Raw genomic sequence first — 111,700 nt, 5'->3', positions numbered from 1 at the left:
ATCTCAACCAGATCTGGGGCGAGGTCGCCGCGGTGAAGGCGCATCGCAACCGGCTGCCGACCGAGTACCTGGCCGACCTGGACTTCCTCAACGAGCGCGTGGTCTGCGCCCACTGCCGCTGCATGGACCCGGTGGAGGAGAAGCTGCTGGGGCAGGCGCGGGTCAACGTCGCCTTCAACGCGGCGATCGCCGCCCGCCGGGGCTTGAGCCCGCGCGTCGACGATCTCGAGCGCTTCGGCTGCACCATCGGCATGGGCAGCGACAACATGGCCGAGGACATGGTCGAGGTGATGCGCACCGGCCTCTTCATGGAGCGCGTGCGCCGCCAGGACGGCCGCCAGCCGACACCGGAGCAGGCGCTGCGCTGGGCCACGCGCAACGGCTATCGCGCGCTCGGCGTTCCCGACGGCGGCTGGCTGGCGCCGGGCAACAAGGCCGACCTGGTGATGGTCGACCTGCAGCGCGCCCACATGGTGCCGGTGCTGCGCGTCGTCCCCACCCTCGTCCATCAGGGCCAGGCGCGCGACGTCGAGGCCGTGATGGTGGACGGTCGCTGGCTGATGAAGGACGGCAAGGTGCTCACCCTGGACGAGCCCGCGATCCTCGCCGAGGCCCAGCGGGTGGCGAATGCCGCCTGGTCCCGCCAGTTCCGCCAGCGTCTCGACCTCAAGGTGCCGGACGGGTTCCTGCCGGAAGCGCTGCCCTGACGCGCCGCGGGCGCGTTCCGCTTCGCGTTCGCCGCAGCCGGCAGAAGAATGCCGCAAGTCCTTGATGCATCGATGCCTTTGCAGCGTGGCATCGGCCGGTCGCTGTCGCCTGAAATGCGACAGTGCGACATCGTTCGCTTCGCTCTGCGCGATCGGCGGCGGCGACCCATCGCACCGGAGAGACGGCGCGGCGGACAGTGTCGGATCGACGATCGATAGAGCGGCATGCCGGGAAACCGGCAACCCATTATAATAACCAAAGTTATTGTGCAACTCAATGACGAAGGGCAGGATCGCCGATTCATCTCGGCGACGGCTTGCGGGCCGCAGCGTCACCGCGCCGCTCGGGGTGACAGGGTCCGCGTCCGTGCTAACGTCCTCCCTGGAGGAAACAAGCATGCAATTCGGTCTGTTCGGCGGCGCGCGCACCAGGCGCAGCGTCGGCCTAGAGGACAGCCAGGGCTACGAGAGCTTCGTCGATTACGTGATCGAGGCCGACCGCCTGGGCTTCAAGCAGCTCTTCATGGTCGAGCACCATTTCACCGGACAGGGACAGGTCTCGTCCTCGATGACGGTGCTGGCCTATCTCGCCGCGCGCACCCGCAATATCCGCCTGGGGACGGCGGTGGTCGTGCTGCCCTGGCACAATCCGGTTCTGGTCGCCGAGCAGGTCGCGACGCTGGACCTGCTGAGCGGCGGCCGCGTCGACCTGGGTGTCGGCAGGGGCTACCGCAAGGCCGAGTTCGACGGCTTCTGCATGCCCATGGAGGAGGCGGGCGAGCGTTTCGACGAGGCGATGGAGGTGATCCGCAAAGGCTGGACCAGTGAAGGGCGCTTCAGCCATCACGGCAAGCGCTGGCACTACGACAATATCGTCGTCGAGCCCGCGCCGCTGCAGCAGCCGCATCCGCCGCTGTGGCTGGCGGCTGGCAGTCCCGACAGCATCCGCCGCGCCGCCCGCGAAGGCTACAACCTGCTGCTCGACCAGCTCGCCCAGACCGACCAGATCGTCCGCCGCATCGCCCTCTTCAGGGAGGAATGCGAACGCTCCGGCCGAGCCTATCATTCGGGCATGGTGGCGACGGCGCGGGCGCTGCAGATGATCCACAGCGAGAGCGAGCGCGCCGAAGCCCATGCGACGCGCCAGCGCGTGCTGTCGGTGATCGGCGACCTCGCCCGCGACAAGCTCGCCGACCGCGTCGAGGACGACACCGCGCCGCTGCTCGGCACGCCCGAGGAGGTGATCGCCCGGCTGCGGGAGCTCGAGGCCGGCGGCGCCACCAACATCCTGCTGGTCGATCCCAACGCCTCGGTCCGCAACCTTCAGGCCTTCGCCCGCGAGGTGATGCCGTCCTTCCAGCCGGCGCAGGTGGAGGCCGCGGAATGAGCCGGTTCGACTGGACGCCCTCGCCCATCCTGCCCACGAAGCGCGTCTCCTTCGCCGACGTCGGCTACGAGGAGATGGTCGACCGCGCACACAGGCTGGCGCCGACCCTGGCCGCCCGCGCCGAGCAGTGCGAGAAACTGCGACGGCTGCCCGACGAGACGGAGCGCGACCTGCACGAGGCCGGCCTGTTCCGGTTCGTGCAACCCAGACGCATGGGCGGGGCGGAGCTCGATGTCGGCATCTTCATCGACGTCTGCGCGGCGATCGCGCGGGTCTGTCCGTCGACCGCCTGGAACGTCGGCAATCTCGCCAGCCACCACTGGATGCTGGGCTACTTCCCGCCCGAGACCCAGGAAGAACTCTGGGACGTCTCGCTCGACGTCCTGATCGCCACCTCGCTCGCCTTCGCCGGCGGCCGCGGCCGCAAGGTCGACGGCGGCTGGGAGGTGACGGGACGCTGGCCGCTCTCGTCCGGCGTCGACAATTGCGACTGGAACATGCTGGGCTTCATGGTCCGCGACGACAGCGGCGCCGTCGTCGACCAGCGCTTCGCCCTCGCCCATCGCTCGCAATACGAGATTATCGATACCTGGCATGCGGTCGGCCTGTGCGGCACCGGCTCGAAGGACGTCGCCTGCACGGCGCTGTTCGTGCCCGAGCGGCGCACCCTGTCCGCCTGGTCGTTCGACGGCAATCCTCATCCCGGCACGCCGGTCAACGATACGCCGCTGTTCCGCCTGCCGTTGCTGGCGCTCGGCCCCTATGTCCTCAGCGGCGTGATGCTGGGCTGCGCCCAGGGTGCCTACGATCTCGTGGTCGGCGCGGCGCGCAAGCGCAATGCGACCAACACCGGCGTTCCCGTCAACGTCAACCCGACCGTGCAGATCAAGATCGCCGAGGCAAGCGCCCGCATCGACAATGCCGAAGTGATCATGAAGCGGGTCTGCGAGCACGCGATGTCGGTGGCGCGCGCCGGCACCGAGCCGCGGCAGGAAGACAAGGTGCGCTACCGTCGGGATGCGTTTTTCGCCACCCGCGCCTGCCTCGAGGCCGTCGACATCCTCATGACCGTGGCGGGATCGGGCGGCCTCTACACGACCGGCCCGATGCAACGCCTGTTCCGCGATGCGCACGCCGCCAACGCCCACGTGATGTTCTCGCCGGAGATCCAGGGCGCCCTGTTCGGCCAGCACGCGCTGGGCAGCCCCGGCCCCCGGCCGCTGCTGTAGCTTCGCACTGCAATAGAGCGGGATGCGCTGTCATCGCTCCGGGATGACAGTCGCGCCGCCAGCGGGCTAGGATCGGTCCAACAAACACACGTCTGGGAGGACGTTCAGATGCGCATCAAGCGTCGTACATTCAACACGCTCGCCGTCGCGGGCGCCGCCACCGGCTTCGCCGGCTCCGCCCGTGCACAGGGCAAGCCACTGACCATCGGCTTCGGCATGGCCCTCACCGGCGGCCTCGCGCCCAACGGCAAGGCGGCGCTGCTCGCCATGCAGATCGCCGCCGAGGACATCAACGCGAAGGGCGGCCTGCTCGGCCGGCCCGTCAAGCTGGTCTACTACGACGACCAGTCCAATCCATCGACCGTGCCCGGCCTCTACACGAAGCTGCTCGACGTCGACAAGGTCGACATCGTGGTCAGCGGCTACGCCACCAACATGGTGGCGCCGGCGATGCCGATCGTGATGCAGAAGGATCGCACCTTCTTCGGCCTGTTCGGCCTCGCCGTTAACACCGAGTTCAAGTATCCGCGCTACTTCGCCATCCAGCCGGCCGGCGGGCCGCGCCCCAAGGAAGCCTTCGCCGAGGGCTTCTTCGAGGTGGCGATGGCGCAGAACCCGAAGCCGCAGACGCTCGCCATGGTCGGCGCCGACGCCGAGTTCCCGCGCAACGCGCTGGACGGCGTGCGGTCGATCGCCAAGAAGCACAAGCTCAAGATCGTCTACGACAAGACCTATCCGCCGGGCACCCCCGACTACACGCCGGTGGTGCGCGCCGTCGCGGCGACCAATCCGGACATCTTCTTCGCCGCGTCCTACCCGCCCGATTCCGTGGGCCTCGTGCGCGCCAGCCACGAGATCGGCTTCAAGCCCAAGATCTTCGGCGGCGGCATGGTCGGCCTGCAGGCGACCGCCATCAAGACCCAGCTCGGCCCGCTGCTGAACGACATCGTGGTCTACGACTTCTGGCTGCCGTGGGCGGGCTTCGCGACCGATGCCGGCCGCGACTTCCTGAAGAAGTACCAGGCCAAGTCGGCCGAGGCCGGCGTCGACCTGCTGGGCTACTACCTGCCGCCCTTCGGCTACGCCCTGATGCAGGTCGTCGCGCAGGCCGTCACCGGCGCCGGCAGCACCGACGACGCCAAGCTCGCCGACTACTGCCACAAGAACACCTTCAAGACCGTCGTCGGCGACTTCAAGTTCAACGCCGAGGGCGAATGGGAAACGGCCCAGGTGATGGCTGTCCAGTTCCAGGGCATCAAGGGCAACGACGTCGACCAGTTCAAGGATCCCAAGACCGAGGTGATCCTGTGGCCGGCCAAGTACAAGACCGGCAACATCATCTACCCGTACGACCCGAAGAAGTGACGCGGCGCGCGCGATAGCGCCCGGCAAGTCAAAGGTCCCTCGCTTCGCTCGGGATGACAGTATCGTTGTCATCCCGAGGGCGGAGCCCGAGGGACCTTTCTTTTTCAGGGCCCAATTCAATCCGAGGCAGCAAAGGTCCCTCGCGACCGCTCGGGATGCCAGTATCGTTGTCGTGCCGAGGAACATTTCGATGGGAAGCCGCAAAGGTCCCTCGCTTCGCTCGGGATGACAGTATCGCTGTCATCCCGAGGGCGTAGCCCGAGGGACCTTTCTCCTACGCGCCGAGGTAGAACTCGCGGATCAGCTCGTTGTTGTTCAGAGCCTCGGCGGATTCGCCTTCGAAGGCGATGCGGCCGTGGACGATGACGTAGCCGCGGTCGGCGATCCGGATGGCCTGGGTGAAGTTCTGCTCGGCCATGAGGACGCTGAGATTGTAGCCTTCCTTCAGCTCCTTGATCTTGTCGATGGTGCGGCTGACCAGCAGCGGCGCCAGGCCGACCGAGGGCTCGTCGATCAGCAGGATGCGCGGGGCCGACATCAGCGCCCGCGCGAGCGCTAGCATCTGCTGCTCGCCGCCCGACATGGAGCCGGCGAGCTGGCGGGCGCGCTCCTTCAGGCGCGGAAAGGTCTCGAGGCAGAAGTCGAGGTTGCGGGCGATCGCCGAGCGCGCGGTCGGACGGAAGGCGCCGAGCAGCAGGTTCTCCGTCACGGTCAGCTTGGGGAAGAGCCGCCGGCCCTCGGGCACGAAGCCGATGCCGAGATCGACGATCTCCTCGGTCGAGCGGCCGACCAGCTCGTGCTCGGCGCCGTCGATCACGGCCTTGATGCTGCCCTTCGACGGCCGCACGATGCCCATGACCGACTTCATCAGCGTCGACTTGCCGTTGCCGTTGGTCCCGAGCAGCGCCACCGTCTCGCCGGCGCCCACCGTCAGCGACACGTCCTCCAGCACGCGCACCGAGCCGTAGCCGGCATCGATGCCGTCGACGATGAGACCGCTACTCGCCAAGGTAGGCCCTCACGACCTCGGGTTCGCGCACGACGTCCTTCGGGTCGCCGTCGGCGATCTTGCGGCCGGCGACCAGAACGGCGAGCCGCTGCGAGAACTCCATGACGGCGCGCATGATGTGCTCGATCATGATCACCGTGACGCCCTGCTCGTTCAACCGGATCAGCAGCGCGATGATCTCGTCGACCTCGGTATGGCTGAGACCCGCCATCGCCTCGTCGGCGATCAGGAGCTTGGGCGCCGCCGCCATGGCGCGGGCCAGCTCGAGCTTGCGCATCTCGATCTGGGTGAGGTCGCGCGGCTGTAGAGCGGCCTTGTCGGCCAGCCCGACCAGCGCCAGGACCTCGAGGCAGCGTGCGTCGATCGCCGCGCCGTGCAGGTGGCCGGACTCACGGGCGTTCACGGTGTACAGGATGGGCATGCGCACGTTCTCGGCCAGGGACAGGCTGGCGAAGGGCCGCGGCAGCTGGAAGCTGCGCGCCAGCCCGCGCCGCGTGCGCTGATGGGCCGCCATGCCGTCGATCGGCTGGTCGGCGAAGCGCACGCTTCCCTGCTCGTTGCGCAGCGTGCCGCAGATGCAGTTGACCAGCGTCGACTTGCCGGACCCGTTCGGTCCGATCAGGCCCAGCCGCTCGCCCTGTTTCACGTCGAGGTCGATGCCGTCGAGGGCGACGAAGCCGCCGAAGCGCTTGCCGAGGCCAGTAACCTGCAGCAGGGCGTTCATCGCTTCTTGCCCTGGAACAGGCCGACGATGCCCTGCGGCGCCAGGATGACGAAGGCGACCATCAGGACGCCTGCCACCAGCACGTTGACGGCGGACGAGATCGTCACGCGGAGATATTCCTGCAGGCCGCCCACGAGCACGGCGCCGATCACCGGTCCCAGCCAGCTCGACGTGCCGCCGATCAGGGGCATGGCAATGGCGTTCACCGCGTAGTTCAGGCTGAAGCCCGAGGCGGGGTCGAGGTAGGTCACGTAGAACGGCAGGGGGGCCCCGGCGATGCCCATGAAGCCGCCGGACAGCGCCGTGGCGATCAGCTTCAGCCGCAGCGTCGGCACGCCGGACGCCTCGGCCGCCGCCTCGTCGTCGCGGATGGCGGCGAAGCCGTAGCCCAGAGCCGAGCGCTCGATGGCGCGCGCCGTCGCCAGCACGACGATGCAGGTGCCCAGCATGAGCAGGAAGAGGTACTCGACATATTCGCCGCCAATCAGCGGCGCCACGCGCGGACGCAGCACGTAGGCGCCGCGCGCGCCGCCCACGAAGTCCCAGTTGGTGATCAGGGTCTGGACGACGACGGCCAGCGCCAGGGTCGCGATCGAGAAGAAGACGCCGCGCAGCCGCAGGGTGAGGTAGCCGGTGCCGATACCGACCAGGCCAGCCATCACGCCGCCCACCGCCATCATGACGGGCAGCGGCAGGGTCGGCACGAGCTTGTGCAGCACCACGGTGGAATAGGCGCCGATGGCGAAGAAGGCCGTCACGCCGAAGTTCACGTAGCCGGTGTAGCCGCCCAGGATGTTCCAGGCCGTCCCCAGCACGATGTACTGCAGGACGACGTAGCCGACGAAGAAGGCGTAGGAGTTGCCCACCCACTTGGTGGCCGCGAAGATCGCGGCCGCCGCGACGACCAGGATCAGCACGAAGGGAAGCCCGCGCACGCCGGCGCCGGCGGGACTAGCGGCCAAGGATACCACTGGGCCTCACCGCCAAGGTGACGAGCAGGATGCCGAAAGCCACCGCCGGCGCCCACGAGGGGCCGAAGAAGGTGGCGGTCAGGCTCTCGGCGATGCCGAGCGTGACGGCCGCGATCACCATGCCGGGAAAGCTTCCCAGCCCGCCCAGCACGACGATGGCGAAGATGCGACCGATATATTCCCGGCTGATCGACGGCTCGACCGGCTGGATGATGATCAGGCAAGCGCCCGCCAGGGAGGCCGTCGCGATCGACAGGCCGAAGGCGATGCGCTTGATCTTCACCGGGTTGGCCGCCATCAGCCGCAGCGCGAGCTGGTCCTGGGCGACCGCCTGCACGGCGCGGCCGATGAAGGTGCGCGACAGGAAGAGCTGGAGCCCCACGACCATGACCATGGCCACGAGAAACGGCACCAGCAGGCGCAGCGGCAGGTCGATCGGCCCGAAGCTGATGCTGGGGCCGATGTAGCGCGCCTGCACCGTGCGATAATCGACGCCGAAGCTCAGCACGAGGGCGACCTCGGTGATGAACAGCAGGCCGAAGAAGAAGGACAGGCCGCGCAGGGACTGGTCGTCGCGCCGCTCGAAGGCGACGTAGTAGACCTGATAGGCCAGCATGCCGAGCAGGTAGAAGGCGGGCAGCACGATCACCGCGGCCAGGATCGGATCGATGCCGAAGACCGTGTTGCCGATGAAGGCGGCATAGGAGCCCAGCAGGATGAAGGCCGGATGGGCGATGTTCACGATGTCGAGCAGGCCGAAGGAAATCGACACGCCCAGCGACACGGCCGCGTAGAAGCCGCCGAGCAGCAGCCCGGAAACAATGGCGTTGAGCAGAAGATCGACCGAACCGTCCATGGGCCGCCGATCAAGCCGTCGCTGCGGCAGCCATGGCCAAAGCCTGCGCTGGCATCGATTTCCTCCCCGATCACGAGGCGATTCTTCGCCTTCTGGCGGACAGTGTGCGCGAGAAGGCGGGACATGCCTAGTGGCTTCTGCACCAATAGCGACGCCATTGTCCGCACGCCAAAACTCGCCAACAATGGCCATCGGTTCACAGCGTCAACACGGGACCCGCCCCGGCAATGCCCACCGCTCCTCCCGTCGGAGTCGTCATCGCCAACCACAACAACGGCGCCTTCGTCGAGCGGACGATGGAGTCGGCGGCCCGGCAGTCGGTGCGCGACCTGACGGTCGTCGTGGTCGACGACGCCTCGACCGACGATTCCGACGAAGCCATCCGGCGCTGCCTGGCGCGACTGGACGATCCGCGGTTTCGCTACCTGCCCCTCGAGACCAATCTCGGCCAGGCCGGCGCGCTGCTGAGGGGCATGGCCGGCCTCGACACGCCGTTCGTCTGCTTCCTCGATTCCGACGATGTCTGGTACGAGGATTTCGTGGCGCGTCACCTCGCCGTTCACCTGAACGCCGATTTCCCGGTCGCGATGACCTACTGCGATTCCCACATCATCGACGCGAACGGCCGGCTGCTGGCGGGAACCGCCTGGTGGTTCGATTCGAGCGATCCCGGCGCCTGGAACCGGCGGACGGTCGATCCCGCGCGACTGCCGACCGTCGATCCTTCGAGCGGGACGATCACCTATCCATCCCGCGGCGGCGCGACGTTCCATCCGCAATGGTCGCTGGCCGGCGCCACCAACACGACGGCGAGCATGATGCTGCGGCGGTCGTTCGTCGATCTCGTGATGGCGCCGCCGACCCAGGATCTGCGCCTCTATGTCGACTACTACCTGTCGACCTTCGCCGGCCTGATGACCGGCGCCATCGCGATCGACCAGCCCCTCTACGGCTACCGCATGCACGGCCGAAACGGCCATTCCGACGCCACCGTGCCGGGCGGCGCCTACAATTCGTCGAGCCGGCCCTGGGCGCCGATCCGCGACTACGTGCTGCAGATGGTGCAGCTCGTGCTGCGGACGGAATCGACGGCGCTCTGCCGGACGTTCGGCGAGGAGCGCCACGCCGAGGCAGAGGCCCTGATCGCCGCCGCCATCGGCGACCTGCCCGCACCGGCGGACAAGCCGCGCTGGCGGCCGGAGCTGCTGCTCGCCCGTGCGGCGGACCTCCTGGGCGGCGGCCTGCCCCGCCGGCGCCTGCGCGGACGATCCTGACCCCTCATGCCGGGGCAGGCCGTTTTCGTCGGCGTGGCGCGGGACTGCAGTCGGCACCTGCCCGGCGTGCTCGCCAATCTCGAACGCTTCGCCGCGACGTACGTCCGGGCCGCCTTCCTGTTCGCCGTCAGCGATTCGACCGACGATACGCGCGCCCTTCTCGAAGGCTGGCTGGCGGCGGGCCGCCGTCCCGGGCGCGTGCTCGAGCTCGGCACCCTCGCGACCTCGCTGCCGCGCCGAACCGAACGCATCGCCCATGCGCGCAACGCGCTGCTCGACGCGATCCGCGCCGCTCCCTGGGCGAACTACGAGCAGCTGGTGGTGGCCGACCTCGACGACGTGCTCGCCGCGCCGGTGGGCGCCGAACCCTTCGCCCGGGCATCGGCCTGGCTGGCGGAGGATGCCGGGCGCGCCGCCGTGCTCGCGAGCGCCGCGCCGCGTTACTACGACGTCTGGGCCCTGCGGCACGAGACCTGGTGCCCGGGCGATTGCTGGCATCCGATCTGGGGGCGACCTCCATCCGAGTCGTTCGAAGCCGCCAAGTTCCGCGAGGTGTTCGCGCGCCAGATCGTGCTGCCGCCTTCGCTGCCGCCGGTGCGCGTCCTCTCGGCCTTCGGCGGGCTCGGTCTCTACCGCATGGATCGGGCGCTGGCCGCCCGCTACCGCGGCCTCGACGGACAGGGCCGGGAGGTCTCGGAGCACGTCGCCTTCAACGCCGACATCCGTCGCGCCGGCGGGCAGATCCACATCTTTCCGCCGCTGCAGGTCCATGCCCCCACCCAGCACCTCTATGCCGGCGAGGATTTCACCCTGCGCTGGCGTCTCGCGATGCTGCTCCGCCGCGCCGTCGAGCGGCACCGCCGGCCGTGGCGGCGACTGCTGGCCCCGTCTTGACGGTCCTGATCGTCGATCCCGCCCTGCATTCGCTGGGCGGACATCACTACAACGCGGTTCAGCGACTGCAGGCGGAAGGCCGCCGCCTGGGAATCGAGGCGGCCTGCCTCGCCTCGGCCTTCGCCGACGCCCGCGTCACCGGCGAGCTCGGCGCCCTGCCCGTGTTCACCAGATCGGTCTATGGACGGTCCTACGCGGCGGACGAGTTCTCCGAGTCCGTCGCATTGGCGGACCGCGAGCTTTCGCGGGCGCTGCGCCGACCGGGCGGTCTCCCCGACCTGCTGGTCCTGCCCTGCTGCGATGCCGTGCTGGCGGCGGCCCTGACGCGCCACATCCGGCGCGCCTGGTGGCGATCGCCGCCGTCCGTCATCGCCTGGATCCTCTACGCGCCGCACCACCTCAAGAAGCTGGACGATCCGACGACCACGGCTCAGCAAGAGGAATGCCGGAACGCGCTCGCGGGCCTCGCCGCTTCAGTCGGCCCCGACCGCTGGCAGGCGTTCTGCGAGACGCCCGCCCTGGCCGAGTACTATCGCGCGCTGGCCGGCATCCCGGTCGGCGTCCTGCCAGGGCCGGGTCTGGCCGGCTCGGACGCCGCGCCCCGCGGCCAACCGGGCCGTCGGCTCACTGTCTCCTGCATCGGCTTCGCCAACCGGGCGAAGGGCTATGGGCTGCTGCCGGACGCCGTCGGCGCGGTGCTGCAGCGCCGATCCGATGTCGGCTTCGCGATCCACGGCATCGTCGAAGGATCCGACGCCGAGGAAGACAGGGACGTGTTCGAGAGGCTGTCGGCCCTCGGCGACGCCGTCCGCGTCCACCAGGGCGTTCTCTCCGCCGACGAGTACGGCGCCTGGCTGGACCGGTCGGACCTGCTGCTGCTCCCCTACGATCCCGCAGTCTATGGCGCCCGCGGCTCGGGCGTCTTCACCGACGCCCGGCGGCGCGGGCTGCCGGTCGTCGCGCCGCGGGCCTGCAGCTTCGCCCGGCCGGCGTTCGACGGCGGCTGGGGAGTGGCGATGGAAGAGTACTCGGCAGGCGGGCTGGCCAGCGCCATCCTGACGGCCCTCGACCGTCATATCGCGCTGGCGCTGCAGGCAAGGGCCGAGGCGGCGCAGGTCGCGGACCGGCTCGGCGACATCCTGGCAGGAGCCGTCGACGGCGCCCGGACCAGCCGCGCCGGGCTGATGGACAGGATTCGCCGCCTGGCAGCGAGGCTTGCCTAAGTTCGGCTCGAATCGCGGTGCATTGAGCGCGATTGTGATACATACGGCCGGTTGAACGAAAGCCGACCAGCGTGCTGCTTCGAAGAGACAGGTCCCGGGGCTGAATGAGGCCGCCAACTCCCGTACAACGCAAGTCCGAGCTGGCGGCCGCCCTCGGCCGTTTTCGCCATGCCCTGATCGGCATCGGCGCCTTCACGGCCGCCATCAACCTGCTGCAGCTCACCGGCCCGCTGTTCATGCTCGAGGTCTACGACCGGGTCATCCCCGGCCGCAGCGTCCCGACGCTGGTCGGCATCGGCATTCTTGCGCTTGTCATGTTCGGCTTCCAGGGCATCCTGGACGTGGTGCGCGGTCGCGTACTGGTGCGCATCGCAGGCTCGGTCGACGAGGCCATGAGCGGGCGCATCTTCGACCTCGCCGCCAAGCTTCCGCTCAAGGCCCTCACGCCCGCGGCCTTCCAGCCGGTCCACGACCTCGACCGGATCCGCTCCTTCATGTCGACGGTGGGGCCTGCCGCCTTCTTCGACCTGCCCTGGATGCCGTTCTATCTCGGCATCTGCTTCGCCTTCCATCCGCTGATCGGGGCCGCCGCCTCCGTGGGCGGCCTCCTGCTGATAGCCATCACGATCCTGACGGAATTCCGCAGCCGCGCGCCGGCGCGCGACGCCGCCGCCATCTCCGAGGGCCGGATGGGCCTCGCCGAGGCGAGCCGGCGCAACGCCGAGGCCGTCCAGGCGATGGGCATGGCGGGCCGCCTCTCGGCCCGGTGGAACGAGCACAATCGCCGCCATCTCGCGGCCCAGCAGCGGGTCGCGGACATCGCCGGCACCATGTCGACGCTGTCGCGCATCCTGCGCATGGTGCTCCAGTCGCTGGTGCTGGCGATCGGCGCCTGGCTGGTGATCAACCAGCAGGCCACCGCCGGCATCATCATCGCGAGCTCGATCCTGACCTCGCGCGCGCTCGCTCCGGTGGAGGTGGTGCTGGCGCACTGGCGCAGCTTCATCGCCGCCCGCCAGAGCTGGCGGCGGCTGAACGGCCTGCTGGCGGCGGTGCCGGCCGACCGTCCGCGCATGGAGCTGCCGCACCCCTCGGCGTCCGTCACCGTGGAAAGCGTCGCCGTCATGCCGCCCGGCGCCAACCGCATCGTCACCCAGGGCGTCACCTTCCAGCTCAAAGCCGGCCAGGGGCTGGGCGTGATCGGACCCAGCGCCTCGGGCAAGTCCTCGCTGGTCCGGGCCATCGTCGGCGTGTGGCCGACCGTCCAGGGCAAGATTCGCATCGACGGTGCCGCCATCGATCAGTGGACGCCCGAATCGCTCGGGCCCCATATGGGCTACCTGCCCCAGGACATGGAGCTGTTCGGCGGCACGGTCGCCGAGAACATCGCGCGCTTCACGCCGGACGCCTCGTCCGACAGCATCATCGCCGCCGCCAGGGCCGCCAGCGTCCATGACCTGATCCTCGGCCTGCCGCAGGGCTACGAAACCCAGGTCGGCGATTCCGGACGCAACCTGTCGGCCGGCCAGCGCCAGCGCGTCGGCCTCGCCCGCGCGCTCTACGGCGACCCGTTCCTCGTCGTTCTCGACGAACCCAACTCGAACCTCGACCGCGAGGGCGACGAGGCGCTGACCAAGGCGATCCTCGGCGTCCGCGCGCGCGGCGGCATCGTGATCGTGGTGGCCCACCGGCCGGCGGCCCTGGCCGGCGTCGACATGGTGCTGGTCATGCTGAACGGCCAGCAGCAGGCCTTCGGACCGAAGGAAGCCGTGCTCCAGCCCCAGCCGGCCGGCCAGGTGCCCGGACAGAACCAGGCCCCGGCGGCGGCCTATGCACCGGCCGCCCGCATGGTCACCCCGATGACGGTGCGCGCCGCGCCGCGGCCGCAGGAGAACACGAAGTGACGATCGACCGGTCGCTCAAGCTGCATCTGCTGGTGGGGACGGTCGCGGTCGCCGTGCTGCTCGGCATCACCTTCGGCTGGGGCACGCTGACCGAGATCTCCGGTGCGGTCATCGCGCCCGGCAAGCTCGTGGTCGACAGCAACGTCAAGAAGGTGCAGCACCCGACGGGCGGCGTGGTCGGCGACCTCATGGTCAAGGACGGCGACAAGGTGAAGAAGGGCGACGTCGTGGTGCGCCTCGACGACACCCAGGCCCGCACCAGCCTCGCCATCGTGACCAAGGCGCTGGACGAGATGGAGGCGCGCCAGGCGCGGCTCGAGGCCGAGCGCGACGGCGCCGACAGGGTGACCTTCCCCGCCGACCTGCTGGCCCGCAGCGGGGAGCCCGACGTGGCGCAGATCATGAAGAGCGAGCAGCGCCTGTTCGAGCTGCGGCGGGCCGCCCGCGAGGGCCAGAAGGCCCAGTTCGCCGAACAGATCGATCAGCTCAAGCAGCAGATCGCCGGGAACCAGGAGCAGATCGCCGCCAAGACCAAGGAGATCGACTGGAACCAGCAGGAGCTGGGCGGCGTGCGCGGCCTGTGGAAGGACAAGCTGGTGCCGTTCAGCCGCGTCACCACGCTGGAGCGCGATTCGGCCCGCCTGCATGGCGAGCGCGGCGCGCTGACGGCGGCGATCGCCCAGGCCCGCGGCCGCATCTCCGAGATCGAGCTCAAGATCCTGCAGATCGACGAGGACCTGCGCACCGAGACCGGCAAGGAGCTGGCCGAGATCCGCGCCAAGAAGGCGGAGATGACCGAGCGGCGCGTGGCGGCCGAGGACCAGCTCAAGCGCATCGAGCTGGTGGCGCCGCAGGACGGCAAGATCTTCCAGCAGACGGTGCACACGATCGGCGGCGTCATCCAGGCCGGCGAAGTCATCATGCAGGTCGTGCCCGACGCCGACGACCTGATCATCGAGGCCAAGGTCGCGCCCCAGGACGTCGACCAGCTCCATCTCGGGCAGAAGGCGGTGGTGCAGTTCGCCTCGTTCAACCGCCGCACCACGCCGGAGCTGAACGGCGAGATCGTCAGCATCGGCGCCGACGTCACCCAGGACGATCGGCGCAACGAGAGCTACTACGCCGTCCGGATCCGCATCTCCGACAAGGAGCTGGCCCGCCTCGACGGGCTGACGCCGATGGCCGGCATGCCGGTCGAGGTGTTCATCCAGACCTCGCCGCGCACCGTCGCCTCCTATCTCACCAAGCCGCTGCGCGAGCAGTTCGACCGGGCCTTCCGCGGGCGCTAGACTAGCGCCGAGGCCGCGCTCCAATGATGCGCGCCCAGCAACAAGCGATGATCATCCCTCGCCGCCGGCGGCGGGCTGCTTGCGCCGGCGGCGGGTCAGCAGGCGGAAGAACAGCGGCACGAACAGGATGGCGACGAAGGTCGCCGCCAGCATGCCGCCGATGACGCCCGTGCCGATCGAATGGCGGGCCGCCGATCCGGCGCCGGTGCTGGTGGCGAGCGGCATCACGCCCAGGATGAAGGCGAGCGAGGTCATCACGATCGGCCGGAAGCGCAGCCGCGCCGCCTCGATCGCCGCGTCGTAGGCCGACAGGCCCTGCTGATGGCGCTGGGCCGCGAACTCGACGATCAGGATGGCGTTCTTGGCGGCGAGGCCGATCAGCGTCACCAGGCCGATCTGGAAATAGACGTCGTTGTCGAGGCCGCGCAGCCAGATGGCGACCAGCGCGCCCAGCACGGCGAAGGGGACGGCGGTCAGGACGGCCAGCGGCAGCGACCAGCGCTCGTACTGGGCCGCCAGGATCAGGAACACCATGACCAGGCCGAACACGAAGCCCAGGCGCCCGGCGCCGGCCGTCGCCAGCTCCTGGAAGGCCGAACCGGTCCAGCCGATCGTGTAGTCGCTGCCCAGCGTCTTGCTCACCAGGTCCTGCATCACCGCGATCGCCTGTCCCGAGGAGTAGCCAGGCGCCGGCCCGCCGATGATCTTGGCGGCGGGGAAGATGTTGAACCGGTCGACCGTGTCGGGACCGATGACGCGGGTGAGGGTCACCAGCTCGTTCAGCGGCACCATGGCGCCGGTGTCGGACCGCACGAAGATGTTGCGCAGGTCATCGGGCTTCTCGCGGAAATCCGCCTCCGACGACAGGCTGACGCGGTAGGTCCGGCCATAGAGCGAGAAATCGTTGACGTAGAGGCTGCCGAAAGAGCTCTGCATCGTCTCGAAGATGGTGTTGATCGGGATGCCGAGCGCCCGCGCCTTGTCGCGGTTGACGTCGGCGCGATACTGCGGGACGGACGTCGTGAAGGTGGTCGACACGCCGCGCAGCTCGGGCCGCTTTGCCGCCGCCTGCACGACCTTGTTCACCGCCTCGCTCAACCCGCTCAGCGGTCCCCCGGTGCGGTCCTGCAGAAAGAGCTCGAAGCCGCCGGTGACGCTGATGCCGATGATCGGCGGCGGGTTGAAGCCGATGACGATCCCGTCCTTGAAGTTGGCGTTGAGCGCGGCCAGGGCCGGCGCCAGGTTGCGCGCATCCTCCCTGGGATCGTGGCGCTGCGACCAGTCCTTCAGGGTGACGAAGGAGATGCCGGAGTTGGTCTTGAGCGCCCGCGACAGGAGGTCGAAGCCCGAGAAGGTGACGACGTTGGCGACCGCGGGGTTCTTCAGCAGCGCCTCGGTCGCCTCCTTGGTGACCTCGCGCGTGCGGGCGATCGCCGCCGCCGGAGGCAGGATGGTCACCATGAAGACGTAGCCCTGGTCCTCGGCAGGCACGAGGCTTCCCGGAATCTTCTGGAAGAGGGCATAGACCAGCCCGAGCACGACGGCGAAGCCGGTCACGCCGAGGATCGCGCGGCGCATCAGGAAGCCGACGCCGCCGGTGTAGCGCGCCGTCACCCACGCGAACCCGCTGTTGAACCAGCGGAAGGGCCGCCACGGCTCGGCGTGGCCCTGCTTCAGCAGCAGCGCCGCCAGGGCCGGCGTCAGCGTCAGCGCGACGATGCCCGAGATCACCACCGAGACCGCGATCGTGACCGCGAACTGGCGATAGAGCTCGCCCGCCAGGCCGCCCAGGAACGACACCGGGATGAAGACGGCGCACAGGACCAGGACGATGGCGATCACCGGCCCGGTGACCTCCTGCATCGCCTGGATGGCCGCCTCGCGCGGCCCCTTGCCCTCCGTCGACATGATGCGCTCGACGTTCTCCCAGCACCACGATCGCGTCGTCGACGACGATGCCGATGGCCAGCACCAGGCCGAACAGGGTGAGCAGGTTGATCGAGAAGCCGAGCAGGTACATGCCGGCGAAGGTGCCGATGATCGACACCGGGATGGCGATCACCGGGATCAGCATCGCCCGCACGCTCTGCAGGAACAGGAACACGACCAGCACCACGAGCCCGATCGCCTCGGCGAAGGTGTAGGCGACCTCCTCGATCGACACCTCGACGAAGCGGGTCGTGTCGAAGGGAATGTCGTAGCGCAGGCCGACCGGGAAGCGCTTGGCGACCCGTTCCATGGTCTCGCGGACCTCGGCCGCCACCGCGAGGGCGTTGGCGCCGGGCTGCAGGTAGACGGCGATCGGCACGGCCGGCGCACCGTTGAAGGTGCCGGAGAAGCCGTAGGTGAGCGCGCCCAGCTCGACGCTGGCCACGTCCTTCAGGCGCAACGCCCCGCCGTTCGGCTCGGAGCGTATGATGATGTCCTCGAACTGGGTGCGGTCGTTCAGCCTGGGCGGCGTGGTCACCGAATAGGTGAAGACCTGCGGCCGCTTCATCGGCTCCTCGCCGAAGCGCCCGGCAGCGAACTGCTGGTTCTGCTCGCGCACCACCGCCGCGATGTCCGCCGGCGTGAGGTCGTACTGCGCCAGCTTGTCGGGCCGCAGCCAGATCCGCATCGAATAGTCGGAGGCGCCGAACAGGCTGGCGTCGCCGACGCCGGGCAGGCGCCGCAGCTCGTCGAGCACGTTCACCAGCGCGTAGTTGCTGATGTAGATCGTGTCGTAGCGCCCGCCCGGCGACGACATGGTCAGGACCTGCAGGATCGAGGTCGAGCGCTTCTGCACGACCAGCCCCTGGCGCGACACCTCGGCCGGCAGGAGCGGCAGGGCGCGCTGGACGCGGTTGTTGACGTTGATGGCGTTCTGGTCGGGATTGGTGCCGATCTCGAACGTCACCGTGAGGTTCATCGTGCCCGAGCCGGTCGATGTCGAGAGCTGGTACAGCATGTTCTCGACGCCGTTGATCTGCTGCTCGAGCGGCGCGGCCACCGTGGCGGCAACGGTCTCGGCCGTCGCGCCGGGATAGGTCGCCGAGACCACGACCTCGGGCGGCACGATCTGCGGATACTGCGAGATCGGCAGCACCCGCATCGATACCAGCCCGGCCAGCACGATCACGATCGACAGGACGGAGGCGAAGACCGGCCGATCGATGAAGAATTTCGAGATCACGGCTTGTCGCCCGCCGCCTTGCCGGCCGCCACCGGCGGCTTGCCATCCGCCGGCGGCGGCTTGGCGGCGGCGAGCGGCACCGGACGGACAGGCTGGCCCGGCCGCACCCGGATGACGCCGTCGACCACGATCCGGTCGCCCGGCTGCAGGCCCTTGCGCACGACCCAGCCGTCGTCGAGCTCGCGGAACAGCCGCACCTGGCGCACCCGGGCGACGTTGTCGGGCTCGACCAGATAGACGAAGGCGCCGAGCGGCCCCTGCGAGATCGCCGCCTTCGGGACCACGATCGCGTGGGGCAGCACGATGCCCGTCATCTTCACGCGGACGAACTGTCCCGGAAGCAGCTCGCCGTCACGGTTGGGGAAGACGGCGCGGGTCAGGATGGTGCCGGTGCGCGGATCGACGGTGCGGGAACGGGTGTCGACCGTGCCGAGATGGGGGTAGACGGCGCCGTCGCCGAACTGCAGCTCGACCTTGACGTGCTGGGGATCGAACAGCTGCTCGTTGGTCCGGCCGATCTCCTGCAGCGAGCGCAGCTCGCTGTCGGTGAAGGTGAAGTTCACATAGGCGGGATCGAGCTGGGTGATGGTCGTCAGCAGCGTCTGCTGCGCCTGGATCAGCGTGCCCTCGGGCGGCGACACCAAGCTCGTCGGACCCTTGACCGGCGCCCTGATGGTCGTGAATTCGAGATTGAGCCGCGCGACGTCGACGTCGGCCTGGGTCGACTGCACGGCGGCACGTGCCTGGTCGCGCCCCGCGATCGCGTCCTCGAGCGACTTCTGGGTCGCCACCTTCTGCGCCGCCAGTCCTTCCTGACGCTTGTAGTTCTCCTCGGCCTGGACGAGGGCGGCCTTCGCCTGGGCGGCCTGCGCCGTGGCCCTGGCCAGCGCCGCCTCGTACGTGCGGGGATCGATGCGGAACAGGACCTGTCCCACGTCGACGACGGCACCTTCGTCGAATTCCCGCTTCAGCAGCAGGCCGCTCACCTGGGAGCGGATCTCGACCACGCGAAATCCCGCCACGCGCGCCGCGAACTGCAGCGGCAGAGGCACGTCGGCTTCCTTGAGGGCGACCACGGCCACCTCGGGCGGCGGCGGCACGGGGGGCGCGGCCGGCGTGGCGGGGGGCCGGTTCCACCACCAGGCCACGCCTCCGGCAATGGCGGCGACGATGGCGATCGCGGCAATGATTTCCAGCCAGCGGCTCGCCTTCATCGCTTCATTGTCCCTTCCCAGCCCCCGATAGCGTTCGACCGGCCGCACTAGACCAAGCGGACCGTTCGGCCGTCAACCGCACGGAGAAGGAAGGACGGGGACCGAAGTCCCCGCAGGAGGCGCGGCTATTGCTGACGCGGAGCCTCTGCAACCGATGGCGCCGCCGCGCAGTGGCGGACGGCCGCGACGGACGGGCCCGCACCCGCCGCCTTGAGATCGATGGCCACGTCGCCGTCGAAGGGATGGTCCGCGACCATATCGAAGCGCAGCTTCATGTCGTTGCCGCGCTGCATGGCCTCGACCAGACGCGGGGACAGTGCCGGCAGGACACCGGTCGCGTCATCGGCCAGCATCGCAAAGGTATCGGCGAACAGGATCTCGACCGGGAAGACCGTGCCATCGATGGCGACCTCGGCGCGCGGCGCCGGCTTCAGCTGATCGCTGTGCGCGGCAACGGGCTTGAGCGGCCCCTGGTCGGTGAGGAAGAGCTGAAGCTGCACGGCTCCCTTGCCTTCCTCCGCCAGCGGCTGTTCGCAGGCGAGCACGACGGCCGCCACGTTCATGTTGGTGTTGGACGGCTTCAGGACGGCTTCGTCTTGACGGGGTGCCTCCTGGCGCATCGCCAGATCCTGGGCCTGGACGACCGGAACCGCGGTCAGCGAGGCCAGGGTCGCAAGTCCGGCGAACGCGACACCAAGGCGATGACGACCGTAGGCCGGCCGCAGGCGCGGATTTGGGTTCTTCATGACACGACCTCCGGGCAGGTTGTCAGAGATGGTTCTTCTCGAAATCCTCGCAGGAGCGGCCGAAGAGCGAGAGCCCTTCCTCGAGGTGATCGGGCAGAAGAGGCTTGGTCAGGAGGTAGGCAGCCGTCCGGTCGTTGTGGAGACGCTGGGCTTCGCCGCGCAGCTCACTCCACTCACCGATGTCGCCGTCGCCACGTCCCAGCCACGCGAGCGCCACCAAGTCGACTTGTTCGTCGACGTCTAAAGACCCGATGAAGGCGACCAGCTCCTGATAGGTCGGGTCGGCGGCATGGGCCTCCAGCACCGAGACCATTCCGTCGTCGCTCCCGTTCGAAGCCGCGTCCGGATCCGTCTCGACGTCCTGAACGTCGAATTCGCGTGCCTTCACGATGATGTGGCAGACCTGCTCCGTCGAAATCGACAGATTTGGGACGTCAGGCTGCACATTGTGGACGATGGTCATGGCTCACCCTCTCTGTCCGGTATCAAAGTCTGGCCGGCCCGGTGGTTCCCGACTCGCTCCCGGCTTCCGGGACCGGGCCCACTGCTGCAAATCGGCGCAATGCCGGTGGCTGGCCGCGACAATTGATCCAGATCAAACGCCCCCGAGGGCGAACCGCCGAGCCTTCTGCGCCTAACGCGCAGGAGCACCGCATGACGCATAGCCATGCCATCGTCTGGATGGACAGCAAGGAAGCCCGCATCTTCCACTTCAACGCCACCGACGTCGACGGCGAGCGATTCCGGGCCCACAACGAGTTTCGTCAGGTCCACCACAGGGCCGGGGTGATCGGCGCGGGCCGCTCGGCCATGGACACGGCCTTCTTCGACCACATCATCGATTCCCTGCGCGGCACGCGCGAATGGCTGCTGGTCGGTCCGGCCAACGGCAAGCTGGCGCTGCTCGAGCATATCGACAAGCACATGCCCTGGATGCGCAAGTCGCTCGCGGGCGTCGAGGCGATGGATCATCCGACCGACGGCGAGCTCGTCGACCACGCGCGCCGCGCCTTCAAGGCGATCGACCGGATGCTGCCCAACACGCCGGCCTGAGCGGCATCCTCGCTAGGAAGGCACCAGCACGGCCGCGCCCTGGAACCGGCCCATCCGCAGGTCGTCCAGCGCCTCGTTGGCCTTCTCCAGCGGATAGACGGTCGTCGCCGTGCGCACGCCGGCGCGCGGCGCCAGTTCGATGAACTCGGTCGCGTCCTGCCGCGTGAGATTGGCGACGGACAGGATCTGCCGCTCCTCCCACAGGTCGCGGTAGGGGAACTGCGGGATGTCGCTCATGTGGATGCCGCCGCAGACGACGCGGCCCCCCTTGCGCACCGCCCGCAGGGCGGCGGGAACGAGGGCGCCGACGGGTGCGAAAAGGATCGCGGCATCGAGCGGCTCGGGCGGCCGCTCGTCCGATCCGCCGGTCCAGCACGCGCCCAGCGACCGGGCGTGGGCCTGCGCCGCCGCGTCGCCCGCCCGGGTGAAGGCATAGACCTCCCGGCCCTGCCAGAGACAGACCTGGGCGATGATGTGGGCCGCGGCCCCGAAGCCGTAGAGCCCGATCCGCCGGCCCTCCCCGGCCAGCTTGAGCGACCGCCAGCCGATCAGGCCCGCGCACAGGAGCGGCGCGGCGGCGACCGGATCGTCGAAGCCGTCGAGCGGAAAGGCATAGGCTGCGTCGGCCACGACATGGGTCGCGTAGCCGCCATCGCGGCCGTGCCCGGTGAAGACCGGTCGGTCGCAGAGATTCTCTCGCTGCGACACGCAGTAGGGACAGGTACCGCAGGTGTGGCCGAGCCAGGGAATGCCGACGCGCCGGCCGGGCCGCAGCGACGTCACGCCGTCGCCCACCCGGTCGACGATGCCGACGATCTCGTGTCCCGGGACGATCGGCCGGCTTATGTCCGGCAGCTCGCCATCGACGACGTGAAGGTCCGTGCGGCAGACGCCGCAGGCCTCGACGCGGACCCGGACCTCGCCCGCGGCCGGGAGCGGGTCCGGCCGAACCTCCATCACGAGCGGTCGCCCGGGAGAGGAAAGAACCATCGCCTTCACGGGTGCCTCCCTCCCCTCGCGGGCGCCGCGCCCGCGCCTACTCGCCCTTGACGGCGACCTGCTTCACCTGGGCCGACGGAGCGGCCGCCTTGGCGATCTCGAGCACCAGGACGCCCTTCCCGAACTTCGCCTCGATCGACTCGCGGTCGGCGTCGGCCGGCAGCGTGAAGGCCCGCGTGAAGCTGCCGTAGCTGCGCTCGGAATAGTGCGTCTTGTCGTCGGTGCGCTCCACCTTCTTCTCGCCGGCGATGCTGAGCACGTCGCCATCGACCTGGACCTTCACGTCCTTCTCGTCGAGGCCGGGCAACTCGACGCTGACCGTATAGGCCTTCTCGCTTTCCTTCACCTCGACCTTGGGCATGTGGTCGAAGACCCGCATCGAGCGCGGCTCGGCGGCGGGAGGCATCTCCATCCAGTTGAACGGCCAGGACCTCATCATGCGGTTGACGAACTGGTCGATGTCGCCGGTGAAGGGCGACAGGCCGCGCGGCGTCAAGGACTTCGTTTCGTTCATCTCTGTCCTCCTCTACGGATCGACCTCGATCCTCGACGCCTCATAGGCCCCTCCACGTCGGGCGCCTTGACGAGGATCAAGCGCGTGCAGTCGTGGGGCCCGCGCACCGCGCCTGCCCTTGACGCGAATCAAGGCAACGGCCAAGGCTGAGGCGTATTGTTGCCCGCGAAAAGGACGGAGGCTCGCGTGCCCTACAAGACGATCCTGGTTCATTGCGACGATCACCGCGCGATGGCGACGCGCATGGAGATCGCCACCGGCCTGGCGGAGCGCTTCCAGGCCCATCTCGTCGGCCTGAACGCCCGGCCGCCCTTCCAGCCGCCCGCCTTCTCCGAGGGCGCCTACTCGATGGACCTGTTCTTCAGGGACTACGAGACGGCCCTGAATACCGGCAGTGCCAAGGCAAAGGAGGCCTTCGATGCCGCCGTGAAGGGCAAGGAGATCGCCACCGAGTGGCACTCCGTCGACGGGCGAGCCGAGGACCTCCTCACCGTGCACGGCCGCTATGCCGACCTGACGGTCGTCGGCCAGACCGATCCGGACGCGACCGGATTGCCCCTGGTGTCCGACCTCCCCGAATCGGTCGCCGTCGGCACCGGCCGCGGCACCCTGGTCGTTCCCTATGTCGGCACCAGGGCACCTCTCGGGCGCAACATCCTGCTGTGCTGGAATGCCAGCCGGGAATCGAGCCGTGCCGCCACCGAAGCGCTGCCGCTCCTGCAGGGCGCTGCCAGCGTCACGGTGCTGATCGTCGAGCCGAAGAGCTCGCCGGGCGGCCACGGGCCGCAGCCGGGCGCCGACGTGGCGACCTGGCTGAGCCGTCACGGCGTAAAGGTGACGGTGCAGTGCGATGTCGCCCCCGACACCGATGTCGGCGGCGTGATCCTGTCGCGTGCCATGGACCTCGGCAGCGACCTGATCGTGATGGGAATTTACGGCCATTCGCGCATGCGCGAGATGGTCCTGGGCGGCGCAAGCCGTACCTTGCTGTCCGGCATGACGGTGCCGGTCCTGATGGCCCACTGACCGGGGACAACTCCCCGAACGGCACGAGATATCAGATCAGGCGACGAGTTCGGCGCTGGCCTGGACCGACGGGGTCGTGCCCGTGAGCGAGAGGCTGGTCGCCAGCCGGGCGATGCGGGTGGCCTCTCGCGTGTAGTCCTGCGCGGCCTGTTGCCACCAGTCCTGCTGCAACCGGACCAGGTCACCGAGGTCCCGGGCCGCCATCAGGGCGCTCCAGGCGCGCTGGTTGCCGGTCCAGCGCGCGTCGACGAACCTGGCGGTTTCCTGCTGCCATTCCGAGCAGGCCTCGGAACAGGCCTGCATCGCGTCCGCGGCCACCGTCGCGGCCGAGGTCAAGCCGGCCAGAGGACTCCACGGACCGGCAGCCGCCGGCAGCGCGGGATACGGGAACGGTGCGTTGGTCATGCGGTCCTCCCTCACTGGGGACGTAAGGCCTGCTAGGCGTCGAGGTTGCGCAGCGCCATCTTGTTGCAGATCGCGATCGACCGGCTGGCCGGCAACAGCTCGATGAGGCCGCTGCGGGCGAACTGGGTGAGCGTGCGCGACACGGTCTCGATCGTGAGCCCGAGATGATCGGCGATGTCGGACCGCTGCATCGGCAGCTCGAAATGCTCCTCGTCCTCCGAGATGCGCTGGGCCATGTCGAGCAGGAAGGAAGCGAGCTTCTCCTGGGCCGTCTTGCGGCCGAGCAGGAGCATGTGATCCTGGGCACGTTCGAGGCTGCGCAGGGTCGCCGACATGATCCTGTCGCGGAAGGCCGGATCTTCCTCGATCAGGGCGCCGAGGCGATGCCGGCGGTAGGCGACCACCGAGGCATTGCCCAGCGCTTCCGCCGAGAAGCGATGCTCGGCCCCGGCCTCCAGGCCGAAGAAGTCGCCCGGCAGATGGAAGGCGTCGATCTGGCGGCGGCCATCGCTCAGCAGCTTGTAGGACCGGATGGCGCCGGAAACCACCTGGTAGAAGTATTCGGCCTCGTCGCCCTCGGCGAACAGCTCCTCGCCCTTGGCCAGCGCCATCGCGGTGCCCACCGGGCCGCGGCCCGGCGTCCGGGGAGCCATCGGCGCACGAAGGCCGAAGGCGATGGGAGCGATCTTGGTGGTCGGGGTGGCTGTCTGGGCCTGCATGACTTACTCCCGGTGTGGCGTCTCTGGCCCCAGAACTAGCCCCCTCTCCGGCGGCCCACCATTCGGGTGATGAACTAAGGGATTTTACGGAGGCGCCGACTCAGCGCCGCCGGGCCATCAGCACCAGGGCCGCGATCAACCCGGCCATCAGGTAGACGCAACCGGCGATCAGCGCCGCATAGACGCTCCCGAGCGCCTCGGCGACGGCCCAGTAGGCCGCCAGGGTGAGGAAAAGGAGGCTGGTGGCGAACAGGCAGGCGACGGCCAGCATCCCGGCCAACGAGACCGCGGCCCGCCGGCCGGCCTCGGCGACCGACGCGGCGCCATAGGCGGCGAGCGCCTTCACCACGGCGGTCAGCACGGTGCCCGTCTCCTCGCGACCGGTACTCATCGCCGCACCAGCCTCGCCAGCAGGAACCCGGCGGCCGCCGCGATGCCGACGGCCAGGAAAGGCCTCTCCCTGATCGCCGCCTCGAGCTGCCGTTCGCCGCTGCGCATCGTGCCCGCGGCCTCACCCGCTGCGGCGGCCAGCTCCTCGGCCAGTCCGGACATACCCTCCGCGACCTGGCGCGCGGCCCGGCTGGCGGCGGTCGCCGCCTCCGCTCCCTCGGTCCGCGCCAGGGCCTCGAGCGCCGCCGCCAGCCGCTCGAACGGCTCGCGCAGGCCGACCGGCTCGCGGTCCGCGGGGCCGGATGCTTCCGTGGTGGTCTTGGACATGGAGATCTCCGTCGAACCGGCCGACCTTGCGGCCGCCGGCCGGCACCGTCGTTGACCTGCATCAAGCCGCCGGGGCGCTCGGCCGGCCGGCCGGCCGGCCCGACAGCCGCTCCAGCGCCTCGACGAACAGCCGGTACTTGACGTCGACGACCGAGAATTCGCGGCCCCAGTTCACCAGGTCTCCCCAGGGGTCGTTGAGCTTGCCCATGCCGCTCACCATCGCCACGACGGTGCCGACCTCGATCCGCCCCTCGAGGGCCAGCCAGCCGCCGACCCCGAGCGCCACCGCCACGGCGGAATGGTGCATCAGGTTCATCAGCAGGTTCATCGTGAACTTCAGCTTGTAGATGCCCATGTTGAGCGCGAAGACGCGGGCGATCGGCTCGCGGGCCCAGCCGCCGTCGTGGTTGCTGGTGAGCGCGGCATTGACGATGTCGCCGCTCAGGCCGCGCTTGGTCAGGATGCGCGACTGGGCGCGGCGGTTGATGGCGCCCTGCAGCAGCGGCACGAAGAGCATCTGCGGCACGAAGAAGGCCAGCGCCAGCAGCGCGAGTCCCGCGTCGAGGAAGAGCATGTAGGACAGGACGCTCACGAGGATGCCCGCCTGCAGCAGGGGCTCGGAGACGCTGATCCCGGTGAAGCCGCCGATCGGCTCGACCTCCTCGAGCATCACCGCGATCTCCACGCCGGCGTCGGCGGCCGTGGAATCCCCGGCGGACGCGGCCGCCTCGCCGGCCGTCGTCCGCAGCGACCGAACCGAATCCTCGGCCACCCATCCGCGATAGACGTTCAGGACGAGCTTCAGCGACTGCTCGGCGACCGCCACGCCGGCATAGGCCGCCGCCAGCCAGACGATCGTCTCCAGGGCGCCATGCTCGACGATGGCATTCACGATGCGCCGCTGCAGCTCGAGCGGCACGGCACTCAGCAGGAAGACGGCAATGGACAGGAGCGCCAGGCCGGCCTGGTGCCTGCCCGTGCAGCGCAGAGCATAGCCGAGGATCGTTCGGGGCATGGCGTCGAGACTACAACGAGCCGAGCGCCCGCCGGATGCATTCGACCAGGGCGGCGTCCGACAGCGGCTTCTCGACGACGTCGGTCATTCCCGAGCGCAGGGCCAGCGCGCGCAGCTGCCGGGTCACGCGTCCGCTGATCAGGATGGCCGGCAGGACGACGCCGCGCCCGCGCAGACTTTCCACCAGCTCGATGCCGTCGATCCCGGGCATGCGGTAGTCGACCACCAGGCAGCCGTGCGTCGGCAGGCGATCGTCGGCCAGAACGGCATGCGGCCCGTCGTAGAGCCGGACGCGGAAGCCCTCGACCTCCAGCGCGAACTTGAGCGCCGCCCGGACGGCGGCGTCATCGTCCACGACGAGCACGATCTCCGCATCACCACACATGGATCGCAGCCCCTCCTCCCCTGGCGGCCAGTCTCGTCGAAGGGTGGGAGCGGGTATTTGATTCAGCGCAAACTCAGCGATCGCGAGCCGACGCCCCCTCGGCGTCGACCAGCACCATGCGCACCAGGTCCGACAGGCTGTCGGCCTGCATCTTGGTCATGACGTTGGCGCGGTAGACCTCGACGGTGCGCGGGCTGATGCCCAGCTCGTAGGCAATGATCTTGTTCGCCTTGCCGCCGACCAGCCGGTCCAGCACCTCGCGCTCGCGCTCGGACAGGGTCTGCAGGCGGGTCCGGACGGCGGCGCAGCGCGCCTCGCGCTCGCTGTCGCGCGCATGGCGCGCCAGGGCCGCCCGCACGGCCGACAGCAGGATCTCGTCGTCGAAGGGCTTCTCGATGAAGTCGACCGCGCCGGCCTTCATGGCCTCCACGGCCAGCGGCACGTCGCCATGGCCGGTGATGACGATCACGGGGAAGCCTGCCTCGAGATCGTGCAGGCGACGCTGAAGTTCCAGCCCGTCCATCTCCGGCATGCGGATGTCGGTGACGACGCACCCGTCCTCGACGTCGGGCAGGAGTCCGAGGAACGCCACCGCCGATTCGTGCACCCGGACCGCCAGCCCCGCGGTGCTGAGCAGGAAGGCCAGCGACTGCCGGACCTCGGCGTCGTCGTCGATGACATGGACCACACGGCTAGCCGCCATTGTCAGGCTCCCCGAGCTCGGCACTGCGCAGGGTGAAGCGGAAGATCGTGCCGCCACCCGGCCGGCTCTCCACCCAGATCTTGCCGCCATGCGCCTCGACGATCGTGCGGCAAATGGACAGGCCCAGCCCCATGCCCTTGCTCTTGGTCGTGACGAAGGGCTGGAACAGATGGCGGGCCACCTCGGGCGCGAGGCCGGCCCCGGTGTCGGCGACGCTGACCTCGACCAGTCCGCCGGACTCCGCCACCGTGGCGATCTCCAGCCGGCGGTCGTTGGCCGACTCCATCATCACTTCCATGGCGTTGCGGATCAGGTTGACCAGCACCTGCTGGATCTGGATCCGGTCCGCCAGCACCAGGTCGGCCCCGGGATCGAGGCGAAACGACACCGCGATGCCGTTCTCGCGCGCGCCGATCAGCGCCAGCGTGCTGGCATCCTCGATGAGCCTGGGCAGGTTCTCGACCCGCCGGTCGCTTTCCCCGCGCGACACGAACTCCCGCAGGCGGCGGATGATGTGCCCCGCCCGCAGCGCCTGGTCGGCGGCCTTGCCCAGCGCCTCGCGCAGCACCGGCGCCGACAGGTTCTCGGCCCGGTCGAGCAGCCGCTGGCAGCCGCGCAGGTAGTTGCTGATGGCCGTCAGGGGCTGGTTGATCTCGTGCGCGAGCGTCGAGGCCATCTCGCCCAGCGCGGTGAAGCGCGACATATGGGCGACCTCGGACTGCAGCTCCTTCAGCCGGCTTTCGGTCAACTGCTGGTCGGTGAGGTCGCGGATGAAGCCCGTGAAATGGTGGCGGCTGCCGGTCTGCAGCTCTCCCACCGTTAAATGCATGGGAAAGGTCGTGCCGTCGCGGCGCCGGCCGACGACGATGCGACCGATGCCGATGATCCGGCGCTCGCCGGTCGCGAGGTAGCGGCGGAGGTAGCCGTCATGCTGCTCGCGGTCGGGCGACGGCATGAGCCCGTTGATGCTGGTTCCCTCGAGCTCGGCCCCCGTGTATCCGAACAGCCGCTCGGCGGTCGCGCTCACCGATTCGATCCTGCCCTGGTCGTCGATGATGATCATCGCATCGGGGACGGTCTGGAGGATCGAGTGGAGCCGCGCTTCGGCCGCCTCGAGCGCCGGCAGTTGTTCGCGACGGGCGGCGCCGTCGTCCAGCGGCTCGATCGCATGGACGATCCACGCCACCTTCCCGCCTGTGTCCAGCGCCGGCATGTTGGTCATGGCGAAGAGCGGCGGCGGCTCCTCGGGCGCTGCATCCGGTGACGGGATCGCAAGGACGCCGCGCTGCGGCCGGCCGCTCCGTCTCACGGCTTCCAGCGACCGGATCAGTTCCGCCTGCGCCGCGCTGCCGGCAAAGGCGCGGCCGACCGGCTGCCCGACGAGATCGCCGCGGGTTCTGCCGCAGAGCCGGGCATAGGGTTCGGTGCAGTCCACGATCGCGAGATCGGCCGACACGACCAGCTCGGCGCCGGTCGAGGTCGCGACAGGCTGGACGGCGCCGGCAGGGGCCGGCGGGCGGGCTGACGTCTGGTCCATGGGTCGGCTGCTCAGCTTGATGATAACACGCCGTCCCGCGCTAGCGAGCCCTTCGGACCGTGCCTCCGCGACCTTGATCTGCAGCAAGGACCGGCTCCGGACCCCATGACAGAAGGGGGGCGACGGATGGGAGGAGAGCATGAACGCCTCGCAGGTAATGTCGCAGCCCGTCGTGACGATCCCCGCCGACGCGACGGTCTATGCCGCCGCCGACATCCTTCTGGGCGCCCGCGTCAGCGGGGCGCCGGTCATCGATCCGGACGGCAGCCTGGTCGGGGTCGTGAGCGAGGCCGATCTGATGAACCGTCCCGAGATCGGCACGGTGCCCAGCCGGTCGTGGCTGCAGCGGCTGCTGGCCGACGATTCCACCACCGCCCTCGACTATGTGCGGTCGCATTCCCATCACGTCGCCGACATCATGACCCGCAACGTCTTCACCGCCGCCGAGGACACGCCGCTCGCCGCCATCGCCGCGCTCATGAAGAAGCACAACATCAAGCGCGTGCCGATCCTGCGCGAAGGCAAGGTCGTGGGCGTGGTCAGCCGCGCCAATCTCCTGCAGGGCCTGCTGGCGCGCGAACCGCGGCGCGACGGCGGCGCACCGGCGGACGACGTGCTGCGCGCGCGGGTCGCGGCCGAGCTGCGGCGGCACTCGTGGAGCGACGGGGTCTCCAATGTCGTGGTCGACGGCGGCGTCGTTCACCTGTGGGGGCAGGTCGCGGCGGCGACCGCCAAGGACGCGGTGCGGATCGCCATCGAGAACGTCGAGGGCGTCACGCGCGTCGTCAACAACATCGTCGTGACCCCGCGCGACGAGACCACGGCGATCTAGTTCCTGCGATCGCTGTCACCCCGAGCGTAGCGCCCTCCCTTTGGCTTCGCTCAGGGCGGGCGCTACGCTCGGGATGATATCGGGTCCGTAACACGCAGCCTTGAATTCTTGCAGCGCAGCCCGTCGACGTTCAGGGCTGGGTCTCGACGCGATCGACGTGCCAGCCGGCGTGCCATTTCGACAGGGTGTAGATCAGCGCGCCCGAGCGGTAGAACTTCGACCGCTCGAAGAAGCCGCTGCCGCGATGGACTCCCAGGCAGTAGGTCGCCAGCGAGCTGTCGCGATAGAGGCCCTGGTCGGAGATGAAGCTGACGAAGAAGACGACCTCGACCTTGAAGGTGGCGTCGTCGGACGTCCAGTTGACGATCTGGGCGCCCTCGTAGTGGAAATAGCGGACGCAAAGCTCCGAATCGAGGCGCGCCTGGAAGTGGTCGATGATCGCGGCGCGCACGTCCGGCCCGAACCGCGCATCCGCCGCCACCGGCGCGGCGGCCACGGCCAGGATCGCGGCCAAGATCGCGGACAGAATCGCGCCCAGCCCCGCCCCGAGCCGGCCCAGCAAGGCTCCCCCAACGCCCACGTCGTCCCTCCCCCGATCGGTGCGGCCCGAGCGGTTCCCCTCGCTCCGCCGGGGCGGGCGGGGCTCGCTCTAGGGGCGAATGAACACCAGCGGCGTGTCCTCGTCCAGATTGTCGGCAGCCGCCGCGAGTTCGGCGGCAATGTCATCGTTGCTGCGGCCCTGCTTGAACAGCCGGATCGCCTCGGACAGCAGGCAGCGTGCCACCACGTCGACGTCGATCTGCCGCTCGGCGGCCTCGCTGAGCGCGGCCTCGACGTGCCGCGCCACCAGTTGATGCGTGCTCATTTCTTCCTCCGTCAGATGCCGCGGGCGTGGCGCCCCTCGGCACCGGTGTAGTGGCGATCGAAGGCGGCGCAGACCGATCGCACGACGGGTCGTCCCCGCTCGGTGACAAGGAGGTGCGTGCCGTCCAGCCGCGCCATGCCGTCGTCGATCAGCGCCTGCAGCCGCGGCACCTCGGCCAGCAGGGGCGGCACGGCGGCGCCGTGCCGTTCGCAGACCTCCGCCAGGTCGACGTCGAAATGGCACATCAGCGCGCTGATGATGTCGCCGCGCAGCCGGTCGCTGTCCGACCAGGCGATGCCGCGCGCCGTCGCGAAGGCGCCGCGCTGCACGGCCGCGAGATAGTCGGCGGTGGCCACGGCATTCTGGCTGAAGCCCTGCGGCAGGCTCGAGATCGCCGACGCGCCGACCCCGATCACCCACGGCGTCTCGTCGGCGACGTAGCCCTGGAAGCTGCGGCGCAGCCGGCGCTCCGCCACCGCCCGGGCGAGGGCATCGTCCGGACGCGCATAGTGGTCGAGGCCGACCTTGACGTATCCGGCGCCCTCGATCCGTTGCGAAACCAGTTCCGCCATGGCCGCCCGCACCGGGGCGCCCGGCAGCGTCCGTTCGTCGATCACCGCCTGCCGCCGCTTCATCCAGGGAACGTGGGCGTAGGCGAAGACGGCGAAGCGATCCGGCGCCAATGCGATCGCCTGGTCGAGCGTGCGCGACAGCGATTCGACCGTCTGGCCGGGCAGGCCGAAGACGAGATCGACGTTGATGTGGCCAATGCCCCCGGCGCGCATCCGATCGATGGCGGCCGCCGTGACCTCGGGCGACTGCAGCCGGTTGATCGCCTTCTGAACTCCGATGTCGAAGTCCTGCACCCCGAGACTCGCGCGGGTCACGCCGAGCATCGCCATGGCGTCGACCAGGGCGCGATCGCAATAGCGCGGATCGACCTCCATCGACATTTCCCGTCCCGGCCGGACGTCGAACAAGATCGGTATCCGACGGCCGATGTCGATCAGGCGCCGCGGCCCGAGCTGGGACGGCGTCCCGCCGCCCCACTGCACCGCCGCGACCGTGACGTCGCGCGCCGCGGCGGCAACCGCTTCGAGCTCGGTCACCAGTGCAGCGGCGTAGGCGTCGAGGGTTGCCGGCTGTCGCATCGCTCCGGTGTGGCAGGCGCAGTAGAAGCAGAGTTCCCGGCAGAAGGGCACGTGAAGATAAAGGGTCGCCGGGCGGCCCCCCAGTCCCGCCAGCCAGGCCGCATGCTCGGCCGGTCCGACGGAAGCGTCGAACTGGGCGGCGGTCGGGTAGCTGGTGTAGCGCGGGACCGGCTTGTCGTAGGCCGCGGCGGTCGAGGGGTCCATGGCGGTCAGTGCGAGATGAAGACGGGAACGGTCATGCTGGACAGCAGCGTCCGGCTGGCGCCTCCCAGCACCATCTCGCGAAAGCGCGAATGGCCGTACAGGCCCATGACGATGAGGTCGACGTCGTGGTCGGCGGCGCGCGACAGGATCACGTCGCCGACATCGATGTCGGGCGCGACGTCGCGCTGCACCGTGACCTTGACCCCGTGCCGCGCCAGCCAGGCGGCGACGTCGGCACCGGGCTCCGGCCCGTGACCGGCGGCGGAGGACCGGGGATCGACCACGAGAACGACGACCTTTTCCGCCGCCTTGAGGAAGGGCAGCGCATCCGACGCCGCCCGCGCGCTCTCGCGGCTGGCGTTCCAGCACAGCATGACCGACCGGCCGAGCCGCGCCGGCGCCCCGATATGCGGCACCACCAGCGCGGGCCGCCCCGCGTCGAGGACGACGGTTTCGGGCAGGCCCTCGGGCGTGAGCAGCGGCGATTCGGGATCGGCCTGGCCGACCAGGACGAGATCGGCATAGCGGGCCTGCACCGCCAGCTCCTCGACGATCGAGCCGCGCACGGCCCGCCATTCCGACGCGAGATGGGTGCCCTTCAGCGCCTTGTCGAAGGCCGCCTTGGCGGCAGCCTGATCCTTCTCGGCCGCCTGTTCCCAGGATGCCAGCAACTCCTTGGTCGGCATGGCGCCGTCGAAGTAGGCCGGCAGGTCGAAAGGCTCCTGAATGTGGACGCCAGCCACGTACGCGCCGTGGCGCTGCGCGAGGTCCACCGCCACGGCCAGCCGGTGCGAGACCTTGGGGTCGGCGTCGCAGTGAACGAGAATGGTCTTGTAGCTCACCAGTTCCTCCTGTCGTCCCGCCGGACCATGGCGCGCTCTCGCCGCCGCGCCCTTGACGCATGTCAAACCCGATGGGAGCCCGGCGGGCAAGAGTGGCCGCCATGGACGTGCTCCTCCGCTTCACCGCCCTCTGCCAGGAAGGCCTGCACGCCTTCGCCGCGGTGCCGGCCAGCCTTCCGCTGTCGCTGTTCGTCGCCGGCCTCGCCGGCAGCCTGCTCCACTGCACCGGCATGTGCGGGCCGTTCGTGCTCGCCCAGGTGGCGGGCGACGTGCGGCAGCGCCCGGCCGCGGCGTACGGGGAATGGCAGCGCCTCGCCGGCGCGGCGCTGCTGCCCTATCACGCCGGCCGGCTCACGACCTATGCGGCGCTGGGCGCCGCCGCCGGATCCGTCACGGCGCTGTTCGTCGCCACCTCCGGCTTCGCCTGGATCTCGGCCATCCTGCTCGTCGTCGGGGCTGGCCTTCTGATCGCGCAGGCCCTCGGGCTCGCCTTCGGCGCGGACTCGCCCCTTTCAGGTCCCCTGACCCGGCTGGCGGCGCCCCTCTTCCTCGCGCACCGGCCAGCCGGCCGCTATGCCCTGGGCCTCGTGCTGGGCCTGCTGCCCTGCGGGCTGGTCTATGGCGCGCTGGCGGCGGCGGCCGGCACCGGCCACGCGCTCGACGCGGCCCTGTCGATGGCGGCGTTCGGCGCGGGGACCGCGCCGGCCCTGGTCGGCGTCGGCTGGCTGGGACTGGTCCTGCGGCGGCGGCTGCAGGCTGCCGCCCGCTGGGTGGCGGCCCCCCTCCTCGTCGCCAACGCCACGGTCATGCTGGCCCTGGCCAGCCAGCGGCTCTGATCGGATCAGGGCGCCGCGTCGTCGAAGACCACGATGTCGCGATAGGCGTGCCAGGTGGCGTGCGCCACGACCGGCAGCACGACGATCAGGCCGAGCAGGCCGGGCACCATGGCGAGGGCCACCAGCACGACGATCAGCGAGGCCCACAGGATCATCGGCCGCCAGTTGAGTCGGACGGCGGCGACCGACGTCGCGATCGCCTCGAACAGGTTGGCTTCGCGCCGGTCGAGCAGGTAGGGCATCGAGAAGGCGCCAACGGCGAAGGCGATGGCAGCCAGGACCGCCCCCGAGCCGACGCCGAGGACCAGGAACGGCAGGCTGCGCGTGGTGTAGAAGGCGACGTCCATGAAGCGGTCCCACGACGGCACCGTCTGCCACTGGAACAACGCGAACAGAAGCTGGGCGGCGCGCATCCACGCCAGATGCACGAGCAGCAGCAGCGCGCCCATCAGCGCGATCTGGTCGGGGTTGCGCCGCCAGGCCAGCAGGGCCGCCCCGGTGGTGACCGGCACCCCCGCCTCGAGGCGACGGCTGATCTCGTAGAGACCGACGGCCATGAACGGCCCGATGAAGAAGAAACCGGCGCTGAGCGGCAGCACCAGATAAGGCAGCTCGGCCCACATCAGCAGGGCGACGGCGAACCAGCCCGCCAGCACCGCCGCCGCACCGAACATCAGGCTGCGTCCCGGGGCCGCGACGAGGTCGCGCCAGCCCGCACCGAGCCACATCCACGGCCGGTCGACGGCGACCCGGCGAATGCGCGGCGACGGCCCTCTGAACACGGCAATCGTTTCGCTCATGCTCCGTTTCCTCCCTCGCGCGAATTGTCCGCCGCTGGCGACGCAAGACCTTGACTCAAATCAAGGAGTCGACACCGCCGGCCCCCTAGACCTCGACGGTCATCATTGCGGGAGACAGGATGTCCAGCCAAGCCGTTGCCAGCGTCGACCTGCGGGCCGCGCCCCGAGACGACCTTCGGCCCGCGCCCCGGTATGTCGAGGACGTCATCCGCGCCGCGGTGGTGCTCACCATGTTCTGGGGCGTCGCCGCCTTCCTGGTGGGCGTGGTCATCGCCTCCCAACTGGTCTGGCCGCAACTGTCGTTCGACAGCGAGTACCTGACCTTCGGGCGACTGAGGCCGCTCCATACGTCGGCGGCGATCTTCGCCTTCGGCGGCACGGCGCTGATCGCCACGGCCTTCCATGTCGTGCAGCGCACCTGCCGCACGCGCCTCTTCGGTGGCGCGCCGCTCGCCTGGTTCGTGCTGCTCGGCTACCAGTTCTTCATCGTCATGGCGGCCACGGGCTACCTGCTCGGCATCACCCAGAGCAAGGAATACGCCGAGCCCGAATGGTTCGTCGACCTGTGGCTCACCATCGTCTGGGTCGCCTGGCTGATCGCCTATCTCGGCACCGTGCTGAAGCGCGAGGAGCCGCACATCTACGTCGCCAACTGGTTCTATCTCGCCTTCCTCATCACCGTGGCGATGCTGCACATCACCAACAACCTGGCGCTGCCGGTGTCGGTGACCGGCACCAAGAGCTACGGCGCCTGGTCGGGCGTGCAGGATGCGATGATCCAGTGGTGGTACGGCCACAACGCGGTCGGCTTCTTCCTGACCGCGGCCTTCCTCGGCATGATGTACTACTACATCCCCAAGGCCGCGAACCGCCCGATCTACTCCTACCGGCTGTCGATCGTGCACTTCTGGTCGCTGGTCTTCCTGTACATCTGGGCCGGCCCGCACCACCTGCACTACACGTCGCTGCCCGACTGGGCCCAGACGCTGGGCATGGTCTTCTCGGTCATGCTCTGGATGCCGAGCTGGGGCGGCATGATCAACGGCCTCATGACGCTGAGCGGCGCCTGGGACAAGCTGCGCACCGATCCCGGCCTGCGCTTCTCGGTGACCGCGGTCGGCTTCTACGGCATGTCGACCTTCGAGGGGCCCGTCATGTCGATCCGGGCGGTGAACTCGCTCAGCCACTACACCGACTGGACGATCGGGCACGTGCACTCCGGCGCGCTGGGCTGGGTCGCCTTCATCGTCTTCGGCACGCTCTACTACATGGTGCCCAAGATGTGGAACCGGCCGGCCATGTGGTCGGTGCGCCTGATGGGCTGGCACTACTGGATCGCCACGCTCGGCATCGTTCTCTACATCACCGCGATGTGGGTGAGCGGCATCATGCAGGGCCTGATGTGGCGCGCCTACGACCAGCTCGGCTTCCTCCAGTACTCGTTCATCGAGACGGTGGCGGCCATGCAGCCCTTCTACTTCATCCGGCTGCTCGGCGGGCTGTTCTTCCTGATCGGCGGCCTTCTCATGGCCTACAACATGTGGCGCACGATCCGCGGGGAGGCCCAGATCGCGCCGGCTTCCGCGCCCCGGGCGATCACCGCTTAGGAGACGCGGGAAATGTTCATCCGTCACGAGACGATCGAGAAGAACGTCATCCTCATGGCGATCCTGACGCTGATCACCGTGTCGATCGGCGGCCTGGTCCAGATCATCCCGCTGTTCACCATCGAATCGACCATCGAGAAGGTCGACGGCGTGCGTCCCTACACGCCGCTCGAGCTGATGGGCCGCAACATCTACATCCGCGAAGGCTGCTACCTGTGCCACAGCCAGCAGATCCGTCCGTTCAAGGACGAGGTCGAGCGCTACGGCCATTACAGCCTCGCGGCCGAGAGCATGTACGACAAGCCCTTCCAGTGGGGCTCCAAGCGAACCGGTCCCGACCTCGCGCGCGTCGGCGGCCGCTACTCCAACGACTGGCACGTCGCCCATCTCGTCTCGCCGCGCGGCGTGGTGCCGGAGAGCGTGATGCCGGCCTACCCGTTCCTGGCCGACCGCAAGCTCGCCTACGGCGACATCGCCGACCACCTGAAGACGCTGCGGACGCTCGGCACGCCCTACACCGAGGAGATGGTGGCGAACGCCCGCGCCGACCTCACGGCTCAGGCCGATCCCGATGCCGACACGACCGCGCTGCTCAAGCGCTATCCGCGCGCCGTCGTCGGCAAGTTCAACGGCCAGGCGACCGAGATCACCGAGATGGATGCCCTGGTCGCCTACCTGCAGATGCTGGGCACGCTGGTGACCTTCGGCGACCTGCCGCCCGAGCGGCTGCGCCAATAGGAGACGATCATGAGTCTGGAATCCCTCCACGAGATCCTCGGATCGGCGTGGACCGTCTGGGCCGTCCTGGTGTTCGCCGGCATCGTGCGCTGGGCCCTGCGCCCGGCCAACCGGGAGCGCTTCGAAAAGGACGCGCAGATCCCCCTCAACGACGAAGCCTGAGAGGCCACGATGCCGACGAAGATCGAGAAGGACGTGCTCTCGGGCGAGGACACGACCGGCCACGAGTGGGATGGCGTCAAGGAACTGAACACGCCGCTGCCGACCTGGTGGGTCTACACCTTCTGGGCGACGATCGTCTTCGCCGCCGTCTACTGCGTGCTCTACCCGTCCTGGCCGTGGCTGAGCGGCCATACGAGCGGCCTGCTGGGCTACAACAGCCGGGTGGAGCTCACGCGCGAGCTCGACGCCCAGGCCAAGGCGCGCGGCGCCTTCGTCGACCGCATCCGCGCCACGCCCCTCGCCGGCATCGCCAAGGATCCGGAACTGTTCAGCTTCGCCGTCGCCGGCGGACGCTCGGCGTTCCAGACCAACTGCGTGCAGTGCCACGGCGCCGGCGGCGCTGGCACCAGGGGCTTCCCGACCCTGGTCGACGACGACTGGCTGTGGGGCGGCAGCCTGCCGCAGATCTATGCCACCATCGAGCACGGCGTCCGCAACACCGACGACAAGTCGCACCAGTCGCTGATGCCGCGCTTCGGCGCCGACGGCCTGCTGAGCGGCGCGCAGATCGGCGCCGTGACCGACTACGTGCTGAGCCTTTCCGGCCGGGCGAAGGCCACGGACGACGGCGCCAAGCTGTTCCAGGAGCAGTGCGCCGCCTGCCACGGGCCCGAGGGCAAGGGCAACCAGGAGCTGGGAGCGCCCAGCCTGACCGACGGGATCTGGCTGTACGGCGGCGACCGCGAGACGATCTACCAGTCCATCTTCTTCGCCCGCAACGGCAGCATGCCGGCCTGGGCCGGCCGGCTGGACGAGGCGACGATCAAGATGCTGGCGCTCTACGTCCACTCGCTGGGCGGCGGAAAGTAGCAACACACCGAGCGGATGATGGACGCCGGGCTCAAGGACGAGGAAGCGGTCTCGCTCAACCAGCGCAAGGCCGAGCTGCCGCTCTACGTGACGCGCCTCAAGGTCTATCCGCGGGCGATCGCGGGCCAGTGGCGCCGCGTCAAATGGGCGGTGCTGATCGTCCTGCTCGGCCTCTACTACCTGGTACCCTGGATCCGCTGGGACCGCGGCCCGGGCGCGCCCGACCAGGCGATCCTGATCGATCTCGAGGGCCGGCGCGGCTGGTTCTTCGACGTCGTGATCTGGCCGCAGGAAGTCTACTTCGTCACCGGCCTCCTCATCCTGGGCGCGTTCGGCCTGTTCCTCGCGACCTCGCTGTTCGGCCGCGTCTGGTGCGGCTTCACCTGTCCGCAGACCGTCTGGACCGACCTCTTCATGTGGGTCGAGCGCCTGATCGAGGGCGACCGCAACGAGCGCATGCGGCTCGACCGGGCGCCGATGTCGCCCGGCAAGGCGGCACGCAAGACCGCCAAGCACGCGGCCTGGCTCGCCATCGCGGCGGCGACCGGCGGCGCCTGGGTCTTCTACTATGTCGACGCGCCGACGACGCTGGTGCAGATCTTCCGCGGCGAGGCCTCGATGGAGGTCTATTTCTTCGTCGGTCTGTTCACCGCGACGACCTACCTGCTGGCCGGATGGGCGCGCGAGCAGGTCTGCACCTACATGTGCCCATGGCCGCGCTTCCAGGCGGCGATGCTCGACGAGCAGAGCGTCATCGTCACCTACCAGAAATGGCGCGGCGAGCCGCACGGCAAGCACAAGGCCGGCGAGAGCTGGGAAGGACGCGGCGACTGCATCGACTGCCGGCTGTGCATCGCCGTCTGCCCGACGGGCATCGACATCCGCGACGGGCAGCAGATCGAGTGCATCGGCTGCGGCCTCTGCATCGACGCCTGCAACCAGACCATGGCGAAGATCGATCGGCCGCGCGACCTGATCCGCTGGGACACGCTGGCCGACCAGCAGGCCAAGGAGCGCGGCGGCGCCGGGGCCGCCACGCCGTGGCGGCCGGTGCGGGCGCGCACGATCCTCTATGCGCTGCTGCTCACACTCGTTGCCGGCGTCATGGCCGGCGCCTTCCTGCTGCGCACCGACACCGACCTCACCGTGCAGCGCGACCGCAGCCCGAACTTCGTGCGCCTGTCCAACGGCGACATCCGCAACGCCTACACCGTGAAGATCCAGAACAAGCGCCAGGTGGAGCAGCGCTTCCAGCTCGCCGTCGCCGACCTGCCGTCGGCGCGGCTGGGCTTCGTCGGCGCCGAGGTCGAGGGCAGCGGCGCGACGACGCAGCTCGTCGTGCATGCCGATGCGGTCGGAACCTTCCGCGTCTTTGTGACGGTGCCGCCCGGCGCGGCGCCGTCGGGCTCGCGCTCGATCGAGTTCCAGATCCGCGACCCGGACGGACGCGAGCGGGCCTCGCACGGCGCTGTCTTCGTCGGCCCGGCCCACTGATCCCGAGGAGAAGACCGATGGCCGCCACCCTCGCGTCCCGCAGCCGCTACATCCCCTGGCTCTTCGTCGCGGGCTTCGCCGTGGTCGTCGCCGTGAACGCGACCATGATCTGGCTGGCCGTCGGATCGTTCTCCGGCCTCTACGCGGAAAGGCCGCGCGAGCGCGGGTTGCACTACAACGACGTCCTCGCCGCCCAGAAGGCGCGCGACGCGCTGGGCTGGCACGTCGACACTTCCTGGCAGGCCACGCCGGGACGACTGGAGATCGCCGTCACCGACGCGGCCGGCCGGCCGCTCGCCGGCGCGCAGGTCCACGCCTCCCTGGCGCGCCCGGTCGAGAAGCGGCCGCCGCTCGCGCTCGACGTCGCGCCGACCGCGCCCGGCCGCTACGCCGCCCTGGCGATCCTCCCGGCACGCGGCAACTGGGACGTCGACATCGTCGTCGACTTCGGCGGGCAGCGGTATGCGCTGACCCGGCGGATGTTCCTGCGGTGAGCGACGCCGCCCTCTTTGCGCCGCCGCCGGCCCTCGCCGCGGGCCGCCTGTGTGGCCATTGCGGCGAACCGGTGCGCCTGTCCGCCGACGCGTCCTTCTGCTGCGCCGGCTGCGCCAGCGCCCACGCCATCATCGGCGCGGCCGGGCTCGGCGCCTTCTACCGCCGGCTGGACGAGGGCCGCGCCCACCGCCCTGTCCCGCTGGACAGCGACTTCGCGGCCCATGTCCGCGAAGGGCGGCCCGGCGAGAGCCAGCTCGAACTGCTGGTCGACGGCCTCGACTGCGCCGCCTGCGTGTGGCTGATCGAGAGCCTGCTGGCGCGCCATCCCGACGTGCTGCGCGCGCGCGTGCATCTGTCGACCCGGCGCCTGTCGCTCGCCTGGCGCGGCCCTGCCGCCGCCGCCAACGAGCATGTCGGCCTGGTGGCATCGCTCGGCTTCCGGCCGGCCCCCTACGACATGGTCGCGGCCGCCGGTGCCGAGGACCGCGAAGCGCGGACGCTGCTGCGCGCGCTGGCCGTCGCGGGCTTCGCCACGGCCAACGTCATGCTGCTGTCGGTCGCCGTCTGGGCCGGCCATGACGGCTCGATGGGCGCCGCCACGCGCGAGCTGTTCCACTTCCTGTCGGCCGCGATCGCGCTTCCCGCCGTGGCCTATGCCGGCCAGCCGTTCTTCCGGTCGGCGCTCGCCGCCCTGCGGTCCGGACGGGCAAACATGGACGTACCGATCTCGATCGGCGTCATCCTGGCCTGCGTCGTCAGCCTGAACGAGACCTGGCGGGGCGGCGAGCACGCCTATTTCGACTCGGCCGTCACCCTGCTGTTCTTCCTGCTGATCGGCCGCTATCTCGATCGCCGGGCCCGTGGCCGCGCGCGCCAGGCGGTGCGCTCGCTGCTGGCGCTGTCGAGCCGCAGCGCCACGCTGATCGGCGCCGACGGCCTCGCGACCTCGCGCCGGGCCGACCAGGTGACGGTCGACGACCGGCTGCTGGTAGCCGCCGGCGAGCGGCTGGCCGCGGACGGGGTCGTGATCGACGGCCGCTCGACCATGGACACGGCCGTCGTGAGCGGCGAGAGCCTGCCGCGGCCGGTCGAGCCGGGCACGCCGGTCTTCGCCGGCATGGTCAATCTCGGCGCCCCGCTACAGGTCCGCGTCACCGCCGCCGGCGACCGCACGCTCCTGTCCGAGATCGTACGCCTCGTCGAGGCCGCCGAGCACGGCCGTTCGCGCTTCGTGGCGCTGGCCGACCGCGTCGCCCGCGCCTATGCGCCGGTGGTCCATGCCACGGCCCTGCTCACCTTCCTGGGCTGGCTGGCGATCGGCGGCCTGCCCTGGGACGACGCCCTGCTGATTGCCACGGCCGTGCTGATCATCACCTGCCCCTGCGCGCTGGCGCTTGCCGTGCCCGTGGTGCAGGTGGTCGCGAGCGGCCGGCTGTTGCGCCGCGGCGTCCTGCTGCTGTCGCCGACCGCGCTGGAGCGGCTGGCCGACATCGACCATGTCGTGATCGACAAGACCGGCACCCTGACGCTGGGCCGCCCCGAGCTGGCCGAGACCGCGGCCGACGCCGAGACGCTGGCCGCCGCCGCCGCCCTCGCCGCCACCTCGCGCCATCCGCTCGCCCGGGCGCTGAGCCGCGCCGTCCCCCACGCCGCGCCGGCCGACAATGTCCTCGAGACGCCGGGCGAGGGCCTGCAGCGCGGCCCGGTGCGCCTGGGATCGGCGCGCTTCTGCGGCATCGCCGACGCGACCGACGACGGACGGCCGGAGCTCTGGTTCAGCCGTCCAGGCCACGCGCCGGTACGCCTGGCCTTCACCGACCGGCTGCGGCCCAACGCGCGCGAAACCATCGCCAGCCTGCGCGCCCGCGGTCTTGCCGTGGAGCTCCTGTCGGGCGACCGACCGGCCGCCGTCGCCCACGCCGCGGCCGAGGCCGGCCTCGATCGCTGGCAGGCCGAGACGACGCCCGCGGCCAAGGCCGCGCGCCTCGCCGAGCTCGCGGCATCGGGCCGCCGGGTGCTGATGATCGGCGACGGGCTGAACGACGCGCCGGCGCTGGCGGCGGCGCATGCCTCGCTGTCGCCCGCGACGGCAGCCGAGGCGACGCAGAACGCCGCGGATGCCGTCTTCCAGGGCGACGACCTGCACCCGGTGATCGAGATCCTGGACGTGGCCCGCAGTGCCGGCCGGCTCGTCCGCCAGAACCTGGCACTCGCGCTGCTCTACAATGCCGGCGCCATCCCGCTGGCGATCCTGGGTGCGGTGACGCCGCTGGTGGCGGCGCTCGCGATGTCCTCGTCTTCCCTGCTGGTGATCGGCAACGCGCTGCGCCTCGGCCGTGCGCCGCGGAGACCCGCCCATGGATAGTTTGCTGATCCTGGTGCCGGCTGCGCTGACGCTCGGCCTGCTCGGCCTCGCCGCCTTCCTGTGGGCCCTGCGCAACGGCCAGTTCGACGACCCCGAAGGGTCGGCCGGCCGCATCCTGTTCGACGACGACGATTGAGGAGAAGACGATGTCACACTGGATCATGGGGATCATGGCGGGCCTGATGGGCCTCGTCGGCCTGTTCATGGCCGGCGCCGCGCGCGACGGCGGCATCCTGTTCTTCGGTCTGGCGCTGGCTCTGTTCGGCGTCCTGTTCAGCTGGTGGATGATCAAGACCGCCTATGACGAGGCCGAGGGCAGCAGCGCCCGGGGCCCGCGCGAGCCGGTGTGAGGGTGCCATGGCTCTGAAGCGGATCCTCCTGGAACTGGCGCGCACGCCGGACTATCCCAACGGCAGTTCCCTGCACGGCTACGAATTCGTGGCGCCGCTCGACGACAAGGGCCATCTCAGCTCCGCCGAATGGCCCAGGGCGAAGGCCGCCTGCACCGTCCGCCGCTTCTGGGCGGGCGCGCCGGACGAGCACGGCGCGCTCATTCACCGCCGCAACGGCACCTGGGCCTTCTCCTACGAGCCGGGCGAGGAGGACGACGAGCCGATCTTCCGCTTCGACAAGCACCTGTTCACCGCCGGCGAATACGTCACGGTGACCGAGCATGACGGCGTTTCCCGGCCCTTCCGCGTCGTCGAGGTCGCGCCGGCCATCCGGCGGGCCTGATCCCGCGCGCCGCGGCCGCCCCGCGGCGGATTCTCCTTTGTTCGCAGAACCTTCCGCCGCACGGACCGACGCCGGGCGGCTGGCACGTTGCTTGCTCCGAGGGGCGCGCCCCAAAGCTTGAAGGAGCCCTCGATGGATATCGGCGTGTTCATCCCGATCGGAAACAACGGCTGGCTCATCTCGAAGAATTCGCCGCAGTACAAGCCGAGCTTCGAGCTCAACAAGCAGATCGTGCAGAAGGCCGAGCACTACGGGCTGGATTTCGCACTGTCGATGATCAAGCTGCGCGGCTTCGGCGGCGAGACCGAGTTCTGGGACCACAACCTCGAATCCTTCACCCTGATGGCCGGCCTGGCCGCGGTCACCGAGCGGATCCAGCTCTACGCCTCGGTCGCCGTGCTCACCATCCCGCCGGCCATCGTCGCCCGCATGGCCTCGACCATCGATTCGATCTCGAACGGCCGGTTCGGCGTCAACATCGTCTCCGGCTGGGCCAAGATGGAGTACGAGCAGATGGGCCTGTGGCCGGGCGAGGCGCACTTCGCCAAGCGCTACGACTACAGCACCGAGTATGTGACGGTCCTGCGCGAGCTCTGGGAGACCGGCACCTCGAACTTCAAGGGCCAGTACTTCCAGATGGAGGACTGCAAGCTCTCGCCCCGTCCCCAGGCCGAGATGAAGATCGTCTGCGCCGGCCAGAGCCCGCGCGGCATGGAGTTCGGCGCCACCTACGGCAACTACAACTTCACCCTCGGCAAGGGCGTCAACACGCCCACGGCCCATTCGCCGACCAACGAGGCGATGATGGAAGCCGCCGCCAAGACCGGCCGCGACGTCGGCAACTACGTTCTGATGATGGTGATCGCCGACGAGACCGACGAGGCCGCCATGGCCAAGTGGAAGCACTACAACGAGGGCGCGGACATGGGCGCGCTCGCCTGGATGGCGGGCGAGGCCAATGCCGACCCCAACGCCGACGACGGCGGGACGGCCAAGCGCATCTCGGCCCCCGAGGGCGCCATCAACTTCAACATGGGCACGCTGGTCGGGTCCTACGCTTCGATCGCGCGCATGCTGGACGAATGCGCCGAGGTCCCGGCGACCAAGGGCATCATGCTCACCTTCGACGACTTCCTGATCGGCATGGAGCAGTTCGGCCAGCGCATCCAGCCGCTGATGAAGTCGCGCGCAGCCAAGCTGAAGCAGGTCGCCTAGGCGGCGCCACGATGGACATCGGGGTCTTCATTCCGATCGGCAACAACGGCTGGCTGATCTCGACCAGCTCGCCGCAGTACAAGCCGACCTTCGAGCTCAACAAGGAGATCGTGCAGCGGGCCGAGCACTACGGCTTCGACTTCGCGCTCTCGATGATCAAGCTGCGCGGCTTCGGCGGCAAGAGCGAGTTCTGGGACCACAACCTCGAATCGTTCACCCTGATGGCGGGCCTGGCCGCCGTCACCAGCCGCCTCCAGCTCTACGCCTCGGTGGCCGTCCTCACCATCCCGCCGGCCATCGTGGCGCGCATGGCTTCGACCATCGATTCGATCTCGGGCGGCCGGTTCGGCGTCAACATCGTCTCCGGCTGGGCCAAGGGCGAGTACGAGCAGATGGGGCTGTGGCCGGGCGAGGAGCATTTCAATCGCCGCTACGACTACAGCACCGAGTACGTCACCATCATGCGCCAGCTCTGGGAGACCGGCACTTCGGACTTCAAGGGCGACTACTTCCAGATGGAGGACTGCAAGCTCAGCCCGCAGCCGCAGGCCTACGTGAAGATCGTGTGCGCCGGCCAGAGCCCGCGCGGCATCGAGTTCGGCGCCGCCTACGGCGACTACAACTTCGTGGCCGGCAAGGGCATCAACACGCCGACGGCGCATGCCGCGACCAACGCGGCGATGGCCGAGGCCGCGGCGAAGACCGGCCGCGACGTCGGCAACTACGTGCTGCTGATGGTGATCGCCGACGAGACCGACGAGGCCGCCCAGGCCAAGTGGAAGCACTACAACGAGGGCGCCGACCTCGACGCCATGTCATGGCTGGCCGGCCAGGCCAATGCCGACGCCAACGCGGCAGCGAGCAGCACCGCCCGCCAGATGGCCGCCCCGACGGGCGCGGTCAACTTCAACATGGGCACCCTGGTCGGCTCCTACGCCGCCGTGGCGCGCATGCTCGACGAATGCGCCGAAGTGCCGGCCACCAAGGGCATCATGCTGGTATTCGACGACTTCCTGATCGGCCTCGAACAGTTCGGCCAGCGCATCCAGCCGCTGATGAAGAGCCGCCGCGAGAAGCTGAAGGCGGTGGCTTAGGATTTTTCCTCCCCAGCGCAGCGTGGGGAGGAGCTCCCGGATAGATCTTTCTCCTCTCCCCCGCCAGGGGGAGAGGCCGGGTGAGGGGGTTAGGCGAGGCCGTCAGTTCGCCGGCTGGTACTGTTCCATGAAGGCCAGCACCTCGGCCACCGGCAGGACGTCGGCGTACTTCACGGCCATGTCGTAGAGGTTGGCGAAGTGCGGGCTCTCGTGGCGGTCGGCGACGCATTCCTCGGGCACTATGGTCCGGAAGCCGCGCGACAGGCTGTCGACCACGGTGGCGCGCACGCAGCCCGAGGTCGAGCCGCCGGTGACGATCACCGTGTCGACCCGGTGCCAGGTGAAGAGCGAGCCGAGATTGGTCTCGAAGAAGGCCGAGGCCATGCGCTTGTTGATGACGATGTCGCTTCCGTCGATCTCGCAGCGCTCGTCGAGGCCGGCCCGCCGCGAGCCTTCGCGGATGTTCTGCAGCGAATCCGGCGTGTCGGTCCGGGTGCCCCAGACGCCGCAATCCTCGCCCGTCGGCAGGTAGGCGACATAGGTCCAGATCACCGGGCAGCCCCTGTCGCGGAACAGCCGGGCCAGCGCGTTCACGTGCCCGATCTGCTGCGGGTCGGTCTCGTAGGCCGTGGGGAACTCCTGGGGGCGCGTATAGGCGTTCTGGAGATCGACGTTCACCAGGGCCGGCTTGCGGCCGAAGCCGAAGCGCGGCCGGCCGCGGTCTGCCTTTACCGCCTCGTAGAGTTCCCGGGCGGTCTTGTCGGAGCGTTCCATGGGTCCTTCTAGCGGGCCGTCGCCATCACCGCACCTGCCGGTGCGCTGTCCGAGGCGATCAGGGCATCGTCCAGCAGCTTGACGTCCGACGCCGACCAGCGCGCCACGACGCGCTCGCCGATGTCGAGCGGCTGGGCGAAGAAGCTGTCGTCGGGGACGTGGGCGACGAACTCCTCGTCATTGGCGAGGTCGAGCGTCACCTTCACATAGGTGCCCTGGTTCTCGAGCGTGTGGACCTCGCCCACCACGGCGTTGAGGCCGGTCGACGGCTTGGCGCCCGGGGCGATCTTCTCGATGGCGACCCGGTCGCGCCGGATCGAGCCCCAGAGCGGCGAGCCCCGCATCGGACGCTGGTCGCCCACCGGAATCGCATAGCGCGCGCCGTTCCGCCCGGCCACGGCGGCGACGCCGTTCATGGTCGATTCGACGGAACCCGACAGCACGTTCTGGCCGCCCACGAAGCGCGCGACATAGGCGTTGCGCGGAGCGACGAAGATGTCGCGCGCGCTCGCCGCCTGCTCGATATGCCCCTGGGCCATGACGACGACCATGTCGGCCACGGCGATCGCCTCGAGCTGGGTGTGCGTGACGTGCACGAAGGTGATGCCGAGCTCCTTCTGCACGCGCCGCAGCTCGCCGCGCATGCGCAGGCGCAGGAACTCGTCGAGCGCCGACAGCGGCTCGTCGAGCAGCAGGACGCGCGGATTGGTGATCAGGGCGCGCGCCAGCGCCACGCGCTGCTGCTGCCCGCCGGAGAGCTGCCCCGGCAGACGGTCGGCGAACTTCTCGAGCTGGACCTTCTCGATCAGCTCGCGGGCCTTGGCGTGCCGGTCGGCCAGCCCGACGCCGCGCATCTTAAGCGCGAAGGCGACATTGTCGAGCACGCTGCGATGCGGGAACAGCGCATAGCTCTGGAACATCATGGCGGTGCCGCGCTGGACCTGCGGCAGGCCGATCACCGACTGGCCGCCGATCCTGATGTCGCCGCTGCTCGGCTTTTCGTGGCCCGCGATCATGCGCAGGATGGTGGTCTTGCCGCAGCCGCTGGGACCCAGCAGGCAGCAATAGGAGCCGTGGGGGATCGTCAGGCTCAGTTCCTTGACCGCCGTCGTCTCGCCGAAACGCTTGGTGACGCCGACGACCGCGACCTCTCCGCTGCCGGTAGTCTGGGACATGGCTCCTACTCCGTACGCGCGCCGGCCGCCGCGCGCCGGCGTTGGACGAGGGCGATCGAGCCCAGCGCCAGGCTGATCACGGCGAACGACACGATGGTGGTGACCGCCCCCACCGCGTAGAGCGTGGGCGAGGTGACGTTGGTCGTCATCGCCCAGATCTCGAGAGGCAGGGTGTTCTTCGCGCCGGCCGCGAGCGCGGTCCGCGCGATCTCGTCATAGGACAGGGTGAAGCCGAACAGGGCGACGCCGATGATGCCGGGCAGCAGCATAGGCAGCGTGACCTCGCGCAGCTTCTGCCAGTTGGTGGCGCCGAGGTCGGTCGCCGCCTCCTCGTAGGACCGGTTGAAGCGGCCGAGCACGGCGAACATGATCAGGAGCCCGAACGGCAGCGTCCAGGTGAGCTGGGCACCGAGGGCCGAGGTGAACCATTCCGTCGGGATGCCCAACAGCCGGAACGACAGCGCGATCCCCAGCCCGACGAACAGGCCCGGCATGATCAGGCTGGCGATGGCCAGGTAGAAGGCGAAGGCCGAGCCCCGGAAGCGCCGGCGGAAGGCGAGACCGGCCAGCACGGACAGGAGCACGGTGATGATCGCGACGAGGGCCGCCAGCATGATCGAGCGCTGGAACGAGCCGGCGATGTCGCCGACGCGGGTCTGCGATATCAGCGCATCGAACCAGTGCAGGGACACGCCGTTCAGGGGGAAGGTCATGCCGCCGTTGGGACCCTGGAACGACAGGATGTAGATCACGATCATCGGGCCGTAGAGGAACAGCACGAACAGCGCGAAGAACGCGGCGAAGGCGTAGAAGGTCCAGGGACGCTCCTCGGAATGGCCGTGCATGCCGCCCCCTACCCCGCCAGTTCCTTGCGGACGTCGACCAGGCGCAGGATGCCGGCGACCATCAGGGTGACGATGATGACCATGATCACCGCGCTCGCCGCGGCCGGCGGATACTGGAGCGCCGCGACCTCGTTCTGCAGGGCCGAGACGACCGAGGCGCTCTGGCCGCCGCTCATGGTGCGCACGACGAACGAATCGCCCATCACCAGGGTGATCACGAAGATCGAACCCAGCGCGATGCCGGTGCGGGACAGCGGCAGCACGACCTCGGCCACGACCCGGAACCGGCCGGCGCCGGCGTCGCGCGCCGCCTCGAGCAGGCTCTTGTCGATACGCGCCATGGAATTGAAGATCGGCACGACCATGAACAGCGTGAACAGGTGGACATAGGCCACGACCACCGCGAAATCGGAGAACAGCAGGAACTCGAGCGGCTGGCTGGTGATGCCGGCGCCCTGAAGCGCCTGGTTGAAGATGCCGTTGCGGCCGAGGAACGGGATCCACGAGATCATGCGGATGATGTTCGAGGTCAGGAACGGCACGGTGCAGAGCAGGAACAGCCCGATCTGGAACAGCAGCCCGCGGACGTGGAAGACCAGGAAATAGGCGATGTTGAAGCCCAGCACGAGCGTGATCGCCCAGACGATGAAGGCGAACTTCAGCGAGCTGGCGTAGAGCCGCAGCGTCACTTCCGAGCGGAAGAGGTCGATGTAGTTGTCGAGGATGAAGTCCGGATAGATCTCGGTCCGGCTGAAGTCGAAGAAGCTGACGGCCACGACCACGAGCATCGGCAGGCCGAAGAACAGCAGCAGCACCAGCACGAGCGGCGAGACCTGCAGCCAGGACGCCCGCTCACCGCTGTTGTCCGCCGGCGCCGCCGCCTCGGGGACGGGCGCCGCGAAGGCGTCCGCCGTGTGATCGATGCTGGCCATGCGTGACGGCCGGGATCAGGACGACACGAACTCGTTCCACCGCCGCGTCAGGTAGCGGTCCTCGTCCATCACCGTGTTCCAGCAGGCGATGTTGCCCATGCGGTCCCAGATCGCGCCGCCGTCGCGGGTGGCGCCCTTCTTCTCCATCAGGTTGCCGTAGGGATCCTTGATGTCGACCGCGGCGGGCTTGCCGTCGTACCAGTAGTCCCATTCTTCCTGGGTCAGGAACTTCTTGGCCGTCGTCGGCACCGCCGAGTAGTAGCCCTGCTTGGCGATGAAGCCGCCCTGCCAGCCCGAGTTGAACCAGTTCATGTACTCGTAGGCGCAGTCGAGCTTCAGCCCGCTGAGATGCGCCATCGGCGCCAAGCCGACGAACCAGCCGCGATAGCCTTCCTTGAGCGGCACGTAGTAGCAGTCGATGCCACGCGAGCGGACCGCCGTTACGGCCGGCGACCACATCGACTGGATCACGACCTCGCCCGAGGCCATCAGGTTGACCGACTGGTCGAAGGTGCTCCAGAACGACCGGAAGTGGCCGCCCTTCTTGAGATCGATCATGATCTTGATCGTCTTGTCGATCTCTTCCTTCGTCATGTTGCCCTTGTCTTTGTACTTGAAGTCGCCGCGCGACTCGAGCGCCATGGCGACGTCCATCACGCCGACCGGGGCATAGTCGACCAGGGCGGTCTTTCCCTTGAATTTGGGATCCAGCAGGTCCTTCCAGCTCGTGACCTTGTCGCGGCCACCCACCAGGTCCGGACGGATGCCGAGCGTGTCGGCATTGTAGATCGTCGGGATCATGGTCAGAAACTCGGTCGGCTTGTCGCCAAGCTTCTTGCCGTCCTTGGCCGTGTAGAACATGGCCTCGATCGGGGCGAGGCCCTGCGTCGAGGCCATCTTGCCGTTGGGATACGAGCCCTTGGTGAACAGCGGGACCGTCTCGCCCCACAGCTTGTATTTGGCGACCGGGATGGGCGCCAGGACGCCCTTGCCCACCAGGTAGGGCAGCTTGGTGCTGTCGATGTTGTTGATGTCGATCGTCTGCGGCTGGGTCAGCGACCGGTTGAGCTGCACGTCGTCGGTGATCGCCTGCATCTCGACCTTGAAGCCGAGATCCTTGGTCGCCTGTTCACCGATCTCCTTGATGGCCGCATAGGAGCCGCCGGCATGGACCAGGGTCACGTCCTTGGCATTCTGCGCCCACACGGTGGGAAATCCGGCGATCGACTCGCCGGCGACGAGAGCACCGCCGGCGGCAGCGCCCTTGAGCAGAGAACGTCGGTTGATCCGGGCCTTGGTGTCGGAAGAGCTGCGAGTCATCTGTCACCTCTCGTCGCCAATCACACGCTGGACTGAGAAGACAATCGCAAGAAGCATGCCACGCATGCGGGAAAGCCAATGTCTGACACACCGCGGACAGCCGCTCCGGCGACGCGTGTCCGGGGTGATCCAAAGTTGAGCGTCGTGCCTTCCCCGCCAGCATTCGCCCGCGGTCCGCCTTTTGCATCGCCGCCATCGCATCCCCTCTCGGCAGGAGATCAGCGCATGGAAATCGGCGTCTTCATTCCCATCGGCAGCAACGGCTGGCTCATCTCGACAACGTCACCGCAGTACAAGCCGAGCTTCGAGCTCAACCGGCGGACCACCCAGAACGCCGAGCGCTACGGTCTCGACTTCGTCCTGTCGATGATCAAGCTGCGCGGCTTCGGCGGGAAGAGCGAGTTCTGGGACCACAACCTCGAGTCCTTCACCCTCATGGCGGGCCTCGCCGCCGTCACCTCGCGCATCCGCCTGTTCGCCACCGTCCCGACGCTCGCCGTGCCCCCCGCCATCGCCGCGCGCATGTGCGCGACCATCGATTCGATCTCCAACGGACGCTTCGGCCTGAACGTCATCACCGGCTGGCAGCGGCCGGAATATTCCCAGATGGGCCTGTGGCCGGGCGACGCGTACTTCGCGCACCGCTACCGCTACGCCGCCGAGTATGTGCAGATCCTGCGCGACCTCTGGGAGAGGGGCGTCTCGGACCTCAAGGGCGACTTCTTCACCATGAACGACTGTCGCCTCAGCCCGCGCCCGCAGGCCGACATGAAGGTGATCTGCGCCGGCCAGAGCGATGCCGGGCTGGAGTTCACCGCGCAGTACGCCGACTACAATTTCTGCTTCGGCAAGGGCATCAACACGCCGCTGGCCTGCAGCGACACGGTCTCGCGCATGCAGTCCTATGCCGAGAAGACGGGCCGCAAGGTGGCGTCCTATGCCCTGTTCATGGTCATCACCGGCGAGACCAACGCCGAGGCCGAGGCCAAGTGGGAGCTCTACAAGCAGGGCGCCGATCTCGAGGCGCTGTCCTGGCTGGTCGAGCAGGCCACGGCCGACAAGAATCCGACCGGGGACAGCAACGTGCGCCACGCGATCGATCCAGCCTCGATGGTGAACATCAACATCGGCCTGCTGCTGGGCTCGCACGCCAAGGTGGCGCGCCTGCTCGACGAGGTCGCGACCATCCCGGGCCTGGCCGGGGTGCTGCTCACCTTCGACGAGTTCGTCTCCGGCACCGAGACGTTCGGCGAACGGATCCAGCCGCTGATGAAGAGCCGGCGCCACGTCGCGCCGGCCGCGAAGGCCGCGGCATGAGCGCGCCGGTGAGCTACTTCCCGGTCGACGATCCCGCCGCGCGTCGCCTGCCGGCGCGCCCCGAGCCCATCATGATCCGCCCCGCCGAGACGGCGCTGATCGTCGTCGACATGCAGAACGCCTACGCTTCGCCCGGCGGCTATCTCGACCATGCCGGCTTCGACGTCGCCGGCGCCGCGCCGGTCATCGAGAAGATCACCGAAGCCACGGCCGCCGCCCGCGCCGCCGGGATGCCGGTCGTGTACTTCCAGAACGGCTGGGACGCCGACTACATCGAGGCGGGCGGCCCCGGGTCGCCGAACTGGCACAAGTCGAACGCCTTCAAGACCATGCGCCGCAAGCCCGAGCTCTACGGCAAGCTCCTGGCCAAGGGCGGCTGGGACTACGCGCTCGTCGACGCCCTGCAGCCGCAGGCGGGCGACATCAAGGTGGCCAAGCCGCGCTACAGCGCCTTCTTCAACACCCAGCTCGACAGCCTCCTGCGGGCCCGCGGCATCCGTTCCCTGGTCTTCACCGGCATCGCCACCAACGTCTGCGTCGAGTCGACCCTGCGCGACAGCTTCCATCTGGAGTACTTCAGCGTGGTGCTTCACGACGCCACGCACCATGCCGGTCCCGCCTTCATCCAGGAGGCGTCGCTCTATAACATCGAGAAGTTCTTCGGCTGGGTCTCCTCGGTCGAGGAGTTCCGCAACGCGCTGGCCGCCAACATCAATCCGATGCTGACCGAGGAAAAGTCCTGATGCCCATGAAAGCCATCTTCCCGCCCGGCTCCGGCAAGACGCTGGCGCCCTACTCGCCCGGCGCCCTGGCCGACGGCGTCGTCTACGTCGCGGGCACGCTGGCGCTCGACAAGGACACCAACGTCGTGCACGTCGGCGACGCCGGCAAGCAGACCGAATACGTGCTGGAGCAGATCAAGTCGGTGATCGAGACCGCCGGCGGCACCATGGCCGACGTCACCTTCAACCAGATCTTCCTCACCGACTGGGCCAACTACGGCGCGGTGAACGCGGTCTACGCCAGGTACTTCCCGGGCGACAAGCCGGCGCGCTACTGCATCCAGTGCGGCCTGGTGAAGCCCGAGGCCCTGGTCGAGATCGCCACGATCGCCCACATCGGCAAGTGAGCGACGCACCGGCCTTCGACATCCTCGACGGCCCGCATCCCGACGCCGAGACCGTGCTCCTGTCGGCCGGGCTCGGCGGGACGGCCGGCTACTGGGCGCCCCAACTCGATGCCCTGCGCACCCGCTATCGCGTCGTGACCTACGACCAGGCGGGCACGGGGCGTGCCCGGCGGCCCCTGCCGGCCGACCACAGCATCGCGGCCATGGCCGACGAGGCGTGCGCCGTACTCGACGCCAGCCGGACCCCGGCGGCGCATTTCGTCGGCCATGCGCTGGGCGGCCTGGTCGGGCTGGCGCTGGCGACCCGGGCACCCGAACGCCTGCTCTCGCTCTGCGTCGTCAACGGCTGGGCCAAAGCCGCCGCCCACACGCGGCGCTGCTTCGACATGCGCCTGGCGCTGCTGCGCCACGAGGGACCGTCGGCCTATGTCCGTGCCCAGCCGATCTTCCTCTTCCCCGCCGACTGGCTGGAGCGGAACGCCGACCGCGCCGCGCACGAAGAGGCGCACGGGCTCGCGGGCTTCCAGGGTGCCGAGACGCTTCAGGCCCGCATCGCCGCCCTGCTCGCCTTCGACGCCGGCCCCGACCTTGCGCGCCTGTCCCTGCCGACCCTGATCGTCGCGTCGCGCGACGATGTGCTGGTGCCGAGCGCCATGTCGGAGGCGCTGGCCGCTTCCATCCCCGGCGCGCGCCTGGAGCTTTTCCCCTGGGGCGGCCACGCCATCAACGTCACGCAACCCGACCCCTTCAACACCCTGCTGCTGGAATGCCTGGGCTCGACATGAACGCGCAACGAGGTCTGAAGGCGCTCGAGGCCGAAGTCGTGCGCGAACTCGCGCTGACCGCTCATCCTCGGGCCGACTGGATGGTGCCGAGGCTCCACGGCGGCCGGCCGGCCCTGGACGCGCTGGTCGTCGGCGCCGGCCAGTCGGGACTGGCGACCGCCTTCGCCCTGATGCGCGAGCGGGTCGACAACATCCTGGTCATCGACCGCGCCCCCGAGGGACAGGAAGGCCCCTGGACGACCTACGCGCGGATGCCGACGCTGCGCAGCCCCAAGGAGCAGACCGGGCCGGACCTCGACATTCCCGGCTTGACCTTCCAGGCGTGGTACGAGGCGCAGCACGGCGCGCAGGCCTTCACCGACCTGCACCTGATCCCGAGCGTGGACTGGCACAATTATCTCGTCTGGTACCGGCGGGTGCTGGGCCTGCCGGTGCGCAACGGCGTCGCCGCCACGGCGATTGCCCCGGGCACGCTCGACGACGGCGGCTCGTGCCTGCTGGTGACCCTGTCCAGCGGCGAGGTGCTGGCGACGCGCAAGCTGGTGCTGGCGACCGGCCAGGACGGCACCGGCGAATGGTGGATGCCCGAGTTCGTGCGGGCCCTGCCGGCCGACCGCCGTGCCCATACCTGCGAGCTCGCCATCGACTTCGAGCGACTGCGCGGCAAGGTCGTGGCGGTGCTGGGCGCCGGCGCCTCGGCCATGGACAATGCCGCGGTGGCGCTCGAGCACGGCGCCGAGGTCCATCTCTTCTGCCGGCGCCGACCGACCGGCGTGCAGCGCTTCCGCTGGCTCACCTTCGCCGGCTTCATGCGCCATATCGGCGACATGCCCGACCTGTGGCGATGGCGCATGGTCGGCACCATCCTGCGCGCCCGGGAAGGCTTCCCGCCCGACACCTACACCCGCGTGATGGCCCATGCCGAGCGCTTCACCATGCATGTCGAGCGGTCGTGGACGGATGCGCGCATGGAGGATGGGCGCATCCGGCTCGAGACGACGCGCGGGCCCTTCGTCGCCGACTTCGCGATCTGCGGCACCGGAATCCGGCAGAATCTCGGCCTGCGGCCCGAGCTCGCGTCCTTCGCCGACAAGGTCGCCTTGTGGGGCGACCGCTTCACGCCGCCACCGGGCGAGGAAGACCCGCTGCTGGCCGCCTTCCCCTATCTCGGACCTGACTTCGCCCTGCTCGAGAAGGTGCCCGGCGAGGCGCCGTGGCTGGCCGACATCCATGTCTTCGGCATCGGCTCGACGCTGAGCTTCGGCCCCTCCGGCAGCAGCATCAACGCCATGAACATCGCCGTGCCCCGCCTGGTGGCCGGCGTCACCCGCGGCCTTTTCGCGGGCGACCTCGGCCGGCACTGGCAGTCGCTGCAGGACTACGACGTGAAGATGCTCGACCTCGACTGGAGCCGGATCGAGACCGGGGAGCGCTGACCACCGCCCGGTCGGTGGCGTCCAACGCCATCGGCTGGCCGGCGCGGATCAGCTCCGCGAGACCCTCGTTGGGCAGCATCACCGTGAGGCAGTAGAGCCGCCGCCGGCCGGCATTCTCGACGACATGGTCGAGGCCGGGCGGCAGGACCAGCGTGTCGCCCTTCGCCATCTCGTAGGTCTTGCCGCCGCAATGCGCGCGGCCGCGGCCGCTCAGCACGTAGAACATCTCGTGCGCCCGGTCGTGCTTGTGCAGCGGCGTCTTGCCGCCGGGCTCGAAGATCTCGATGACCGACAGGAACGGCGCCTTGTCGGCCACGGGATCGACGGCCAGCACGAACTTGTTGGTGTCGGCCGGCGAGATCCGGAAGACGCCGCCCTCGCGAGCTCGCCGGAACAGCGGCGCCTTCATCGATTGCCTCCCTGCTAGGCTGCCAGGAACTCGTTCCACTTCTCGGTATAGTACTCGAGATTCTTGGGGCGGGTGTTCCAGACGAAGACCCGCTGGGCGCGGTCCTCCAGCGAGCCGCCGTCGCGGCCGACGCCGCCATAGACTTCCTTGACGAGCTTGGGATCGAGGTACTTCTCGTAGGTCCCCAGCACCGTCGAGAAGTAACCGATCTCCGCCTGCCGCGCGCCGGGATAGCCCTCCATCCAGTAGTTCAGCCACTCGTAGCAGGCATCGGTGTTCTTGCTCGTGGCGGAGATGGCGTAGCCGTTGCACCAGGCGCGATAGCCTTCCTTGGCGACGGCATAGTGCACCGGGATGCCCTTGCCGGAGACCTCGACGATCACCGGCCACCAGGCGTCGGCAATCCAGACCTCCTCGGAGGCCATCAGGTTCACGAGCTCGCCGTAGCTCTTCCACATCGCCCGGAAGTGGCCTTCCTTCTTCTTCTCCTTGAGGAAGGCGACGACCGTGTCGACTTCCTTGTCGGTGAGGTTGCTGATGTCGGCCGGGTCGAACAGGCCGAGCGCCCGCATGCCCATGGCGGCATTCAGCATGCCCAGCCAGTCGATGCCGAACATGGCGACCTTGCCGCGCCACTTGGGATTGAACAGTTCGCCCCACGACAGGACGTTGTTCTCGGCCGGGATCTTCGAGGCGTTGTAGCCGATCGAATCCATCTGGAAGAACATCGGCACGAACGACACCTTGGTCCGCGCCTCGTCGACATACATCATGCGGCCGGGATTGGCGCCGAAGCCCAGCGGCGCCGTCGGCGTGGCGCGGCCGTCCTTCAGCAGCGGATGCATCTTGGACCAGTTGGTCAGCCGCGACGTGTCGATCGGCGTCACCAGCTTCTCGCTGTTGGCGTAGGCGGCGAACGGCGCGTCGGTCAGCACGCAGTCGATCGGCGCGGTCCGCAGGCGATCGATGCGGACCTGGGTCGACGGGTTGACGAAGGGCCGCGGCGTGATGCCGGTGCGCTTGGCGAACTCGCCCAGGATGGCCTCGCGCATGTCGTACGAAGCGCCGGCCAGCTGGATCTGCTTGGACTGGGCGATGGCGGGAGCGGCCAGCGAGGACGCCACGGTCGATGCGCCCGCGGCGGCCAGGAGTGTACGGCGTCTGATCAGCATGTCGAAGCCTCCTTCATGTTCTTCTCAACGACGTCGACCGGCGCATCGCCCAGAACCCGAAGGTGCAGAGTGTCACGGCGATCAGGGAAAAGACGGTGGTGGTGGTGCCGACGGCATAGATCTCCGGGGTGAGCTGGCGGTCGAGCTGGGCCATGACGGCGAGCGGCAGCGTCCCGTCGGGGCCGGTCGTGAACATGCTGCGGGCGTACTCGTCGTAGCTCAGCGAGAAACCGAACAGGCCGGCGCCGATCACGCCGGGCAGGACCAGCGGCAGGGTGATCCGCCGGAAGGCGGCGATTCGCGAGGCGCCCAGCGTCAGCGCCGCTTCCTCGACCCGCTTGTCGAAGCGGTTGAACACGGCGAGCATCGTCAGGAAGCCGAACGGCAGGGTCCACGACACCTGGACCAGGAACGTCGTGCTGTCCCACGACAGCTGGACGCCGATCAGGCGCATCAAGATGGCGAAGCCGAAGCCCACCAGGATGCCCGGTGCCATGATGCCGAGCAGCATCAGGTAGAAGAACCAGCCGTTGCCCCGGAACTGGCCCCGCATCGCCTGCGCGGCCATCACCGACAGCACGACGGTGGTGGCCGAGCAGGCCAGCGCCAGCAGGACCGAGCGCATCAGCGGCGGCTTGAAGTCGTTCATCACCGAGGCACGCCACAGCTCCTCGTACCAGTGCAGCGACACGCCGTTCATCGGGAAGGTCGTGCCGCCGGTCGGCCCGCTGAACGACAGGAGGCCGAGCGTGAAGATCGGCAGCCACTGGTAGGCAAGGAACAGGATGGTGAGCGTGCCCAGCACCCAGCCGGTCAGGCTCGACCGCGCTTTCCAGCCGAGCAGCTCGCCGCGCCTCACCGGTCGGCCCCCAGGCGGCGCACGTCGACCACGCGCAGCGCGACGATCACGCCGATCAGCATGCAGATCATCAGCAGGACGGCGACGACCGAGGCGCCCCGCAGCTGCGAGCTTTCGTAGAACAGCAGCACCAGGTTGGGCAGCAATGCATGCTTGTTGCCGCCGATCGTCGCCACGGTGGCGAAGTCGGCCATGACGTTGAGGAACACCAGCACCTGGCCGATCACGACGCCCGGCAGCGTGAGCGGGAAGACCACGCGCGTGAATACCACGACCGGAGTCGCCTTGAGCGTCATGGCGGCTTCGCGGAGCTGGGGCTGGATCGAGCCCAGCATGTACACGACCGGCCCGGCGGCCATCATCGTGTACAGCGACACCTGCGCCATGGTGATGCCGGCGTGCGAGTAGAGGAACGCCTCGATCGGCGACTGCGTCGCGCCGGTGAACATCAGGAACTGGTTGATGACGCCGTTGACGCCGAGGAACGGCACCCAGGCGATCGCCCGTATCAGCGTGCTGGTCCAGAACGGGATGACGAAGGCGAGGAACAGGGCCAGCCGCCAGCCCGGATGCCGCACCTTCATGACCAGGAAGTAGGCGATGCAGTAGCCCAGCACGCCGGTGATGGCCATCAGGGTCAGCGTGTGCAGGACGGTGCTGCCGATCAGCCTGATGTAGGTCGGGTTGGCGAAGAAGCGCGCGTAGTTGTCGAAGGTGAGCGGGCTCGCCGGCGAGAAGGACCGGCCGCCCCAGAAGGAAACCCAGACCAGCAGCGCGATCGGGACCACCACCACGCCCAGCATCCAGAGCGCCGCCGGCGCGGCGAGCCAGTAGCTGGCCGGCGAGCGGACCCGGATCGTGCTCATGCCGGCGCCGCCCGGTGCAGCACCGAGTCCTCGACGGCCCAGCCGAGCTGCACCGTCTGTCCCGGGACGATTCGCCCGGCCTGGGCGCCGAACTGGTCGTACTTCAGCACCTCGCCGTCCGACCGCTCGAAGATGTGCCGCCGCACCGCGCCGAAATACTCGACGGCCGTGCAGCGCGCCGCCAGCCGATTGGGCTGCTGCTCCGACGGCAGGTCGGTGATCTGCTCGGCCCGGACGGAGAACGACACGTCCTCGCCGGTGAAGGGCAGCGGCGCGCCCTCGCGCGGCACCAGGAACCGGCCCGCCGTGGTCTCGACCTGGACGAGCCCGTCGCCCGAGGTGCCGACGACGCGGCCGCGAAAGACGTTGTTGCCCTGCACGAAGCTCGCGACGAAGGCCGTCCTCGGCTTCTGCAGGATCTCCGCGGCCGGTCCCTGCTGCTCGATGCGGGCGTGGTTCATCACCACCACGAGGTCGCCCAGGGAGAAGGCCTCGTTCTGGTCGTGCGTCACCCAGATGAAGGAGATGCCGGTGCGCTGCTGCAGCAGCTTCAGCTCCAGCATCACCGTCTCGCGCAACGAGTAGTCGAGTGCCCCGATCGGCTCGTCGAGGAGCAGGATGCGCGGCTCGGTGATCATCGCCCGGGCCAGCGCCACGCGCTGGCGCTGGCCGCCCGACAGGCTGGCCGGCTTGCGGTCGGCCAGGGCGCCGATCTCGAACGCCGCCAGCACCTCGGAGACGCGCTTGGCGATCTCGGCGCGGGGCTTCTTCAGCATCTCGAGCCCGAAGCCGACCTGCCTGGCGACGGTCATGTGGGGAAACAGCGCGAAATCCTGGAACATCATGGCGATGTCGCGCTGCCAGGGCGGGTCGCGCGTGACCTCGGTCCCGCCGATCAGGATGTCGCCGTCGTCGGGCTCCTCGAGGCCCGCGATGCAGCGCAGCGTCGTCGTCTTGCCGCAGCCCGAGGGGCCGAGCAGGCAGACGAACTGCCCCTTGGCGATCTGCAACGACACGCCGTCGACGGCGGTGAAGTCGCCGTAGCGCTTGCGGATGCCGCGCAGCTCGAGGTCGAGCTGCGGCCGTACCGTCACGGAGCCGGGGGCGACAAGGGCGTCCAAATCAGGCCGCCCGCGCGAAGTTGGCCCGGCTGCGCATCAGCGGCTGGATGCGCTGCCCGAACTGCTCGACGCCGATCACGAAGTCGTCGAAGGTCAGCATGACGCCGGCCAGCCCCTCGATCTCCGCCATCTCGTCGAGCAGCCGCGCGACGGTGGCATAGGAACCGATGAGGCGAGACCCGCTGTTGGGCAGCGGTTCGCGACGCCGGATGCGACCGGCGGTCGAGTTGTCGGCGGCATACTTGTCGGCGCCGGCCTGGGCGCGGCTCCAGGCCAGCGCATCGAGGTCGGTACCGGCCTTGTAGTGCTCCCACTTGGCCATCGCGGCCTCGTCGGTCTCGTCGGCGATGATCATGGTGAGGGCGAGCGCCTTGGTGGACGTCCCCGCCTCCGACGTGCACGCGCGCAGGCGCGCCACGGAGTCGGCGCAGTCGCGCGGATTGTTCATCTCGCCGTTGCCGCTGCAGAAATTGTAGGCGCAGTGCCTGGCCGCGAACTTCATGCCGGCGTCGCTGGTGCCGGCGCAGATCAGCGGGATCTGGCGCGAGGGCAGCGGCCCCAGGCGGCAATCGTTCATCGTGTAGTACTGGCCCTTGAGGTCGCTCTGGCCCTTGGCCCACAGCTCCTCCATCACGGTCGCGTACTCGTCGAGCAGCGCGTATCGGTGCTTGAAGTGCTCGTCGCCCGGCCACAGGCCCATCTGGTCGTACTCTGCCTTCTGCCAGCCGGTGACCAGGTTGACGCCGAAGCGGCCGTGGCTGATCGAATCGATCGTCATGGCCATGCGCGCCGTGAGAGGCGGCGGCATGGTGAGCACCGCGACGGTGGCGTAGAGCTCGATGCGGCTGGTGATGGAGGCGAGCCCGGCCATCAGGGTGAAGGACTCGAGATTGTCGTCCCAGTAGCGCGACTTGCCGCCGAAGCCGCGGAGCTTGATCATCGACAGGGCGAAGTCGAACCCGTAGCGCTCGGCGCGCAGCACGATCTCGCGATTGAGGTCGAAGCTCGGCGTGTATTGCGGCGAGGTGGACGAGATGAGCCACCCGTTGTTGCCGATGGGAATGAAGACACCGATCTCCATCATTGACCCCGCGCGCGATGTTCTGTTGCTGCAATGCAGCAACAGTCATGCCACGACCGATACGCTGGAGATTCGCATCGAACGCGAGCGCGCCGCCGCCGCTCGGTGCTCACGGTGAGGCAGACTGCCCGCGCGCGACGCGACTCAAAGGACAGTGGTGTGTCGGAAAACTATTCCCGCGACCGTGGCGGGTAATTACTCCGCGGCGCCGGCGAGGCGCGCGGCGTGATGGCGGTTGACCGGCTTGGGCAGGCCGAGATTGCCGCGCAGCGTCGACGCCTCGTACTGCGTGCGGAACAGTCCGCGCCGCTGCAGCTCGGGAACGACGAGATCGACGAAATCCTCGAGCGAGCCGGGAAGCCAGGCCGGCATCACGTTGAAGCCGTCGGCCGCGCCGTCCCGGAACCAGTGCTCCATCTCGTCGGCCACCTGGCTCGGCGTGCCGATCGCGAGCGCATGCCCGCGCGGTCCAGCGTTGGCGAGGCAGAGCTCCCAGAAGGTCAGGTTGTCGCGCCGCGCCTGTTCAAGGAGCAGGCGCTGGCGGCTGAGCGGACCGTTGGTATCAGCCATCTCGGGCACCGGCCCGTCGAGCGGCAGCTTGTCGAGCCCCTTCACGCCGATCGTGTACTCGAGGATCGAGATGCCGACCGGCTTCTGGATCAGAGATTGCAGATAGTCGTACTTCTCCTGCGCCTCGGACGCAGTCGGCGCCACCACGGGATAGAAGCCCGGCATCACCAGCACCTGGTCCTGCGAGCGGCCGAAGCGCGGGACGCGCGTGCGCACGTCGTCGTAGAAGGCCTTGGCCTGCTCGAAGGTGGTGGCGGCGGTGAACACCAGCTCCGCCAGCCGCGCCGCCACGTCGCGACCGGTACCGGAGGCGCCGGCCTGCACCAGCACCGGCCGGCCCTGCGGCGAACAGGCGACGTTGAGGGGGCCGCGGACCTGGAAGTGCTTTCCCTTGTGGTTCAGCACATGCAGCTTGTCCGGATCGAAGAAGCGGCCCGATTCCTTGTCGCGGATGAAGGCGTCCTCGTCCCAGCTGTCCCACAGACCGTTGACCACGTCGGCGAACTCGATGGCCCGATCGTAGCGGTCGGCGTGGCTGAGATGCTCCTCGCGGCTGTAGTTCAGCGCATCCTGCTCGTTGTTCGAGGTGACGAGGTTCCACCCGGAGCGGCCGCCGCTGATCTGGTCCAGCGAAGCGAACTGGCGGGCGAGCGTGTAGGGCTCGTTGAAGGTGGTGGTGGAGGTGGCGACCAGGCCGAGGTTGCGCGTGACCGCTGCCAGGGCGCAGAGGATCGTCATCGGCTCGAACTTCACGACCTTGCCCATGCGGCCGCGCGCATCGGCGTTGCCGCCCAGGTTGACGGCCGCGGAGTCGGCCAGGAACAGCAGGTCGAAGAGGCCGCGCTCGGCGAGGGCAGCCGTCTCGGTCATCTCCGCGAAGCTCGTGCCGGAGTGCATGTGCGCCCGCGGATGGCGCCAGGCCGCCACATGCTGACCGGTCTCGTGCACGAAGGCACCGAGGTGCATCATCCGCTTCTGCTGGCCGTGCGACACGCCGCTCTCCCCTGCCGGGCTGTGAAGTGTAGGCCCGCCGCAAGCCGCGTGCCATCCCGGCCCGCGCCATACGCACCCGCCCGGGCGGATTGCGGTAGAGTGCCGCCCAACCGATGTACCAGCCCCGCAAACGAGGCTACCGCAAGGACAACGCCACCCTGCGCTGGAGCCTCCCCGACCGCGTCTTCTTCGCCTGCGGCGCCTGCCACATCCTGGCCTATGCCTTCCTCGAGCGCTGGGGCACGCCCGGGATGCAGGCCCTCTGGATCCGGCCGGCGGCCGGCCAAACGGGCAACCACGTGTTCGTCGACGGCGGCGACTGGGTGTTCGACTACCACGGCTACGCCAACAGGCCGCAGTTCCTCGCCCATGTCTGGCGCGGCGCCCGCCGCCGCTGGCCGGGATGGGACGCGACCCTCGTTCCCCTGCCCCGCGACGTGCTGATCTCCGAGCAGAAGTCCCGCGGCTACGATGGTCTGTGGCTGCGCGAGCCCGGCCAGTTCCTGCACGACGCGATGCCGCGCGCCAACGCCTACCTCGACCGCTTCCGCGCGCCGGCGGTCCGCACCGCGCGCTGAGGCGGCCGCCGGCCACGGGCTGGCCCGCCTTGTGCACGCGCGGCCGGGAAGAATCGCCGCAGGGGCGCGGCCGTCCCGACCTGCGGTAACGCCGCGCTGCCAGGACGCGCCCGATCCGATAAGGTGCGCCAGGACAGCAACAGGGAACACGAAGGATGGACACGTCGGTCGACGTCACCGCGCAGCAGGGTCTTCCCGTCATCTCGTTCGCCGGCGGCAGCGAGGAGGCCCTCGCGCGCCAGCTCGACCAGGCCTTCTCGACCATCGGCTTCTGCTATTTCCGGGACATCGGCGTCGATGCCGCGCTGGTCGAGGGCGTCTTCGCCGCCTCCCGCCGCTTCCATGCAATGCCGCGGGCGGCCAAGGAGGCGATCGCCATGAACCGCTTCCATCGCGGCTACATGGCGCCCAAGACCTCGGTCATCCAGACCTCGTCGGTCGCCAGGGTGACCAAGCCCAACAATTCCGAATCCTTCATGCTGATGCACGAGGTCGCGCCCGAGGATCCGCGGTTCGGCCGGCCGCTCGACGGGCCGAACCTTTGGCCCGACCTGGCGGGCTTCCGCGAGGCAGTGACCGCCTACGAGCAGGCGATGCACGCCTTCAGCCTGCGCCTGCTGAAGCCCCTCGCGCTCGCGCTCGGCCTGCCGCGCGACTGGTTCGCGCCCTATTTCGGGCAGGCGACGACGTTCCTGCGCCTGCTGCACTATCCGCCGCACGACATGACCGATCCCGAGGCCGCCTTCGGCTCGGCGCCCCATACCGACTACGGCTTCATCACCATCCTGTCCCAGGACGACAGCGGCGGCCTCGAAGTGCGCCGCAAGGACGGGACCTGGCTGGCGGCGCCGCCGCTGCCGGGCACCTGGGTGGTCAACGTCGCCGACATGCTGTCGCGCTGGACCAACGGCCGCTGGCAGTCGACTCCGCACCGCGTCACGAACCTGTCGGGGGGCGATCGCTACTCCTGCCCCTACTTCTTCGACATGTCGATGGACAGCATTGTCGAGGTCCTGCCGACCTGCCAGGGACCGGACCGGCCGGCCCAATGGCCGCCCGTGCGCTACGGCGACTACCTGATGGAGCGGCTCGACAAGAACTACGCCTACCGCCAGCAGCCGGAGACCGCGGCATGAGCCAGAGCCTTCTCGACGTCTCGAGCCTCGCCTTCGCCTACGACGGCGCCGCTGCGGTGCGCGACGTGTCGCTTTCCGTGCAGCCCGGTGAGATCGTGGCCCTGCTGGGGGCCAACGGCGCCGGCAAGTCGACCACGGTGCGCATGATCGCCGGCGTCCTGCGGCCGCAGAAGGGAGACATCCGCTTCGCTGGCGAGATGCTGACCGGCGCGCCCAGCCATGTCGTCGTGCGGCGCGGCATCACCCTCGTCCCCGAGGGCCGCCTGGTCTTCCCGCAGATGACGGTGATGGAGAACCTGCAGCTCGGCGCCCACATCAAGCAGCGGGCCGAGATCGCCGCCCTGGTCGAGAGGGCCTTCACCCTCTTCCCGCGGCTGGCCGAGCGCCGCAACCAGCTCGCCGGCTCGATGAGCGGCGGCGAGCAGCAGATGCTCGCCATCGCGCGCGGCCTGATGGCCGAGCCGCGGCTGATCATCCTCGACGAGCCGTCGCTCGGCCTGATGCCGACCGTCGTGCAGGAGGTCTTCAAGCTGATCGAGGCGGTGAACCAGAGCGGCATCGGCGTGCTGCTGGTCGAGCAGAACCTCCACCAGTCGCTGCGCATCGCCCATCGCGGCTATGTGCTCGAGAAAGGCGCGGTCGTGCTCGCCGGCTCCGGCCAGGAGCTGCTGGCCGATGCCTATGTCCAGAAGGCATTCCTGGGCCGGTAATTTACTCGGGGCGCCACTCCAGTGGCGCGCCCCCAAGCGAAAAGTCAGTCGGGCGTGCCGAGATAGGCGGCGATCACCTGCGGATTCTGCGACACCTCGGCGGGCGTGCCGTCGGCGATCAGCCGGCCCGATTCCAGCACCAGGATGCGGTCGGACACTTCCATGACCGAGGGCATGTCGTGCTCGACCAGCACGACGGTCACGCCGCTCGCGCGGATGCGGCGCAGCACGTCGATCATGGCCGCGGTCTCGGTCGGATTGAGGCCGGCGCAGGGCTCGTCGGCCAGCAGCAGGTCGGCGCGGGTCGCGATGGCGCGCGCCACCTCGAGATGCCGGAGCTGGCCCACGGTCAGGGCGCTCGCCGGCTCCGTCGCCAGGTGCGTCATGCCGGCGAGCTCGAGGGCCTGCCGGGTCGTGGCGGCGACGTCGCGCGCGCCGGCCTTGCCGAACAGCGCGCCGATGCGGACGTTCTCCGTCACGCTGAGGTCGCGGAACGGCCGGGCGATCTGGAAGGCCCGTGCGACGCCGAGCTCGGCGATGCGGTTGGTCGCCAGCCCGGTGATCGGCTGCTCCTTGAACGAGACCAGGCCGGCGGTCGGCGGCAGGTAGCCCGTCACCAGGTTGAACAGGGTCGACTTGCCGGCACCGTTGGGACCGATGACGCTCGTGATCGAGCCCGTCTCGACGGCGAAGGAGACGTCGGAGATCGCGAGCAGCCCGCGGAAGCGCTTGCTAAGCGCCTCCACCCGGAGAATGGGCGCCGTGCTCATTCCGCGGGCGCCGGCATGGCGGCGCGCCGGCGCATGCGCCAGCTCTTCACGAAGCCCAGCACGCCACCCGGGGCCGCGAGGACCAGCACGACCAGCAGCAGGCCGGTGGCGAACAGATGGAAGTCGAGCAGCCGCGCCAGCACGACCTGGGTGATGAACACCAGCATGAAGGCGCCGATGACCGGCCCGAACAGCGTGCCGAGCCCGCCCAGCAGGGAATAGACGATCAGGTTGAGGTTCGTGTCGTCGCGATAGACCGAATCGGTCGTGATGTAGCCCAGCGAATGGGCGTAGATCACGCCCAGCAACCCGGTCAGCACGGCGCTGATCACGAAGGCCTGCCGCTTGTATCGCTCGGTCGGCACGCCGAGCATGCGCGCGGTGTCCTCGTCCTCGCGGATGCTGAGCAGGCCGGCCCCGAAGCGGCTGCGCTGGATCGCCCAGGCGATCAGGAGCACGACCACGCCGGCCACGAGATAGAGCTCGTAGAAGAAGGTCGCGGGATCCCAGCCGCTCGGCGTGATCGCCGGGAAGTTGAGGCCCAGCGATCCCTGCAGAACGTCGATGTTGTTGTTCAGCTCGGCGCACACATGGCAGACGCCCAGCATCGCGATGGCGAAGAAGGTGCCGCGCAGGCGCAGGATCGGATAGGCAACCACCGCCGACAGCACGGCGCAGGCGAGCCCGCCGACGACCAGGCCCACCGGCAGCAACAGGGGCGCCGGCAGCCCCGACAGCCGTTCCTCCACCAGGCCCGCGGCAAAGGCGCCGACGCCGATGAAGGCCGAATGGCCGAAGCTCGCATAGCCGGCAAAACCGCCGAGGATGGTCCAGGCGACGGCGAGGCCCGCCGAGTAGATCATCAGCTGGCCGACGCGCACGTAGAACGGCGGCAGCACCAGCGGCAGCAGGGCCATCACGGCCGCCACGGCAAGGACGATCACCACGAAGATCGCGGGGCGCAGGGTAGCGTTCATCGCGACGGCGCGAATGCGTTGCCGAGCAGGCCCTGCGGGCGCACCAGGAGCAGCAGGACGAGCAGCAGGAACATCGTGACGTTGGGGAAGGACGGTCCGATGTACTGCGCCGTCAGCGTGCTGACCACGCCCAGCAGCAGGCCACCGATCAGGGCGCCCGCCGGGCTGCCGACGCCCCCCAGGACGACGACGACGAAGGCGTTCAGCGTCCAGGTCCCCTCGTCCGCGGGGGAGAAGGGCAGGATGATGCCGATGACGATGCCGGCGGCCCCGGCGAAGGCGGCCGACACCGCGAAGGTCAGGGCATAGACATGCCGCACGTTCACCCCGCACAGGCGGGCCGCCAGCGTCTGCTGCGCGGTGGCGCGGATGACGCGGCCCAGCGCCGAGAACTTCAGCAGCGCGGCGAGACAGGTGAGCAGGATCAGGCTCGCCGCGAGGCAGCTCACGCGCACCGCGTCCAGCACGATCGGACCGAGCTTCAGCGAGGTGAAGGCCCAGGTCGGCGTGATGTTCCTCATGTCGGGCGAGAACACCCAGATCATGACGTTGTGCATCATCAGCGCCACGCCGAAGGTCAGCAGGATCGAGGCGAAGGCCGCGCTGTCGACGGCATACTGGATCAGGAAGCGCTGGTAGACGTAACCCACGCCGAACAGGATCGCCATCACCAGCGGCATGGTGAGCAACGGATCGACGTGCAGCGTCTCGGATAAGATCAGCGCCAGATAGGCACCCATCAGCACGATGATGCCGTGGCTGAGGTTGATGACGTGCAGGACGCCGAAGATCAGCGAGAAGCCGACGGCGGCGAGCGCATAGATGCCGCCCAGGACCAGCCCGTCGGCGAGAGTCTGGATGATGAGGTTCACGACGAGGCTTTCATGCCTTCCAGTTCATCCGTCATACCGACCGGAGCCGAGCGCGGCGCCTGCCCCGAGCGAAGTCGAAGGGAGGCGAGGCGCCTCGACGACGCCGCCCCGCCACTTCGTTGCGGAGCGGCTTCGCTCGGGATGACAGAAACAGCTCACGCCTTCTTGTCCCAGGTCGGCGACGGGTACATCGGCTTGCCGGATGCCGCATCGGCCGGGAAGACGATCGCCAGCTTGCCGCTCTGGACCTGGGCGATCATGCCGCCCATCAGGAGCGGATCGCCGTCGCCCTCGGGCGTGAACTTGATGCGGCTGTAGAAGGTCTCGTAGTTGGCGGCCGCCAGCGCGTCCCGCACCTTCACGGGATCGGTGCTCTTGGCGGCCTGCATGGACAGGATGTAGGTCTCGATGCAGGCAGCGGCGCCCGCGACGTGATAGGCGATCGGACGCGTGAACTTGGTCTTGTAGTACTCGACGAACTTCTTGGAATCTCCGAAGAACTTGTCCTTGAAGGGCACGTTCTCGTCCCAGTAGGTCGAGCAGCAGAGATAGTCCGAATGCTTGCCCAGCGCCTCGCGGAACGAAGCGAGCTGCGGACCCAGTCCCTGGAACAGCAGCTTCACGTTGGTGTTGGTGGCGATCATCTGGCGCGCCACCAGGAGCGAATTCTGATCGTGCATGACGCAGACCAGCAGGTCCGGGTTGGTCGCGCGCACGGAGCCCAGCACGCTCGACACATCGGTCGGCTTGGCCGGCAGCTCGTAGCCGTCGATGCGCTTGAAGCCCGCCGCGTCGCACGAGAGCCGCACGCCCTCGGCCGCGGTCTTGGAGAAGGCATCGTTGGTCCAGATGACCGAGTAGGTCTGCGGCAGGGGCTGCAGCGTCTTGAACATCGCCGCCGTCGCGGCGAACTGCCGCGTGGCGCGCGGGAACATGCCGAAGACGAACTTGTAGCCGCGGGTGAAGATCGCGTCCGAGCCGCCGCCCGTCTGCACCATCGGCTTCTTGGCGCGCTCCGTGATGGCCGCCGTCGGCAGCACGATGTTCGAGCCGAACGACCCCAGGAAGAAGTTGGTGCCCTCGTCGATCTGGCGCTGGATCAGCGTCGTGGCGCGGGCGGGATCGCTCGCATCGTCGAACAGCTTGAGCTCGATCTTGTACTTCTCGCCGGCGATCTCGACGCCGCCCAGCACGTCGTTCATGTACGAGACGGCGGTGATGTAGCCGTTGTTGACGTTGAGGCCCGTTTCCGCCGCCGCACCGGTGAGCGGCACCGAGCCGCCGATCACCAGCGTCTTGGTCTGTGCATGGGCCGACCGGATGGCAGGGGCACCGAGCGCAGCGGCGCCGAGCGCCATGCCGAACTGCGATACGACACGCCGACGAGTCGTGTTCCCCTTGAAAGCCATGGCACCATCTCCCTTCCTGCACACCCCGAAGACGCGATCGAGCTTATGATGCGACCGACTGATGTCAACGTCGGCACGACGCTCGCTTTCCCATCGCGAACGAAGCCGTGACGATTCGGCGGGCGTCCCATGCGAAAGGAGCAAGGCAACATGCAAAGTCGAGGCCATCGCGTCGCCAACAAGATCGCCCTCGTGACCGGGGCCTCCGCCGGCCTTGGGCGCGCCATCGCCATGCGGCTGGCAGAGGAAGGCGCGACGCTCGTCATGGCGGATATCGAGGCGAACGGCCTCGCCGAGACCGAGCGGATGATCAGGGACGCCGGCGGCACGGCGACGTCGGTGGTGGCCGACGTCACCGAGGAAGCCCCCGTCAAGGCGCTGTTCGCCGGTGCGCTGGCCGCGCACGGCCGCATCGACATCCTGGTGAACGACGTCGGCGGCGGTTCCTCGGGCCGCATCTGGGAGGCGAAGGCGGAGGATTGGGATTTCATCATCCGGCTGAACCTGCGCTCGGCCTTCCTCTGCACCCGCGAGGCCGCAGCCCACATGCGCGAAAGACGCTCGGGTCGCATCATCAACCTGAGCTCGGGTTCGCGCGAAGGCACGCCATGGACGGCCTATTACATGGGCAACTCTGCCTATTCGGCAGCGAAGGCCGGGATTCACGGGTTCACGCGCGGCGTCGCGCTGGAACTGGCGGAATACGGCGTGACGGTGAACGCCGTGGCGCCGGGCCCGATCGAGACCGAGAAGACCGGTCCCGGCTTCCGCCAGATCGAGCATCTCGAATACGGTCCGATCCGTGCCACGCCCCTGCGGCGGATCGGCGTTCCGGCGGACATCGCCAATGCCGTGCTCTATCTTGCGTCCGACGAGGCAAACTACGTGACCGGCACCACGCTCGCCGTCGCAGGAGGACGATGACCGATGGACACAGCAACCGAGATCGCCAACGCACTCGACCGCGACATCGCCGCGCTGAAGGCAAAGGCCAGCGACTTCGACACGCGGCATCGCCTGGTCGAGCGGATCGAGTGGCCTGAGGGAGTCCGCATGGCGGTCAACTTCACCGCCGACTTCGACGCCATGCTGCTGCGCCGTCTGCTCAACGAGCCGCCGACGCAGCTGGCCAAGGGCGAGTTCGGCGGCCGCGTCGGCATCTGGCGGCTGATCGAGCTGTTCGACAGCCATGACATCAAGGCGACGATCTTCACGCCGGGCCGCATCGGCGAGCTGTACCCGCAGGCGGTGCGCGCGGCGGCGAAGAGCGGCCACGAGATCGCCGATCACATGTGGGAGCACCAGGTGCCGAAGGACCCGGCCCTCGAGCGCGACCATCTGCGCAAGGCCAAGGAGGCGATCGAGCGCCTGGCCGGCCGGCCGCCGGTCGGCACGAGGAGCTGGCACAGCCGCGAGCTGCTGCTGGAGGAAGGCTTCCTCTACAACTCGCACGACACGATCGACCAGCTCCCGCACTATGTCGGGGCGCCGGACGGCACGGGTCCCCTGCTCAACCTGCCGTTCCACTATGCGATCGACGACGCGATGTTCTTCAGCTTCGCCTGGCTGAACAGCGAGAACGACGCCCAGCGCATGATGGACCCCGATCATGTCGAGGAGATCTGGTGGGCCGCCTTCGAGCAGCAGTACCGGCAGGGCGGCTACCTCAACATCTGCATGCATCCCTTCGTTTCGGGCCGCGCGCTTCGTATCGCCATGCTCGACCGCCTGATCGGCCGCATGAAGGCGCTGCCCGGCGTGTGGTTCCCGACCTGCGAGCAGGTGGCGCGCCACGTGCTCGCCGCCCATCCCGTCCGCTAGGAGGCCGCACCATGCCCTGGAAGGACCGTTACACGATCAGCGACGAGCGGACGCTTCGCGATTCCGAGGTGCGCTGGCCCGAAGGCCGCCGCTGCTGCTTCCGCATCGTCGTCGATCTCGCACCGTCGAGCGGCCCGGACGGAATCAAGCCGGCCGATCTCGCGACCCCCGATGCCTATTTCGGCATGCACGGCGGCCTCAGGGCGCTGTGCGGCGTCCTCGACCGCTACGGGCTCAAGGCGACCTTCGCCGTGCCGGCCGTGATGGCCGAGATCCATGGCGAGACGATCCGCCGGCTGGCCGGAGAGGGCCACGAGATCGCCGCCCATGGCTTCAAGCACGAGGATCCGAGCACGCTGGAGCGCGACGAGGAGCGGGCCCGCATGGACCGCACCACGGAGATGCTGGCCAAGGCGGCGGGCGAGCGGCCGTCCGGCTGGTTCTCGCTGGCGCGCCAGGGCGACAAGTTCGCCGGCGGCGCCGTCGGCCCGAACACGATCGATCTGCTGGTCGAAGCCGGCTACGAGTATTTCGGCAACGGCCTGGCCGACGACCTGCCGCACTACTGGGTCGCGGACTTCGCCAGCCGCCGCGCCATCCTGGCGCTCCCCTACTACTATCACTTCGACGATCAGTTCTTCCTGCTGTTCCCGAGGAAGGGGACGGGTCTCGAGAATCCCGATTCGCTCTATCGCAACTGGAAGGCGGAGCTCGACGCGCAGTACAAGCGCGGCCGCCAGTTCTCGATGGTGCTCCATCCGCACGCCATCGGCTGGCCGAACCGGCTGCAGATCCTCGAACGCTTCCTCGATCACGCGAAGGCGCTGCCCGAGCTCTGGTACGCCACCAGCGCAGCGTGCGCGCGGTACTGGCTCGCGACCTTCCCGGCCGCCACGCACCTCAAGCTGGAGGCGTCGGTCTGGCGCGACTATCCCGGCAGCCTGAGCTGAGGGTCACCCGGCGGCCGCGAGGTCGATGGCGCGCCGGTACATGGTCATCGCGGCCTCCGGCGTGTTGTAGCCGGCGTGCGCGGTCAGCGTGACGTTGTCGAGCGCGAGCAGCGGCTCGGCGGGTTGGACCGGCTCCTGGGCGAAGACGTCGGTCGCGTAGTGACCGATCTGGCCGGTCCGCAGCGCCTCGATCAGCGCCGGCTCGTCGACGACGCCGGCGCGAGCGGTGTTGACGATGATGACACCCGGCTTGGCGATGCCGATCTTCCGACGGTCGAGGAACCCTCGGGTCTCGTCGTTCAGGCCGAGATGCAGGCTGATGATGTCGGAACGGCGCAAGAGCTCCTCGATCGCGACCAGCGGCACGGTCGCGCCCGACCGGGCCGAGCGGTTGTAGGCCACGACCTCGAGGCCGATTCCGGCGGCGATGCGTGCCATCTCGCGGCCGATGCCGCCCAGCCCGACCACGCCCAGGGTCTTGCCGCGCAGCTCCATCCCCTGCATCGGCCGCCAGCCGCCCTTGCGCACCATCTCGTGCATGGTCGCGATATGGCGGGCGGCAGCAAACACCAGGCCCATCGCATGCTCGGCCACGGTCGTATCGCCGTATCCGGAGATGGTCGAGACCTTGATGCCGAGCCGAGCCGCCGCCGCCAGGTCGACGAAGCTCGCCGCGCCGGTGCCGAGAAACACGATGTGCTTCAGTCCCCGACAGCGCTGCAGCGTCTCGTCGGTGAAGTAGGTGGCGTCGTTGATGACGGTATCGAAGCCCTCCAGCAGTTGCGGGATGGCGGCGGCATCGACCGGGCCCATGTTGACGGCGATCGGCGGGTCCGCCGCGCCGTGCACCCTCCTCCAGACGCTGTCGATGTCAGGGGTCGAGTCGATGAACAGCGTCTGCGGCATGCCGCGAGCCTAGAGCGGTTCGCCGCGGGAGGGAACCACCCCGTTCGATGGCACGTCGAATGGACCGCGGTCGTCAGTGGGCGGCCGGGCCTTCGCCGCCCAGCTTGACCTTGCGCAGGGAGAGCGCGAGCGGCACGGCGGCGAGCGAGACCAGCATCAGGACCCAGAAGACGTCCATGTAGGCCAGGAAGGACGCCTGAAGCTGGACCTGCCGCCCCACCCAGTCGATGGCCTGCTGGTGGACATCGGCCGCGAGGCTGCCCTGTACCGAGAAGTACTCCGCCATGCGCCTCAACGTCTCCTGATAGGCGACGCTCGACGGGATGACCCCCTCGACCAGCCGGCTCTGGTGGAACTGCTCGCGGTGGACCAGCACATTCGAGGCCAGCGCGATGCCGAGCGAGCCTCCTGTGTTGCGCGCCACGTTGATCAGGGCAGAGGCCTGGTCGATCTTCTCGCGTGCGATGCCGTCGTACGATGCGGCCGTGATCGACAGGAAGATCAGCGGCAACCCGACGCCCAGCAGCATGCGCGACCGGGCGAGGAACCAGAAGTCGACGCCGGCATAGACGGAGGTCAGGCTGTACATCGAGATCGCGATGACGGTGGCGCCGGCCACGATCAGGTACCGCGGCTGGATCCGGGTGAGCAGCCGCCCGGTGACGAACATCATGGCCATCGTGACGAGCCCTCCCGGCGAGAGAACCAGGCCTGCCCAGGTGGCCGTGTAGCCGAGATCCTGCTGTACAAGCTCGGGCAGGAACTGGGTGGTCGCGAGCAGGATGGCGCCGGTCGCCAGCATCACCAGGAAGCAGGCGCCGAACTGCCGCGAGGCCACCATCCCGAGATCGATGACCGGGTCGCGTCGGCTGATCTCCCAAGGGATCATCAGCAGGAAGGCCGCGCCGCAGACGATCGCGACCGACACGATGAAGGTCGAGCCGAACCAGTCGTCCTCCAGGCCGCGGTCGCACATCAACTCGAGGGCGCCCAGGAAGGTGGCGACCAGGATGAAGCCCACAAGGTCGAAGCGGCCCGGTGCGGACCGGGTGCGCCGGCGTTCCTCGGCCTGGGCCGGCGTCTCGCGCAGCACGACCGCGATGGCGGCGATCGCCAGCGCGCCTACCGGACCGTTGATCAGGAAGCACCAGTGCCAGGAGACATTGTCCGACAGCCAGCCGCCCAGGGTCGGCCCGACCACCGGCGCGACGACGACGGCCACGCCGAACAGCGCGAAGGCCTGGCCCCGCTTCGCCGGCGGGAAGCTGTCGGCCAGGATCGACTGGGAGACAGGCACCATGCCACCGCCTGCGAACCCCTGCAGGACGCGGAACAGCAGCAAGGCCTGCAGATTCCAGGCGAAGGCGCAGAGGACGGAGCTCGCCGTGAACAGGCTGAGGCAGGCAACGAAGAAGGTCTTTCGGCCCAGACGTTTCACGAGGAACGTGCTGGCCGTCAGCACGACGGCATTGGCCACCAGATAGGTCGTGACCACCCAGGAGGCCTCGTCCTCGCTGACGCCCAGCCCGCCCGCAATGTAGGGCAGCGCCACGTTGGCGATGGTCGTGTCGAGGACCTCCATGAAGGTCGCGAGCGCGACCACCACGGCAACCAGCCAGGGATTGGAGCCGCTCTTCACAGCCAGGCCCTCAGCCGCTCGTAGAGCGAGGGCGACTGGTCGACGCGCACGCTCGGCTCCACCGACATGCCGGGGCCCAGGGCGACGTCGGACGGCGGATCGTCGATGATGACCTTGACCGGAACGCGCTGCACGATCTTGACGTAGTTGCCCGTCGCGTTCTCGGCGGGCAGCAGGGAGAAGGCCGTCCCGGAACCCGGCTGGACGCTGGCCAGGCGCCCGCGGATCGTGCGCTCCGGATAGGCATCGATGGTGAGCGTCACCGGCTGGCCCGGCCGCATGTCATCGAGCTGCGTCTCCTTGAAGTTCGCCGTCACCCAGATCTGGTCGGGCACGAACATGGCGAGGTCGGTTCCCGGCTGGGCGAACTGGCCGACGGCGGCGCCGAGCTGGACCACGCGGCCGGCCTGGGCGGCGACGACCTTCGTGTAGGACAGGTTGAGACGGGCCTGGTCGCGCTTGGCCTTCGCCTCGCGGAGCCTGGCGACGGCGGCGCTCCTCTGGGCCTGGAGCGCGTCGAGCTGGCGCTGCGCCACCGTCAGGTCGGCCCTGGCGCTGCCGACGGCGGCCTGCTGCTGGAAGAGCTCGGACCGGGTGAGATCGCCGGTCTGGCGGCTCGACCATCCCTCCTTGGCCAGGGTGCCGTATCGCTCGTTCTGCTCCCGTGCGAACACCAGCCGTGCCTCGCTCTGCTCGACAAGGGAGCGATTGGCGGCGATCTGCGCGGTCTGGACCTTGATCCCGGCGTCGATGTTCTCGATGCCGGCTTCAGCCGCCGCGACCTCGGCCTTCGCCTGGTCCAGCGCGACCCTATAGTCGCGGTCGTCGACCCGGGCGACCAGCGCGCCCGCTTCGACATGCTGGTTGTCGGTCACCGGCACCGCGGCGATATAGCCGCTCACCTTGGGCGCGACAGCGAACTGGCGGGCGGCGATGAAGGCGTCGTCCGTGGTCTCGAAGCGCCGGGCGTGATCCCAGTAGAGGTAGCCCGCTCCGCCTGTGGCAATGACCGCAAGCAGCGCGATGCCGCTTGCCAGGGCATGTCGCCGCACGAAGGAACGCTGAGCGGCATCGGCGTCCGGGACACGCTGCTCGGCCGGCATCCCGTCGAAGCTCTTGTCGTGGACTTCCGATCGCGAGTCGATCCTGCCCACATGGGCGGGACTCTCGCCGACGCGAACGCGACCATAGGAACGGGCGATCTGTGCTTGGACGGACATGATCCGGGCTCCTGCCATTGGCGTCAGCAACGCGGCAGCAGAAGCGGTCGGGCCCGGCGGGCGGGACGGCGCTTGCTGTCGCCGTCCCCCACAATATGGATCGGAACTCCCCGGACAATCGATGCAGTGGTCTTGGCGAAGTAAACCTTGGTGTAGCCGGCGAGGACGCCGGCGCAGGAGAACCTCAGCCGATGCGGCGGGGCTCCTAGTCCGCCGCCGCCTTGTCCTGCGTCTTCAGGTCGAAGTCGCTGGCGTCATGGCGTTCGTGCAGCTGGTTGGCGGGATCGCCCTGAAGGCGGTTGACGATCCGGCCGCGCTTCACGGCCGGCCGCTCGCCGATCGCGTCGGCCCAGCGCTGGACGTTCTTGTACTCGTGCACGGAAAGGAACTCGCCGGCCCCGTAGAGCAGCCCCTTGGCGAGCCCGCCGTACCACGGCCACACGGCGATGTCGGCGATCGTATAGTCGTCGCCCGCAAGATACCTGCTCTCGGCCAGGCGCCGGTCGAGCACGTCGAGCTGCCGCTTGGTCTCCATGGCGAACCGGTCGATGGCGTACTCGATCTTGGTCGGGGCATAGGCGTAGAAGTGGCCGAAGCCGCCGCCCAGGTAAGGCGCGCTACCCATCTGCCAGAACAGCCACGACAGGCATTCGGCGCGCTCGGCGCCCGCCTTCGGCAGGAACTCCCCGAACTTCTCGGCGAGATGGACGAGGATGGCACCGGATTCGAACACGCGGACCGGCTTGGCCCCGCTGCGGTCGACCAGGGCCGGGATCTTGGAGTTGGGATTGGCCGCCACGAAGCCGCTGCCGAACTGGTCGCCGTCGCCGATCTTGATCAGCCAGGCGTCGTACTCGGCACCGGCATGCCCGCGCGCCAGCAGCTCCTCGAGCATGATCGTGACCTTCTGGCCGTTCGGCGTGCCGAGCGAATAGAGCTGCATCGGGTGACGTCCGACCGGCAGCTCCTTGTCGTGGGTCGCTCCCGCGATCGGCCGATTGATGTTGGCGAAGCGGCCTCCGTTCGCCTTGTTCCAGGTCCAGACTTTCGGCGGCGTGTAGTCGGCGGAATCGGTCATGCTCGGGCCCTCTTGTGGCGGCTGCAGATGGACCGCCATTCTAGCCCGACTGCGGCCGCTCGCGCGAAGCCGGACTCAGCGCAGCAGGCGGGCGAGGCTTTCCGGCAGGTCACCGCGACGAAACCGGGTCTCCAGCGCAAGGATGGCCGCCACGCCCGGCAGGTTGCCGATCTGCCCCAGCAAGGCCATGTCCACCGCTTCGCGGAACGGCACCCACCGCCTCGAGAGGAGCTCGTCCTCGTTGTCCGCCGGCCGAGTCTCTTCCAGATCCCAGGCGACATAGGCCGGCGTCACCTCGCTGCTCGTCCCGGGCGACACCGCCGCCTCGACGAGCTTCAGCCACTGCCGGGCCCGCCAACCGGTTTCCTCCTCGAGCTCCATCCGGGCCGTGACGAGGGGATCGGATCCGGCGGCAGCGCCGCCGCCGGGCACTTCCCACGTGAACCGGTCGAGCACGTAGCGATACTGGCCGATCAACGCCACGCGTCCCTGCCCGTCGACCGGCAGCGCGCAGACTCCGAAGTATCGGACGCGGATGCTGCTGTAGGTCTGGCTCGGCCGGCCCGCCAGGGAAACGGTGTCCTGCCGGACCTCGAAGTAGCGGCAGTCGAAGGCCGATGCCGTGCCCTCGACCCGCCACGGATTCGCGACGTCGACGCCCTCGGTCTCCGTGCGCTCGCTGGCAGGCATCTTTTTCACGGCGAGCCCTCCCCGACCATGCAAACCGTCTCCCATCTGTGCTTTACTCTCAAGTCCATGGTTCTTCGCGCCTGACCTCCGATGGGCATCGTGTCGTCCGACCGCGCCATCTCTTGTCGGGAGAACGCACCACGCACCGGATGGGAATGCAGCGGGATTCGTCCGCCAGGGACCGTTCTACGGGACTGAATCGCCTTTCAAGCAATGGACCTCTATCCCCATCATCTGGCGACCTGGCCGCGAGCGAGGCTGGAGACCGCCATCAAGCGTCGCACCCAGATCGCCTACCTGGGCAATGGCCTCGTCCTCGCGCGGTGTCTCGGCCGGCACAAGATCTTCCTGCAGGCATCGGACCGCGGCTTCGCCTGCAACGTGATGCTGGACGGCTACTGGGAGATCTGGCTCACGCAACTCCTCGCACAGCGCGTGCGGCCCGGGATGACGGTCGTCGATGTCGGCGCCAATTTCGGCTACTACACGCTCCTGCTCGCCGACGCGGTCGGCGCCGATGGCAGGGTGATTGCCGTCGAGCCCAATCCGACCGCACTGGCCTTGCTGCGAGAGACGGTCCTTCTGAACGGATATGCCGACCGGACGACGATCGTCTCCCAGGCGCTTTCCGGCCAGGAAGGCCAGGCGCTCCTGTTCTGCCCGGACGGCGAGCCAAAGAACGCGCAGCTCGTAGGGCACAGGGGTTACCCCGGCGGCACCACGGTCGAGGTCGCCACGGTCACGCTCGATTCGATCACGAGGGATTGCGCCAGGGTCGATCTGATCAAGATCGATGCCGAGGGCGCAGAGACGGCGATCGTGAACGGCATGGCCGAGCTGATCGCGCGCGACAGGCCGACCATCATCCTCGAGTTCAACGCGGCGCGCTATGCCGACCCGGCCGCCTTCCTGGATTCGCTGACGATGCGATATGCCCAGGCCGAGGAGATCACGCTGAATGGAGAGATCCTCCCAGTGGATCGGGAGTCGGTGATCGACAAGGCCCCGCGTCGCGACAGACTCCTGCTTTTCTCCGCCTAGAGGGGCTCCCCGGTTCCATGGCGCGTGGCCCGATCCTCTACGAAGTCGACAACATGACGCTCGCGAGCGGAACGGGGATCGCGACCTATGCCGGCAACCTGGTCAGGTCTGCCATCGAGCTGGGCCACGAGGTCGATGGCGTCTTCAGCGTCAGGCGCAGCCTCGCCCCCGGCCTCGGCCCGCTGAACGAGATTCTCGCCTTCGATTCTCCGCCGCCGGACGGCGAGACGATGTGGCAGGCGGCCAAGCGACATGCCGGCCATCCCTTCCGCTGCCTGTTCGGCCTGCGCCCGACGGAACTCACCCTGAGCGGCCTCGTCGTCGGCTCGACGGCCGAGAAATTCAAGATGTTCGACAGGCTGTTCGCGGTCACCGACCTCAAGGACGCCGTGAGCGCGCACTTCTGGCTCTACGGCAAGCTGGCGCCGCTGAAGCCGCCCGTGCAGCCCTGGCTGTTCCACGCCACGCAGCCCCTTCCGCTCTGCGTCAAGGGCAGCGCCAACGTCTACACGATCCACGATCTCGTACCGCTGCGACTGCCGCATACGACGCTCGACGACAAGAAGTACTTCTACCGGATGCTCCTGGCGCTGGCGAAGAACGCGGATCACATCGTCACGGTGTCGGAACACTCGCGGCGCGACATTGTCGAGTTCCTGGGCGTGGACGAGAAGCGCGTCACCAACACCTACCAGCCTGTCGAGTTTCCGCCGCATCTCCTGGCGCGCAGCGACGACGACATCGCCCTCGACCTCGAACGGTCGTTCGGGCTGACGCCCGGCGACTACTTCCTCTACTACGGTGCCATCGAGCCGAAGAAGAACGTGGCCCGGCTCGTCGACGCCTACGTCGCCTCCGGGGTCGACCATCCGCTGATCGTGGTCGGCGGCAAGGGCTGGCAGAACCAGACGGACCTCAGGAAGCTGGGCAACGAACGGTTCAGCAGCTACCGCTTCGACGGGACCCGGCTGACGCGCCACCGCCAGGTGCGACGGTTCGACTACCTCCCGCTCGAACGGCTGGTCTCGCTGATCCGAGGCGCGCGGGCCGTGCTGTTCCCGTCGATCTACGAGGGCTTCGGCCTTCCGGTCGTCGAGGCCATGCTGCTCGGGACGCCCGTGATCACCTCCAACTCGACCGCTCTCGCGGAAGTCGCCGGCGACGCCGCGCTGCTCGCCGATCCCTATTCCGTCGACGACCTGGCAAGCGCCATCCGGACGATCGATTCCGACCAAGACCTGCGCCAGTCCCTTGCCGAACGCGGGCGCTGTCGCGCACGGACTTTTTCCCGGGCCGCCCACAACGCGCGCCTCCAGGACCTCTACGGGCGGCTCTGAGCGGCCTCGTCCTGGTCCAGGGCCGCGAGCAGCTGCTCGGCCCTCGCCTTCCAGGTATTGCGTCGCGCCCATTCGATCCGCCGTGGCGCAAGAACAACGCCATCCTCCCGCAGGGCCTGCTCGATGCCATTCTCGAACGAGCGCTCGTCCTCCGCCAGGTAGACGAGGTCGCCCGCGACACGTGTTTCCGGCAACGACGTCGCGACCACCGGCTTCCCCGCCGCCAGATACTCGTAGAGCTTGACAGGATTGGTCGCGCGCGTGAGCGGATCGACGCGAAACGGAATCAAGGCGACGTCGAACGCCGCCACCCGCGGGGCCAGTTCCGGGTAAGGGACCTCACCGACAAAGGTAACGTTGGGGCGAACGACGTCGGGCGGCAGGGGCACCTCGACGCGACCGACGATCTCGAACGCCCAGTCGGGATGGTGCCGCGCGCAATGCGCCAGCCAATCGAAGGCGAACCACTCCCGGACTGCGCCGCAATAGCCCACCCGGACCGTCCGCTGCGCGCCGCGTTCCCGCGGCGGTCCGAAGTCGTCGACGTTGACGCCGTTGCGGAGGAGCAGCGGCCTGTGCTCGCTCAGCGCATCGCCCAGAGGGGCCGAGGCGACGACGACGGTGTCGGCAAGTTCGAGGAGCCTGCGCTCGGCGGCCAGCCGGGCGGGCACGCTATCGGGAAAGCCGGCAAGCAGGTCCACGCAGTCATAAACCAGGCGGCGACGCGGCAGGGAGCGCACCACCGGCTCCCATGACGGTTCCTGCACCATGACCACGGGGGCCGACAGATCGAGGCCTGCTTCCAGCGTGGCTATGGCTGCTGCCGCGCCGCGGACCGCCTCTTCGGACAGGCCGTTCGCCAGGTCGGACCGCTCCCCGTTCGGGAAGCCCAGCCGGACCTCGACCACACGCGCATGGGGCCGGCCGATCACGCGAAACGCCGGCCTGTCCGACGACTCGAGAAGCATGGAAACGTAGACGATCCGGACGTCGAGATCGGCCAGGGCGAGCGCGAGCTGCTGCGGCCGCTGGCGGCGAAAGTGCCATTCGACGTTGCCGAACCAGAGAATGTCGAGCCGGGATGCGCCGTGACGGAACGCGGCGACGACTTCTTCCTCCGACAGCCCCTGCGCGTCCGCGGCGCAATCACCACCAAGCCGGGCGAGCTCCAGCGGCGAATATCCGACCGCCGCGAGAAGCGAACGTGCGGCGTCGTCGGACTCGGGAGCGATATCGAGCGCCCGGCGATACGATGCCACCGCATCGGCCCTGCGCCCCTGTCGTCTCAGGACGTGACCCAGCTGCACCATCGCGTCGGCGCTGCCCGGATCGGCCTGGAGGGCCGCGCTGTAGGCCTCTTCCGCTCCCTCCAGCTCTCCCTGTTCCTTCAACGCGTGACCGAGCTGGACCCGGATCGCCGCGTTGCCCGGCTGCAGGGCGAGCACCTCGCCATACTCCATCGCGGCGCGCTTCCAGTCCTTGCGCTCGCGATGGAGATCGGCGAGCCCTGCGTGCGCGGCAATCGCTTCGGCGGAAACCCGGCCATCCCCGACGCGACCATGAGCGACCGCTTTCCCGAAACAGGCCTCCGCCTCGTCGAGGCGCGTCCGACGCTTCAGCAGATGCGCGAGGTGCAGCCAGCCGTCGGCCAAGGTCTCGTCGAGCCAGGTCGATCGCCGATAGGCCGCCTCGGCCGATTCGAGGTCGCCCTCCTCCTTGTGTGCATGCCCCAGCTGCACCCACAAGCCGGCGTCCGCCGGACCGATCCAGGCAATCATGCGGTAGAGGCGCGCCGCCTCGCGCCAGCGTCCCTCCCTCAGCGCGCGGTCGGCGGAACGCCGTATCCCGCCGACGAGCCCCATCCGCAGCGCACGCACGCTCATGGGCGTCCCGGGACGACGGTGCCGCCGGCGTCAGCCATCCGCCCGGCCGAACGGGGCCAGCGGCGGTTCCTCCAGCGGCAGTCCAAGGAAGGTGCGCAGGCGTTGCACGATGCGGAGGCTGGCCTTGCCGTCGCCGTAGGGCGAGCCGCCGGCGGCCATTCTCCCGTAGGCCGAGGCGTCGTCGAGAAGCTCGCTCAAGGCCGCAGCCAGCGACTCGCCGTCGGTGCCGACGAGCCGGGCGACGCCCGCCGACACCGCCTCCGGTCGCTCGGTCACATCGCGCAGGACCAGGACCGGCTTCGACAGGAAGGGGGCCTCTTCCTGGACGCCGCCGCTGTCGGTCACGATCACGTAAGCCGCCTTCATCGCGGCGACGAAAGGGAGATAGTCCAGCGGATCGATCAGCAGGATTCTCTCCGCATTCGCGAACACTTCCTCGGCCACGCCTCGGACGTTCGGATTCGGATGAACCGGATACAGGAGATGAAGGTCGGGTCGCGTCGCGACGATGTCACGGATCACCTCGAACGAGCGCCGCATCGGCTCCCCGAAGTTCTCGCGGCGGTGAGAGGTCATCAGGACGAGCCGCTGGCCAGCCCCAGGTTCGTGAGCCGAGGCGGCGACCCGTGAGACGGAGTCGGCGAGCGAATCGATGACGGTGTTGCCCGTGACGACGATCGATTCCGGCCGGACGCCCTCCTTCATCAGGGCCCTGCCGGCCGCTTCCGTCGGCGCGAAATGGAGCGTCGCCACGCGTCCCGCGACCACCCGGTTGAATTCCTCCGGGAAGGGGTTGCGGAGGTCTCCCGTCCGCAAGCCCGCTTCGACATGGCCGAACGGGATGCCGGCGTAGAAGCAGGCAACGGCCGCCACCATCACCGTCGTCGTGTCGCCCTGGGCGAGAACCAGGTCGGGCCGAAGCGTCCGCAGGCGCTCTCCCAGCCGGTCGAAGGCGCGGCTGGTCAGGCGGTCCAGGCTCTGGTTGGGCTCCATGAGATCGAGGTCCTCGTCTGCCCGCAGCCCGAACTGGCCGAGGGCGGCGCGCACCAGCTCCCTATGCTGGCCGGAAAGCATGAGGATCGAGTCAATGTCCTTCGATTCCTTCAGGCGCCGAACCACCGGGGCCATCTTGACGACCTCGGGCCGCGTTCCGACGATGCAAAGGACCCTAGGCACTACGGAGCGTCTCCGCGCCGTCGCGCTCTCGCCTGCCCTGGCAGGACGTCACGAGCCATACCCTTCCTCGTCGCGATACACGTGCGGCCTCCATGTGCCCCATCGCTCTTCGTAGATCGCCTTGTTGCGCGCCATCTGCTCGCGCTTTCGTTCGGCGCCCAGGGAATTGAACGAAGCGGAGAGGTGATGGTGGACGAACACGTCGTCCGCGATGACCATGCGCATCCCGGCCTGCTCGACCCGTCGGCAATAGTCGTCGTCCTCGAAGAAGCCCAGGCCATAGGCCTCGTCCAGGTAGCCGACCCTCTCCAGGGCCGCGCGAGACAGCGCGACGCAGAAGAAGGCGAGGCCGGTCGTCTCGTAACGCGACCGGAGCTGGCGGCGGACGCGGGTCCGCGCCGTGACCGCCATCTCCTGCATGTTGGCGTAGTGGATCGCCAGCTTCTGCTCGTTGCCGATGTTGTTGGTGACGGGCCCGACGAGGGCGATTTCGGGGTCAAGCATCATCGGCCGGATCAGGTCGCGAACCCAGCCCCTGGTGACGAACGTGTCGTTGTTGAGAATGACGACGTATTCGCCCGTCGCGGCCTTCAGGCCGGTATTGTTGCCGGCGGAGAAGCCGATATTGCCGTCGTTCAGGACGACCTTGACCCGCGGATCCCGGATCCGGGCCAGACGAGAGCGAGTCTCGTCGGTGGACGCGTTGTCGACGACGATGATCTCGAGATCGGGATAGTCGCTCAGGCCGAGCGCCGAATGCAGGCAGGCATTGGTGAAGCTCCAGTTGTTGTGGGTCAGGATCACGATCGAGACCCTGGGTGTCGCGGCATCGAGCGCATCGGCGAAGGCAGCCGCCCGATCCTCCCAGTTGTGCGCTGCAGCCCACGCCCGGCGTCGCTGGCGCAACTCGGGTGAATCCTCGGCCAGCGCCCGGGCGATCTCCTTCTCGAGCCCCGCCGGGTCGCTGGCGATGTACGCAAGGTCGGAGCCCGCCACCACTTCCGGCATGGCGGTGGCAACCACCGGCTTTCCAGCCGCCATGTACTCGTACATCTTGACGGGGTTCGTGCACTGGATCAGCTCGGTGAGCTTGAAGGGTATCAGCGCGACGTCGAACTCCCGAAGCCATGCGGGCAGTTCGGCGTAGGGCACCTCGCCGGTGAACATGACATTGTCGGGGATGACCTTCTCGGAGCGGTCGAAGCCGGTGATGTTCCCGATCAGCTGGAACCGCCAGTCCGGCCGGGCGCGGGCACAGTCGAGCACCCAGTCGATCTCGAACCATTCCGCGATCGCCCCGAAATAGCCGATCGTCGGAGGCGCATCCGCGGCACGCTCCTCGTCCCGCACGGCCTGCGCGAAATGCGCGATCTCCGCGGCGTTCCGAACGACAACGCTGTCGCGCCCCATGCGATCGGCAAGCGGCGCGGAACTGGTGACGACGACGTCGGCTTCGCGCGTCAGCCGGTGATCGAGCTCGACCATGGCCGGTGGAACGTTGTTGAATCCACCGACCAGGTCGAGGCAATCGTGGACGACCAGCGCGCCGGGCACGCCGACGGCGATCGGATACCAGCTCGGATACTGGACGACCACAGCCGGGGCGCGAATGGCCAGGACAGCGATCGCCTCGTCGAGAGCGGCGCGGATATCGTCCACTTGATCCCGGTCGAAGCCCGCGTAGATGTTCGGCGGAATGCTTCCCCGCAACCGCAGCTTCACCTCGAAGACGTTGAGGCTCGGCGACCGGGTGATCCTGAAACGGCCGTCGCTGTCGGCGCGCTCGAAACCCACCGACACGTAGAACACCCGGCGACCCTGAAGGGCGAGATTGAGCGCCAGATGCTGCGGACGCTGGATGCGGAAGTCCCAGTCGATGACGCCGAGCCAGATGATGTCCTGCCCCATCGGGCTCCCGAGGGCCGTGGCAAGCATCTCGCCATAGCGCTCACCCAGGCTCCTGTTGAGCGAACCGGCCGGAACGAGGCCAGCCGGTCGCTGGGGCGAATCGGCCGTGGCAGTCGACGCAGGCCGCAGGGCCCGTTTCGATGCGACGACTTCCGTGACCTCCGCAACCATGCTCTTCAAGGCAGCCTGAAGCTCGACGGTCTGCCCTTCGGCGGCGACAGCCAGCTGGGCGGCCTGAGCGACGAGCGGCGCCACGCTCGGGTCAAGCGCGGCCGCCTTCGCGAAGGCGGCCCGCGCCGCGTCGGCCTGACCGACGCGCAGCAGGAAATGACCGAGCTGGACATGCCCGTCGACGGAGCCCGGCGCCTGTGACGTGGCCCTGTGGTAGGCGATCTCGGCGAGTCCCGGCAGGCCGTCTTCCTTCAGGGCATGACCGAACTGCACCCAGATTGCCGCCAGCGAGGGGTCCCGCTGAAGGGCGGCCGCATAACAGGAGGCCGCCAGCTTCCAGTCCCGCGCGGCATTCGCCTTGTCGCCCACGCCGACGAAATCGGAGACGTCGAGCTTGCGGATCGAGCGGCGCGTCTTCGCGTCCAATGCTTCGACGAAACGCTCCTCGATCGGCCCCCCTCGCTCCAGGGGGCCCGGGATCGCGTGTGCGGCGGCATCCCCCAATTCGCCGATCAGGTCGCGATGCTGTCCTTCGAGCTTGACCGTGCGCGCCGCCGAAAGCTGCAGCCGTGTCTCGATGTCCTCGACGAGCCTCGCTGCCCGGCTGCGCCAGGCCTCGATCTGGACGAACAGCCCCTCGACCAGGGCCTGGGCCGTGGTGCAGTCGCCGCGCAGAGCCGCGATCTCCGCCTGCAAGCGCGCACGCTCGGCCCTGTGATCCTGGACCTTCTGCTGCAGCTGCTCGAGGGATTCGGCGTTCGACGGCAGGGGCCGGCCGGTTCGCCCTTCGACTTCGCGGAGGATGCTCGCTAGCTGGTACGTGTGCTCCTTCTGCACGGACTTCATTTTCTTGACGAGGTCGCGAACCTTGATCTCGGAGGTCTTCTTGGATTTCTTGCGGGCCATGGGTCGACTGGGAATGTGTCTGGATCTTTGAACCTCGGACGGGCGCCTCCGCCTCGACCGGGTTAGGGCGGGACGGGAGCGTCTTCGAGCACGGCATTCACGACAGGGCCGACGCGGCTTCGCCAGGACGCGGCTCCGAGACCGAATGCCGAGATGAAGCGCGCGCTATCGAGTCGGGAGTTTGCAGGACGTCTTGCCGGCGTCGGAAACTCCACGGTGGGGATCGCGGCGACAGGGGGCCGGCGGCCGGTGCGACTCGCCTGAGCCTCGACGATCGCCACGGCAAACTCGTGCCAGGAAGCTTCCTCGGAGCCCGCGAAGTGATAGGTCCCCCACCGGTCGTCCGAGGCGGCGGCACCGGCGCCGGCGCACAGAACGGCTTCGGCCAGATCCTCGGTGGCGGTTGGATTGCCGACCTGATCGGACACCACCCGCAGCGACTCGCGCTCGCGGGCGAGTCGAACCATCGTCTTCAGGAAATTGCTGCCGAAGCGGCCATACACCCAGGCCGTCCGAAGGATGAGGTGCTTGTGCCAGGCCGCCCGGACGGCCTTCTCTCCGGCTTCCTTGGAAGCGCCGTACACGCCGAGCGGCGCCACGGCATCGGACTCGTCGTAGGCGGACGGCTTCGAGCCGTCGAAGACGTAGTCGGTCGACAGGTGGACGAGGGGCACGTCCGCAGCCGCGCACTCGGAAGCGACCGTCGCGGCCCCCAGGCAATTGGCCGTCCAGGCGGCAACCGGCTCGGCTTCGGCCAGGTCGACCTTCGTGTAGGCGGCTGCGTTCACCACGACGTCTGGACGCGCCCGGACGATCGCGTCCCGCACGGAGTCCGGACGCCCGACATCGGCATCCCGATGGCCCACCGCCGTCAGGGCCACGCCCTTCCTTCGGGCCGCGAGCTGGAGCTCCCGTCCCAGCTGCCCCAGGCCTCCGAACACGAGGAAGCGGACCGTCGCGGTCATGACCGACTGGCCCGCTCGCCGCCTTCGGCGACCGGCGTCGCCGGAGTGTGGTGACGTCCCCGGCGATCCATCACCGCGCTTCGACCGCGGCCAGTTCGCGGAAGCCCGGCAAGCTGCGGTCCTTGTCGGAGATGGTGAGGACTTGGTCGCGAATGGGCCACTCGATGGCGAGATCGGGATCGTCCCACCGGATGCCACGATCATGACGCGGCGCGTACGGGGCATCGGCCTTGTAGGCGACCAATGTATCGTCAGCCAGTGTGAAGAAGCCGTGGGCGAGTCCCCGCGGGATGAAGAGCTGCGTATTGTCTGCGGCCGACAGCTCCATCGCGAACCAGCGGCCATACGTCGGCGAGGACTCGCGCAGGTCCACGACGACATCATAGATCGCTCCGGCGAGCACCCGCACCAGCTTCGCTTGAGCGAACGGCTCGGACTGGAAGTGCAGCCCGCGCAATGTGCCCTTGCGGCGCGAGAGCGACTGGTTGTCCTGGACGAACGCCGTTCCTACTCCGAGAGCCTCGAACGAAGCCGCCGACCAGGTCTCGACGAAATAGCCGCGATCATCGTCGAAACGGCGCGCCTCGATCAGCTTCAATCCGCCGAAGCCGACATCGCAAGCCTGAAAGTTCATCGCTCATTCCCGACCTTTGCCGGCGTCGTGCGCCGCTTCCCCAGCTCTTGATAACCCAGACGACATGGATTTGAAATGTGTGACAGGCCGGCCGTTTGATATCGATGTTTCCCTGTGGGAAGTATCAATCCTGGCTGCGGCGTGAACCTGACGGCATGCCCTTGCCGGCCAACTCAATGCGGGGTCGATGTCCACAGACTACACTTGGCGGATCGATACGGCGTTGCCGGCCGAGGAAACTGCTTCGCTGCTGCAACCATACCGGCCCTATCGCCTCGAAGTGTCGTTCAGCAATGGATTCTCCACGTCGACATTCGATGACCGTACTGCCTACCCGACGCGGGAACCGCTGGCCAAGCTGCACTATTTCTCCAGGAAGCTGGCCATCGGGCCCGATACTCGCGTGCTCGATGTCGGCAGCCATCTCGGCCACTACGGCCACTATTTCCTGAAGGCCGGCGCGGGCGCCTACACGGGAATTGAGATCGATCGGCGCACCCATGACGCATCGGTTGTTCTTGCACGGATCGCGATGATTAACCCCCGCCTGCTGCGCATGGATTTCGGCGACATCGAGTCGAGCGCGGCCGTCGCCGGCCTCGGACAGTTCGATATCGTCATCTGCCTCAGCGTGCTCAACAACATCGCCAACTGGCAGGTCGCGCTGCGCCGCCTCGCCGAGCGCACGTCGGGGTGCCTGGTCATCGAGTATGCCGCCGTCGACGAGGACCGCGCGGTCTGCGAGTACACGCCCGCCGGGCACGGCCCGGACAGGTCGCACACCTGGTGGTTCTCCGAACTCCTGATGGACCGACTGCTCGCCGACTATGGGCTCGAGAAGGTCGAGACGACCCTGCGCTGGAAGAACGATGCGGCACTCGGCGCCGGTCGGCTCAAGATCTTCTCCATCTACAGATCGACGGACGGCGGAAGTCGGCAGCAGGCGTGAGGAGGCGCGCGGCGTTGCTTGCGTCTCCCGCATCCTATTGGACGACAATCGAAACGATCGAGACCTCGACCGGTTCGCCGCCCTCGGGATCCGCGAGGCCGATCGCGTCGAACTCGCCCGCGACCGTTTCCATGCTGCCCAAGGGAGGGCCATCGCCGAAGCGGCCGTCGAACAATGAGAAAGGAGCGAAGGCCTCGCGCCGGAAGTGGAATATCCGCTTCCCGCCGTCGGCGACCGATGCCACGGCCGAGAGCCTCTGACCCACCGCGCGCTCGGCCCGCGTATTGTACGCGGTGGACAGGATCAGGTGGAGCCGGCCGGTCTTGTCGTCAGTGGGGCCGGCGAGCACGAGGCGGACGGCGGACCAGCCGGCGGGGAGCAGCCACGGACGGACGCCGAAGCGCATGGTGCGGAGCCGCCGCGCGCCGCTGAAGGCCAGGGTCCATCCGCGGTCATCCGCGACGATCCTGGGCGCCATCTTGTCGCCGACCGGTGCATGCAGCAGGGTTTCCAGCTCCGCATCCAGGAGGCGTCCGTGGGCCAACGCCGGGACGACGCCGGCCAGCGCGCGGCTGCGCGCCGTGTCGCCGACGACAGGAGTCGCAACCTTGAAGGGGGAACCCTCGACCGCGACCTCGCGATCAAGATAGTAGAGCATGCCGGCATCCAGATGCGTCGGCTCGATCCGGAAGAGAGCGGCCTCGGCCACTCCCCCCATGGGCTCGACGGTCCGCCATTCACGGCTCATGTTGCCGTGCCGCGGCAGTTGCTCCGAAACGACGAGCCGCGAGAGCGCTTTCTCCGCCGGCGACAGCGGCCAGCAGAGAACGGTGTCGGATCCGACCTCCCAGGTGAGGTGCTTTCGGCTCGCCGCCCGGCATTCCGCCAGCACAGGCGAGTCGGACGGAAGCTTCTGAATGCGATAGGGCTGAAGCCCGTTCAGCCCCATTCTGTGGTCCTGGTTGTGGGCCAGAGACAGGAAGTTCTGCCGCCTGACCCGTCGCCAGGTCTCCATCGCCATGTCCAGGGAGAAGAACTTGTCGTTGGTCGCCGTCTCGAAATAGACCTCGGCGCCGACGTCGCTCATGCGGAGGATCGGGTCGAACGCCGCGCACCACGCGGCGAAGCGGTCCGGTCCGATGTGCTCGATCGCAAAATCCCAGTAGTTGCGCTTCTCGATGCCCGGCAGGACGAAGCCGCCGCATCCGAACGACGAGAAGATCCTCTCGACTCGCGAATCGATCGCCGCCAGCAGGAAGCAGTAGACGCCGCCCCAGCTGCCGCCGACTACATCCTTGGGCTCGTAGCCTGCGTGAAAGAGCCAGTTGAGCGCCGACCAGATCGCCGCGACGTTGTAGAACTGGAAACAGTCGCGAAAGGAATCGCCGTTCATGAACAGGGGATCGGGCGCTCCTTCGAGGCCGGCATGGCTGCCCGACTGTCCGCGACCCACCCAGTCGACGACGGCGTGGTTGGCCCCGAGATGCCGGGCGAGCCACGTCATCAGCCCATCGTCGATACGCCCGGCCCCGCCGGGAAGCGTCAGTAGCACGCGGCGGTCGTCGGGATCGACGAGAAACAGGCGAAGCGAGATGTCGACGTCGACGCCGTTCCGCCGCATGCCCGAAATCAGGTATCGCCGGACCTCGACGCCTCCGTTCGTCTCGCGAGGCATGCTGTCGACGCGGTACTGCTCGACGGGGCGCAGGTCTCCGAGCAGTTCCTCGCGAGGAACCGGCGGCAGCCGCGGGTCTTCAAACCAGCGCCGCATGCCCGCCGGTCCCCAACTCGACAGGCGTCACTGCTTGCGGATTCCCACGAAGAAGTCGCGCTTCAGGCCGTTCGTCCCCTCTTCGTAGAGCACGATGTCCGAGAACAGTCCGCTGCCGCGCATTCGCTCGAACATCCAGTCGCGGTCGATGACCTCGGCCAGGCGCTCCGCGTAGTGAGCCTCCTTCTTGTAGCCCATCTCGAAGAACACCAGGGACCGCGCCTTCTCGAACAGCAGGGAGAGCGCGCGGTCAACCTTCTCCTTGTCCGACTGCAGGTACAGCCACTGGAAGACGCTGAAGGAAGACGTGACGTCGTACTCGGAATCGTCGTTCAGGAGGAACTCCACCGCGTCGGCGGTAATCAGGTCGGGGTACCTGCGGAAGAAATACGTATCCAGCAGCTTGCCGGTCAGGATGTCGTCGCGGACCACGTCGACGCCCCGCGCCGTGAAGCCAAGACCCGCCATGCGCTGGCAGAAGAAGCCGGTGTTGCAGCCGATGTCGATGTAGGTCTTCGAACGGCGCTCGAAGGACGGCATGTGCTTTTTCACGAACTCTTCCATGATGCCGGCGCGAACCTGCGAATCGTCGCGTATCGGCACGAGTTCCCGGAACTGTGGCAGGTCGATCTCGATGGGTTGGTACACCCGCTTCTCGCCACGATGCGGCTCGTTCTTGATGAGCATCAGGGAGATCGTCTCGACCGCCTTGTCGCGCAGCAGCTTGGCGCAGGAATCGCAGACCGAGAGCGTCGTGTTCGTCTCCGGCAGAATGAAGAACTGGGTCGCATCCCCATCGGCAAACAGGTTGCACCTCGCCACGAGTGTCGTCACTTCGCCTCCGCTCTTCTGCAGGAACTGCCGCTGCTGCTCCGTAGGGGTCGAGACCCAGACGTCATGTCCCCGCTCGTGGAGCCGAACCCAGACCGGCGCGATATCGGCCAGGAAGTACTGGGCTTCCTCGAAAACCAAGGTTGCCGGTTCACGATCTTCCAGGAAAGGCCGCAGGATATCGAGCGTCGTCGCCGTCGTCTCGAAATGATCGATCGCCGTGCGTTGTCCGTTCCGGCTCGAAACGAGGCCGTGAGTGGCAATGGATGCCGACTTCTCCAGAACCCCGCCGTCGCGGCACAGGAAGAGGTAGACCGGTTGTTGCCGCTTCCTGCGTTCTTCGACGATCTCGATGATACGAGCGGACTTCCCCGATCCGGGAACCCCAACGATTATGCGAAGACCCATCCGTCTCTCGTGTCTCCCCTACCGGCACGGCGGGCCGGCACACTCTCATCGCGTCCCCGACGGATCGGCAGCCCTTCTCACGGGACTTCAGCTCAGCGCCACCCGATCGCGGACCAGGCGGACGCTGACGACGCCGACAAAGGTCAGGCCGAACAGCCAAACGGCAAAGTACCCAAAATCGTAGTGGGACACGACCTGATGCCCGAAATAGCCGGCGCGGAACGTCTCGTAGCAATGGACCATCGGATTGAGCAAGACCGCCTTCTGCGCCCATGTCGGCAACCAGTCGACCATGAAGAAGGCCCCGGATACCGGCAAGCTGATGTACTGCAGCGGCTGGATGATCCTTTCCGCCGCTTCGGACCACTCCGTCACCGCCGCGATCACGGCGGAACAGGCCAGCGCAAGGCCCCCCATCATGATCCATCCGGCGAACAGGAGATCGTAGCGCTCGACCGGCCCGACCAGCCCTGCCAGGTAGAGCGTTCCCCAGACGACGAGGAAAGCCGTCGCGGTCGCCACGAACTCGAGGGACCCGCGGGCCAGGAGAATGTCGAACAGGCTGATGGTTCGATGATAGAGCAGGCCGGAGGAGCGGCGGAAGATCGTGATCGCGCTGTTGGTCACATGACGCCACAAGGTCAGCATCATGTATCCCGTCAGCACGAGTTCCACGAGCTTCACGCCCTGCTTCTGCGGCCCTATCGTGTAGGACCACACGACCATGACGCCGACCGTCAGCAGCATCGGCTCGAGGACGATCCAGACAAATCCGATATTGCCCCGGCCGTAGCGCATCATCATGTCGCGCACCATCAAGGCGCGGATGTTCCGCCCCTGGATGGCGAGCCCCCGGCGCAGCCTACTCATGGGGCGCCGCGTGCTCGCGGATGCCCGAAATGACGAGCCAGCCGATCATGACGAGCAGAAGGTTGCCGACGAACACGGTCAGGAGGCCCCGCCACCGTCGAGGCTCGGTCGAGTAGTCGGGCTTGTTCGGCTCGACGATCCGCTCGAGGTAGAGAAGCTGTCGTGCCGCGTCGGCCCGCGCCCTGACCAGCTCTTCTTCCGCGCTGCCGACCATCCGGTTGGCGAACTCGCGCTCCAGGCTGAGCCGTTCATAGTCGGCGATGCGGGCAGCGAGGCCGTCGGCGCTGCTGGCGATGCGTGCCCGCTCGCGCGCGATCTGCTCCTCCAGTGCCGTCGCCTTGCGGCGCAATCCGAGCAGCTGCGGGCTGGACGCCGATCCCGTCATCATCTCGGTGACCTGGGCGCGAGTCGCCGCCAGTTCCCCCGAGAGACGGGATATCAGCTCCGACAGCGCCACGGCGTTCTGGGTCGGATCGACGATCAGCTCGCGGTTGCGAAACTCCGTGAGCGCTGTCTGGGCCTGGATCAAGCGCTGCTGGGCCGCCTCGAGCTGGGACAGGCTGTTGCCGACCGCGTCGGTCCGAAGTCGATGGTTGATCCGGTTGACCAGGTCCTCACCGAGGGAGAGGAGCGTGACGGCGATCTTCTGAGCGTCGTCCGGACGGAAGGCCTTCACGCGCAGTGTTGAAATCCCGGTTTTGTCGGTGTGGAAAACCGTGATCGCGTACTGCAGGTAGCGATAGAACTCCTCGTCGGTGCGTCCGAACAGGAACGACGGATAGCGCGCGATGAAGTCGGCATCCCTCTGGCCGTACATCTCGAGCAGAGGCAGCTTCGCCTTGAGCTGAGCCACGGCGTCCCGCGACGTCAGGTAATTCTGCACGATGAACGAATCGTCCTGGGAGCGAGCCAGTCCGAGCTGAACCAGAAAGGCCAGGCCGCCCGACATGTCCGGCTTGGCGGCGGACCGCACCACGAAGCGGGACTCGGTCTCGTACTGGTCGGCGGCGATGAACAGGAAGTACGTGGCGGCCAGGAATGTCGGCAGGAACAACGCCAGCCAGATCAGGAGCCGGCTTCCCATGATCGCCCGCAGCCGCAGGCCGGACAGCCTGCGCCCCGGCCCGCGGGTCCCGGCCGGCGCCCACTGATCCGCCCAGGAAATCGCTCCGTCCCTGTCCGCCATGTTCAATCCTGACATTCCGGCGCCCAGCCGTCCAACGCCGGCAGGAGGCCGCCCAACCTTCACCCGCGGGAGCCGCGATGCTAGTCTATGATTGCATGCCGGACGCTTCACAGCTTGAAACCTATGCACGTCTCCTGCGGCTCACGCCGGTCGGAGACGTGCCTGTCGAGGCGCAGCCGCAGCCAGCCGATGAAAAGGCGACGCCGACGAAGGCCCGATACCGGTGGCTGGCCGCCGGCCGGCCGTCCTTCTGGCTGCTCGTCGTCCTCCCGACCTGCCTTGCGGCGGCCTATTTCTGGCTGGTGGCCGCCGATCGCTTCGAGTCCGAAGCCCGCTTCATCCTGAGAACGCCTGGCCAGAGCACCGCCAACGCCGCGGCAGCCGCCGGGCTGACCCACGCGGTGAGCGGCGTCACGCGCGCGAACGAGGACGGATACATCGTCGAGGATTTCCTGGAATCGCGGGACGCCATGAAGTTTCTGGTGGACCGCGCCGACCTCCGGGGTGCCATCGCGGCGGGCAACGGCGATCCCCTCTGGCAGTTTCCCAATTTCTTCACGTCCGATACCGAGGAAGGCCTGTACAGCCACTTCCAGAGGCTGATCTCGATCGACTTCGACAGCACGACCGGAATCAGCACGCTCAGGATGGAAGCCTTCCGCCCGGCGGACGCCGACCGGCTTACCCGGGCCCTGCTCGATGCCGCGGAAACGCTGGTCAACCGGCTCAACGATCGGTCCCGCCGCGACGCCGTCTCGACAGCGGAGAGCGAGGCGGCGCGCATGCGCCAGCGGACCATCGACGCCCAGGCGGCGCTCACCGCGTTCCGCGAACGCGAGCGGCTGATCGATCCCAGCCAGGCGACGATGGCCATCGTCGAGACGATCGCGCGCCTGTCCGTCGACGTGGCCGACATCAGCGTGCAGCTCAACGAGCTCGCCAAGAACTCGCCCCGCACGCCCCAGGCCGGCCCATTGCGGAACCGCAGGGCCGCGATCGAGGCCCAGATCGTGGAAGAGCGCCAGCGCCTCGCCGGCGATGCAAAGTCGATCGCGCCGCGGATCGTCGAGTACGAGCGGCTCATGCTCGAACGGGAATTCGCCGAGCGTGCCCTGATGGCGGCGCTGACCGCGGTCGAGACGGCGCGCGTCGATGCGCAGCGGCAGCGGATCTACCTCGAGCGCGTGGCCGAACCCAGCCGCCCGGACTATCCGGCCTACCCGCTCGGCCTGCTCTGGACGGCGGCCGTCCTGGTTGCCGGCTACATGACCTATCGCATCTGGAGCATCCTCGCCGCAGATGCCCGGCGACATGCCGATCCCTGACCGGCAATGACTCTGTCCGCGGAACCTGCGGCAGCTTTGTCCAGCGATGCCTCCGTCCGCTGCGTCGATGTCATACAGGTCACCAAGACCTTCGAGGGCGAGCACGGTTCGGTACGGGCGCTCGACGGCATATCGTTCCGCGTCGGGCAGGGCGAGCGGCTCGGCATCCTGGGACCGAACGGGTCCGGCAAGTCGACGCTCATCAAGATCCTGTCCGGCATCCTGGTGCCGACCTCCGGAGAGGTCAGGCGCGGATTGCGCCTCTCGTGGCCGCTGGCTCTCGGCGGCGGCTTCGAAGGACAGTTGACCGGCGCCGACAATGTCCGCTTCCTCTGTCGCCTCTACGGACTCCCGATCAAGGAGACGACCGACTACGTGAAGGACTTTTCCGAGCTCGGACGTCACCTGTTCATGCCGGTCCGCTTCTACTCGGACGGCATGCGCATGCGCCTCGCCTTCGCGCTCTCCCTGGCCATGGATTTCGAATGCTACCTCATCGACGAGGTCATCCTCGTCGGCGACCGTCGGTTTCAGATCAAATGCCATGACGAGCTGTTCGGCCGCAGGGCGCACTGCGGGATGATCATGGCCGTCCACGATTCGGGGATCGTCAAGGAGTACTGCCAAAGCGCGCTCATCATGAAGAATGGACGCGGGCGGATCGTCGAGGACGTCGCCGTCGCCGGGAGAATCTACGGCGCCCTGTAGCCTGCCGGAGCCTCGCCCGGCTGGAGGTCGAGCTGGACCTCGATCAGGGAGAACTGTCCCTCGATGGCCGAGTCCTGGCTGATCAGCCGGCATTCGACCAGGTGGAGAGGCTGCGCGACCTCGAAATCGAGCGACAGCGAGAAGAGCCCGCCCCTTTCCACCTCGAAGAACCCGCGCGCCACGCTGCCACCGGCATCGACCTCGAAGATGAAGGGAAGGCGACCGATCTCGTTGCTGAAGCCGAGGTAGACCGTTGCCGACCACCTGCCCACGGGCAGGGGCAGGTACGGTCCGTAGGCCAGGATGCGCGGACGGCCGCCGACCTCCGGCGCCGCCGGCAGCATCGTCCCGGGCGCGTCGCCATCGAGAAACAGCTCCCGTTGCCAGTTCAGCGAAAGAGGCGCCGCCGTTGCACAGGCCGCGCTCAACGGCGCCAGATAGCCCCTGACGACGTTCGCCACCGGCCCTTCCGGCAGCCCGTTCAGCGATGCCGTGGTCGGTCCCGGAAAGCCGGACATGTGCTCGCGCACCGCATCCGGCGAAGTACCGGTCAGGTCCGCCAGGGCTGTTGCCCATTCCTCCACAGGCGCGCCCGGCGCGAGCTGGATCGTGCACCGGGCCCGCGCGGCCACCTCGCGGGCGAAAGCGAACTGCATTGCGTTCGGCCGCACGAGGTCGCACAGGACCTTCTCCGAGGGCTTTGCAAGGGCACCGACATCCACGACCTGGTCGACCAGGACCAGCGCGTCGACGGGAGACGACGCGACATCGTCCAGGGAGGCACGGCTGAAGCCTCCCTCGACCGCACGAATGTCGCTCCCGCCGATGCTCAGGCGCCCGAGGACCGCCCTGGCCCAGGCAGCCTTTGGTCCGCTACCGAGTACGACGGTCGTCATTCACGCCGAAGCCCGAATGCGCGCCGCCGCCCGGCATCACCGCACCGCTGCGGATACGGCGACCACGCTCGCCCCCGGCACGATGAAGCCGATGATCAAGTTGACCACCTTCTGCATCTCGGTCGCCGGCGAGCTGGAAACGAACAGGATGTCCTTGTTGTGCATCGGAAAGCGGCGCGCCAGGAAGAAGCTGTTGGGATCGCGCATGTTGACGCGGTAGATCACGGGAACCTGCGACGTCGTCCCCGGCGCCGGCCTCGGCAGGCCGAGCTGATCGTAGTTGGTCGGATCCTCGAACCGGATCACGAACACACCCATCGGATCGGCGCGCTGATCGTTCAGCCCCCCGGCCCTGCCGATGGCCTGATCGAGCGTCAGGCCGATCGCATCGAAGGGGAGCACGGAGTTCTGCCCCGTTGCACCGACCACCGTGAAGGTCTGCGGCTCGCGGGTGACGGTGATGACGTCGCTCGGAAAGACGTAGATGTTCTCACGCGGATTGAGCAGGAGCGACTGCATCGGAACGCGCGCCGACTGGCCGTCCCGGACCAGCGAGATGAACGTCTCGTGGACCGGCGCCTTGGTGGCGCCCGCCGAGGCCAGGGCATCGAGGATCCGGTCGCCGCCGGCATTGAGCGGGATGCGGGCCCCGCCGCTCACTTCGCCGACGACCGTCACCGTGTTGGCGACGTTTTTGGTCACCGTGACCAGAGCCTGCGGCTCGATGGCCTTGCCTTCCAGGCCGTGGACGATCGCCTCCTCGACCTGCTTGGGCGTGCGATGCGCGGCGCGGATGCGCCCCGCATAGGGAACCGTCACGGCGCCGTCAGCACCGACGACCTGTTCCGGTATGGTCGCCGAACGCTGGCCCGGGCTCAGGCGGTCGCCCGCCGGCGCGGAAAAGAGCCCGCCGGCCGCTGCCTCCCACAGGACGATCTGAACGGAATCGCCGACGCCGATGGTCTGGGTCGCGGGAGGCCGGGTCGGACCGAACGTGTTGCGGAAGGATGCTGTCTGCCAGCGCTCCATCACCGCCACGATGTTCTGGTCCACCTCGACCAGGGCAAACCGCGTCTGGCCGGTCGACGTCGGGCGGGCCGCCGCGTTGAAGTCGGCCGACATCGGCCCCGAGCCCGGCATCCCCTCGCAGGCCGACAGGACGGTCAAGGCAACGATGGCCATCCCGGCCTTGGCAAGCAGCCCTGCCGCTGCTCCTCTCATCCTCAACAACAACGTCGAAATGCCCCTGCTCCGCCCGGACCGTAGCGGAAGTCTGCGAGAGCTCCTACCCCCTATTGATCCGCACGAAACCTGCACGAGGGCCATCGCGCCTAGGCCGCCGTGCCTGAGAGGCGCGCATCCAGCGCCCGCGGGTTGCTGACGACGTACCAACGGCGGGCGCCGTACTTGGAAGTATAGGGCGGTGCGACTTCGGTAACATGCTCGAACCCTGCGTTCTCGAACAAGGTCATCAGGCTGGGTTCGGTGTGCCACCACGAGACGCGGTTGCCGATCGCGGCCATCGGATTGTCGGCTTCCGGGAAGAGGATGCCGCCATAGCCCCGGTCGGAGACCGGCCGGTCGGCGAAGCCCTGGCGCTCCGCCGCCGAGGCCGCGCCCACCAGTTCGGGGATATGGACCTGCGTGTCGACCACGAGTTCGCTGGACTTCGGGCATCGCGACAGCAGGTCGATCTGATCGTCCAGGGTCAGGTGATAGAGCAGTCCGATGATGAGGATGACCTGAAAGTCGCTGACATCGAACGTCCGCACGTCGCTCTTGACGAAGGGGACCTCAAGATCGTCGGGCTTGCGCTCGTCCCGCCCGTCGACTGCGGTGACGTCGAAGCCCCGCCCGGCTGAAATCCTGGAGAAGATGCAGGGACCTGCGCCCAGGTCGACCAGCCGGCTCCCCTTCGGGCTTTGAATGAGGTTGTCGAGGATGTAGCGGAACGTCTGCGTTCGAAGGATTCCGGTGTTCGGGCCCGAAACTCCCGGCTCCACCTTCGCGATCTCCATTGCGTCCCCTCTCTTGCTCGCTTCCCGCATACGCCGAACCGACGCCCGACGCCAACGCCCGTCTCCTGGACGCGCGGCACCTCCGCGACGCGGACCAGGGCGCCCGTTGCGCCGTCGCCGGGACGGCCCGTATCATGACGCAACAGCTAGTTCCTGCAGGCGCACCGCAGGCATCGAAGGGAAATGACGAGTAGCATGGGTGCCATGGCGGCGGCCAACCTCCCGCTGTCGGAGGAACCACTGGCGCGCGGTACGACGACCGGACGCGTGGCTGCGGCGACGGAACTCTGGCGGGAGGTAGCGGACGTCCGGTCGGCCTTCGAAGCAGCAGCCACCACGATGTCGGCGTCGGCAGAAGTTCTTTGCCGTCTCGGAGAGACCCGGCTCGCGCTCGGGGACCTCGACGGTGCAGACGCCAGCTTTCGCGCCGCCGCTGTCCTGGATGAGACGCAGCCATACGTCCAAGTCGGCCTGGGCCGCGTTGCCGAGGCCCAGGGCCGCCGCGACGACGCCATTGCGCATCTGAGGCGCGCCGTCGCCCTGCATCCCGGTCTCGAAGACATCGAGGCGCTGGCCGAGAAGCTGACGGGCTCACGACCCGCTCCTTCCGGGAAGAAGGGTGCCGGTCCGGCGACGACGGATTTCGCCGAACGCTTCAAGTTCGCCAACGAGCTTGCCGACCACCGCCGCTTCGCCGACGCGGAAGCGATCTACCGGACTCTGGTCGAGATCAGGCCTACGTCGCCGGCGCTGCTCTACAAGCTCGGCATGGCGCTCGTCGAGCAGGACAGGATCGAGGAAGGAGCGGCGCTCTACGACAGAGCCCTCGCGGCGGATCCCGACTTCGCGTGGGCCCATGTCGGCCAGGGCGACCTGCACGAGGCCGCCGGCCGGCTGCCAGAAGCGCTCGCCGCCTTCGAGCGCGCCCACCGGGCCCGCCCGGACCTCTCCTTCATGCCGAAGCGGCTGGCCGACCTGCGCCGCCGCCTCGAGAGCCAGGGCACGCCCGGAGGGCCTGAGCTGCTGACCTGGCCCGCGACGGCCCCTTCGACGAGCGGCGAGGACCGGCGGCGCGTCGTGGTCGTCGCCTGGGACCTCTCCCACAACCCCGTCGGCCGGGCCTGGGTGCTGGCCGAGCTCGCGGCCCGGAACGCGCAGTGTGAGCTGGTCGGGCCGATCTTTCCCGCCTATGGAAACGACCTCTGGAAGCCGCTGCTCGATACCGCGCGCGAGATCGAGGTCCATGGCTTCCACGCGGCCAGCTTCGCCGACTTCATGAACGGCGCCCTGCGCCTCGTCGTCGAACACCCTTGCGACGTCGCCCTGGTCTCCAAGCCGAGGCTGCCGAGCCTGCTCATTGGCCTGCTCTACAAGGCGATCCACGGGGCGCGCCTCGTGGTCGATATCGACGACGACGAACTCGCCTTCGTCGACGCGCGGGAACCGCTCGACCTTGCCGCCTTCCTTGCGGATGCCCAGGCCTCCGACTGGAGGGCGCCGTACGGCAAGCGCTGGACACGGCTTGCCGTCTCGATGCTCGGAGCGGCGGATGCCCGCACGACCTGCAATCCCGTTCTCCAGAAGCGCTTCGGCGGCACGGTCATCCGCCATTCCCGCGACGAGCGCCTGTTCGACGCCGCCGCGTTGCAGAGAGACTCGCTGCGCCGCGAGTTCGGATTCTCGGACGACGACCGGGTGATTCTCTTCCTCGGCACGCCGAGGCGTCACAAGGGTCTGATCAGCATCGCGGCGGGCCTCCAGGCCCTGGACGATTCCCGCGCCGTTCTCTGCATCGTCGGCACCATCGCCGACGAGGCGCTGAAGCGGGACCTGCTTGCGATGGCGCCGGCGCGCATCGTCTTCCACCCCGATCAGCCGTTCGGGCGGCTGGCGGCCCTGAACGCCATGGCCGACGTCGTCTGCGTCCTCCAGGACCCTGCGAGCCCGATTGCGTTGTCGCAGACGCCCGCCAAGCTCACCGACGCGCTGGCGACCGGCACGCCCGTGATCGCCACGTCAGTGCCGCCGATCCAGGACCTCGTCGGGCCGGGCCGCATCACGCTGATCGACGAAGCGATGGGAGAGGACGCGCTCGTCGAGCGCCTGCGCGAAGCGCTCGCAGCCATCGGAAGCGGCACGACGGCCGCCGACGAGCGCCGCGCATTCTTCCGGCAGGAACTGTCGCATGCCGTAAACGCCCGACGGCTCGCCACCGTCATCGACGGCCTCTTCGATCGAGAGGCGACTCCTGTGCCCGCCGATCTCGGCATCCTGTTGCGTCACATCGACCGGGAAATGCCCGGTCGCCTGACCGGGGACTGGGAGCGGCAGGGTGCGCGGTTGCTGGGCGGTGGAACGCGCGTCGGCCCGCTGCGCGACCTGGATCGAGACCTGAACGTGGTGCTGTTCTGGAAGCAGAACGATTCCGGCCTGTACGGACGCCGGCCCGACATGCTGGTGCAGGCGCTCAGCCGCCTCCCGAGGATCGGGCGGATCCTGCAGATCGATGCGCCGATCTGCGTCGACCAGCTCTCGGTCCTCGCCGGGCCGCCGGATGATGGCGATCGCAGCCCGGGCCGGCTGATCGCGGCGCAGGTCGTGAAGCGCTTCCTGGAGGCCGACGACGCCGACGGCGTGCATCGCCGCACCTTCGTCTACCGCGGCGAGGAGACGAGCCTGCTCGGCCGCGAACTGCCCCTCGAATCGGCCTTTCCCAACGCCGTCCAGCGCTGGATGGCCGACCTCGGAATGACCGACAACGTCCTCGCCTGGGTTTGCCCGGTGGTCCCGTGGTTTCCCGAGATCCAGGCCCGTCTCGGCTTTTCGTTCGTGCTGAGCGACGTCATCGACGACCAGCGCCAGTGGCCCATGCCGGCGCTGCGGCGCGCCAGGATCGCCCGGAGCTACCACGACGTCTTTGCCCTGACGGACGCTGCGACGGCGAACAACGCCGCGCTCGTGGAATGGCTGAAGGCGGAGGGACTCCCGACCCGCCTGGTCCCGAACGGGATGGAAGTTCACGCCGAGGCAGGCTCCTGGCCGGTTCCCGCCGAGATGCAGAAGCTTCCCCGGCCGATCATCGGCTATGCCGGGAGCCTGACCCACCGGTTCGATTGGCCCCTGCTGGAGTCCATCGCGGTCGCACGACCCGATTGGACCATCCTGCTGATCGGCGCCGTCCCCGACACGGCGAAGGCTGCGTCGATCCTCGCGCGGCCCAATGTGCGTGCGCTGGGGGTGATGCCCTACGAGCAGACCCTTCGCCACGTGGCCGCCCTCGACGTCGCGATCGTTCCGCACCTCCGCACGTCGCTGTCGGAAACAATGAATCCCCTCAAGATCTACGTCTATCGCAGCCTCGGCATTCCGGTCGTTTCGACACCCGTACCCAGCATCGAGGACTTCCAGGACGACATCCGGACCGCCCTGCCCGAGCATTTCGTCGCGGAGATCGAGGCCGCGCTCGCCGATCGCGCGCGGATGGGCCGCGTCTTCCCGGCCGACGAATACCGTCACCAATGGTCATGGCAGACGCGCCTGCTGCATATCCTCGAGCACGTCCGCGCCATCCTGGAGGCTCAGCCTCGGGCCGTACCCACCCGCGCAGCTTCCGCTCCATGACCCGGCAGGCCGCTGCCTCGATCGCCCTGTTCGGCACGTTCGATGTCGAGAACTATGGCGATCTGCTGTTCCCGCTTCTCGTCAGGCACGCGCTCTGCCGGGAGGGCGAGACCCTGAACGCCTTCTCGCCGGTCGGCGCCTCCGTCCCGTGGGCCGATGCGATGGCTGCCAGGCCGGTGTCACAGGCGGCTGCCAGCCGGCCCGACCTCTGCATCGTCGGCGGCGGCAACATCGTCTCCGCCGAAACCACGCCGTTGCCGGCTTACGCGCCGCTGGGCACGCGCCGGCCGTTCGCCTATCCGTCGCTCTGGCTCGGCGCCGCCCTCGTCGCCGCGTCCAGCGGCGCGCGGCTCGTGTGGAACGCGCCGGGCCTGCCCGCGCCGCTCCGCTCTTCGTGGGCACAGGAGCTGGCCGCGCTCGCCGTCGAAGCCTGCGACTATATCGCGACGCGCGATGCGCAGAGCCGGGACTGGCTGCCTGCTGGACGAGACGTCGCTGTCGTGCCCGACGTGGCGCTCGGCGTCTCGGAGATGTGGCCCGCCGACGGGCTGCGGCAGCAGGCGGAGGAGGCGTTCCTGGCGCGCGGCGTCGCGCTGCCCCGGCGATGGATCGTCTTTCACGCCAACCGGCGCTACCTCGATGGCGGCGCTGAGCGTGCCGCCGCCGCCATCGCCCGGATCGCGGTCGAGAACGACGCCTTTCCGGTCCTCGTCGCCATCGGACCCTGCCACGGCGACGGCGTCTTGGTGACGACGATCGCGTCCCATCTCGGGCGGTGCCTCGCCGTCGACCACCCGCGCAGCCTGGGCGAGGTCGCCGCCCTGATCGCCCACTCGGAAGGCTATGCCGGCTCTTCCCTGCACGGACTCATCACCGCGCTGTCGTACCGCCGGCCCGGCCTCGCCGTCGCGCAGACCACGATGCCCAAGTTCGCCGGCTTCCTGGAGCAGGTCGGCATGCCGTATCGCCTGGTCGAGGACTGGTCGCAGGCAGAGGCCGAGGGCAGCACTTGTCTCGCGGCGCTGACCGACGAGGAGAGGCAGGGACTCGACCGGACCGGCCGCCTCGTGCGCGAGCATTGGGAGCAAGTGCGGCGGCATGTCCGCCTCGCAGACCCGGACGCCGAGGCCGCGCGCCGGCGCCTGCTCGAGGAAAGTCTCAGGGACCCGCCGCATCGATGGCAGCTGAGCGCTGTCCAGGCTGTCATGAACGATGCGCCGCTGCCTTGCCCGATCTGCTTCGGCACGACCTTCACGCCAGGGCCCGGCGGTCGCCTGAGCAGGACGGGCCGGGTGCCGCAGTGCGCCAGGTGCCGCTCCCTCGAGCGTCATCGCATCTTCCGGCTGATCTTCGACAGTTTCCGGACGCCGGACCTGCGGAACCTGTCGTGCCTCGCCTTCAGCCTGGACCATTCCGCCTCCGCCGAATGGTTCGCAGGCTACGAGGTGAGCATCTACGGCAAGCGAAACAGCCTCGACGTGCAGCGGATCGACCGCGCCGACGCATCCTACGACGTCGTGATCTGCAATCATGTCCTGGAGCACGTGCCGGACTATCGCGCGGCCTTGCGGGAGCTCGTCCGCATCACGCGGCCCGGCGGCTTCGTCTTCGTGTCGTTCCCTGCCCCGATCGACCGGCCGCTCACGACCGACTGGGGATACCCGCGCGCGGACCAGCACGGCCACTACCGGGTATTCGGTCGCGACGTCGAGCCCGTGTTGGCCGCCGAGCTTCCCGAGCAGCAGATCATCGCCGTGACGGGACGCGATCCCGTGACCGGCGTCGAGGACATGGCCTACATCATCACCCGCGCCTCCGGGCTGGCGCAGGTCCTGATGAACGCGGCCGACGTGTCTTCACGGATCGTGGCGGACGGGTGCCTCGTCGAGCCCGCGGCCAGGGCCGCTGCGTCGGCCGTGGACGAGGTCTCCACCCTCGCCGAAGCGCTGCGCGGCCCCACCCTGCCGGAAATCGGCGAGCGCCTGCGCGACCTCGTGTCCCGCCGTCCGGGAGAACCGCGGCCCCGGCTGCTTCTCGGAGAGTGGCTCGCACGGACCGGCCGCCTGGACGATGCGGAGGCCTGCTTTCGCGCGGCGATGAACGACTTTCCGCGCAACCCCTGGCCCGTCGCCCGGATGTTCCGGCTGCACCTGCTGCGGAACCAGCTGCCGCAGGCCTGCGATCTCTACGTCGACGTCCTGAGGGACAGTTCCCTGCCCCATGACGTCCGCAGCGTGCTTCTCCGCGAAGCGGTCGCGAGCGTCGAAAGCGCCGGCGGCGCCGGCGACCTACTTGCCAAGCTCGGCGTGGAATCGCGCGCCGCGACCGACGACACGTAGGACACAACAAGCCCGCGTCATCCGCCGATGCCTGCTGATGCGAGAGCGACCGGGTCTCCCTTCGACGACCGAGGGATCAGCAACCAGCTCTGGCGCTCGGATCGGATCTCGCAATCGTGCTCTTCGGCGAATGCCTTGACATGGTTCTGCATGCGCAGGACGCCGCTCGCATCCGGCCAGAGCCAGTCGTCTCCGCAGAGGATCGCCTGCGGGAACAGCTCGTGCGCGACCTCCAGATCGAGGCGCTCCTTGCCGGCATCGATATAGACCAGCTCGGGCACGATTCCCTTCTGGGAAAGGTAGCGCAGCGCGTCGGGCGAGCGCCGCCGGATCGGCACGAAGCGATCGCGATAGGCCCGGACATTGTTCATGGCCGTGCAGAACGTCCCGCTGCGCCGCATCTCGGCGACGATCCGCGCGAGCTCCTCCGGCGCCAGGTGCCGCACATTCACCGACTGCGCGGGATCGCTCGCACTCCACTCCAGGTAACTCGCCCAGTCGCCATCCCACGTGTCGACGCCGATGACCGTCAGCTCGTCGCACGCCCGGAGCCATTGCAGCGTCGAGCCGCAGAGAAAGCAGCCGACCTCGATCATCACCTTCACGTCGTTGGCCCGGAGGGCCTCGATGATGATCTCGCGTCCGCCACGCCCGCCGCCGTCGAGCGCCAGGAAGAACGGAGCCGTGGTGCCGTAGGCACAGTCCGGCCAAGGATTGTCGCGCCGCAACGCCGGCAGGCCGAGGTTGATCGGCAGGCCACGGGGCTTGAAGGTCTCGCGAGCCACCCGTCAGCCCTGCCCCGGCCGTCCGCGATACGCCTCGACCGCTTCCGTCACCGCCGACATCCACGAGCGGAGGACGGGCTTGTAGCGACGCAGGGCATCGGCGTCGAACTCGCCGCCGGGTGCCTCCTCAAGACCGAAGCGGCCGAAGTCGCGACCGCGCACCAGGGTGGCGGTCGAGCGTGCCGTGCCCGCCAGACCGACATCGGAGGCGACATAGCGGATCGCGAAGCCGACACGGCGATGGCTTCCCTCGTTGGCCGCCGAACCGTGCGCCAGGCGACCATGATGCAGCGACATCTCTCCGCTCGACAATTCGACGAGCTCGGTGAGTGCGGGATCGACGCCCTCCACCAGCCTCTCGCGGATCGGCAGCATGCTGGCCTCGTCTTTCGTCTCGACATGACGAAGCGGCGACCTGTGGGTGCCGCGGGCGACCTGCAGGCACCCGTTCTCCAGCCTGCTCGGCGTCAGCGCCACCCAGGCCGTCAGGGCGCGCGGCTCGGACAAGCCCCAGTAGGTCGTGTCCTGGTGCCAGGGCACGTGCCGGCGATCGTGCGGCTCCTTGGCGAAGAAGTTCGAGCCCCAGCACAGGATATCCGGCCCCAGAAGCGATTCGACGGGATCGAGAATCCGGCGGTCATGCACCAGGTCCCAGAGCCACGGCAGCAGGAGGTGGATCTTGACGTTCAATGCCGGCGGAATCCGTCCGGCGCGATGCTGCTCGACCGCTTCGAGGCGCGCCAACAGATGCTGGGCCTCCGCGTCGTCGAGCACCCGTATCGGGTGGACGACCCCGTCCCGCTCGTAGCGGCGGACCTCGTCCGCGCGGAGCGTGCCGGCCATCACCGACCGTCCCGGGGCGCGGACGGCCCCGGCGCGGCGCGACCGGCCCCCGCGAAGATCACGCGCATGGCGCGCCGGAACATCTGGGCGTGCCGCGCCACCGCGGCCGGATGGAAGTCGCCTTCCGGCGGCTCTTCCAGATGGCAGCTTCCGCGATTCCGTCCCCGGACCAAGGTCGCGCTCATCCTGAGACCGTCCCGGGGGCCGACATGGCCGGGAATGAACCGGACCGCGAAGCCCACGCGGGGCTCCTTCGACAGGTTCGGCTCGGAGCCATGGATGACCAGAACATGGTGCAGGGACATCTGTCCGGGCTGCAGGACGAGATCGACCGCCTGGCCGGCGTCGATGTCGGCCACCACCTTCTCCCGCCGCCCGAGAAGATTGAGCGGATCGCGCGTGTCGACATGGTCGTGCTGGCGGAGATGGGTTCCCGGCAGGACCTTCACGCATCCGCTGTCGCGGTCGCTGGGGGTCAGGGCAATCCAGGCGGTCACCGCTTCCGGCGACGACAGGCCCCAGTAGGTCGCATCCTGGTGCCACGAAACGAACTTGCGGTCCTGCGGCCGCTTCATGATGAAGCTCGAGCCATAGCAGAGAATGTCGGGGCCGAGGATTTCCTCGATCGGATCGATCAGTCGGCGATCGTGGACGATGTCCCAGAGCCACGGCATCAGCAGATGGGGGCTGGCATTGAAGGCCGGCGGCAGCCGCCCGGCCATGCTCTGCTCGACGCTCCTCAGGCGGGCCAGCCACCCGGCTGCCTCCTCGGGCGCAAACGGAGAGAGCGGAGACAGATAGCCGCTTGCGTAGAACCGGCTGCGGTGTTCCGAGGCGACAGGGACGGCGGAGAGGCTCATCGGCGGCCCGCCGCGATGGGGACCGCGCCGTCCCGGGAATGATCCCGACGCATCATCGGCTGATGCAACCAGCGGGGACCGTTCCTGGCAACACCGATGCGCAGGCAGGTCCGCATGAAATCGGCACGCTCCCTGCGGCGGCGCGAAGGGTCCGACAGCGCATTCACCACGCTGTCCCAATGCCGGTCGAGCGCCGCGGAGACGGCACTCGGAATGCCCAAACCGGGGTCGCCGGCCAGCCGCTCGACGGCGAGGCCGATCGCCGACTTCCAGTCGTGGGCCAGGTCCGCCCGACGACCGGTGTGATCGAGAAAGCCGGCGAACTTGCGGTAGGCCGGAAGCGCCACGAGCACGGCCGGCACGCCATAGGCCGCGGCGGCCACATATCCGTGCAGCGAGGCCCCCGCATAGACGGCGCTGTTGCCGATCACCGCGGCGATCTCGACGAGGCTGACGGGATCGTCGAGGACGAGGTGACGGACCTGCATCTGGCGGGAAATGTCGCGGGCCGTCACGTCATCCTCGTGGCTCTGGCCCACCGCGATCAGGATCGGGCAGACGCCCTGCTGCCGGGCGAAGGAATCGAGCGCCGCCGCCATGCCGCCGCTGCCGATGCCGGCAAGGGAGCGGTTGCGCACATGCACCGCCGCGAACCGCTGGCCCCGCGATGCCCCCTTTCGGGCGAGGAAGTCGCGGAACGGCGCCTCGAGCCGGGAGGCTGGCCACATGCGCGCAAGGTCGGCGATCGGATCGGGCACGATCGACAGTGCGACGTCGTCCGGCGGCGCCAGGAGGTCCCGGCTTCCCTCGTCGCGCAGGGAGACATAGTCGGCCGCGCGCAACGCCGCGTCGATGATCGGTCGCTGTCCGCGCGCGAAGGGATGGGGAACACCCGGCGCATTCCAGGCGACCGGAATGTCCTGGAGGGCCGCCGCCATCGTCGCGCCCAGCCACATCCCGGCGCCGATCCAGTCCGCGAGCGCGGCGGATTCGTACTGATCGAGGAAGTGCATCGGATGATTGTGGATGATGTAGCCGCCGCCCAGCAGGATCCCGCGGGCCGGCTGGCGCTCCACCAGCACCGCTTCGATCGCCATCGACGGGAGCGCGTCGGCCAGCCCGACTGTGGCACCGGTGGGAGAGAGCGGGATCACCCTGAGGCCGTGAAGGCCGAGTCGATAAGCGGCCACAAGCGGGAAGAGCAGGTCGCCGAAATTGCACATGTCGAACATGCCTGAGATCAGAACCGGCTTGTCCGGAACATTCATGACTTCTAGGTTGCCTTCGGCCGTCATCTCAGCGGGTCGATGGTAGGCAATATCGCAATGGCGATCAAACCGACGGCAGAGAGCGCGTCCGAAGCTGTCGCTTCCATTCGCGCCCTCCTGGACCGCAACGACGTGCCGGCCGCTGCCAGCCTTCTCGACGAAGCGCGCGAGCGCTGGCCGCGCGACACGGCACTCATCCTCACGAAGGGCGACGTGCTGGCGCGCCTGGAGGGACACGATGCCGCCGCCGCCCACTACGCCGATCTGCTCGCGTCCGGGACGGGTCTGCCTTGGCCGGCCGGTCGCATCCTGGCCCTCCTCCAGTCGGGCCCGCTCTCGCCGGCCGTGGCCGCGACGGTGGCGTCGGCCTGCGCGGCCTCGGCCCTCGACGAGAGGATGAAACAGGGCCTGCTGCACGAACTCGTGGTGAAGAGCTGTCCCGAGGACCGCCTGGCCTTGCTCGAGAGCTTCGCGCCAACCTGTGGTCTCTTCCGGTTCGAACTGCGCCTGGCCATCGCCTACACCGAGCGGGGCGATGCGGAGGCCGCCCTGCAGGTACTCGAGCGTGCAGAGCACGAGGGTCGCAGCACCCCGCAGGGCCGGGTCCTCCGGGCCGAACTGCTCGCCCTTCATCACAGCCTGGCGGAGGGAATCGCCGCTCTCGAAAAGCTGAAGGCCGACGCACCGGACTATACGGACCTCTATCGCCGGCTCGTCATGTTCCACCAGCGGGCGGGAAACTTCGATCGGGCCGCCGATCTTCTCGACGAAGCGATCGCGCGCTGGCCCATCGACTGGATGGTGCTGTACCGCCTCAACCGCATGACGCTGGAGCGGAGCCGCCTGCTTCGGCTCTTCGCCCGGGTGAAGGAGGCGTCCACGCCGGTCGACGCCAAGGACAGCCGCTTCCGCTACCAGTTCGCCCTCGCCAGCCTCGACGCCGGCGAGATCGACGAAGGGATCGCGTTGCTCAATCAGCCTTTCGACGAGCCGGTCGCCTCGCTTCTCCGACCCGTGGCGGCGGCCGTGCGCTCCCGTCCTCCGGCGTGGTGGCGAAGCCGCGCGCGGTTGCGGGACGACCGAACGGCGGACGTCCAGGCGGTGCGGGCGGAGGGGCGGGCCCGGGCCACCGTGATCGTCATGGCCGGCGCCCTGTTCGGCAATCTGCCCTTGACGTTCCTCGACGCCCTGCTCGCGCCCCACGACGTGAACACGGTCTATGTCCGCGACTTCCGCAAGCGCGCCTTCCTGACCGGCATCGCGAGCCTCGGCGCGGACGAGCCGCAGTCCGTAGCCAACCTGCAGCGCCTCGTCGAAGATCTGGGCGCCCCGCGCACGATCGTGCTGGGATCCTCCTCGGGCGGCTTTTCGGCCCTGCGGTACGGCGCCCTTCTCGGAGCAGACGACGCAATCTCCTTCGCGGGACCGACCCTGGCATCGTCCTTCTTCGGCTCGACGGCGGCGTCGGTCTGGAACCCCTCCTACCTCGTGCACCTGCTGCTGCAGCGCGAGAAGGACCTGCCCTTCGATCTCGTCCCGCTCCTGCAATCTCCAAGCCGCACCCGCTTCCACCAGTACTACGGCACGGACAATGCCGAGGACGTGGCACAGGCCCAGCGCATCGCCGGGCTGGCGAACGTCCTACTGAGACCGGTTGCGGGCGTCGCCGACCATCTCGTCGTCGACCACCTGATCGCCGACGGCGCGTTCGACGCCCTGCTCGATTCGCTCTGTCGCGGATCCTGACAACGCCGTTCCCCGCCGGCTATCGAAGATCCATCCGACCTGTCGCACGGCCGACAGCGGCCGACCGCGCCGCCGGTAGTAGGTCATGGCGCCGGCCTTCACGACATCCATCGCCCCCCGCTGCGTGGAGGTGGTCAGGCCGCCGTGAAACTGGTGGAACGTACCTTCGCCGACGACGCGAACGAGCTGGCTGCCGGGCAACGCCAGGGCACGGATGAGCGTGTCGGGATTGACCATGCCGCCGCCCGGCTCGTCGAACGCCGGATCGTAGCCGCCGAGCTCGTCCCACATCGCGCGCGCCATGAAGAGGGCATTGCTCTCGAGCAACGGTCCCTGCGGCCCTCCCGGCATCTCCGACGTCGCGATGTCGAACAGCCGATAGCCGTCCGCCGGCCAGCCGATCGCCTGGAGGAGGCCGTCCTCGCTCTTCTGATCGTAGCCTTTCGCGGTGCTGATCCGCTGGAGCTCGGGACCCAGCTGATAGTTGAGCGTGGCCACGACGGCCCGAGGGTGCAGCCGTGCCGCCCCGAGACACGCGCGGAGCAGGCCCGGGGAGGCCAGCCGCGCGCCGTCGATCCAGACCCCGACCAGGTCGGCCCTTGCGCGCGCGATGCCGTGATTGATCGCACCCACGGGAGAAGGCGACGTCCCGCCAACGTTTGCGATCGACAGGTCGATGCCCAGGGTCGCGAACTCGTCGGGCGCCGGCGGTCGCCGCGAGCCGTTGTCGACGACGATCACTTCGTAGCGGGCGGCGTCGATCCCCTGATAGGCGGGCGAAAGGGAGCGGAGCGTGCGCGGCAGCTCGCGCGCCATCTCGTAGGAGACGACCACGATGCTGAGATCGGGCATCCCGGCCGGCACGCGCCTAGGCTTCGGGCGTGGACAAGGCCGCTGCGTCGGTTCCCGTCATCAGCGCGACGAACTGGTCGACGCTCGGCGCCTCGAACATCCGCGCCGGATCGACCTGCACGCCGAACTCCTCCTCCATCACGCCGGCCATCAGGACCGCTTCCACCGAATCCAGGCCGTACGAATCGAAGGTCGCGGTCGTCGAGAAGGTGGCCTTCTCGAGCGAGAGGACGGAGCAGATGTAGTCCACCATCCAGGTGCGCAGGGCTTCCGGGTCGATCAAACTCTGCTCTCCTCGTCGTTACGTACCGTGGCAGCGGCGCCCGGCCCGACCGTGGTGGGGCGCAGAAGGCGCTCCTTGCAGGCAAATCGCGCCACCTTGCCGCTGGACGTCCGGTCCAGGCTGCCGGGCACGATCAGCCGGACATCCGGCAGCATGCCGTGGACATTGGCGACCGTGGCGGCGAGAGCCGCGGGATCGACCGCCGCCATGTCCGGGCGGCGCACCTCGCACAATACGACCAGCCGCTCGCCATCGCCTTCGTCCAGGCCGACCGCGGCAATGCCGCCGATGGCGTCACAAGCCTCGAGCACCGTGGCTTCCACGTCGGCGGCGTGGATCTTCCGTCCATGCACCGCAATCACGTCCTTGATGCGGTCCACCGGCACCAGCTCGCCATCGACCATCGCGCCAAGATCGCCCGTGCGAAGATAGAGCGCCCCGCCTTCGACGATGCGATCGGCGAAGGGCCGCGGCGGTTTCCGCTCGCCCTGCCAGAGGCCGGGAGAGACATGCTCTCCGCGGATGCAGATCTCCCCGATCTCGCCCGCCGCCGCCCAGGTTTCGTCGGGCATCCGGATCCTGATCTCGGAGCCCGCCACGGCGGGACCGCACGACGCGAAGGTCGAGCTCCCCGCCGGTCGCGGCCGCTCGAGCGAGACCTGGCGGACGCCCGTTCCCGGCACGGGGCAGGTCGCCATCAAGGTGGCCTCCGCCAGTCCATAGCAGGGAAGCACCGCCTTGGGATCGAACCCGGCCGGCGCCAGCAGACGGGAGAACCGCTCGAGGACCGACGCCCTCACCCGCTCGGCGCCGCAATAGGCGATGCGCCAGGCCGAAAGGTCCATCGACGCAAAGTCGCCAGACGGCCGGCGGGTGCAGATGTCGTAGCCGAAGCTCGGTCCGCCCGAGAGGTTCGCACGGTAGCGATGCATGGCCTGCAGCCAGCGCGTCGGCTTCTTGATGAAGGCCTGCGGCGGCATCGCGACTGCGGTGCCGCCCAGAAGCAGCGGGAGGCAGAGGCCGCCGATCAGCCCCATGTCGTGGAAGTGCGGCAGCCACGTCACGGAAATGCATCCCGCATCGAGGGAGGCGCTCTCCGCGATCATCGTGAGGTTGGCGACCAGGTTGCGGTTGGTGATGGCGACGCCTTTCGGCGCCGTGGTCGATCCCGACGTGTACTGAACGAAGGCGATGTCGGCCGGTTCGGCCGGGGCCGCGGCGCCGGGCGCGATCTCGAG

Annotated in this window: 106 protein-coding genes and 1 pseudogene (2 of these 107 cut by a window edge); 44 read left to right on the top strand and 63 right to left on the bottom strand. The window is 68.6% G+C overall.

The window, feature by feature from the left end; translation table 11 throughout:
• The 4 genes from ACO073_RS29110 to ACO073_RS29095 form a co-directional block, all read left to right on the top strand.
• A protein-coding gene (locus ACO073_RS29110; RefSeq protein ID WP_422002777.1) for an amidohydrolase family protein crosses the window boundary here: on the top strand, positions 1–707 show its 3' portion. Its footprint begins 685 nt before the window's first position; only the last 707 of its 1,392 coding nucleotides appear in the window; its start codon lies beyond the left edge, outside the window; the stop codon is at positions 705–707.
• A gap of 397 nt (positions 708–1,104) precedes the next feature.
• Positions 1,105–2,094 (top strand): LLM class flavin-dependent oxidoreductase, encoded by a 990-nt coding sequence (locus ACO073_RS29105; RefSeq protein ID WP_422002775.1) that lies wholly within the window; start codon positions 1,105–1,107, stop codon positions 2,092–2,094.
• On the top strand, positions 2,091–3,323 hold the full coding sequence (locus ACO073_RS29100; RefSeq protein ID WP_422002773.1) for an acyl-CoA dehydrogenase family protein: 1,233 nt from the start codon (positions 2,091–2,093) through the stop codon (positions 3,321–3,323). Before ACO073_RS29105 ends, ACO073_RS29100 begins: the two co-directional genes overlap by 4 nt.
• 108 nt (positions 3,324–3,431) lie before the next feature.
• Positions 3,432–4,688 carry an amino acid ABC transporter substrate-binding protein gene (locus ACO073_RS29095; RefSeq protein ID WP_422002771.1) on the top strand — a complete coding sequence of 419 codons (1,257 nt, stop codon included), beginning with the start codon at positions 3,432–3,434 and terminating at the stop codon, positions 4,686–4,688.
• Between the two features lie 274 nt (positions 4,689–4,962).
• On the opposite strand, the gene ACO073_RS29090 is transcribed toward ACO073_RS29095, so the two are convergent.
• The 4 genes from ACO073_RS29090 to ACO073_RS29075 are packed head-to-tail and all read right to left on the bottom strand — an operon-like array spanning position 4,963 to position 8,248.
• Complete coding sequence (locus tag ACO073_RS29090; protein WP_422002769.1) at positions 4,963–5,697, bottom strand: ABC transporter ATP-binding protein; 735 nt, start codon at positions 5,695–5,697, stop codon at positions 4,963–4,965.
• Entirely contained in the window at positions 5,687–6,421 is a 735-nt protein-coding gene (locus ACO073_RS29085; RefSeq protein WP_422002767.1) for an ABC transporter ATP-binding protein, read from the bottom strand. The genes ACO073_RS29090 and ACO073_RS29085 overlap by 11 nt, the downstream gene beginning before the upstream one ends.
• Positions 6,418–7,383, bottom strand: coding sequence for a branched-chain amino acid ABC transporter permease (locus ACO073_RS29080; RefSeq protein WP_422002765.1), 966 nt, complete (start codon positions 7,381–7,383; stop codon positions 6,418–6,420). The genes ACO073_RS29085 and ACO073_RS29080 overlap by 4 nt, the downstream gene beginning before the upstream one ends.
• Positions 7,373–8,248, bottom strand: a complete 876-nt coding sequence (locus ACO073_RS29075) for a branched-chain amino acid ABC transporter permease (protein ID WP_422002763.1) — start codon at positions 8,246–8,248, stop codon at positions 7,373–7,375. Before ACO073_RS29075 ends, ACO073_RS29080 begins: the two co-directional genes overlap by 11 nt.
• 227 nt (positions 8,249–8,475) lie before the next feature.
• Between ACO073_RS29075 and ACO073_RS29070 the strand changes: the two genes are divergently transcribed.
• From ACO073_RS29070 to ACO073_RS29050, 5 genes are all read left to right on the top strand, one after another.
• On the top strand, positions 8,476–9,522 hold the full coding sequence (locus tag ACO073_RS29070; protein ID WP_422002761.1) for a glycosyltransferase: 1,047 nt from the start codon (positions 8,476–8,478) through the stop codon (positions 9,520–9,522).
• A 6-nt stretch (positions 9,523–9,528) separates the two neighbouring features.
• Positions 9,529–10,416, top strand: a complete 888-nt coding sequence (locus tag ACO073_RS29065; protein ID WP_422002759.1) for a hypothetical protein — start codon at positions 9,529–9,531, stop codon at positions 10,414–10,416.
• On the top strand, positions 10,413–11,639 hold the full coding sequence (locus tag ACO073_RS29060) for a glycosyltransferase (RefSeq protein ID WP_422002757.1): 1,227 nt from the start codon (positions 10,413–10,415) through the stop codon (positions 11,637–11,639). The genes ACO073_RS29065 and ACO073_RS29060 overlap by 4 nt, the downstream gene beginning before the upstream one ends.
• 104 nt (positions 11,640–11,743) lie before the next feature.
• Complete coding sequence (locus ACO073_RS29055) at positions 11,744–13,543, top strand: type I secretion system permease/ATPase (RefSeq protein ID WP_422002755.1); 1,800 nt, start codon at positions 11,744–11,746, stop codon at positions 13,541–13,543.
• Positions 13,540–14,832 carry an HlyD family type I secretion periplasmic adaptor subunit gene (locus ACO073_RS29050; RefSeq protein WP_422002754.1) on the top strand — a complete coding sequence of 431 codons (1,293 nt, stop codon included), beginning with the start codon at positions 13,540–13,542 and terminating at the stop codon, positions 14,830–14,832. The genes ACO073_RS29055 and ACO073_RS29050 overlap by 4 nt, the downstream gene beginning before the upstream one ends.
• A gap of 51 nt (positions 14,833–14,883) precedes the next feature.
• Here ACO073_RS29050 and ACO073_RS29045 read toward each other — a convergent pair.
• From ACO073_RS29045 to ACO073_RS29030, 4 genes and pseudogenes are all read right to left on the bottom strand, one after another.
• Positions 14,884–18,001: pseudogene (locus ACO073_RS29045) on the bottom strand (efflux RND transporter permease subunit).
• A complete protein-coding gene (locus tag ACO073_RS29040; protein ID WP_422002752.1) occupies positions 18,001–19,218 on the bottom strand; it encodes an efflux RND transporter periplasmic adaptor subunit in 1,218 nt (405 codons plus the stop codon). The pseudogene ACO073_RS29045 and the gene ACO073_RS29040 overlap by 1 nt, the downstream one beginning before the upstream one ends.
• Positions 19,219–19,343: 125 nt before the next feature.
• The gene (locus ACO073_RS29035) at positions 19,344–19,838 is read right to left on the bottom strand and encodes a hypothetical protein (protein ID WP_422002750.1); all 495 of its coding nucleotides are present in this window, start codon (positions 19,836–19,838) and stop codon (positions 19,344–19,346) included.
• Between the two features lie 148 nt (positions 19,839–19,986).
• Entirely contained in the window at positions 19,987–20,427 is a 441-nt protein-coding gene (locus tag ACO073_RS29030; protein ID WP_422002748.1) for a DUF3775 domain-containing protein, read from the bottom strand.
• A 191-nt stretch (positions 20,428–20,618) separates the two neighbouring features.
• Between ACO073_RS29030 and ACO073_RS29025 the strand changes: the two genes are divergently transcribed.
• Positions 20,619–21,017 (top strand): translational machinery protein, encoded by a 399-nt coding sequence (locus tag ACO073_RS29025; protein WP_422002746.1) that lies wholly within the window; start codon positions 20,619–20,621, stop codon positions 21,015–21,017.
• Positions 21,018–21,029: 12 nt separating this feature from the next.
• Here ACO073_RS29025 and ACO073_RS29020 read toward each other — a convergent pair whose 3' ends face one another.
• Both ACO073_RS29020 and ACO073_RS29015 read right to left on the bottom strand, forming a co-directional pair.
• Complete coding sequence (locus ACO073_RS29020; protein ID WP_422002744.1) at positions 21,030–22,016, bottom strand: zinc-dependent alcohol dehydrogenase family protein; 987 nt, start codon at positions 22,014–22,016, stop codon at positions 21,030–21,032.
• A 37-nt stretch (positions 22,017–22,053) separates the two neighbouring features.
• Positions 22,054–22,530, bottom strand: a complete 477-nt coding sequence (locus ACO073_RS29015; RefSeq protein WP_422002742.1) for an Hsp20/alpha crystallin family protein — start codon at positions 22,528–22,530, stop codon at positions 22,054–22,056.
• Positions 22,531–22,716: 186 nt separating this feature from the next.
• Between ACO073_RS29015 and ACO073_RS29010 the strand changes: the two genes are divergently transcribed.
• Positions 22,717–23,556: a universal stress protein gene (locus tag ACO073_RS29010; protein ID WP_422002740.1), complete on the top strand. Its 840-nt coding sequence runs from the start codon at positions 22,717–22,719 to the stop codon at positions 23,554–23,556.
• 36 nt (positions 23,557–23,592) lie between these two features.
• On the opposite strand, the gene ACO073_RS29005 is transcribed toward ACO073_RS29010, so the two are convergent.
• The 8 genes from ACO073_RS29005 to ACO073_RS28970 form a co-directional block, all read right to left on the bottom strand.
• Entirely contained in the window at positions 23,593–23,961 is a 369-nt protein-coding gene (locus tag ACO073_RS29005) for a phasin family protein (RefSeq protein ID WP_422002738.1), read from the bottom strand.
• 32 nt (positions 23,962–23,993) lie between these two features.
• The gene (locus ACO073_RS29000; protein ID WP_422002736.1) at positions 23,994–24,680 is read right to left on the bottom strand and encodes a helix-turn-helix domain-containing protein; all 687 of its coding nucleotides are present in this window, start codon (positions 24,678–24,680) and stop codon (positions 23,994–23,996) included.
• 100 nt (positions 24,681–24,780) lie between these two features.
• Positions 24,781–25,071 (bottom strand): hypothetical protein, encoded by a 291-nt coding sequence (locus ACO073_RS28995; RefSeq protein ID WP_422002734.1) that lies wholly within the window; start codon positions 25,069–25,071, stop codon positions 24,781–24,783.
• Positions 25,068–25,397, bottom strand: coding sequence for a hypothetical protein (locus ACO073_RS28990; protein ID WP_422002733.1), 330 nt, complete (start codon positions 25,395–25,397; stop codon positions 25,068–25,070). The genes ACO073_RS28995 and ACO073_RS28990 overlap by 4 nt, the downstream gene beginning before the upstream one ends.
• 61 nt (positions 25,398–25,458) lie before the next feature.
• Positions 25,459–26,412, bottom strand: a complete 954-nt coding sequence (locus tag ACO073_RS28985; RefSeq protein ID WP_422002731.1) for an ABC transporter ATP-binding protein — start codon at positions 26,410–26,412, stop codon at positions 25,459–25,461.
• Between the two features lie 10 nt (positions 26,413–26,422).
• Positions 26,423–26,797 carry a response regulator transcription factor gene (locus tag ACO073_RS28980; RefSeq protein ID WP_422002729.1) on the bottom strand — a complete coding sequence of 125 codons (375 nt, stop codon included), beginning with the start codon at positions 26,795–26,797 and terminating at the stop codon, positions 26,423–26,425.
• Between the two features lie 73 nt (positions 26,798–26,870).
• Positions 26,871–27,500, bottom strand: a complete 630-nt coding sequence (gene fixJ, locus ACO073_RS28975; RefSeq protein ID WP_422002727.1) for a response regulator FixJ — start codon at positions 27,498–27,500, stop codon at positions 26,871–26,873.
• Positions 27,490–29,037 carry a two-component system sensor histidine kinase NtrB gene (locus tag ACO073_RS28970; RefSeq protein WP_422002725.1) on the bottom strand — a complete coding sequence of 516 codons (1,548 nt, stop codon included), beginning with the start codon at positions 29,035–29,037 and terminating at the stop codon, positions 27,490–27,492. Before ACO073_RS28970 ends, fixJ begins: the two co-directional genes overlap by 11 nt.
• A 139-nt stretch (positions 29,038–29,176) precedes the next feature.
• On the opposite strand from ACO073_RS28970, the gene ACO073_RS28965 reads away from it, so the two are divergent.
• Entirely contained in the window at positions 29,177–29,869 is a 693-nt protein-coding gene (locus ACO073_RS28965) for a CBS domain-containing protein (protein ID WP_422002723.1), read from the top strand.
• Between the two features lie 130 nt (positions 29,870–29,999).
• Here ACO073_RS28965 and ACO073_RS28960 read toward each other — a convergent pair whose 3' ends face one another.
• From ACO073_RS28960 to ACO073_RS28945, 4 genes are all read right to left on the bottom strand, one after another.
• Positions 30,000–30,383, bottom strand: coding sequence for a hypothetical protein (locus tag ACO073_RS28960; RefSeq protein ID WP_422002721.1), 384 nt, complete (start codon positions 30,381–30,383; stop codon positions 30,000–30,002).
• Between the two features lie 135 nt (positions 30,384–30,518).
• Positions 30,519–30,734: a hypothetical protein gene (locus ACO073_RS28955; protein ID WP_422002719.1), complete on the bottom strand. Its 216-nt coding sequence runs from the start codon at positions 30,732–30,734 to the stop codon at positions 30,519–30,521.
• Positions 30,735–30,745: 11 nt separating this feature from the next.
• Entirely contained in the window at positions 30,746–32,089 is a 1,344-nt protein-coding gene (gene hemN / locus ACO073_RS28950) for an oxygen-independent coproporphyrinogen III oxidase (RefSeq protein WP_422002717.1), read from the bottom strand.
• Between the two features lie 5 nt (positions 32,090–32,094).
• Complete coding sequence (locus tag ACO073_RS28945) at positions 32,095–32,931, bottom strand: universal stress protein (RefSeq protein WP_422002715.1); 837 nt, start codon at positions 32,929–32,931, stop codon at positions 32,095–32,097.
• Between the two features lie 101 nt (positions 32,932–33,032).
• Between ACO073_RS28945 and ACO073_RS28940 the strand changes: the two genes are divergently transcribed.
• Positions 33,033–33,767, top strand: a complete 735-nt coding sequence (locus ACO073_RS28940) for a sulfite exporter TauE/SafE family protein (protein ID WP_422002712.1) — start codon at positions 33,033–33,035, stop codon at positions 33,765–33,767.
• A 5-nt stretch (positions 33,768–33,772) separates the two neighbouring features.
• Here the strand turns inward: ACO073_RS28940 and ACO073_RS28935 are convergent, their stop codons facing one another.
• Entirely contained in the window at positions 33,773–34,567 is a 795-nt protein-coding gene (locus ACO073_RS28935) for a DUF2189 domain-containing protein (RefSeq protein ID WP_422002710.1), read from the bottom strand.
• A 119-nt stretch (positions 34,568–34,686) separates the two neighbouring features.
• Between ACO073_RS28935 and ccoN the strand changes: the two genes are divergently transcribed.
• The 12 genes from ccoN to rutA (ACO073_RS28875) all read left to right on the top strand — a co-directional run bounded on the left by ccoN (position 34,687) and on the right by rutA (ACO073_RS28875) (position 45,342).
• Positions 34,687–36,174, top strand: a complete 1,488-nt coding sequence (ccoN, locus tag ACO073_RS28930; RefSeq protein ID WP_422002708.1) for a cytochrome-c oxidase, cbb3-type subunit I — start codon at positions 34,687–34,689, stop codon at positions 36,172–36,174.
• Positions 36,175–36,186: 12 nt separating this feature from the next.
• Positions 36,187–36,912: a cytochrome-c oxidase, cbb3-type subunit II gene (gene ccoO / locus ACO073_RS28925; protein WP_422002706.1), complete on the top strand. Its 726-nt coding sequence runs from the start codon at positions 36,187–36,189 to the stop codon at positions 36,910–36,912.
• A gap of 9 nt (positions 36,913–36,921) precedes the next feature.
• Positions 36,922–37,074, top strand: coding sequence for a cbb3-type cytochrome oxidase subunit 3 (locus ACO073_RS28920; protein WP_422002704.1), 153 nt, complete (start codon positions 36,922–36,924; stop codon positions 37,072–37,074).
• Positions 37,075–37,083: 9 nt separating this feature from the next.
• Positions 37,084–37,944 carry a cytochrome-c oxidase, cbb3-type subunit III gene (gene ccoP / locus ACO073_RS28915; RefSeq protein ID WP_422002702.1) on the top strand — a complete coding sequence of 287 codons (861 nt, stop codon included), beginning with the start codon at positions 37,084–37,086 and terminating at the stop codon, positions 37,942–37,944.
• Between the two features lie 18 nt (positions 37,945–37,962).
• Positions 37,963–39,438 carry a cytochrome c oxidase accessory protein CcoG gene (gene ccoG, locus ACO073_RS28910; protein ID WP_422002700.1) on the top strand — a complete coding sequence of 492 codons (1,476 nt, stop codon included), beginning with the start codon at positions 37,963–37,965 and terminating at the stop codon, positions 39,436–39,438.
• Positions 39,439–39,455: 17 nt separating this feature from the next.
• Complete coding sequence (locus tag ACO073_RS28905; protein WP_422002698.1) at positions 39,456–39,932, top strand: FixH family protein; 477 nt, start codon at positions 39,456–39,458, stop codon at positions 39,930–39,932.
• Complete coding sequence (locus ACO073_RS28900) at positions 39,929–42,298, top strand: copper-translocating P-type ATPase (protein WP_422002696.1); 2,370 nt, start codon at positions 39,929–39,931, stop codon at positions 42,296–42,298. Before ACO073_RS28905 ends, ACO073_RS28900 begins: the two co-directional genes overlap by 4 nt.
• Positions 42,291–42,434: a cbb3-type cytochrome oxidase assembly protein CcoS gene (gene ccoS / locus ACO073_RS28895; RefSeq protein WP_422002694.1), complete on the top strand. Its 144-nt coding sequence runs from the start codon at positions 42,291–42,293 to the stop codon at positions 42,432–42,434. Before ACO073_RS28900 ends, ccoS begins: the two co-directional genes overlap by 8 nt.
• 10 nt (positions 42,435–42,444) lie before the next feature.
• Positions 42,445–42,648, top strand: a complete 204-nt coding sequence (locus tag ACO073_RS28890; RefSeq protein ID WP_422002692.1) for a hypothetical protein — start codon at positions 42,445–42,447, stop codon at positions 42,646–42,648.
• Between the two features lie 7 nt (positions 42,649–42,655).
• Positions 42,656–43,033 (top strand): hypothetical protein, encoded by a 378-nt coding sequence (locus ACO073_RS28885; protein WP_422002690.1) that lies wholly within the window; start codon positions 42,656–42,658, stop codon positions 43,031–43,033.
• 132 nt (positions 43,034–43,165) lie between these two features.
• Positions 43,166–44,248: a pyrimidine utilization protein A gene (rutA, locus tag ACO073_RS28880; protein ID WP_422002688.1), complete on the top strand. Its 1,083-nt coding sequence runs from the start codon at positions 43,166–43,168 to the stop codon at positions 44,246–44,248.
• A gap of 11 nt (positions 44,249–44,259) precedes the next feature.
• Complete coding sequence (gene rutA, locus ACO073_RS28875; protein WP_422002686.1) at positions 44,260–45,342, top strand: pyrimidine utilization protein A; 1,083 nt, start codon at positions 44,260–44,262, stop codon at positions 45,340–45,342.
• Between the two features lie 102 nt (positions 45,343–45,444).
• Here the strand turns inward: rutA (ACO073_RS28875) and ACO073_RS28870 are convergent, their stop codons facing one another.
• The 5 genes from ACO073_RS28870 to ACO073_RS28850 are packed head-to-tail and all read right to left on the bottom strand — an operon-like array spanning position 45,445 to position 50,388.
• On the bottom strand, positions 45,445–46,116 hold the full coding sequence (locus ACO073_RS28870) for an isochorismatase family protein (protein ID WP_422002684.1): 672 nt from the start codon (positions 46,114–46,116) through the stop codon (positions 45,445–45,447).
• 8 nt (positions 46,117–46,124) lie between these two features.
• Positions 46,125–47,291 carry an ABC transporter ATP-binding protein gene (locus ACO073_RS28865; protein WP_422002682.1) on the bottom strand — a complete coding sequence of 389 codons (1,167 nt, stop codon included), beginning with the start codon at positions 47,289–47,291 and terminating at the stop codon, positions 46,125–46,127.
• A 5-nt stretch (positions 47,292–47,296) separates the two neighbouring features.
• Complete coding sequence (locus tag ACO073_RS28860; RefSeq protein WP_422002681.1) at positions 47,297–48,136, bottom strand: ABC transporter permease; 840 nt, start codon at positions 48,134–48,136, stop codon at positions 47,297–47,299.
• A gap of 8 nt (positions 48,137–48,144) precedes the next feature.
• Positions 48,145–49,068 carry an ABC transporter permease gene (locus ACO073_RS28855; protein WP_422002679.1) on the bottom strand — a complete coding sequence of 308 codons (924 nt, stop codon included), beginning with the start codon at positions 49,066–49,068 and terminating at the stop codon, positions 48,145–48,147.
• A gap of 15 nt (positions 49,069–49,083) precedes the next feature.
• Positions 49,084–50,388 carry an ABC transporter substrate-binding protein gene (locus ACO073_RS28850; RefSeq protein WP_422002677.1) on the bottom strand — a complete coding sequence of 435 codons (1,305 nt, stop codon included), beginning with the start codon at positions 50,386–50,388 and terminating at the stop codon, positions 49,084–49,086.
• Between the two features lie 225 nt (positions 50,389–50,613).
• Between ACO073_RS28850 and rutA (ACO073_RS28845) the strand changes: the two genes are divergently transcribed.
• The 5 genes from rutA (ACO073_RS28845) to ACO073_RS28825 are packed head-to-tail and all read left to right on the top strand — an operon-like array spanning position 50,614 to position 55,055.
• On the top strand, positions 50,614–51,705 hold the full coding sequence (gene rutA / locus ACO073_RS28845; protein ID WP_422002675.1) for a pyrimidine utilization protein A: 1,092 nt from the start codon (positions 50,614–50,616) through the stop codon (positions 51,703–51,705).
• Entirely contained in the window at positions 51,702–52,448 is a 747-nt protein-coding gene (rutB, locus tag ACO073_RS28840) for a pyrimidine utilization protein B (RefSeq protein ID WP_422002673.1), read from the top strand. Before rutA (ACO073_RS28845) ends, rutB begins: the two co-directional genes overlap by 4 nt.
• A complete protein-coding gene (gene rutC / locus ACO073_RS28835) occupies positions 52,448–52,834 on the top strand; it encodes a pyrimidine utilization protein C (protein ID WP_422002671.1) in 387 nt (128 codons plus the stop codon). The genes rutB and rutC overlap by 1 nt, the downstream gene beginning before the upstream one ends.
• The gene (gene rutD, locus ACO073_RS28830) at positions 52,831–53,619 is read left to right on the top strand and encodes a pyrimidine utilization protein D (RefSeq protein WP_422002669.1); all 789 of its coding nucleotides are present in this window, start codon (positions 52,831–52,833) and stop codon (positions 53,617–53,619) included. The genes rutC and rutD overlap by 4 nt, the downstream gene beginning before the upstream one ends.
• Positions 53,616–55,055, top strand: a complete 1,440-nt coding sequence (locus ACO073_RS28825) for an FAD/NAD(P)-binding protein (RefSeq protein WP_422002668.1) — start codon at positions 53,616–53,618, stop codon at positions 55,053–55,055. Before rutD ends, ACO073_RS28825 begins: the two co-directional genes overlap by 4 nt.
• Here the strand turns inward: ACO073_RS28825 and ACO073_RS28820 are convergent.
• The 7 genes from ACO073_RS28820 to ACO073_RS28790 all read right to left on the bottom strand — a co-directional run bounded on the left by ACO073_RS28820 (position 54,943) and on the right by ACO073_RS28790 (position 62,126).
• Positions 54,943–55,464, bottom strand: a complete 522-nt coding sequence (locus ACO073_RS28820) for a cupin domain-containing protein (RefSeq protein ID WP_422002666.1) — start codon at positions 55,462–55,464, stop codon at positions 54,943–54,945. The genes ACO073_RS28825 and ACO073_RS28820 overlap by 113 nt on opposite strands.
• 14 nt (positions 55,465–55,478) lie before the next feature.
• On the bottom strand, positions 55,479–56,636 hold the full coding sequence (locus tag ACO073_RS28815) for an ABC transporter substrate-binding protein (protein WP_422002665.1): 1,158 nt from the start codon (positions 56,634–56,636) through the stop codon (positions 55,479–55,481).
• 13 nt (positions 56,637–56,649) lie between these two features.
• Positions 56,650–57,495, bottom strand: coding sequence for an ABC transporter permease (locus ACO073_RS28810; RefSeq protein ID WP_422002663.1), 846 nt, complete (start codon positions 57,493–57,495; stop codon positions 56,650–56,652).
• Positions 57,492–58,361, bottom strand: a complete 870-nt coding sequence (locus ACO073_RS28805; RefSeq protein WP_422002661.1) for an ABC transporter permease — start codon at positions 58,359–58,361, stop codon at positions 57,492–57,494. Before ACO073_RS28805 ends, ACO073_RS28810 begins: the two co-directional genes overlap by 4 nt.
• Positions 58,358–59,455, bottom strand: coding sequence for an ABC transporter ATP-binding protein (locus ACO073_RS28800; protein ID WP_422002659.1), 1,098 nt, complete (start codon positions 59,453–59,455; stop codon positions 58,358–58,360). Before ACO073_RS28800 ends, ACO073_RS28805 begins: the two co-directional genes overlap by 4 nt.
• 28 nt (positions 59,456–59,483) lie before the next feature.
• On the bottom strand, positions 59,484–60,563 hold the full coding sequence (rutA, locus tag ACO073_RS28795) for a pyrimidine utilization protein A (protein ID WP_422002657.1): 1,080 nt from the start codon (positions 60,561–60,563) through the stop codon (positions 59,484–59,486).
• 195 nt (positions 60,564–60,758) lie between these two features.
• Positions 60,759–62,126, bottom strand: a complete 1,368-nt coding sequence (locus ACO073_RS28790; RefSeq protein ID WP_422002655.1) for an LLM class flavin-dependent oxidoreductase — start codon at positions 62,124–62,126, stop codon at positions 60,759–60,761.
• 113 nt (positions 62,127–62,239) lie between these two features.
• Between ACO073_RS28790 and ACO073_RS28785 the strand changes: the two genes are divergently transcribed.
• The 3 genes from ACO073_RS28785 (at position 62,240) to ACO073_RS28775 (ending at position 64,550) form a co-directional block, all read left to right on the top strand.
• Positions 62,240–62,704 (top strand): hypothetical protein, encoded by a 465-nt coding sequence (locus ACO073_RS28785; RefSeq protein ID WP_422002653.1) that lies wholly within the window; start codon positions 62,240–62,242, stop codon positions 62,702–62,704.
• Positions 62,705–62,859: 155 nt separating this feature from the next.
• A complete protein-coding gene (locus ACO073_RS28780; protein ID WP_422002651.1) occupies positions 62,860–63,840 on the top strand; it encodes an isopenicillin N synthase family dioxygenase in 981 nt (326 codons plus the stop codon).
• Complete coding sequence (locus tag ACO073_RS28775; protein ID WP_422002649.1) at positions 63,837–64,550, top strand: ABC transporter ATP-binding protein; 714 nt, start codon at positions 63,837–63,839, stop codon at positions 64,548–64,550. The genes ACO073_RS28780 and ACO073_RS28775 overlap by 4 nt, the downstream gene beginning before the upstream one ends.
• Before the next feature lie 44 nt (positions 64,551–64,594).
• On the opposite strand, the gene ACO073_RS28770 is transcribed toward ACO073_RS28775, so the two are convergent.
• From ACO073_RS28770 to ACO073_RS28755, 4 genes are all read right to left on the bottom strand, one after another.
• Entirely contained in the window at positions 64,595–65,320 is a 726-nt protein-coding gene (locus ACO073_RS28770) for an ABC transporter ATP-binding protein (RefSeq protein WP_422002647.1), read from the bottom strand.
• Entirely contained in the window at positions 65,317–66,297 is a 981-nt protein-coding gene (locus tag ACO073_RS28765; RefSeq protein ID WP_422002645.1) for a branched-chain amino acid ABC transporter permease, read from the bottom strand. The genes ACO073_RS28770 and ACO073_RS28765 overlap by 4 nt, the downstream gene beginning before the upstream one ends.
• Positions 66,294–67,169 (bottom strand): branched-chain amino acid ABC transporter permease, encoded by an 876-nt coding sequence (locus ACO073_RS28760; RefSeq protein WP_422002643.1) that lies wholly within the window; start codon positions 67,167–67,169, stop codon positions 66,294–66,296. Before ACO073_RS28760 ends, ACO073_RS28765 begins: the two co-directional genes overlap by 4 nt.
• Positions 67,170–67,324: 155 nt before the next feature.
• Positions 67,325–68,578 (bottom strand): amino acid ABC transporter substrate-binding protein, encoded by a 1,254-nt coding sequence (locus ACO073_RS28755; RefSeq protein ID WP_422002642.1) that lies wholly within the window; start codon positions 68,576–68,578, stop codon positions 67,325–67,327.
• A gap of 150 nt (positions 68,579–68,728) precedes the next feature.
• Between ACO073_RS28755 and ACO073_RS28750 the strand changes: the two genes are divergently transcribed.
• Genes ACO073_RS28750 through ACO073_RS28740 form a run of 3 tightly spaced genes read left to right on the top strand, consistent with a single transcriptional unit; the run spans position 68,729 to position 71,349 of the window.
• The gene (locus ACO073_RS28750) at positions 68,729–69,502 is read left to right on the top strand and encodes an SDR family NAD(P)-dependent oxidoreductase (protein ID WP_422002641.1); all 774 of its coding nucleotides are present in this window, start codon (positions 68,729–68,731) and stop codon (positions 69,500–69,502) included.
• Positions 69,503–69,505: 3 nt separating this feature from the next.
• Complete coding sequence (locus tag ACO073_RS28745; RefSeq protein WP_422002639.1) at positions 69,506–70,399, top strand: polysaccharide deacetylase family protein; 894 nt, start codon at positions 69,506–69,508, stop codon at positions 70,397–70,399.
• 11 nt (positions 70,400–70,410) lie between these two features.
• Complete coding sequence (locus tag ACO073_RS28740) at positions 70,411–71,349, top strand: polysaccharide deacetylase family protein (protein WP_422002637.1); 939 nt, start codon at positions 70,411–70,413, stop codon at positions 71,347–71,349.
• Positions 71,350–71,352: 3 nt separating this feature from the next.
• Here ACO073_RS28740 and ACO073_RS28735 read toward each other — a convergent pair whose 3' ends face one another.
• The 5 genes from ACO073_RS28735 to ACO073_RS28715 form a co-directional block, all read right to left on the bottom strand.
• Positions 71,353–72,255, bottom strand: coding sequence for a 2-hydroxyacid dehydrogenase (locus tag ACO073_RS28735; protein WP_422002635.1), 903 nt, complete (start codon positions 72,253–72,255; stop codon positions 71,353–71,355).
• Between the two features lie 73 nt (positions 72,256–72,328).
• Positions 72,329–73,837, bottom strand: a complete 1,509-nt coding sequence (locus tag ACO073_RS28730; RefSeq protein ID WP_422003184.1) for a DHA2 family efflux MFS transporter permease subunit — start codon at positions 73,835–73,837, stop codon at positions 72,329–72,331.
• A gap of 53 nt (positions 73,838–73,890) precedes the next feature.
• Positions 73,891–74,997: an HlyD family secretion protein gene (locus ACO073_RS28725; RefSeq protein WP_422003182.1), complete on the bottom strand. Its 1,107-nt coding sequence runs from the start codon at positions 74,995–74,997 to the stop codon at positions 73,891–73,893.
• Between the two features lie 322 nt (positions 74,998–75,319).
• Complete coding sequence (gene yghU / locus ACO073_RS28720) at positions 75,320–76,192, bottom strand: glutathione-dependent disulfide-bond oxidoreductase (RefSeq protein ID WP_422002633.1); 873 nt, start codon at positions 76,190–76,192, stop codon at positions 75,320–75,322.
• Positions 76,193–76,267: 75 nt separating this feature from the next.
• Entirely contained in the window at positions 76,268–76,882 is a 615-nt protein-coding gene (locus ACO073_RS28715; protein WP_422003180.1) for an NUDIX domain-containing protein, read from the bottom strand.
• A 213-nt stretch (positions 76,883–77,095) separates the two neighbouring features.
• On the opposite strand from ACO073_RS28715, the gene ACO073_RS28710 reads away from it, so the two are divergent.
• Both ACO073_RS28710 and ACO073_RS28705 read left to right on the top strand, forming a co-directional pair.
• Positions 77,096–77,923, top strand: a complete 828-nt coding sequence (locus ACO073_RS28710; protein WP_422002631.1) for an FkbM family methyltransferase — start codon at positions 77,096–77,098, stop codon at positions 77,921–77,923.
• A gap of 17 nt (positions 77,924–77,940) precedes the next feature.
• Positions 77,941–79,260 carry a glycosyltransferase gene (locus ACO073_RS28705; protein ID WP_422002630.1) on the top strand — a complete coding sequence of 440 codons (1,320 nt, stop codon included), beginning with the start codon at positions 77,941–77,943 and terminating at the stop codon, positions 79,258–79,260.
• On the opposite strand, the gene ACO073_RS28700 is transcribed toward ACO073_RS28705, so the two are convergent.
• The 5 genes from ACO073_RS28700 to rfbC all read right to left on the bottom strand — a co-directional run bounded on the left by ACO073_RS28700 (position 79,245) and on the right by rfbC (position 86,903).
• A complete protein-coding gene (locus tag ACO073_RS28700) occupies positions 79,245–81,143 on the bottom strand; it encodes a tetratricopeptide repeat protein (protein WP_422002628.1) in 1,899 nt (632 codons plus the stop codon). The two genes, ACO073_RS28705 and ACO073_RS28700, sit on opposite strands and share 16 nt — an antisense overlap.
• Before the next feature lie 30 nt (positions 81,144–81,173).
• Positions 81,174–82,319, bottom strand: a complete 1,146-nt coding sequence (wecB, locus tag ACO073_RS28695; RefSeq protein ID WP_422002626.1) for a non-hydrolyzing UDP-N-acetylglucosamine 2-epimerase — start codon at positions 82,317–82,319, stop codon at positions 81,174–81,176.
• 48 nt (positions 82,320–82,367) lie between these two features.
• Complete coding sequence (locus ACO073_RS28690) at positions 82,368–85,304, bottom strand: glycosyltransferase (protein WP_422002624.1); 2,937 nt, start codon at positions 85,302–85,304, stop codon at positions 82,368–82,370.
• 62 nt (positions 85,305–85,366) lie between these two features.
• Positions 85,367–86,269, bottom strand: coding sequence for a dTDP-4-dehydrorhamnose reductase (gene rfbD / locus ACO073_RS28685; protein WP_422002622.1), 903 nt, complete (start codon positions 86,267–86,269; stop codon positions 85,367–85,369).
• A gap of 70 nt (positions 86,270–86,339) precedes the next feature.
• Entirely contained in the window at positions 86,340–86,903 is a 564-nt protein-coding gene (gene rfbC / locus ACO073_RS28680; protein WP_422002620.1) for a dTDP-4-dehydrorhamnose 3,5-epimerase, read from the bottom strand.
• A gap of 187 nt (positions 86,904–87,090) precedes the next feature.
• Between rfbC and ACO073_RS28675 the strand changes: the two genes are divergently transcribed.
• Positions 87,091–87,852, top strand: a complete 762-nt coding sequence (locus tag ACO073_RS28675) for a class I SAM-dependent methyltransferase (RefSeq protein ID WP_422002619.1) — start codon at positions 87,091–87,093, stop codon at positions 87,850–87,852.
• 34 nt (positions 87,853–87,886) lie between these two features.
• Here the strand turns inward: ACO073_RS28675 and ACO073_RS28670 are convergent, their stop codons facing one another.
• The 4 genes from ACO073_RS28670 to ACO073_RS28655 form a co-directional block, all read right to left on the bottom strand.
• Positions 87,887–89,245 (bottom strand): hypothetical protein, encoded by a 1,359-nt coding sequence (locus ACO073_RS28670; protein ID WP_422002617.1) that lies wholly within the window; start codon positions 89,243–89,245, stop codon positions 87,887–87,889.
• A 405-nt stretch (positions 89,246–89,650) separates the two neighbouring features.
• On the bottom strand, positions 89,651–90,862 hold the full coding sequence (locus ACO073_RS28665; RefSeq protein ID WP_422002615.1) for a hypothetical protein: 1,212 nt from the start codon (positions 90,860–90,862) through the stop codon (positions 89,651–89,653).
• Between the two features lie 87 nt (positions 90,863–90,949).
• Complete coding sequence (locus ACO073_RS28660; RefSeq protein WP_422002613.1) at positions 90,950–91,732, bottom strand: ABC transporter permease; 783 nt, start codon at positions 91,730–91,732, stop codon at positions 90,950–90,952.
• The gene (locus ACO073_RS28655) at positions 91,725–93,029 is read right to left on the bottom strand and encodes a capsule biosynthesis protein (protein ID WP_422002612.1); all 1,305 of its coding nucleotides are present in this window, start codon (positions 93,027–93,029) and stop codon (positions 91,725–91,727) included. The genes ACO073_RS28660 and ACO073_RS28655 overlap by 8 nt, the downstream gene beginning before the upstream one ends.
• Between ACO073_RS28655 and ACO073_RS28650 the strand changes: the two genes are divergently transcribed.
• On the top strand, positions 93,014–94,243 hold the full coding sequence (locus tag ACO073_RS28650) for a capsule biosynthesis protein (RefSeq protein ID WP_422002610.1): 1,230 nt from the start codon (positions 93,014–93,016) through the stop codon (positions 94,241–94,243). The genes ACO073_RS28655 and ACO073_RS28650 overlap by 16 nt on opposite strands.
• A gap of 36 nt (positions 94,244–94,279) precedes the next feature.
• Positions 94,280–94,951, top strand: a complete 672-nt coding sequence (locus tag ACO073_RS28645) for an ABC transporter ATP-binding protein (RefSeq protein WP_422002609.1) — start codon at positions 94,280–94,282, stop codon at positions 94,949–94,951.
• Here ACO073_RS28645 and ACO073_RS28640 read toward each other — a convergent pair.
• From ACO073_RS28640 to ACO073_RS28630, 3 genes are all read right to left on the bottom strand, one after another.
• The gene (locus tag ACO073_RS28640; protein WP_422002607.1) at positions 94,936–95,847 is read right to left on the bottom strand and encodes a hypothetical protein; all 912 of its coding nucleotides are present in this window, start codon (positions 95,845–95,847) and stop codon (positions 94,936–94,938) included. The genes ACO073_RS28645 and ACO073_RS28640 overlap by 16 nt on opposite strands.
• Before the next feature lie 36 nt (positions 95,848–95,883).
• Complete coding sequence (locus ACO073_RS28635) at positions 95,884–97,029, bottom strand: polysaccharide biosynthesis/export family protein (RefSeq protein WP_422002605.1); 1,146 nt, start codon at positions 97,027–97,029, stop codon at positions 95,884–95,886.
• A 149-nt stretch (positions 97,030–97,178) separates the two neighbouring features.
• Positions 97,179–97,865, bottom strand: coding sequence for a class I SAM-dependent methyltransferase (locus ACO073_RS28630; RefSeq protein WP_422002603.1), 687 nt, complete (start codon positions 97,863–97,865; stop codon positions 97,179–97,181).
• Between the two features lie 183 nt (positions 97,866–98,048).
• Between ACO073_RS28630 and ACO073_RS28625 the strand changes: the two genes are divergently transcribed.
• A complete protein-coding gene (locus tag ACO073_RS28625) occupies positions 98,049–101,486 on the top strand; it encodes a glycosyltransferase (protein WP_422002602.1) in 3,438 nt (1,145 codons plus the stop codon).
• On the top strand, positions 101,483–103,825 hold the full coding sequence (locus ACO073_RS28620; protein ID WP_422002600.1) for a polysaccharide pyruvyl transferase family protein: 2,343 nt from the start codon (positions 101,483–101,485) through the stop codon (positions 103,823–103,825). Before ACO073_RS28625 ends, ACO073_RS28620 begins: the two co-directional genes overlap by 4 nt.
• Before the next feature lie 17 nt (positions 103,826–103,842).
• On the opposite strand, the gene ACO073_RS28615 is transcribed toward ACO073_RS28620, so the two are convergent.
• From ACO073_RS28615 to ACO073_RS28600, 4 genes are all read right to left on the bottom strand, one after another.
• Positions 103,843–104,553 (bottom strand): hypothetical protein, encoded by a 711-nt coding sequence (locus ACO073_RS28615; protein WP_422002599.1) that lies wholly within the window; start codon positions 104,551–104,553, stop codon positions 103,843–103,845.
• 60 nt (positions 104,554–104,613) lie between these two features.
• Positions 104,614–105,453 carry a phytanoyl-CoA dioxygenase family protein gene (locus ACO073_RS28610; protein WP_422002597.1) on the bottom strand — a complete coding sequence of 280 codons (840 nt, stop codon included), beginning with the start codon at positions 105,451–105,453 and terminating at the stop codon, positions 104,614–104,616.
• Complete coding sequence (locus tag ACO073_RS28605) at positions 105,453–106,175, bottom strand: phytanoyl-CoA dioxygenase family protein (RefSeq protein WP_422002596.1); 723 nt, start codon at positions 106,173–106,175, stop codon at positions 105,453–105,455. The genes ACO073_RS28610 and ACO073_RS28605 overlap by 1 nt, the downstream gene beginning before the upstream one ends.
• Positions 106,176–106,309: 134 nt before the next feature.
• On the bottom strand, positions 106,310–107,608 hold the full coding sequence (locus ACO073_RS28600; RefSeq protein WP_422002595.1) for a polysaccharide pyruvyl transferase family protein: 1,299 nt from the start codon (positions 107,606–107,608) through the stop codon (positions 106,310–106,312).
• Between the two features lie 30 nt (positions 107,609–107,638).
• On the opposite strand from ACO073_RS28600, the gene ACO073_RS28595 reads away from it, so the two are divergent.
• Positions 107,639–109,327, top strand: coding sequence for a tetratricopeptide repeat protein (locus ACO073_RS28595; RefSeq protein WP_422002593.1), 1,689 nt, complete (start codon positions 107,639–107,641; stop codon positions 109,325–109,327).
• Here ACO073_RS28595 and ACO073_RS28590 read toward each other — a convergent pair.
• The 3 genes in view from ACO073_RS28590 to ACO073_RS28580 are tightly spaced (at most 16 nt apart) and all read right to left on the bottom strand, a layout consistent with a single transcriptional unit that may run on beyond the window.
• Positions 109,223–110,179, bottom strand: a complete 957-nt coding sequence (locus ACO073_RS28590; protein WP_422002592.1) for a glycosyltransferase family 2 protein — start codon at positions 110,177–110,179, stop codon at positions 109,223–109,225. The two genes, ACO073_RS28595 and ACO073_RS28590, sit on opposite strands and share 105 nt — an antisense overlap.
• Before the next feature lie 16 nt (positions 110,180–110,195).
• A complete protein-coding gene (locus tag ACO073_RS28585) occupies positions 110,196–110,462 on the bottom strand; it encodes an acyl carrier protein (RefSeq protein WP_422002591.1) in 267 nt (88 codons plus the stop codon).
• Positions 110,459–111,700 carry the 3' portion of an AMP-binding protein gene (locus ACO073_RS28580; protein WP_422002590.1) on the bottom strand. The gene runs 402 nt beyond the window's last position, so the window shows 1,242 of its 1,644 coding nt (coding positions 403–1,644); its start codon lies beyond the right edge, outside the window — the gene reads right to left on this strand; the stop codon is at positions 110,459–110,461. Before ACO073_RS28580 ends, ACO073_RS28585 begins: the two co-directional genes overlap by 4 nt.

The organism is Reyranella sp. (genome assembly GCF_965229815.1).
Lineage (GTDB): Bacteria > Pseudomonadota > Alphaproteobacteria > Reyranellales > Reyranellaceae > Reyranella.
This window is presented reverse-complemented; position numbering and strand designations above follow the sequence as displayed.

Excerpts from the sequence above, each read along its gene's own strand:
- ACO073_RS28990 (WP_422002733.1), bottom strand. The coding sequence starts at position 25,397 with ATGTCCAAGACCACCACGGAAGCATCCGGCCCCGCGGACCGCGAGCCG.
- ACO073_RS28700 (WP_422002628.1), bottom strand. The coding sequence starts at position 81,143 with ATGAGCGTGCGTGCGCTGCGGATGGGGCTCGTCGGCGGGATACGGCGT.
- fixJ (WP_422002727.1), bottom strand. The coding sequence starts at position 27,500 with ATGGCGGCTAGCCGTGTGGTCCATGTCATCGACGACGACGCCGAGGTC.
- ACO073_RS28625 (WP_422002602.1), top strand. The coding sequence starts at position 98,049 with ATGACGAGTAGCATGGGTGCCATGGCGGCGGCCAACCTCCCGCTGTCG.
- ACO073_RS28635 (WP_422002605.1), bottom strand. The coding sequence starts at position 97,029 with ATGGCCATCGTTGCCTTGACCGTCCTGTCGGCCTGCGAGGGGATGCCG.
- ACO073_RS28670 (WP_422002617.1), bottom strand. The coding sequence starts at position 89,245 with ATGAACGGCGATTCCTTTCGCGACTGTTTCCAGTTCTACAACGTCGCG.
- ACO073_RS28750 (WP_422002641.1), top strand. The coding sequence starts at position 68,729 with ATGCAAAGTCGAGGCCATCGCGTCGCCAACAAGATCGCCCTCGTGACC.
- ACO073_RS28955 (WP_422002719.1), bottom strand. The coding sequence starts at position 30,734 with ATGAGCACGCATCAACTGGTGGCGCGGCACGTCGAGGCCGCGCTCAGC.
- rutC (WP_422002671.1), top strand. The coding sequence starts at position 52,448 with ATGCCCATGAAAGCCATCTTCCCGCCCGGCTCCGGCAAGACGCTGGCG.
- ACO073_RS28855 (WP_422002679.1), bottom strand. The coding sequence starts at position 49,068 with ATGGCCAGCATCGATCACACGGCGGACGCCTTCGCGGCGCCCGTCCCC.
- rfbD (WP_422002622.1), bottom strand. The coding sequence starts at position 86,269 with ATGACCGCGACGGTCCGCTTCCTCGTGTTCGGAGGCCTGGGGCAGCTG.
- ACO073_RS28610 (WP_422002597.1), bottom strand. The coding sequence starts at position 105,453 with ATGGCCGGCACGCTCCGCGCGGACGAGGTCCGCCGCTACGAGCGGGAC.
- ACO073_RS28730 (WP_422003184.1), bottom strand. The coding sequence starts at position 73,837 with ATGGAGGTCCTCGACACGACCATCGCCAACGTGGCGCTGCCCTACATT.
- ACO073_RS28595 (WP_422002593.1), top strand. The coding sequence starts at position 107,639 with ATGGCGATCAAACCGACGGCAGAGAGCGCGTCCGAAGCTGTCGCTTCC.
- ACO073_RS28935 (WP_422002710.1), bottom strand. The coding sequence starts at position 34,567 with ATGAGCGAAACGATTGCCGTGTTCAGAGGGCCGTCGCCGCGCATTCGC.
- ACO073_RS28820 (WP_422002666.1), bottom strand. The coding sequence starts at position 55,464 with ATGAAGGCGCCGCTGTTCCGGCGAGCTCGCGAGGGCGGCGTCTTCCGG.
- ACO073_RS28850 (WP_422002677.1), bottom strand. The coding sequence starts at position 50,388 with ATGACTCGCAGCTCTTCCGACACCAAGGCCCGGATCAACCGACGTTCT.
- ACO073_RS29065 (WP_422002759.1), top strand. The coding sequence starts at position 9,529 with ATGCCGGGGCAGGCCGTTTTCGTCGGCGTGGCGCGGGACTGCAGTCGG.
- ACO073_RS28865 (WP_422002682.1), bottom strand. The coding sequence starts at position 47,291 with ATGTCCCAGACTACCGGCAGCGGAGAGGTCGCGGTCGTCGGCGTCACC.
- ACO073_RS28965 (WP_422002723.1), top strand. The coding sequence starts at position 29,177 with ATGAACGCCTCGCAGGTAATGTCGCAGCCCGTCGTGACGATCCCCGCC.
- ACO073_RS28740 (WP_422002637.1), top strand. The coding sequence starts at position 70,411 with ATGCCCTGGAAGGACCGTTACACGATCAGCGACGAGCGGACGCTTCGC.
- ACO073_RS28770 (WP_422002647.1), bottom strand. The coding sequence starts at position 65,320 with ATGAGCACGGCGCCCATTCTCCGGGTGGAGGCGCTTAGCAAGCGCTTC.
- ACO073_RS28995 (WP_422002734.1), bottom strand. The coding sequence starts at position 25,071 with ATGAGTACCGGTCGCGAGGAGACGGGCACCGTGCTGACCGCCGTGGTG.
- ccoS (WP_422002694.1), top strand. The coding sequence starts at position 42,291 with ATGGATAGTTTGCTGATCCTGGTGCCGGCTGCGCTGACGCTCGGCCTG.
- ACO073_RS29000 (WP_422002736.1), bottom strand. The coding sequence starts at position 24,680 with ATGCAGGCCCAGACAGCCACCCCGACCACCAAGATCGCTCCCATCGCC.
- ACO073_RS28980 (WP_422002729.1), bottom strand. The coding sequence starts at position 26,797 with ATGTGTGGTGATGCGGAGATCGTGCTCGTCGTGGACGATGACGCCGCC.
- ACO073_RS28675 (WP_422002619.1), top strand. The coding sequence starts at position 87,091 with ATGTCCACAGACTACACTTGGCGGATCGATACGGCGTTGCCGGCCGAG.
- yghU (WP_422002633.1), bottom strand. The coding sequence starts at position 76,192 with ATGACCGATTCCGCCGACTACACGCCGCCGAAAGTCTGGACCTGGAAC.
- ACO073_RS28970 (WP_422002725.1), bottom strand. The coding sequence starts at position 29,037 with ATGGACCAGACGTCAGCCCGCCCGCCGGCCCCTGCCGGCGCCGTCCAG.
- ACO073_RS29005 (WP_422002738.1), bottom strand. The coding sequence starts at position 23,961 with ATGACCAACGCACCGTTCCCGTATCCCGCGCTGCCGGCGGCTGCCGGT.
- ACO073_RS28755 (WP_422002642.1), bottom strand. The coding sequence starts at position 68,578 with ATGGCTTTCAAGGGGAACACGACTCGTCGGCGTGTCGTATCGCAGTTC.
- ACO073_RS28665 (WP_422002615.1), bottom strand. The coding sequence starts at position 90,862 with ATGGGTCTTCGCATAATCGTTGGGGTTCCCGGATCGGGGAAGTCCGCT.
- ACO073_RS28630 (WP_422002603.1), bottom strand. The coding sequence starts at position 97,865 with ATGGAGATCGCGAAGGTGGAGCCGGGAGTTTCGGGCCCGAACACCGGA.
- ACO073_RS28735 (WP_422002635.1), bottom strand. The coding sequence starts at position 72,255 with ATGCCGCAGACGCTGTTCATCGACTCGACCCCTGACATCGACAGCGTC.
- ACO073_RS28650 (WP_422002610.1), top strand. The coding sequence starts at position 93,014 with ATGCCGGACGCTTCACAGCTTGAAACCTATGCACGTCTCCTGCGGCTC.
- rutA (WP_422002688.1), top strand. The coding sequence starts at position 43,166 with ATGGATATCGGCGTGTTCATCCCGATCGGAAACAACGGCTGGCTCATC.
- ACO073_RS28715 (WP_422003180.1), bottom strand. The coding sequence starts at position 76,882 with ATGCCTGCCAGCGAGCGCACGGAGACCGAGGGCGTCGACGTCGCGAAT.
- ccoO (WP_422002706.1), top strand. The coding sequence starts at position 36,187 with ATGTTCATCCGTCACGAGACGATCGAGAAGAACGTCATCCTCATGGCG.
- rutA (WP_422002686.1), top strand. The coding sequence starts at position 44,260 with ATGGACATCGGGGTCTTCATTCCGATCGGCAACAACGGCTGGCTGATC.
- ACO073_RS28815 (WP_422002665.1), bottom strand. The coding sequence starts at position 56,636 with ATGCTGATCAGACGCCGTACACTCCTGGCCGCCGCGGGCGCATCGACC.
- ACO073_RS29035 (WP_422002750.1), bottom strand. The coding sequence starts at position 19,838 with ATGCGCCAGGAGGCACCCCGTCAAGACGAAGCCGTCCTGAAGCCGTCC.
- ACO073_RS28940 (WP_422002712.1), top strand. The coding sequence starts at position 33,033 with ATGGACGTGCTCCTCCGCTTCACCGCCCTCTGCCAGGAAGGCCTGCAC.
- ACO073_RS29085 (WP_422002767.1), bottom strand. The coding sequence starts at position 6,421 with ATGAACGCCCTGCTGCAGGTTACTGGCCTCGGCAAGCGCTTCGGCGGC.
- ACO073_RS28780 (WP_422002651.1), top strand. The coding sequence starts at position 62,860 with ATGGACACGTCGGTCGACGTCACCGCGCAGCAGGGTCTTCCCGTCATC.
- ACO073_RS28605 (WP_422002596.1), bottom strand. The coding sequence starts at position 106,175 with ATGGCCGGGCGGCTGCCGCCGGCCTTCAATGCCAGCCCCCATCTGCTG.
- ACO073_RS28710 (WP_422002631.1), top strand. The coding sequence starts at position 77,096 with ATGGACCTCTATCCCCATCATCTGGCGACCTGGCCGCGAGCGAGGCTG.
- ACO073_RS28590 (WP_422002592.1), bottom strand. The coding sequence starts at position 110,179 with ATGCCCGATCTCAGCATCGTGGTCGTCTCCTACGAGATGGCGCGCGAG.
- ACO073_RS29040 (WP_422002752.1), bottom strand. The coding sequence starts at position 19,218 with ATGAAGGCGAGCCGCTGGCTGGAAATCATTGCCGCGATCGCCATCGTC.
- ACO073_RS28600 (WP_422002595.1), bottom strand. The coding sequence starts at position 107,608 with ATGACGGCCGAAGGCAACCTAGAAGTCATGAATGTTCCGGACAAGCCG.
- rfbC (WP_422002620.1), bottom strand. The coding sequence starts at position 86,903 with ATGAACTTTCAGGCTTGCGATGTCGGCTTCGGCGGATTGAAGCTGATC.
- ACO073_RS29100 (WP_422002773.1), top strand. The coding sequence starts at position 2,091 with ATGAGCCGGTTCGACTGGACGCCCTCGCCCATCCTGCCCACGAAGCGC.
- ACO073_RS28825 (WP_422002668.1), top strand. The coding sequence starts at position 53,616 with ATGAACGCGCAACGAGGTCTGAAGGCGCTCGAGGCCGAAGTCGTGCGC.
- ACO073_RS28745 (WP_422002639.1), top strand. The coding sequence starts at position 69,506 with ATGGACACAGCAACCGAGATCGCCAACGCACTCGACCGCGACATCGCC.
- ACO073_RS28725 (WP_422003182.1), bottom strand. The coding sequence starts at position 74,997 with ATGCCGGCCGAGCAGCGTGTCCCGGACGCCGATGCCGCTCAGCGTTCC.
- ACO073_RS28860 (WP_422002681.1), bottom strand. The coding sequence starts at position 48,136 with ATGCACGGCCATTCCGAGGAGCGTCCCTGGACCTTCTACGCCTTCGCC.
- ACO073_RS28905 (WP_422002698.1), top strand. The coding sequence starts at position 39,456 with ATGGCCGCCACCCTCGCGTCCCGCAGCCGCTACATCCCCTGGCTCTTC.
- ACO073_RS29075 (WP_422002763.1), bottom strand. The coding sequence starts at position 8,248 with ATGGACGGTTCGGTCGATCTTCTGCTCAACGCCATTGTTTCCGGGCTG.
- ACO073_RS28805 (WP_422002661.1), bottom strand. The coding sequence starts at position 58,361 with ATGAGCACGATCCGGGTCCGCTCGCCGGCCAGCTACTGGCTCGCCGCG.
- ACO073_RS29070 (WP_422002761.1), top strand. The coding sequence starts at position 8,476 with ATGCCCACCGCTCCTCCCGTCGGAGTCGTCATCGCCAACCACAACAAC.
- ACO073_RS28640 (WP_422002607.1), bottom strand. The coding sequence starts at position 95,847 with ATGACGACCGTCGTACTCGGTAGCGGACCAAAGGCTGCCTGGGCCAGG.
- ACO073_RS28775 (WP_422002649.1), top strand. The coding sequence starts at position 63,837 with ATGAGCCAGAGCCTTCTCGACGTCTCGAGCCTCGCCTTCGCCTACGAC.
- ACO073_RS28890 (WP_422002692.1), top strand. The coding sequence starts at position 42,445 with ATGTCACACTGGATCATGGGGATCATGGCGGGCCTGATGGGCCTCGTC.
- ccoN (WP_422002708.1), top strand. The coding sequence starts at position 34,687 with ATGTCCAGCCAAGCCGTTGCCAGCGTCGACCTGCGGGCCGCGCCCCGA.
- rutA (WP_422002675.1), top strand. The coding sequence starts at position 50,614 with ATGGAAATCGGCGTCTTCATTCCCATCGGCAGCAACGGCTGGCTCATC.
- ccoG (WP_422002700.1), top strand. The coding sequence starts at position 37,963 with ATGGACGCCGGGCTCAAGGACGAGGAAGCGGTCTCGCTCAACCAGCGC.
- ccoP (WP_422002702.1), top strand. The coding sequence starts at position 37,084 with ATGCCGACGAAGATCGAGAAGGACGTGCTCTCGGGCGAGGACACGACC.
- ACO073_RS29030 (WP_422002748.1), bottom strand. The coding sequence starts at position 20,427 with ATGACCATCGTCCACAATGTGCAGCCTGACGTCCCAAATCTGTCGATT.
- ACO073_RS28705 (WP_422002630.1), top strand. The coding sequence starts at position 77,941 with ATGGCGCGTGGCCCGATCCTCTACGAAGTCGACAACATGACGCTCGCG.
- rutB (WP_422002673.1), top strand. The coding sequence starts at position 51,702 with ATGAGCGCGCCGGTGAGCTACTTCCCGGTCGACGATCCCGCCGCGCGT.
- ACO073_RS28885 (WP_422002690.1), top strand. The coding sequence starts at position 42,656 with ATGGCTCTGAAGCGGATCCTCCTGGAACTGGCGCGCACGCCGGACTAT.
- ACO073_RS28690 (WP_422002624.1), bottom strand. The coding sequence starts at position 85,304 with ATGGCCCGCAAGAAATCCAAGAAGACCTCCGAGATCAAGGTTCGCGAC.
- ACO073_RS29025 (WP_422002746.1), top strand. The coding sequence starts at position 20,619 with ATGACGCATAGCCATGCCATCGTCTGGATGGACAGCAAGGAAGCCCGC.
- ACO073_RS29105 (WP_422002775.1), top strand. The coding sequence starts at position 1,105 with ATGCAATTCGGTCTGTTCGGCGGCGCGCGCACCAGGCGCAGCGTCGGC.
- rutA (WP_422002657.1), bottom strand. The coding sequence starts at position 60,563 with ATGGAGATCGGTGTCTTCATTCCCATCGGCAACAACGGGTGGCTCATC.
- ACO073_RS28620 (WP_422002600.1), top strand. The coding sequence starts at position 101,483 with ATGACCCGGCAGGCCGCTGCCTCGATCGCCCTGTTCGGCACGTTCGAT.
- ACO073_RS28785 (WP_422002653.1), top strand. The coding sequence starts at position 62,240 with ATGTACCAGCCCCGCAAACGAGGCTACCGCAAGGACAACGCCACCCTG.
- ACO073_RS28985 (WP_422002731.1), bottom strand. The coding sequence starts at position 26,412 with ATGCCCCGAACGATCCTCGGCTATGCTCTGCGCTGCACGGGCAGGCAC.
- hemN (WP_422002717.1), bottom strand. The coding sequence starts at position 32,089 with ATGGACCCCTCGACCGCCGCGGCCTACGACAAGCCGGTCCCGCGCTAC.
- ACO073_RS28870 (WP_422002684.1), bottom strand. The coding sequence starts at position 46,116 with ATGGAACGCTCCGACAAGACCGCCCGGGAACTCTACGAGGCGGTAAAG.
- ACO073_RS28920 (WP_422002704.1), top strand. The coding sequence starts at position 36,922 with ATGAGTCTGGAATCCCTCCACGAGATCCTCGGATCGGCGTGGACCGTC.
- ACO073_RS28660 (WP_422002613.1), bottom strand. The coding sequence starts at position 91,732 with ATGAGTAGGCTGCGCCGGGGGCTCGCCATCCAGGGGCGGAACATCCGC.
- ACO073_RS29055 (WP_422002755.1), top strand. The coding sequence starts at position 11,744 with ATGAGGCCGCCAACTCCCGTACAACGCAAGTCCGAGCTGGCGGCCGCC.
- ACO073_RS29095 (WP_422002771.1), top strand. The coding sequence starts at position 3,432 with ATGCGCATCAAGCGTCGTACATTCAACACGCTCGCCGTCGCGGGCGCC.
- ACO073_RS28765 (WP_422002645.1), bottom strand. The coding sequence starts at position 66,297 with ATGAACGCTACCCTGCGCCCCGCGATCTTCGTGGTGATCGTCCTTGCC.
- ACO073_RS29015 (WP_422002742.1), bottom strand. The coding sequence starts at position 22,530 with ATGAACGAAACGAAGTCCTTGACGCCGCGCGGCCTGTCGCCCTTCACC.